The 115,343-nt window shown below is 60.1% G+C and carries 92 protein-coding genes, 2 tRNA genes, 1 other RNA gene and 5 pseudogenes (1 of these 100 running past the window's edge); 60 read left to right on the top strand and 40 right to left on the bottom strand.

The window, feature by feature from the left end; all coding sequences use genetic code 11:
• The 9 genes and pseudogenes from AC3WJP_RS16470 to AC3WJP_RS16430 form a co-directional block, all read left to right on the top strand.
• Positions 1-456, top strand: the 3' portion of a protein-coding gene (locus tag AC3WJP_RS16470; RefSeq protein ID WP_493723797.1) for a calcium-binding protein. 1,440 nt of this gene lie to the left of the window's left edge; the window shows 456 of its 1,896 coding nt (coding positions 1,441-1,896); the start codon falls outside the window, past its left edge; its stop codon occupies positions 454-456.
• Positions 457-513: 57 nt separating this feature from the next.
• Positions 514-1,116: a TetR/AcrR family transcriptional regulator gene (locus AC3WJP_RS16465; RefSeq protein ID WP_493723794.1), complete on the top strand. Its 603-nt coding sequence runs from the start codon at positions 514-516 to the stop codon at positions 1,114-1,116.
• Positions 1,117-1,370: 254 nt separating this feature from the next.
• Positions 1,371-2,054, top strand: coding sequence for a type 1 glutamine amidotransferase domain-containing protein (locus AC3WJP_RS16460; RefSeq protein WP_493735679.1), 684 nt, complete (start codon positions 1,371-1,373; stop codon positions 2,052-2,054).
• 221 nt (positions 2,055-2,275) lie between these two features.
• Positions 2,276-3,433: an alkene reductase gene (locus tag AC3WJP_RS16455; RefSeq protein WP_493722821.1), complete on the top strand. Its 1,158-nt coding sequence runs from the start codon at positions 2,276-2,278 to the stop codon at positions 3,431-3,433.
• Positions 3,430-4,170 (top strand): SDR family oxidoreductase, encoded by a 741-nt coding sequence (locus AC3WJP_RS16450; protein ID WP_493722820.1) that lies wholly within the window; start codon positions 3,430-3,432, stop codon positions 4,168-4,170. The genes AC3WJP_RS16455 and AC3WJP_RS16450 overlap by 4 nt, the downstream gene beginning before the upstream one ends.
• A gap of 133 nt (positions 4,171-4,303) precedes the next feature.
• A complete protein-coding gene (locus AC3WJP_RS16445) occupies positions 4,304-5,323 on the top strand; it encodes an alpha/beta hydrolase (RefSeq protein ID WP_493722819.1) in 1,020 nt (339 codons plus the stop codon).
• A gap of 294 nt (positions 5,324-5,617) precedes the next feature.
• A pseudogene (locus AC3WJP_RS16440) lies at positions 5,618-6,258 on the top strand (MarR family transcriptional regulator).
• 1 nt (position 6,259) lies between these two features.
• Positions 6,260-6,448 (top strand): annotated as a pseudogene (locus AC3WJP_RS16435) (hypothetical protein); the annotation flags it as partial.
• A gap of 20 nt (positions 6,449-6,468) precedes the next feature.
• The gene (locus tag AC3WJP_RS16430; RefSeq protein WP_493722817.1) at positions 6,469-6,888 is read left to right on the top strand and encodes a hypothetical protein; all 420 of its coding nucleotides are present in this window, start codon (positions 6,469-6,471) and stop codon (positions 6,886-6,888) included.
• 19 nt (positions 6,889-6,907) lie between these two features.
• Here the strand turns inward: AC3WJP_RS16430 and AC3WJP_RS16425 are convergent, their stop codons facing one another.
• The 4 genes from AC3WJP_RS16425 to AC3WJP_RS16410 all read right to left on the bottom strand — a co-directional run bounded on the left by AC3WJP_RS16425 (position 6,908) and on the right by AC3WJP_RS16410 (position 11,082).
• Positions 6,908-8,812, bottom strand: coding sequence for an AAA family ATPase (locus AC3WJP_RS16425; protein WP_493722816.1), 1,905 nt, complete (start codon positions 8,810-8,812; stop codon positions 6,908-6,910).
• 269 nt (positions 8,813-9,081) lie between these two features.
• Positions 9,082-9,483: a hypothetical protein gene (locus AC3WJP_RS16420; RefSeq protein ID WP_493722815.1), complete on the bottom strand. Its 402-nt coding sequence runs from the start codon at positions 9,481-9,483 to the stop codon at positions 9,082-9,084.
• Positions 9,480-9,737 carry a hypothetical protein gene (locus tag AC3WJP_RS16415; protein WP_493722814.1) on the bottom strand — a complete coding sequence of 86 codons (258 nt, stop codon included), beginning with the start codon at positions 9,735-9,737 and terminating at the stop codon, positions 9,480-9,482. Before AC3WJP_RS16415 ends, AC3WJP_RS16420 begins: the two co-directional genes overlap by 4 nt.
• Positions 9,738-10,074: 337 nt before the next feature.
• On the bottom strand, positions 10,075-11,082 hold the full coding sequence (locus tag AC3WJP_RS16410; protein ID WP_493722813.1) for a helix-turn-helix transcriptional regulator: 1,008 nt from the start codon (positions 11,080-11,082) through the stop codon (positions 10,075-10,077).
• Between the two features lie 275 nt (positions 11,083-11,357).
• Between AC3WJP_RS16410 and AC3WJP_RS16405 the strand changes: the two genes are divergently transcribed.
• Positions 11,358-12,737 carry a hypothetical protein gene (locus AC3WJP_RS16405; protein WP_493722812.1) on the top strand — a complete coding sequence of 460 codons (1,380 nt, stop codon included), beginning with the start codon at positions 11,358-11,360 and terminating at the stop codon, positions 12,735-12,737.
• A 155-nt stretch (positions 12,738-12,892) separates the two neighbouring features.
• Here AC3WJP_RS16405 and AC3WJP_RS16400 read toward each other — a convergent pair whose 3' ends face one another.
• Both AC3WJP_RS16400 and AC3WJP_RS16395 read right to left on the bottom strand, forming a co-directional pair.
• Entirely contained in the window at positions 12,893-13,795 is a 903-nt protein-coding gene (locus AC3WJP_RS16400; RefSeq protein WP_493722811.1) for a hypothetical protein, read from the bottom strand.
• On the bottom strand, positions 13,788-14,462 hold the full coding sequence (locus AC3WJP_RS16395) for a hypothetical protein (protein ID WP_493722810.1): 675 nt from the start codon (positions 14,460-14,462) through the stop codon (positions 13,788-13,790). The genes AC3WJP_RS16400 and AC3WJP_RS16395 overlap by 8 nt, the downstream gene beginning before the upstream one ends.
• A gap of 844 nt (positions 14,463-15,306) precedes the next feature.
• Between AC3WJP_RS16395 and AC3WJP_RS16390 the strand changes: the two genes are divergently transcribed.
• The 5 genes from AC3WJP_RS16390 to AC3WJP_RS16370 are packed head-to-tail and all read left to right on the top strand — an operon-like array spanning position 15,307 to position 22,739.
• On the top strand, positions 15,307-18,132 hold the full coding sequence (locus AC3WJP_RS16390) for a Z1 domain-containing protein (protein WP_493722809.1): 2,826 nt from the start codon (positions 15,307-15,309) through the stop codon (positions 18,130-18,132).
• Between the two features lie 3 nt (positions 18,133-18,135).
• A complete protein-coding gene (locus AC3WJP_RS16385) occupies positions 18,136-20,181 on the top strand; it encodes a hypothetical protein (RefSeq protein ID WP_493722808.1) in 2,046 nt (681 codons plus the stop codon).
• Positions 20,178-21,137: a hypothetical protein gene (locus tag AC3WJP_RS16380; protein ID WP_493722807.1), complete on the top strand. Its 960-nt coding sequence runs from the start codon at positions 20,178-20,180 to the stop codon at positions 21,135-21,137. Before AC3WJP_RS16385 ends, AC3WJP_RS16380 begins: the two co-directional genes overlap by 4 nt.
• Positions 21,134-21,832: a DUF6339 family protein gene (locus AC3WJP_RS16375; RefSeq protein ID WP_493722806.1), complete on the top strand. Its 699-nt coding sequence runs from the start codon at positions 21,134-21,136 to the stop codon at positions 21,830-21,832. The genes AC3WJP_RS16380 and AC3WJP_RS16375 overlap by 4 nt, the downstream gene beginning before the upstream one ends.
• Positions 21,825-22,739, top strand: coding sequence for a PD-(D/E)XK motif protein (locus AC3WJP_RS16370; protein WP_493722805.1), 915 nt, complete (start codon positions 21,825-21,827; stop codon positions 22,737-22,739). Before AC3WJP_RS16375 ends, AC3WJP_RS16370 begins: the two co-directional genes overlap by 8 nt.
• Positions 22,740-22,763: 24 nt before the next feature.
• On the opposite strand, the gene AC3WJP_RS16365 is transcribed toward AC3WJP_RS16370, so the two are convergent.
• Both AC3WJP_RS16365 and AC3WJP_RS16360 read right to left on the bottom strand, forming a co-directional pair.
• The gene (locus tag AC3WJP_RS16365) at positions 22,764-23,231 is read right to left on the bottom strand and encodes an alpha/beta hydrolase (RefSeq protein ID WP_493722804.1); all 468 of its coding nucleotides are present in this window, start codon (positions 23,229-23,231) and stop codon (positions 22,764-22,766) included.
• A complete protein-coding gene (locus AC3WJP_RS16360; RefSeq protein ID WP_493722803.1) occupies positions 23,198-23,656 on the bottom strand; it encodes a very short patch repair endonuclease in 459 nt (152 codons plus the stop codon). The genes AC3WJP_RS16365 and AC3WJP_RS16360 overlap by 34 nt, the downstream gene beginning before the upstream one ends.
• A 335-nt stretch (positions 23,657-23,991) precedes the next feature.
• Here AC3WJP_RS16360 and AC3WJP_RS16355 point away from each other — a divergent pair, with 335 nt between their 5' ends.
• From AC3WJP_RS16355 to AC3WJP_RS16345, 3 genes and pseudogenes are all read left to right on the top strand, one after another.
• On the top strand, positions 23,992-25,677 hold the full coding sequence (locus AC3WJP_RS16355) for a DNA cytosine methyltransferase (protein ID WP_493722802.1): 1,686 nt from the start codon (positions 23,992-23,994) through the stop codon (positions 25,675-25,677).
• Between the two features lie 1,029 nt (positions 25,678-26,706).
• Positions 26,707-26,922: pseudogene (locus tag AC3WJP_RS16350) on the top strand (LasR-specific antiactivator QslA); the annotation flags it as partial.
• A 1,103-nt stretch (positions 26,923-28,025) separates the two neighbouring features.
• A pseudogene (locus AC3WJP_RS16345) lies at positions 28,026-28,136 on the top strand (nucleotidyltransferase family protein); the annotation flags it as partial.
• Positions 28,137-28,201: 65 nt separating this feature from the next.
• Here the strand turns inward: AC3WJP_RS16345 and AC3WJP_RS16340 are convergent.
• Both AC3WJP_RS16340 and AC3WJP_RS16335 read right to left on the bottom strand, forming a co-directional pair.
• A complete protein-coding gene (locus AC3WJP_RS16340) occupies positions 28,202-29,527 on the bottom strand; it encodes a hypothetical protein (RefSeq protein WP_493722801.1) in 1,326 nt (441 codons plus the stop codon).
• A complete protein-coding gene (locus AC3WJP_RS16335; RefSeq protein ID WP_493722800.1) occupies positions 29,524-30,729 on the bottom strand; it encodes a hypothetical protein in 1,206 nt (401 codons plus the stop codon). The genes AC3WJP_RS16340 and AC3WJP_RS16335 overlap by 4 nt, the downstream gene beginning before the upstream one ends.
• Before the next feature lie 314 nt (positions 30,730-31,043).
• Here AC3WJP_RS16335 and AC3WJP_RS16330 point away from each other — a divergent pair.
• The 5 genes and pseudogenes from AC3WJP_RS16330 to AC3WJP_RS16310 all read left to right on the top strand — a co-directional run.
• Positions 31,044-31,574: pseudogene (locus AC3WJP_RS16330) on the top strand (tyrosine-type recombinase/integrase); the annotation flags it as partial.
• 907 nt (positions 31,575-32,481) lie between these two features.
• Positions 32,482-33,888, top strand: coding sequence for a YfjI family protein (locus tag AC3WJP_RS16325; protein ID WP_493722799.1), 1,407 nt, complete (start codon positions 32,482-32,484; stop codon positions 33,886-33,888).
• Entirely contained in the window at positions 33,875-34,228 is a 354-nt protein-coding gene (locus AC3WJP_RS16320; RefSeq protein ID WP_493722798.1) for a hypothetical protein, read from the top strand. The genes AC3WJP_RS16325 and AC3WJP_RS16320 overlap by 14 nt, the downstream gene beginning before the upstream one ends.
• Entirely contained in the window at positions 34,212-35,192 is a 981-nt protein-coding gene (locus AC3WJP_RS16315) for an integrase domain-containing protein (RefSeq protein ID WP_493722797.1), read from the top strand. Before AC3WJP_RS16320 ends, AC3WJP_RS16315 begins: the two co-directional genes overlap by 17 nt.
• On the top strand, positions 35,189-35,458 hold the full coding sequence (locus tag AC3WJP_RS16310; protein WP_100264282.1) for a hypothetical protein: 270 nt from the start codon (positions 35,189-35,191) through the stop codon (positions 35,456-35,458). The genes AC3WJP_RS16315 and AC3WJP_RS16310 overlap by 4 nt, the downstream gene beginning before the upstream one ends.
• A 120-nt stretch (positions 35,459-35,578) precedes the next feature.
• Here the strand turns inward: AC3WJP_RS16310 and AC3WJP_RS16305 are convergent, their stop codons facing one another.
• The 5 genes from AC3WJP_RS16305 to smpB all read right to left on the bottom strand — a co-directional run bounded on the left by AC3WJP_RS16305 (position 35,579) and on the right by smpB (position 41,621).
• Positions 35,579-36,835, bottom strand: coding sequence for an integrase domain-containing protein (locus AC3WJP_RS16305; RefSeq protein ID WP_493722796.1), 1,257 nt, complete (start codon positions 36,833-36,835; stop codon positions 35,579-35,581).
• 185 nt (positions 36,836-37,020) lie between these two features.
• Positions 37,021-37,420: a transfer-messenger RNA gene (ssrA, locus tag AC3WJP_RS16300) on the bottom strand.
• 110 nt (positions 37,421-37,530) lie between these two features.
• Positions 37,531-37,812, bottom strand: a complete 282-nt coding sequence (locus AC3WJP_RS16295) for a PA2433 domain-containing protein (protein ID WP_493722795.1) — start codon at positions 37,810-37,812, stop codon at positions 37,531-37,533.
• A gap of 172 nt (positions 37,813-37,984) precedes the next feature.
• Positions 37,985-40,849, bottom strand: coding sequence for an FAD-binding and (Fe-S)-binding domain-containing protein (locus AC3WJP_RS16290; protein WP_493722794.1), 2,865 nt, complete (start codon positions 40,847-40,849; stop codon positions 37,985-37,987).
• Between the two features lie 289 nt (positions 40,850-41,138).
• Entirely contained in the window at positions 41,139-41,621 is a 483-nt protein-coding gene (gene smpB, locus AC3WJP_RS16285) for an SsrA-binding protein SmpB (RefSeq protein ID WP_493722793.1), read from the bottom strand.
• A 170-nt stretch (positions 41,622-41,791) separates the two neighbouring features.
• Here smpB and AC3WJP_RS16280 point away from each other — a divergent pair, with 170 nt between their 5' ends.
• A complete protein-coding gene (locus AC3WJP_RS16280) occupies positions 41,792-42,226 on the top strand; it encodes a type II toxin-antitoxin system RatA family toxin (RefSeq protein ID WP_311968941.1) in 435 nt (144 codons plus the stop codon).
• Entirely contained in the window at positions 42,219-42,530 is a 312-nt protein-coding gene (locus AC3WJP_RS16275) for an RnfH family protein (protein ID WP_493722792.1), read from the top strand. Before AC3WJP_RS16280 ends, AC3WJP_RS16275 begins: the two co-directional genes overlap by 8 nt.
• 70 nt (positions 42,531-42,600) lie before the next feature.
• Here AC3WJP_RS16275 and AC3WJP_RS16270 read toward each other — a convergent pair whose 3' ends face one another.
• Positions 42,601-43,128 carry an outer membrane protein assembly factor BamE gene (locus tag AC3WJP_RS16270; protein ID WP_493722791.1) on the bottom strand — a complete coding sequence of 176 codons (528 nt, stop codon included), beginning with the start codon at positions 43,126-43,128 and terminating at the stop codon, positions 42,601-42,603.
• Positions 43,129-43,226: 98 nt separating this feature from the next.
• Between AC3WJP_RS16270 and fur the strand changes: the two genes are divergently transcribed.
• Complete coding sequence (gene fur / locus AC3WJP_RS16265) at positions 43,227-43,634, top strand: ferric iron uptake transcriptional regulator (protein WP_493722790.1); 408 nt, start codon at positions 43,227-43,229, stop codon at positions 43,632-43,634.
• A 171-nt stretch (positions 43,635-43,805) separates the two neighbouring features.
• On the opposite strand, the gene recN is transcribed toward fur, so the two are convergent.
• Positions 43,806-45,479, bottom strand: a complete 1,674-nt coding sequence (gene recN / locus AC3WJP_RS16260; protein ID WP_493722789.1) for a DNA repair protein RecN — start codon at positions 45,477-45,479, stop codon at positions 43,806-43,808.
• A gap of 237 nt (positions 45,480-45,716) precedes the next feature.
• On the opposite strand from recN, the gene grpE reads away from it, so the two are divergent.
• The 7 genes from grpE (at position 45,717) to greA (ending at position 55,853) form a co-directional block, all read left to right on the top strand.
• Positions 45,717-46,283, top strand: coding sequence for a nucleotide exchange factor GrpE (gene grpE / locus AC3WJP_RS16255; RefSeq protein ID WP_493722788.1), 567 nt, complete (start codon positions 45,717-45,719; stop codon positions 46,281-46,283).
• A gap of 129 nt (positions 46,284-46,412) precedes the next feature.
• On the top strand, positions 46,413-48,335 hold the full coding sequence (dnaK, locus tag AC3WJP_RS16250; RefSeq protein WP_493722787.1) for a molecular chaperone DnaK: 1,923 nt from the start codon (positions 46,413-46,415) through the stop codon (positions 48,333-48,335).
• 189 nt (positions 48,336-48,524) lie between these two features.
• Positions 48,525-49,655: a molecular chaperone DnaJ gene (dnaJ, locus tag AC3WJP_RS16245; protein ID WP_493722786.1), complete on the top strand. Its 1,131-nt coding sequence runs from the start codon at positions 48,525-48,527 to the stop codon at positions 49,653-49,655.
• 110 nt (positions 49,656-49,765) lie between these two features.
• The gene (gene dapB, locus AC3WJP_RS16240) at positions 49,766-50,572 is read left to right on the top strand and encodes a 4-hydroxy-tetrahydrodipicolinate reductase (RefSeq protein ID WP_493722785.1); all 807 of its coding nucleotides are present in this window, start codon (positions 49,766-49,768) and stop codon (positions 50,570-50,572) included.
• A 315-nt stretch (positions 50,573-50,887) separates the two neighbouring features.
• On the top strand, positions 50,888-52,024 hold the full coding sequence (carA, locus tag AC3WJP_RS16235; protein WP_493722784.1) for a glutamine-hydrolyzing carbamoyl-phosphate synthase small subunit: 1,137 nt from the start codon (positions 50,888-50,890) through the stop codon (positions 52,022-52,024).
• Between the two features lie 134 nt (positions 52,025-52,158).
• Complete coding sequence (gene carB, locus AC3WJP_RS16230) at positions 52,159-55,380, top strand: carbamoyl-phosphate synthase large subunit (RefSeq protein WP_493722783.1); 3,222 nt, start codon at positions 52,159-52,161, stop codon at positions 55,378-55,380.
• Positions 55,377-55,853 (top strand): transcription elongation factor GreA, encoded by a 477-nt coding sequence (greA, locus tag AC3WJP_RS16225; protein ID WP_493722782.1) that lies wholly within the window; start codon positions 55,377-55,379, stop codon positions 55,851-55,853. The genes carB and greA overlap by 4 nt, the downstream gene beginning before the upstream one ends.
• A gap of 75 nt (positions 55,854-55,928) precedes the next feature.
• On the opposite strand, the gene AC3WJP_RS16220 is transcribed toward greA, so the two are convergent.
• A complete protein-coding gene (locus AC3WJP_RS16220; RefSeq protein WP_493722781.1) occupies positions 55,929-56,237 on the bottom strand; it encodes a YhbY family RNA-binding protein in 309 nt (102 codons plus the stop codon).
• A 103-nt stretch (positions 56,238-56,340) separates the two neighbouring features.
• On the opposite strand from AC3WJP_RS16220, the gene rlmE reads away from it, so the two are divergent.
• From rlmE to pnp, 15 genes are all read left to right on the top strand, one after another.
• A complete protein-coding gene (rlmE, locus tag AC3WJP_RS16215; RefSeq protein WP_493722780.1) occupies positions 56,341-56,973 on the top strand; it encodes a 23S rRNA (uridine(2552)-2'-O)-methyltransferase RlmE in 633 nt (210 codons plus the stop codon).
• 201 nt (positions 56,974-57,174) lie between these two features.
• The gene (gene ftsH / locus AC3WJP_RS16210) at positions 57,175-59,085 is read left to right on the top strand and encodes an ATP-dependent zinc metalloprotease FtsH (protein ID WP_493722779.1); all 1,911 of its coding nucleotides are present in this window, start codon (positions 57,175-57,177) and stop codon (positions 59,083-59,085) included.
• Positions 59,086-59,108: 23 nt separating this feature from the next.
• Complete coding sequence (folP, locus tag AC3WJP_RS16205; RefSeq protein ID WP_493722778.1) at positions 59,109-59,960, top strand: dihydropteroate synthase; 852 nt, start codon at positions 59,109-59,111, stop codon at positions 59,958-59,960.
• 53 nt (positions 59,961-60,013) lie between these two features.
• Positions 60,014-61,354: a phosphoglucosamine mutase gene (gene glmM, locus AC3WJP_RS16200; protein WP_493722777.1), complete on the top strand. Its 1,341-nt coding sequence runs from the start codon at positions 60,014-60,016 to the stop codon at positions 61,352-61,354.
• A 66-nt stretch (positions 61,355-61,420) separates the two neighbouring features.
• Positions 61,421-62,176, top strand: a complete 756-nt coding sequence (tpiA, locus tag AC3WJP_RS16195) for a triose-phosphate isomerase (protein ID WP_226507090.1) — start codon at positions 61,421-61,423, stop codon at positions 62,174-62,176.
• A 4-nt stretch (positions 62,177-62,180) separates the two neighbouring features.
• On the top strand, positions 62,181-62,561 hold the full coding sequence (gene secG / locus AC3WJP_RS16190; protein ID WP_493722776.1) for a preprotein translocase subunit SecG: 381 nt from the start codon (positions 62,181-62,183) through the stop codon (positions 62,559-62,561).
• Positions 62,562-62,606: 45 nt separating this feature from the next.
• A tRNA-Leu gene (locus AC3WJP_RS16185) sits at positions 62,607-62,692 on the top strand.
• A gap of 98 nt (positions 62,693-62,790) precedes the next feature.
• A tRNA-Met gene (locus AC3WJP_RS16180) sits at positions 62,791-62,867 on the top strand.
• A gap of 139 nt (positions 62,868-63,006) precedes the next feature.
• On the top strand, positions 63,007-63,465 hold the full coding sequence (gene rimP, locus AC3WJP_RS16175) for a ribosome maturation factor RimP (protein ID WP_493722822.1): 459 nt from the start codon (positions 63,007-63,009) through the stop codon (positions 63,463-63,465).
• A gap of 48 nt (positions 63,466-63,513) precedes the next feature.
• Positions 63,514-64,995 (top strand): transcription termination factor NusA, encoded by a 1,482-nt coding sequence (nusA, locus tag AC3WJP_RS16170; protein ID WP_493722775.1) that lies wholly within the window; start codon positions 63,514-63,516, stop codon positions 64,993-64,995.
• Between the two features lie 27 nt (positions 64,996-65,022).
• Positions 65,023-67,551: a translation initiation factor IF-2 gene (gene infB / locus AC3WJP_RS16165; protein WP_493722774.1), complete on the top strand. Its 2,529-nt coding sequence runs from the start codon at positions 65,023-65,025 to the stop codon at positions 67,549-67,551.
• A gap of 110 nt (positions 67,552-67,661) precedes the next feature.
• On the top strand, positions 67,662-68,063 hold the full coding sequence (gene rbfA, locus AC3WJP_RS16160; RefSeq protein WP_226507086.1) for a 30S ribosome-binding factor RbfA: 402 nt from the start codon (positions 67,662-67,664) through the stop codon (positions 68,061-68,063).
• A gap of 3 nt (positions 68,064-68,066) precedes the next feature.
• Positions 68,067-68,984: a tRNA pseudouridine(55) synthase TruB gene (gene truB, locus AC3WJP_RS16155; RefSeq protein ID WP_493722773.1), complete on the top strand. Its 918-nt coding sequence runs from the start codon at positions 68,067-68,069 to the stop codon at positions 68,982-68,984.
• Between the two features lie 145 nt (positions 68,985-69,129).
• Complete coding sequence (rpsO, locus tag AC3WJP_RS16150) at positions 69,130-69,399, top strand: 30S ribosomal protein S15 (RefSeq protein ID WP_493722772.1); 270 nt, start codon at positions 69,130-69,132, stop codon at positions 69,397-69,399.
• Positions 69,400-69,649: 250 nt separating this feature from the next.
• Entirely contained in the window at positions 69,650-71,752 is a 2,103-nt protein-coding gene (gene pnp / locus AC3WJP_RS16145; protein ID WP_493722771.1) for a polyribonucleotide nucleotidyltransferase, read from the top strand.
• An 86-nt stretch (positions 71,753-71,838) separates the two neighbouring features.
• Here pnp and AC3WJP_RS16140 read toward each other — a convergent pair whose 3' ends face one another.
• Positions 71,839-76,908, bottom strand: a complete 5,070-nt coding sequence (locus tag AC3WJP_RS16140) for a dermonecrotic toxin domain-containing protein (protein ID WP_493722770.1) — start codon at positions 76,906-76,908, stop codon at positions 71,839-71,841.
• Between the two features lie 312 nt (positions 76,909-77,220).
• Between AC3WJP_RS16140 and AC3WJP_RS16135 the strand changes: the two genes are divergently transcribed.
• Positions 77,221-77,574, top strand: a complete 354-nt coding sequence (locus AC3WJP_RS16135) for a BON domain-containing protein (RefSeq protein ID WP_226507082.1) — start codon at positions 77,221-77,223, stop codon at positions 77,572-77,574.
• A gap of 199 nt (positions 77,575-77,773) precedes the next feature.
• Here AC3WJP_RS16135 and AC3WJP_RS16130 read toward each other — a convergent pair whose 3' ends face one another.
• The 15 genes from AC3WJP_RS16130 to dksA all read right to left on the bottom strand — a co-directional run bounded on the left by AC3WJP_RS16130 (position 77,774) and on the right by dksA (position 98,834).
• A complete protein-coding gene (locus AC3WJP_RS16130) occupies positions 77,774-78,076 on the bottom strand; it encodes a DUF2845 domain-containing protein (protein ID WP_493722769.1) in 303 nt (100 codons plus the stop codon).
• Positions 78,073-81,009 (bottom strand): DUF748 domain-containing protein, encoded by a 2,937-nt coding sequence (locus AC3WJP_RS16125; RefSeq protein WP_493722768.1) that lies wholly within the window; start codon positions 81,007-81,009, stop codon positions 78,073-78,075. The genes AC3WJP_RS16130 and AC3WJP_RS16125 overlap by 4 nt, the downstream gene beginning before the upstream one ends.
• Before the next feature lie 151 nt (positions 81,010-81,160).
• Positions 81,161-82,177 (bottom strand): class I SAM-dependent rRNA methyltransferase, encoded by a 1,017-nt coding sequence (locus AC3WJP_RS16120; protein ID WP_493722767.1) that lies wholly within the window; start codon positions 82,175-82,177, stop codon positions 81,161-81,163.
• A gap of 334 nt (positions 82,178-82,511) precedes the next feature.
• Entirely contained in the window at positions 82,512-83,690 is a 1,179-nt protein-coding gene (locus AC3WJP_RS16115; RefSeq protein ID WP_493722766.1) for an acetyl-CoA C-acetyltransferase, read from the bottom strand.
• A 104-nt stretch (positions 83,691-83,794) separates the two neighbouring features.
• Positions 83,795-85,732: an acetate--CoA ligase gene (acs, locus tag AC3WJP_RS16110; protein ID WP_493722765.1), complete on the bottom strand. Its 1,938-nt coding sequence runs from the start codon at positions 85,730-85,732 to the stop codon at positions 83,795-83,797.
• 148 nt (positions 85,733-85,880) lie between these two features.
• Positions 85,881-87,545, bottom strand: coding sequence for a glucose-6-phosphate isomerase (gene pgi, locus AC3WJP_RS16105; protein WP_493722764.1), 1,665 nt, complete (start codon positions 87,543-87,545; stop codon positions 85,881-85,883).
• A gap of 337 nt (positions 87,546-87,882) precedes the next feature.
• Entirely contained in the window at positions 87,883-88,740 is an 858-nt protein-coding gene (gene panC / locus AC3WJP_RS16100; RefSeq protein WP_493722763.1) for a pantoate--beta-alanine ligase, read from the bottom strand.
• Complete coding sequence (gene panB / locus AC3WJP_RS16095; protein ID WP_493722762.1) at positions 88,737-89,537, bottom strand: 3-methyl-2-oxobutanoate hydroxymethyltransferase; 801 nt, start codon at positions 89,535-89,537, stop codon at positions 88,737-88,739. The genes panC and panB overlap by 4 nt, the downstream gene beginning before the upstream one ends.
• Before the next feature lie 501 nt (positions 89,538-90,038).
• On the bottom strand, positions 90,039-90,515 hold the full coding sequence (folK, locus tag AC3WJP_RS16090) for a 2-amino-4-hydroxy-6-hydroxymethyldihydropteridine diphosphokinase (RefSeq protein ID WP_493722761.1): 477 nt from the start codon (positions 90,513-90,515) through the stop codon (positions 90,039-90,041).
• Between the two features lie 4 nt (positions 90,516-90,519).
• Positions 90,520-91,905: a polynucleotide adenylyltransferase PcnB gene (locus AC3WJP_RS16085; protein WP_493722760.1), complete on the bottom strand. Its 1,386-nt coding sequence runs from the start codon at positions 91,903-91,905 to the stop codon at positions 90,520-90,522.
• Between the two features lie 735 nt (positions 91,906-92,640).
• On the bottom strand, positions 92,641-94,095 hold the full coding sequence (locus tag AC3WJP_RS16080; protein ID WP_493722759.1) for a sigma-54-dependent transcriptional regulator: 1,455 nt from the start codon (positions 94,093-94,095) through the stop codon (positions 92,641-92,643).
• 22 nt (positions 94,096-94,117) lie between these two features.
• A complete protein-coding gene (locus tag AC3WJP_RS16075) occupies positions 94,118-97,072 on the bottom strand; it encodes a sensor histidine kinase (RefSeq protein ID WP_493722758.1) in 2,955 nt (984 codons plus the stop codon).
• Positions 97,056-97,232: a hypothetical protein gene (locus tag AC3WJP_RS16070; RefSeq protein ID WP_226507069.1), complete on the bottom strand. Its 177-nt coding sequence runs from the start codon at positions 97,230-97,232 to the stop codon at positions 97,056-97,058. The genes AC3WJP_RS16075 and AC3WJP_RS16070 overlap by 17 nt, the downstream gene beginning before the upstream one ends.
• 183 nt (positions 97,233-97,415) lie before the next feature.
• Complete coding sequence (gluQRS, locus tag AC3WJP_RS16065; protein ID WP_493722757.1) at positions 97,416-98,303, bottom strand: tRNA glutamyl-Q(34) synthetase GluQRS; 888 nt, start codon at positions 98,301-98,303, stop codon at positions 97,416-97,418.
• 87 nt (positions 98,304-98,390) lie between these two features.
• Positions 98,391-98,834: an RNA polymerase-binding protein DksA gene (dksA, locus tag AC3WJP_RS16060; protein ID WP_493722756.1), complete on the bottom strand. Its 444-nt coding sequence runs from the start codon at positions 98,832-98,834 to the stop codon at positions 98,391-98,393.
• 197 nt (positions 98,835-99,031) lie between these two features.
• Here dksA and AC3WJP_RS16055 point away from each other — a divergent pair, with 197 nt between their 5' ends.
• Positions 99,032-100,204: a pyridoxal phosphate-dependent aminotransferase gene (locus AC3WJP_RS16055; RefSeq protein ID WP_493722755.1), complete on the top strand. Its 1,173-nt coding sequence runs from the start codon at positions 99,032-99,034 to the stop codon at positions 100,202-100,204.
• On the top strand, positions 100,204-100,914 hold the full coding sequence (gene sfsA / locus AC3WJP_RS16050; protein ID WP_493722754.1) for a DNA/RNA nuclease SfsA: 711 nt from the start codon (positions 100,204-100,206) through the stop codon (positions 100,912-100,914). The genes AC3WJP_RS16055 and sfsA overlap by 1 nt, the downstream gene beginning before the upstream one ends.
• On the opposite strand, the gene AC3WJP_RS16045 is transcribed toward sfsA, so the two are convergent.
• The 5 genes from AC3WJP_RS16045 to AC3WJP_RS16025 form a co-directional block, all read right to left on the bottom strand.
• Positions 100,878-101,234 carry a Rieske (2Fe-2S) protein gene (locus tag AC3WJP_RS16045; RefSeq protein WP_493722753.1) on the bottom strand — a complete coding sequence of 119 codons (357 nt, stop codon included), beginning with the start codon at positions 101,232-101,234 and terminating at the stop codon, positions 100,878-100,880. The genes sfsA and AC3WJP_RS16045 overlap by 37 nt on opposite strands.
• 322 nt (positions 101,235-101,556) lie before the next feature.
• Positions 101,557-102,360 (bottom strand): Crp/Fnr family transcriptional regulator, encoded by an 804-nt coding sequence (locus AC3WJP_RS16040; RefSeq protein ID WP_493722752.1) that lies wholly within the window; start codon positions 102,358-102,360, stop codon positions 101,557-101,559.
• A gap of 58 nt (positions 102,361-102,418) precedes the next feature.
• Positions 102,419-102,691: a TfoX/Sxy family protein gene (locus AC3WJP_RS16035; protein WP_493722751.1), complete on the bottom strand. Its 273-nt coding sequence runs from the start codon at positions 102,689-102,691 to the stop codon at positions 102,419-102,421.
• Positions 102,692-102,851: 160 nt separating this feature from the next.
• The gene (locus AC3WJP_RS16030; RefSeq protein WP_493722750.1) at positions 102,852-103,196 is read right to left on the bottom strand and encodes a pentapeptide repeat-containing protein; all 345 of its coding nucleotides are present in this window, start codon (positions 103,194-103,196) and stop codon (positions 102,852-102,854) included.
• 100 nt (positions 103,197-103,296) lie between these two features.
• Positions 103,297-104,859, bottom strand: a complete 1,563-nt coding sequence (locus tag AC3WJP_RS16025; RefSeq protein WP_493722749.1) for a bifunctional aminoglycoside phosphotransferase/ATP-binding protein — start codon at positions 104,857-104,859, stop codon at positions 103,297-103,299.
• 118 nt (positions 104,860-104,977) lie between these two features.
• On the opposite strand from AC3WJP_RS16025, the gene mrcB reads away from it, so the two are divergent.
• From mrcB to AC3WJP_RS16010, 3 genes are read left to right on the top strand one after another with little or no spacing between them, the layout of a single operon-like run.
• Complete coding sequence (gene mrcB / locus AC3WJP_RS16020) at positions 104,978-107,302, top strand: penicillin-binding protein 1B (RefSeq protein ID WP_493722748.1); 2,325 nt, start codon at positions 104,978-104,980, stop codon at positions 107,300-107,302.
• Between the two features lie 16 nt (positions 107,303-107,318).
• Positions 107,319-108,104, top strand: coding sequence for a tetratricopeptide repeat protein (locus AC3WJP_RS16015; protein WP_493722747.1), 786 nt, complete (start codon positions 107,319-107,321; stop codon positions 108,102-108,104).
• The gene (locus AC3WJP_RS16010; RefSeq protein ID WP_493722746.1) at positions 108,104-108,433 is read left to right on the top strand and encodes a YqcC family protein; all 330 of its coding nucleotides are present in this window, start codon (positions 108,104-108,106) and stop codon (positions 108,431-108,433) included. The genes AC3WJP_RS16015 and AC3WJP_RS16010 overlap by 1 nt, the downstream gene beginning before the upstream one ends.
• Before the next feature lie 15 nt (positions 108,434-108,448).
• Here AC3WJP_RS16010 and AC3WJP_RS16005 read toward each other — a convergent pair whose 3' ends face one another.
• On the bottom strand, positions 108,449-108,877 hold the full coding sequence (locus AC3WJP_RS16005) for a DUF4124 domain-containing protein (RefSeq protein WP_493722745.1): 429 nt from the start codon (positions 108,875-108,877) through the stop codon (positions 108,449-108,451).
• Between the two features lie 395 nt (positions 108,878-109,272).
• Here AC3WJP_RS16005 and AC3WJP_RS16000 point away from each other — a divergent pair, with 395 nt between their 5' ends.
• The 6 genes from AC3WJP_RS16000 (at position 109,273) to msrQ (ending at position 115,264) form a co-directional block, all read left to right on the top strand.
• Positions 109,273-110,997 (top strand): acetolactate synthase 3 large subunit, encoded by a 1,725-nt coding sequence (locus tag AC3WJP_RS16000; protein ID WP_493722744.1) that lies wholly within the window; start codon positions 109,273-109,275, stop codon positions 110,995-110,997.
• A 2-nt stretch (positions 110,998-110,999) separates the two neighbouring features.
• The gene (gene ilvN, locus AC3WJP_RS15995; protein WP_493722743.1) at positions 111,000-111,491 is read left to right on the top strand and encodes an acetolactate synthase small subunit; all 492 of its coding nucleotides are present in this window, start codon (positions 111,000-111,002) and stop codon (positions 111,489-111,491) included.
• Between the two features lie 45 nt (positions 111,492-111,536).
• Positions 111,537-112,553: a ketol-acid reductoisomerase gene (ilvC, locus tag AC3WJP_RS15990; protein WP_493722742.1), complete on the top strand. Its 1,017-nt coding sequence runs from the start codon at positions 111,537-111,539 to the stop codon at positions 112,551-112,553.
• A gap of 147 nt (positions 112,554-112,700) precedes the next feature.
• A complete protein-coding gene (pssA, locus tag AC3WJP_RS15985) occupies positions 112,701-113,555 on the top strand; it encodes a CDP-diacylglycerol--serine O-phosphatidyltransferase (protein ID WP_493722741.1) in 855 nt (284 codons plus the stop codon).
• A 63-nt stretch (positions 113,556-113,618) separates the two neighbouring features.
• Positions 113,619-114,632: a protein-methionine-sulfoxide reductase catalytic subunit MsrP gene (gene msrP, locus AC3WJP_RS15980; RefSeq protein WP_493722740.1), complete on the top strand. Its 1,014-nt coding sequence runs from the start codon at positions 113,619-113,621 to the stop codon at positions 114,630-114,632.
• A complete protein-coding gene (gene msrQ, locus AC3WJP_RS15975; RefSeq protein WP_493722739.1) occupies positions 114,632-115,264 on the top strand; it encodes a protein-methionine-sulfoxide reductase heme-binding subunit MsrQ in 633 nt (210 codons plus the stop codon). Before msrP ends, msrQ begins: the two co-directional genes overlap by 1 nt.
• The last annotated feature ends 79 nt before the right edge of the window (positions 115,265-115,343 follow it).

The following is a 115,343-nucleotide window of genomic DNA, read 5'->3' as shown; positions in this document are numbered from 1 at the left end:
GTCCGTGAGGGCTTCACGGTTGACGGCCTGGGCGGCGATGACACTCTGACCGCGGGCATTGGCGACACCGTGTTGATCGGCGGCCTGGGCCGTGATGTGCTGACCGGCGGCACTGGCGCAGATACTTTCCGCTACACCCAGTTCGACGACAGTTATCACGGCGCCAATGACCTGATCACCGACTTCAATCCGGCCAAGGACCTGATCGACGTGTCCGCCCTCGGCTATACCGGGTTGGGTAACGGCCACGACGGCACCTTGCTGGTGGCCTATAGCGCGGAGGCGGGGCGCACCTATGTGAAGGATCTGGATGTGAACGCCACCGGGCACCGCTTCGAGATCGGCATGGCCGGGGATGTGGCCGCGGCGACGGGGGCGGGGAGCTTTGTGTTCGCCCATGGGGACGCGGCCGAGGTGACGTTGCTGGGTGTCGCCCATGACACTCTCAGCGCGTGAAGAGAGTCCATGGCGAGGTAGTAGACCGATCGGCTAGTAAGGATTACCATGGCCGCCATGAACACTCCAAAGACACGCGAAACCACCGACGTCCGCCAGGGAATCCTTGATGTAGGCCAGCGAATCATGGCCGCCAAGGGCTATTCCGCCGTGGGCTTGAATGAAATCCTGGCCACCGCCGGTGTGCCCAAAGGGTCCTTCTACCATTACTTCGGGTCGAAGGACGCCTTTGGCGAGGCGTTGCTGGAAAGCTATTTCAGCACCTATCTGGACGAGCTCGATCAGATCCTCGCCTTGCCGGGTCTGACCATGGCGCAGCGGTTGCTCAAGTACTGGGAGACCTGGCAACACACCCAGTCGTTCGAGGACTGCCAGGGCAAATGCCTGGCGGTGAAGCTCGGCGTGGAAGTCGCCGACTTGTCGGAGGCGATGCGGGCGGTGCTCAAGCGCGGTACTTCGGGCATCATCGATCGCCTTGCCCAAGCGATCGAAACCGGTATCTCGGAAGGCTCGCTGCAGGCCAACGGTGATCCCCATGCCGTTGCGCAAAGCCTCTATCAGTTGTGGGTCGGCGCCAGTGTGATGGTCAAGATCACCAAGAGCGTTCAGCCGTTTGCCACAGCCGTGTCCATGACCCGCCAACTTCTGGCCCTGCCTTGATCTGAGGGGCGCAGCCCCCTTGTTGCAAACCGCCAAAACAACCCACTGCGAAAAAATATCGAAAAAGCACTAGACGACTGGTCTAATGGAAGTTAAGGTAGCTACATCTTCACCGCAACGCGCTGCTCCAGGATGATCGTTGGGCCAATCGATAGGGCTGAACAAAAGCGCGCCGCAGTGATCAAAATTTGCCTAAGCTCTAGACGACCAGTCTAATTTTTAATCCCGACATTCTACTGAAAAGGAAAATCGACATGAAAGTTCTTATGGTTCTGACCTCCCACGACACCCTCGGCAACACTGGCCGCAAAACCGGCTTCTGGCTCGAAGAACTGGCCGCGCCGTACTACGCCTTCCAGGATGTCAAGGCTGAAATCGTCCTGGCCTCGCCGGCCGGTGGCCAGCCGCCACTGGACCCGAAAAGCAACGAGCCGTCCTTCCAGACCGACCTGACCCGCCGTTTCGAAGCCGACGCCGCCGCCACCGCACAGTTGGCCAGCACCGTGCGCCTAGACAGCGTTTCGCCCGCCGATTTCGATGCCGTGTTCTACCCAGGCGGCCACGGCCCACTGTGGGATCTGGCTGAAAGCCCGGTGTCCATCAAGCTGATCGAATCCTTCCTGGCTGCCGACAAGCCTGTCGCCCTGGTCTGCCATGCGCCCGGCGTACTGCGCCACGTCAAAAAGCCTGACGGCACCCCGTTGGTACAGGGCAAGAAGGTCGCCGGCTTCACTAACAGTGAAGAGGAAGCAGTCGGCCTGACCAACGTCGTGCCCTTCCTGGTCGAAGACATGCTCAAAGCCAACGGCGGCCTGTACTCCAAAGGCGCTGACTGGTCCTCCTATGTAGTGCGCGACGGCCTGCTGATCACCGGCCAGAACCCGGGTTCGTCCAGCGAAGCCGCAACCGTCCTGATCGAGCAACTGACCCAAGGCTGATCAAGCCGCACTGGCCTCTTCGCGGGCAAGCCCGGCTCCCACATTGTCAGAGCCTGACGCTGTGGGAGCCGGGCTTGCCCGCGAAGAGGCCGGCACTGCTTGCCCAGTACAGAAGCTCACAACTGGATCGCCTTGACACCCATGAGGCGTTCAACGGCACCCACTATTTCAATCTCGGCCGTTCACAAGCCGAGTGATTCACGCCACACAGGAATCGACTCATGGAACACCGCGCACTTTTCGAACCCACCTCGCTGGGTCCGCTCACTCTGAAAAACCGCATCGTCATGCCGCCGCTCACCCGCCAGCGCAGCGCTCAGCCCGGCGATGTGCCCACGGCGCTGATGGCTACCTATTACCAGCAACGCGCCAGCGCCGCGTTCATCGTCAGCGAGGGCACGCAGATCGAGCCCCGTGGCAAGGGCTACGCCTGGACGCCAGGCATCTACAGCCAGGCGCAGATCGATGGCTGGCGCACCGTCACCGACGCCGTGCATGCTGAAGGCGGGGTGATCTTCGCGCAGTTGTGGCACGTCGGCCGCGTCTCCCACACCGCCCTGCAACCCGACCATGGCGCGCCGATCGCACCGTCCGCCCTGCAGGCGACGAACGTCAAATCCTTCATCGAAACCGGCCCAGGCACTGGCACCCTGGTCGAGCCCTCGATGCCGCGGGAACTGAGCGTCACCGAGATCCACGCGCTGGTCGAGCTCTACGCCCAGGCCGCGCGCAACGCCTTGAGCGCCGGCTTCGACGGCGTCGAGATCCACTGCGCCAACGGCTACCTGGTCAACCAGTTCATCTCGGTCCACGCCAACCAGCGCACCGATGAATACGGCGGCTCGCTGCACAACCGCCTGCGTTTTCTGCGCGAAGTGGTGCAGGCCGTCAGCGCCGTGGTCGGCCCGGATCGCGTCGGTGTGCGCTTTGCGCCGCTGTTCACCAGCACCGATGAAGACCGCGTGTACATCGGCTTTGTCGAAGCGGACCCGCACCAGACCTACATCGAAGCCATCAAGGTGCTCGAGGAAATCGGCATCGCCTACCTGTCGATCGCCGAAGCCGACTGGGCCAACGCGCCAGATCTGCCGGAAGACTTCCGCCGCGAAGTAAGAAGCACCTTTACTGGCCGCATCATCTACGCCGGGCTGTACACCGCCGAGCGCGGCGCACGCTTGATCGAAGCTGGCCTGGCCGACCTCATCGCCTTCGGCCGGCCCTTTATCGCCAACCCCGATCTGCCGCGGCGCATTGCCAACGGCTGGCCGCTCAACCCGCTGAACCCGGCTGGCCTGTATGGCGGCACCGAGCAAGGTTTCACCGATTACCCACGCTACTCGCCCGCCAAATTGGCCGCTGGAACAGAGGTGCTGTCATGAGTAAAGGTATTGAAGGCAAAGTCGTCCTGATCACCGGTGGCAGCACCGGCATCGGCGCTGAAGTCGCGCGCCTGCTGGCCAGCCGCGGCGCCAAGGTTGCCGTGGCCGCTCGCCGTGCGGACAAACTGCAGGCCGTAGTCGCCGAGATCACTGATCAGGGCGGGGCCGCCAAGGCCTACACCCTGGATGTCACCGACAAGCACCAAGTCGAAGCTGTGGTCGCCGCCGTGGTGGCCGACTTCGGCAAGCTCGACGTGCTGATCAACAATGCCGGGTTGATGCCGATCCGCCCGATGTCGGAGGTCAACACCGAAGAGTGGGACGCCATGATCGACGTCAACCTCAAGGGCACGCTGTACGGCATCGCCGCCGCGCTGCCGCGCTTTCTGGCCCAGGCGAGCGGGCACATCATCAACCTGAGTTCGGTGGCCGGGGTCAAGGTGTTCGCGCCGGGCGGGACGGTGTATTCCGGCACCAAGTTCGCGGTCAGCGCCATCTCCGAAGGCCTGCGCCAGGAAGTGGGCGACAAGGTCCGCGTGACCTCCATCGCGCCGGGTGCGGTGGACAGCGACCTCAAGCACAGCACCTCCGGCACGGCCAAGGACACGGTGCTGGACTTCTACAAGCAGGCGATCCCGGCGGCCTCGGTGGCGCGGGCCATTGCCTTCGCCATCGAACAGCCGGATGACGTCGATGTGAATGAAATCGTGATCCGTCCGACGCATCAGGCGTTCTGATGCCCTCGCGGTTGATTGTCCATCTCAGGTGGACAGTCAAACGCGTTCCGGCCGATTTATCTCCCGAAGGCGACCCATTAATCTAGGCACCAGTTGAACGCCAACCCCCCATCACTCTGTAAGGAAACACCCCATGAACCTCATGCAAAAAGCCTTCGCCGCCAGCCTGATCGCCCTGAGCGTCGGCACCGCCTTCGCCGCCGATGACCTCACCCCCGAGCACCAGACCCAAGGCTTCCTCAACGCCCTGGCCGCTGGCGGTGGCAAGCCCATCGAACAGCTGAGCCCCAAAGATGCCCGCGCCGTACTGACTGGTGCCCAGGCGTCCGTGAAGGTGGACATGTCCGGGATCGAAGTGAACGATCGCACCATCAGCGTCAACGGCCAGGACATCAAGCTGAAAATCGTCCGCCCGGCTCATGTGAAGGGCGAGTTGCCGGTGTTCATGTTCTTCCACGGTGGCGGCTGGGTGCTGGGCGACTACCCGACCCACGCGCGTCTGATTCGCGACCTGGTGGTCGGCTCCGGCGCCGTCGCGGTGTATGTCGACTACACGCCATCGCCCGAGGCGCATTACCCGGCCGCGATCAACCAGGCTTACGCCGCGACCCGTTGGGTGGCCGAGCATGGCAAAACCCTTCAGGTCGACAGCAGCCGTTTGGCGGTGGCCGGTAACAGCGTCGGCGGCAACATGGCCGCGGTGGTCGCGCTGATGGCGAAAGAGCAGGGCACGCCGAAACTGCGCTTCCAGCTGCTGCTGTGGCCGGTGACCGATGCCAACTTCGATACGGGTTCGTACCAGCAATTTGCGCAAGGGCACTTCCTGACCAAGAACATGATGACCTGGTTCTGGGACAGCTACACCACCGACGCCGCGCAGCGCGCCGAGATCCACGCTTCGCCGCTGCGGGCCACGGTCGAGCAGTTGAAGGGCTTGCCACCAGCGCTGGTGCAAACGGCGGGGTTGGATGTGTTGCGTGACGAAGGCGAAGCGTATGCGCGCAAGCTGGATGCGGCTGGGGTCGATGTGACGGCCGTGCGTTACAACGGGATGGTGCACGACTACGGGTTGCTCAATCCGCTGAGCGGGATCCCGGAAGTGAAGGCGGCCATGCGCCAGGCGGCTGGGGAGTTGAAGGCGCATTTGAACTGATAGCGGTTTTTCTGGATGGCAGAAGCCCGGCATAGTGCCGGGTTTTTTGCGTTACGGCCTTCTATCGCCCAAAGCGGTTGTTGGTGCTGCCCTTGTTGCTGTCGACAAACCAGACCCACTGATCGTCAGCTTTGACGATGCTGCATTCCTGGCCATAGGCAGGGTAAACCACACATATCACATCGCCGGAGAGCGTCCAGCTGCCCACCACTTCCGGACTGCCGGTGATGTGGATTCTCGCTTCGCCATCCGGCGTCAGGATTTCCGAGGCTCATTGACAGCGAAACGATGCTCATGGGAAAAGTGTCCACGTTTTATGGAATGTGGACACCTGAGGGGGCGAGGTAATGAAAGGTCAAGATATCCTGCTTTTGTTCAAAATCGCCAGCCTGTATGCCCAAGGAGAGGCGCGACCGGGAAGCATGGCGCTGGAGTCGCCCCCGAGTTCGGCACAGGTATTGCCGAGCGAGCGCTACTCGTTGCGTGGATTGTCCGCCTCTATCGGGCTAAGCAAGAGCGAGGTGTCGAACTCCATGGCTCGATGCCGCGAATCTGGACTACTTGCCAACGATTACGAGACTGGCCTCCCGAGGGTCAATCAGCGAGAGCTGGTGAACATCACCGAACACGGCCTGAAATACTTTTTCCCTGTCAAACCGGGCGCAATGATGCGAGGAATACCGACCGGGTTTGGTGCCCCGGCTTTGTCCGACCGCTTGAAGAGTGCGGGAGGGCTAATCCTGGTTTGGCCAGATGCTCTTGGCACCGAGCGGGGTCAAGCAGTCGAGCCGCTCTACAAGACCGTGCCAGAAGCGGTAAAGCAGGACCCTGTGCTTTATGACTACCTGGCGTTGGTCGACGCTGTCCGACTGGGTGGGCCGCGAGAATGCGGGGTGGCGATCAGTATTCTCAAGGCAGAAATGGGTCTCAAATAATATGGCATCGAACGCAGAACATAATTACGCGCTTATCGAAACTGTGGCGGATGGCTTGGGAGATGAGTTGCTGGCCGAGGTTGCATTCGTCGGTGGATGTACCACTGCAATGTTGGTGACGGATCCCGCCGTACTGGACGACATTCGGTTTACCGATGACGTCGACCTTGTGATTGAGCTTGCGGGCATCCTTCAAACGGAGGGAACCCCATGCGAAATCTTCTCGTAGCGCTGGCACTCGCGGCCCTGGCGGGCTGTTCGTCCGATGCCATTACCATCCAGCAAAGCAAACCCGCATCCACGGATGAGGTCTATGCCTATCAGGCGAAGCCGAGCGGCCCGAGCGGGCGGGTGACAGTAATGCGTGAGGGCGGGGTCTACGGCGCAGCCTGCGATGTGGTGGTCTACGTCAACGACCAACGCGCGGCCAAGCTGGGCACCAGTGAGCGAGCCACGTTCTACCTGCCTGCGGGCAAAGCCACGCTCGGCGTCGGCTTGACCGACTCCGGGCTGTGCGGCGGCGCCCAGGTCAGGACGATTCCGGCGGATGTGCCACTCAACGGCGAGAAGCTTTTCCGCATCAGCTCGGACATCAACGGCTGGCTGATCACCCCGTATGTCGCACATTGACAGGGCGATCGCCACCTGATCAGTTGAGAGTCCGTTCCTCGCTATAAGCCGCTTGTTCCAGCGGCTGATGCTCGTGCTCGGCGTTGCGCACGGCACTGAGCCCCAGCGCTTCGTAGACCTCCGCGCCATCAATAGTCTCCGCCTCCAGCAACCGCGCGATCACCGTATCCATCGCCACCCGATGCTCGACCAGCAGCGCGTCACAGATCGCTTCCTGTTCGCGCAACAGCGCATTGACCTGCAGCAGGGTAGGCGTAGGGTCCACTTCGATGCCGGCATCACGCATCACGCTCAAGGTCGCCAGATCACTGTGCGGGCCCATGCCCAAGGCACTGACCATCGACAAGGCGATACGCGTGGCCTCCTGCAAGTCGGAAGACGCTCCCGACGACACTTCATGGAAATAAGCCTTCTCCGCCGCCCGCCCCGCCAACAACATGACGATACGATTCTGCAGTTCGGACTTGCGATGCAGCCGCTTGTCCTCCGTCGGAATCACCAGCGTCACCCCCAGCGCCTGACCGCGGGGCAGGATGGTCACCTTATCGACCTTGCCGATCTTCAACTGCGCCGCCGCCAGCGCATGACCAGCCTCGTGCACGGCGATGCAGCGGCGCTCCTGCTCGGTGAACGGCGTGACGCCCATGGGCTTCTCGCCGATGCGCTGGGTCTCGATGGCGTTCACCAGATGATGCTCTTCGATGCTGCTGGCCGCTTCCCGGGCCGCAAAGATCGCCGCCTGGTTGACCAGCGCCGCGATCGCCGCCGGCGTCAGGCCCATGCAGGTGCCGGCCAGGCGGTCGATGTCCATCTCGCCGACTTGCTTGAGCTTGCCCAGATACAGGCGCAGCAAGGCCTTGCGGTCCTCCAGCGTCGGCAACGGCACGGCGATGGTACGGTCGAAACGGCCCTCGCGGCGCAGCGCCGGGTCCAGCGATTCCGCCAGGTTGGTGGCGCCGATCACCAGCACGCCATGGGCCGCGCTGAAGCCGTCCATCTCGGTGAGGAACTGGTTGACGATGCGGTTCTGCTCGCTCTCGCCCATGCGCGGCTCGGTGGCACGGCGACCGATGCCGTCGATCTCGTCGATAAGGATGATGCACGGCGCCTTGCGCCGCGCCTGACGGAACAGGCTGCGCACTTTCATGATGCCGACGCCGTAGAACATGCTCGAGAAATCGCTACCGGTGGCAGCGATGAAGTTCACTCCGCACTCGGTGGCCAGCGCCTTGGCCAGATGGGTCTTGCCGGTGCCCGGCGAACCAGTCAGCAACACCCCACGCGGCGGCCGCGCGCCCAGAGAGGTGAAGCGCTCGGGATAGCGCTGGGCCATGGCGATGTCCAGCAACGCCTGCTTGGCCTCACCGCAGCCGACCACATCGTCGAAGGTGGTCGGCGTGTGCTTGTTGCGGCGCAGGTAGCCCATCACCCGGCTGGAAACCGTTGGCCAGGCAACACTGAGCAACAGACCGATGACCAGCAAACGCATGGTCATGTCGATGGCGGCGCCGGCACTGATGGCGTCGCTTTCCTTGAGCTCGGAATACTGGAAGGTCGGCGTGGTATCGCTGGCGACGAACAGGTACGCCTGACGCGCCACGAAGCCTGAGCCGTCGTACACGGCGTAATGGCTGCCGTCCTTGAGGCTGACGTACAACTGGTTGTTGCCGCTGATGGCCTCGGCCACCTTGTCGGCGCGCACGTCGTCGACGAAGCTCGAGAACCGCGCTGGTTGAGCGCGCCATGAGCTGTCGTCGTGCTGGAGCTGTTCGGCCATGCCGGGGTGATCGGATATCGGCGATTCGCCGCGGGCCAGCCACATGCCGCCGGCCAGTATCAGGGTGATGGCGACGCCCGCAGCGGACTGCCAATAACGATTACGCAGCCGGGTGCGGATGCGCTGGATAAATGAAGGTTGGGCCATCGGAACCTCTGCCTTGGGCGAATACCGGTAGAACGAGGGGGTTGATGCCCTCAGGGGAGGTATCGGCCGGCGTGGTGGAGAGTGGAGCGCCGGAAAATTGTTCCCCGCTGGGTGGTAGCGAGAATTGGGCCAAGGTGGGGGTGGGAAGGTGAAGGGCGACGAGTGGTGGATCTACGGTGTCATACAGGCTCGGGCCCTTCGCGTCGCTCGATGACCGCGCAAGTGGGGGGGGAAGTGCCATGTTCAACCGGCACTCGGCGGCGCCTTCATCATGAACGCCCGTTGGCCGCTTTGGATGCCATGGCCAATAGATCCGCGAGGTGAGCATCGATGTCGATTTCGGTGAACTCGCCACAGGAGGCAGCGATGATCTTTTCCGCGAACTCGGCGCTGTATTCCGGCGGCTGATAATCGGGGCTGTCGTTATCGAGCGTTTGGTAATGCCAATCGCCGTTCAGCTCTTGGCCGACTAGGCGATCCTGTTGCTGAAGGTCCAGCACGGCGGCGAAGTACTGCGCGTCACCGAGACAGGGATAGACCGAAACTGCGGCTTGTTTGAGAGCTGTTGCGCTCACTCGGTTGGTCGCGAGATCGAGTATCAACTGTTGTAACACGGTCATAGGTTCACCTCCATGATCGACAAAACGAAAGGGGCCGTCGGTATCGATCATGGATTGAGCACCGTGTGCAGCAACTCCACTTTGCGTACCAGTTGCTGCACATGCTCGCGCTCGGCCCGCAACGCTGAACGCAACTCGCGATTCTCGCGTTCATAGCGCCGTTGCTCGGCCAGATGCGCGTCGGCATGCTCCGCCTTGTTCTTGAGCAACCGGCCAATGCTCAGCAAATGCAGATACTGTGCGAGCAGCACCAGGACAATCAACGCGCTCAACGCCAGCGCGCAGATGCAGATCAGGTCCGCCATCAGAGTTGCCCTCGCAGCACGCGCTTGAACTGCGCTATCAGCATTTCGCTGGCCGTGGCCGGGCGCATCTCCAGACTATGTGCATCGCAACGCGGGCAGCTGCGCAGCAGCTCACTGGGCACGAGTGCATCGCTTGCCGGGATGATCGTGGAGGACCAACCGCAGGCCGTACAAGCCTGGGTAAACGGGGGGAACGGTCTAGGCATGGGACTCACTCATGACAAGTCGCGGGGCAAGGTCGCCATGGGCGCACGACCACCCTGCTGGCCGCGGGTTCTGGCGATGAGTCGATTATTGCCGGCCGCGCGTCAGCTTGCGTCGCAGTGGCTCAGCAGCCTCAAAGGTGCAGCGCCAGCGCTTGCTGCAGACGTTCGGCGATCTCCGCGCGCAGGCTCTGCGGTGCATCGACACGGATGGCCCCTGAGTGCGACAGCAACCACCACTTGAGCTCCCAGCTGTCATTGACGGTGGCCTGCAGCCGCGTCCAACCCTCCTCGCCAGGCGTCAGTTGCATGTCTTCGGAGAGTGGCGTCTCGCTCAGAATGGTCGCCACCGTGGCGTTGACCTGGGCGTGCAAGGTGATTTTGCCGGTGACTGCGAACTGCATGGCGCCGCTGGCGATGTATGCCTTGAGGTTGAAGTCGCTGGGGCCTTTGTTAGGCGTGCTCAGGCGCTTCGATTGCGAGAAACGGTGCAGCGCAAATTGGCGGACATCGGCGTAATCACCGACGGTGGCGATGAGGTAGGTCACTTGGCCGCGTTGCACCAGCCCCAGCGGGTTGAGCACGAACTCACGGTCTTTGCCAAGGTGCGCAGAGTGATAGTTGCAGCCGATCTGCACACCGTCGAGCAGGGCCTGTTGGACGATCTCCTGCTCCCGGGCATCAACCCGCGGCGGCATCAAGCTCATTTGCGGGCGTACGCTGGCGACCTTGTCGATCCAGCGCGCACTGGGGTTGTCATCGGCCAGAACGTCGAGTTTCTGCCGAGCCTGACTGAAGCGGATTTCCAGAGATTTCAGCATGGCTGCGGGAATCAGCGGGCGGATGCTTTCTTCCAGCAGATGCAAGCTCAGGGCGTCACTCAGATGCAGGCCCGGAAGCTCGACATTGGCGCCTGGCATCCAGCGCCAGCCATGGGGGATGCTCTTGGTGTTCGCGTCCAGCGGGAAGATCGCGCTCAGATCGTTGAGATCGCGTTCGACGGTGCGTTTGCTGCAGCTGTAGCCGGCGTCCAGGAGATCCTGGTGGAGTTGTGCCGAAGATTTTCCGGCACCACGCTCGGGGATCATGCCAAGAAGCTCCCACTGGCGGGAGATGGCGCTTTTGCTGGAGGCGGTGGGCACGGAGAGAGTCGTCCTTGAGCGGGGTTGAGCGGGTATGAGAGCCGGTTTGGGTGCGGATGTCCATGGAAAGTGGCTATTTGCTATATCCGCTAAAGTTTTGCTTGGGCTGACGGATAACGTGACTGCAAGCGTGGCGTCCGGCCATGCACTCAGGAGTCTCAAGGATCGGCATGAGACGCCCCGAGTGGTATCAGACCTCTTCTATCGCGACGCAAACTGTCGCACGGGGCCGGTAGCTTCATCTCTACGAATTTGGTTCAGGCTAAGGAATCAGCATGACGCAATCGGCAGCACAAACCGTTTCCTCGTTGTGGCCACGCATCGGATCGCTGGGCAGCCTTCCAACGCCGTCGGGTGCTTCGACTTTTACTGTAGAGAAGGTCACTACTGATCACGTTGAATTGAGCGTGGGCGCCAGTAACATGATGCTGATGAAAGCCGCACTCGAATCGGCGCTGAAGTACTTGCACCAGCACGCTCACAATGCGGTAAACCCCTGTGTTATCGCGTCGAATAACAAACCGCAAAAGGCCGGGCCCCTGTGCCTCGCTACCCGAGTAAATCTGTTGGGCACCTACGGGCCTCGCAATGTGACCTATGTGCTGCCCATTTTGCAGGCGCTGGGCTTGGTCGAAATAAATGCGAAGCGCCCGGCCTCGGTGTGGCTGACAGGTGCCCCGGTAGCAGTAACGGCTGTGCTGCCCGATACCCAGGCTGCCGATGACCTCGCTGGAACATTGCTGACACCCGATCAACTGGCCTTCGCCAATCACCTGAGCGTGCTCTGGACGGGTGAGTTTTCACATCGCTATGAAGTCAGCAAACATCACGCCTGGAAGTCGTGGAAAGCGCGCAGCCCGGGAAGCGAGTGGTGGTGCGAGACCTTGTCTCAAGCAGCGGAACATTACTCTTGGCCCGAAAAAGCCGCTCCCCTCGACTTCGCCAGCATCGGCGCAACACTGCGTGCGGCACTTGCGATAAATGACGACATTGGCGCACGAAACGCGTGCCTGGCCATCTTCGAGTGGGGCGGTGTCGCCCGCAAGGCAGACGATGCCTCATTGCTTTGGGTCAATGCCCGGTGCGAGGAGGGGACGCTGTGCCGTTCCATTGTGCACGCGGTAAAACTGCTTCAGCCCCAGAGCACTCAATCCCTGAGCGAGTTTGATGGCAAGAAGCTGTTGATGAACTCGGCGATGACCAAGATCTATGCCGCCGCAGATCCCGATAACGTCGTTATCTACGACGGCCGAGTGGGTGCGGCGTTGGGGCTGTTGGTGCGTCGCTGGCTGGTGGCGAATGGTCAGCGTGTCGTGCCTGCGGATTTGGCGTTCCGGTGGGGGCCGAATCACAAGACCAAAACCAATAAGGCGGAAACGCGAAATCCTTCGCAGGGCGGGTTCGTTTACGTTGATTTGTACTCGGTGTCCGAAAAGCCGGCGGTGCGTAATCAGGCTTGGGCGGAGCTGGTGCGGTTGAGTAATCGCATACTGCAACGAGCTCGCGCGGTTCTTGCTTGTAGTGGGCAGGATGTGCAGCTGGCGGCGTTGGAACGGGCGTTGTTTATGGTTGGGTATGATGTTTGTTGGGGGGTAGTTCGCGTGGGGACAGGACCTACGTCATCCATCACTGATCGTGTCCCCGAAGTGGTGTAACCGACCCAACCGAAGGCGGCCTGCGCGCGAAAGAGGATGATCATCGTGGTTCTTGGCTACTTTAAGTTTGCGACGCGTCGCCCCGCTGGCAATTAACTGATCCGCCAGACCGGGCCAAGATCTTGGGGTCGGAGGTGACGGGCGACGGGCTGGGCCTATGCGGCTTCGGCAACGAACAGCCTGTCTGCTGCCTGTGCCGCTGACTCGACTGTCTCGACGCGCAGATCGTGTTTGTCGCCGGCCTCTTCAAGCGCCTCGATGGAGCGTCTTAGCAAGTCAATCTGGCGTTCGCTGTAGGTCGGGTCATCAAGGGCGGGGCGAAAAACGACAAGCTCGAAGTGTGATCTAGGGAACAACTTGTCGTCTCGATCACGAACCACCAACAAGTCGAGCAAGCGCGCCTTGTTGCGCTCGAACATGGCCGACAAGGTGCTGCCAGGAATGAGCTTGCCGGTGTTGATGGCTGTGCGCTCGCTAAGATAAAACAGCTTGGATGGACGAGCCTTGTCGGATACATGAAACGAGGTATGAAAATAACCTGCAAGGCGCGGGTTTCTGTGTAAAACAGCGCTCTCGAACAGCTTGGGCCATGAGTCGCGCGTGGAACCCGTCGCATACTCGCAGTCGTCAATTGGATCCTCGTCTTCCACAACGTCAAAATCTAGTGCGGCAAGACTCGCCGTCATGGACACGGCCTGGCGGAGTAGCCCGAGCAGGTCACAGGAAGCCGTTACCCTTACTTTACCCAATTGCATTCCCGCGGCTGGAGGTGTCCAACCCTCGAAGCGCCCCGCCAACTGTAGATGCCTGCTCAGGCTCAAGCACGCGATCTGAATCAGTTTGGTCATGCCGACCGATTGAGGACCGAACATTGCCTCCAGCACATGAGGGCGAATGGCAGGCGAGACGCGACACTCGCCGTTCTCTCCCACCGCCGCTACTGCAATGGTAAGGCGTTCTTCTGAGGCCATCATGGGCTCGAGATAGATGGCGGCCCAACTGCCGGCGAACGAGGGCACCGCAGGTACGGATTGCATCAGGGAGTCTAGATTAAGCATTTAATTTCAAACTCCCCTGTTGTTCGGGCTTGATTCGTTCGTAGAGGTGATCGCCAAGGATTGCGATGCGATCCTTGAGGAAGGATAACAGCAGACGATGCGTTTCGAGAGGCAGCGCATCAGAGCCGCTGGATTCTATTAGCGCGATTGACTGCCTGCCTCTGACCTCTGCCCATTCCCGCGATCCAATGGCCGTACGCTGAGCCAGTACATCGTCGGTACAGATTTCGATCTGTAAATCCAAGAGCCTGTTCAAATGGTAGTCGTCGGACCGTTCGTGTGGGTTCATACCCAACGGGATGCAGAGGCCGTGATCGATCAGGAAGAAGCCGGAGCCATCATAAAGCAGGTTTCCGTCATGCCTGTCAGGATTTGCTATGAGCTCGTCGAAGCAGGCGGCTGGCAACAGCGATGGCCAACGCTCAAGTTCGCCCAGGATCGATGCGTCATCAGTGCAAACGAACTGTGAAAGGTTCGGGTGACTTGAATCTACGCTGCCGTAATGCCATACGTCTTCATGGTCCATTAGCAAGACGGGCTCGGGAATAGGCAGGCCGGCGGCGCGCCCTATTGCTGCGCAGATAATTTCAACTGCGATTTCGCGGGTTGAAACCCGTTCAGCCACCACTGCGATTTCGCCGCTGGCTGTCGCAGCGATTCCGCGCACGGGGCGGTTGGCGCCCTGGCCGACCGCCCCGTGCGCCGGGCAACAGGCGACCTACCAGTAACTTGGTTTTGCCAGCCGCCATCGTGTGCTCCCTTAGCTGATGTTCTTGTTATTGAGATGATGCTCGTTATTGACGGAGAAGCTGAGTCGTCCAAGTGGTCTTGAGGAAATCCGGCCCTAGGTCGCGGCGGTATGAATGCTGCAAGAAATTGGACGGGAAAGGCATATAAAAATCGCAACAAAACCTGTCAGCCAAGGCATGGCCAGTGGTGAGCGCCCTAACGCGACCGGTACTGCTGGCATGCCGCGCCCGGCGGTCGCACTCGGTGGCGAGCTAACGTCAAATCCTCGCGCAACGCGCTTTTGAAGCAACGAAAAACTGCACCCCGAGCGCCTCGCCTTGGTGAATTTGTTGCTGGGCGAGACTTTCCACACCTACACGAAGGGCACGTCGGCCAGATGGGAGCAGCGCCGGGGTAATCTGAACAAGTCAAATAACCTATTGATTTTTATGAGCTTGTATCTTTTAGTTTTTTGTTTGGAATACTCTTTGGAATACTCAGTCCACTTGCCATCCTCTGAGATCTGACGCATCGGGCAGTTCAAATCTCACATTATCCAAAGGCATCCGATCAAGGCGTCTATCCCTTATAGACGTCGCGTCTAAATTCCGCTGTCTGATGGCGATGAAAAATATGCAAGCTAAGAGTGGGCTCGTGATTCACGACCGCCTGGTAAAAGGGTTTTGTAAGGCGGCCGGCTCTGTGCCACTATCCCTGCCCCTGACTTGGATGTAGGCGATGTTCCTGATTCGAGTTTTCTTCCGAATACAGTAGGGATGCTAATGGCTGATTACAGTATTGACCCAGCGTACGACAAATGCCGCGCGTTCATTGATGGTTGGCGCCTGAAAGGCAGGAGCTGGGAAGATATCGCCAGGCTCGGCCGGATGGGGGAGTCACTTGAGAAAGTCAATGACTGGTTCCTATCGCAGGAGGAAATGGACGACTGGCCTTCGCTAGGCAATAGCCCAGAAGAGCGGTTTGAACGCTGGAAGGAGGTCGTTCGGCGCAAGGAGCAGGCGGAACAGCAATCTGTCGCCGCGACGAGACCCTTGATCTTTGTAGGAGCGGAAGAGGCCGAGCCGGGCATGGCCGTGCCGCAAGACGCGCGAAGTGCATGGCAGCTCTACAAAAAACACCTGATCGCGCAAGGCTGGAAGGAAGACTCGGTCGATAATATTCAGAGATCTGCGGTGCGCGTCCTCCAGCGCCTTCGGCAGGCCACAAAAGATCGCATGGCTGTAAAAGGGCTTGTGGTCGGGCATGTACAGTCCGGCAAGACAGCCAACATGGCTGGCTTGATTTCCATGGCAGCCGACTATCGATGGAACCTTTTCGTCGTGCTGACCGGGACGCTCGAGAACCTGCGGGTACAAACCAGTAAGCGTCTGGTCGGCGACCTGTTCCAGCATGATGGTAACGTCAGTTGGAAGTCGATCGAGCATCCGTCGAGAAACAGCCCTTACGGTGCCCGTGCGCAGGACATGCAGTTCGACGCTGGCCGAAGAGACCGCCACCTTGTTGTTTGCCTGAAGAACCCGGCCCGACTGAGGCATCTCATTGACTGGATCAAGGCACACCCGTTGGGGATGTCGCAGATGCGGCTCGTGGTTATTGATGACGAAGCGGATCAGGCGGGTATCAATTCGAATGACGTTTCGAAGGCTGAGCGTACCGTCATCAATGGGCTCATCCTGCAGTTGATCAGTTTGCCGCTGCAATGCGTGAATTACGTAGCGTTCACTGCCACACCCGCCGCCAACTTTCTCAATGAAGGACCTGGCGATACCCTGTACCCATCGGATTTCATAGCAGCGCTGCCGCAGGCGGACGAACATTTCGGGCCCGTGCAGATTTTCGGTTACGCCGAGAATGAGAAGGAGCCGCTTGGAATCGTTCGTGAAGTTTCCAAAGAGGATCTGGAGCAGGTTGGTAGCCTTCACCGGGGGGAAGACCTGACACTGCCTCACGCGCTGGAAGAAAGCCTGATCTGGTACCTGTGCTGCGTGGCAGTAATGCGATTGTCAGGCGCTGCAAAACCCGTGAGCATGTTGATCCATACCAGCGCAAGGCAGCTTCATCATGATTTCATGAGCAAAGCGGTGCAGGCAGCGCTCGAAAAGTGGTCGGAGTATGGTGACGATCAGTTGACCGCCACTTTCAGGCCTGTGTGGGATAGGGTCTCGTCAGGCCTGGATGTTGCGCAGTTTGCTGAGCGTTTCCCTGACTACGGACGGCTCTCCGAGCTTTTTGAACTGCCGACGTTTGACAGTTTTTTTGCAGAAGTCCGGACACTTCTGGATACGGTGACGGCTATCCAGTTGGATGCGGACTCTGAACGGATGTACCACCGCGGTATTCACGTGTGCGTCGATAACTGCGCCAATAACGGGGTGACCGATGAGAACGAGGTTCGGCGGCTCTTCTACCCAGACGCGGCGCAAGGCCTGAATTTCTGTACGGCGTTCATCGTTATCGGCGGCGGCACGCTTTCTCGGGGACTGACAATCGAAAATCTGGTCAGCACCTTTTTCCTGCGGGGGTCGGCGCAAGCAGATTCCCTCATGCAGATGGGGCGCTGGTTTGGGTACCGCAAAGGCTATGAACTGTTGCCTCGCATCTGGATGTCCGATGATACGAGAGGAAAGTACGAGTTCTTGACAGTCGCGGAGGAGGAGCTTCGTGACGATCTGCAGCGCTTCATGCACGGTGGCGCCAAGCCTGAGGAGTTCGGTCCTCGCGTCCGTGTGCATGCGAGGCTCTCTTGGATTCGCCCGACAGGTGCGAACAGGATGCAGCGTGCGATCAAGGCGACATTCGACTTTTCGGGAATCAATCGGCAAACAACCGTTTTCCATGACGGCGATGATGCTGCCGCGGTGCTCAATGCCAATTTGTCGTTAACGGAGAAATTTCTGAGTTCGGCAGGTACCCACCCCGAAAAATCCGAGTTGAAGGGCGCCAACAGCCTTGTCTGGCGTAACGTTGAAGTAAATCGGGTAGCCGATTATCTGGCGGGCCTGTCGTTCCATCCCGGAAATCAGTTCTTTTCGGACATGAAAGCCTTTCAGAAATGGCTCGATGAGCACGCTGAAAAGGCCGGCTACATGAATTGGAACGTCGTGGTGGCGGGCAGCACACCGAATCAAAAAAACAGCTGGGAGATTTCTGGCAAGACTGTTGGTCGGGTCAACCGTAGTCGCTTCGCCGATAAACGTTCGGATGGCGGCGTGTCCATTGGTGCGCTGAGAGATCCGAAGGATCTATTGGCGGATGCCCACGGCCTTGAAGAGCGTGATCTTTCGACGGCGAGTTTCCGTAATTCCGACGTGGCAAAGCTTCGTGGCAAAGGTGGTGTCGGAACAGTACCTCAACTGCTGATCTATCTCATTGATAAAGACAGCGGCGTACGTCCTACAAAGGTCGCCGCTGCGCCGCGCCGAGAGAGGCAACCCCTCAAAGCCAAGGCGCACATCATAGGTATCAGTCTTTATCTGCCTGGTTCGCAAGGCAAGCAGAAAAGCTACGTCACTCACGTGACGGTCAATATTCCCGAAATCTTCATGGCATCGGAAGATGATCTTGAAGAAACGGTAGGCGTGATCTGACCTATGAAGTATTACAGCCTCCAACTGCAGCCCATGCAGGAATCCGGCGCATTCCTGCTTCGCGCGCTGCAGAACGAAGAAACGCCTTTGCTGGACTTGCTGGTACGCGAATCCGTTCAGAACGCGCTCGACGCAGGGCGCAACGGTAATCAGGCGCTACCGGTTTCGGTAGACTTTCATATTCGCGAGCATTCGCTGGACGCCATCGCCTCCACGTTCAGTGAAGGGCTGAACCTGCAGATGCTCGGGAAACGCTATCCGCGTACTCCGAAACTGCTTGAAATTCGCGATTCAGGTACCGAGGGGTTAACGGGGCCGATGACCTTCGACAGCGTGGAGGCTAACGGTCAGCATGGCAATTTCCTGAAGCTGGTGTTCGAAATCGGCCGGACTCGCGCGGATGACAGTGCGGGCGGTTCGTGGGGGTTGGGCAAGACCTGTTACTTCCGCATGGGAGCTGGCTTGGTCATCTACTATAGCCGGATCAAGACGGCCGACGGGTATGAAGAGCGGTTGGTGGCTTCGCTGGTCGAAGATGAAAGTCGTGTCGACCGCCTGCAGCTCACGACGCAAACCGGCATTGCCTGGTGGGGGGCGAATGACAGCTTGCGAGCGATCACGACGCCGGAGCATATCCACGAAATCCTGAAGGCATTGGGTGTCCGGCCGTTCACCGGTAAAACAACTGGAACGGCAATCATCATTCCATTGCTCAAGGACAACCTGCTGCCCGTGTTCGACGAAGAAGGCGGGCCGGCGCCATGGTGGTACAGCAGTTACGAAGATTACGTGAATGTTGCGATCCAGCGCTGGTTCAGTGCGCGGCTGGATAACCCCTTCTTCGCCAGTGGTAGATATCTGAGTGCATCGGTGAACGGCAAGGAGATAGCCAGCGCGGACATGTTGCCGACATTCCGGGTGAGTCAGTGCCTGTATGACCGCGCGGTAGGAGAGGCTCCAGAGGAGGAAGATTATCTTACGGCCAGAGGTGTCAAGAGTAATGATGTGCTCTGCAGAGCTATTCAATTACGCGGTGAGTTCGTGGGTAGTGGTCAGGCGGGCTGGGTGCTTGCTGTGGCGATAACCCCACGCCAGTTGCAAATGGATGCGCCAGACAATGCGCCCAGCCCGGAAACCTGCATCTTCTCCAAGACAGACAGCAGCGCGCCCCATCGACCGATAGTGACGTTCATGCGCTCGCCTGGAATGAACATCTGTTGGGATGACAGTATCGATTCGCGAGGCTGGGCCGGTGGTTTCGCCGGTTTTGCGGACGGCCGATACGTTGTGGCGCTCTTTCTGCCAGATTCGGAACAGGAGCTCCTGCCATCCGAAGCCCGAGGGCTACGCTCGACCATACAGAATCTCGAAGTGTATCTGAGGAGTTGTGAGCGTGCGGATCATGCCGCTTGGATAGACGTAAACGGAGGGCGAGTCGTTGAGAAGATTCGTGCTCAGTGTGGCCGCGCGTTGAAGGATTTCGGCGTACCGCCCCAGCCCAGCGTGACCGTCAAACCTTTGATGCGGATGTCACGCAAACTTGCCGAACTCGTGCTGCCCAGTCGTGGGTTTGGCGGGGATGGGCGGTTTGGCAAGGCGGCGCCGCGTGCGGCCATCGGACAAGGGGCCAGAGGAGGTGCGGTGCTTTCGCCCGAACTGGAGATAATGGAAGTCAGGCATGCAGCATCCGCCATCATCATGAAATGGTGTTTGAGATGGGGGATGGTGCAGCCAAACATACCGAGGGAAATCACTGTTTCTGTAGATTCCGAAGCCGGGCCGATCACCTTTGATACATGGGTTGATAGCGGGCTCGGCGCGTTCCCCTTTCGACTGGAGTCACCCCGCATCAGTAGCGCGACCCCTTCTGTAAAAAGCATGGAAGTTGCCGATGGAACCGGTGTCAGGCTCACGGTTGGTACTGCGTCTGTTCAACCGGGGCTGATGCTGGAGGGGGAGCTTCACGTCAGAATGACTGAATCCGGTGGCAAGTTGTTGCGGCCGGTGATCGGTGTCCGGATTTCGGATGCAAATGGAGTAGCGGAATGAGTACTCGATTGCCGCTATACCGAATGCTGAATGCGCCACTCGGCGACGGAAGCGAGTCAGAAGTGACCTATATCTTCCGGTCAGATGACGGTATTGATCCGGGCGCGACGGCGGTGAGTGGCGATCAATATGCCTTGGGCAAGGACAGTGACTGGAACCCGGCCGAACATCCCTTGGTGGTTCAATGTTTGATCGAGCGGGCTCCCCTTCTGGAGGCCATCTTCGGTCCCCACGGTGTGGTGAGCACGGACGCTGAGGTTTTGCTGGCGCTGGAGTGGGCATCTGCAGACTCCTGCTGGCGAACGCTTGGACCTGTTCATGGCCTGCGGCACGAAGCAGAAGACGAGGACGTGGTGCTCGACATCGAACTGGAGCCCGGGACGGTCAGAGGTAGCGGTCTTCTATCGGTTCAAGCGTTTCTAGGCCTATACGCGGCAGAGTTCGTTCCCGGATTTGCGCATCAGCCAGGCGCACGACTGGGCCTCTTGGCACAGCCAATCGAAATCGTCATCGACGGTGACGGCTCCCTTTTCCCTGTGCTGGAGGAGTCTCTGGGCGAAGAGGGACCACTGTGGGAATTGAAAGCTTGCTGGAGCGATCCACAGGATGAACCATTCTCCAGCGACTACGTCGCGCTTGTACTTAACAACGCCCACCCGCATTTCGAACAATTGCGCGACCGCCGGGCTCTGAATATCGAGCAGTCGCCGTTGATGCGTCAGGTGTTCGCAGCCTGGCTTGCGCTGGTCATTGCTCAGGTCAAGGAAGACATGGGCGCACAGTTCGATACGTATTTGGGCGCGCCCGATGCCGATGAAGGTATCGCGAGTATTGCTGACGCAGTTCGTTCATTCATTCGATTGGGTGATCTGAAAACAGGCTCACTTCCGGAGTTGTTCATATCTACCCAATGCTGGCTTGATCACCGGGTCCGGGAATTGGAGAACGCAGCATGAGTTTCCCCACACTGAACCTCAAACTGTCGCAGCGCCACTTTGACGAGATGGTCAAAAGCGATGCGTTTCTCCCCGACATGTCCAGTCCGGAAATGGAAGAGGTACGCCGTCAATTACTCGCCATCGTGTCGCTGTATGACTCCACCGCGAGAAGCAATGCCTCAGGCCCTGGCGCCTATGACATGAAAGTTGGCCTTGCCCTGTACCGGGTATTGGCAGAGGCCGGCATGGACATTCGCACCGCCGCAGATGATGGCTGGTGGCGCTTTCTCTCCCTGCGGGTGCTGCCGGATCTGGTGAAAAGTCGTTGGGACAGCGCACCACCTGTGCGGTACTGGAAGGGCCGAAGCCGCATCTGGTTGCGGGCGACGTGGTGGACCGTCCACCTTACGTGGCAGGGCTCCGAGGAAAGTACCCGAAGAGTACTGGAGAGTGTGACCACGGATACGGTAGTGCAACTGGTCGAGCGGCCTGGTAAGGGCGGCTTCAGGATTGATCTGACACGGCTGATTTTCAGGATGCGTCGGTTGCGCAAACCTTCCCAGGATCAGTTCAGGGCAATCATGAAGCTCAATACGGCGCAGATCGTGCTGAAGGAACCCCTGTTTTGCGAGGGCGGTTTGTTCGGCTACGTGGACGCGCTGTTTGCCGATGTGGGATGCGCGCCCATCGATTTGGATAGTGACCATGACTGATCTTCTGAAAGAGATCCAGGAAGGCTTTGCCAACCTTGACGAGAGCGGCCGAATGTTGCCCATCAAGGCGATGCCAGCAGCGTGCCCGGCGTGGGTCTTTCGAGAAGGTGACAGGTTTGGTGTTGCTGTTGAATGCTCCGAACCCCTGGAGATTTCAGAAGGGTTCGCCGGCGCCAGCCTCCGGACAGTGGAGCGGGTTGTCGGGGGGCAGCATCGGCGCTTCCTGCGGCTGGAGTCGTCCATTGAATGGCTCCGCAACGAGTTCGGGCTGATCTGCGAGCATATGATCAGCGTCGGGTCCGGTACTGCTGTACGCCAAGCGCTGCTGGCTGACCCGCTGGTTTGGTGGCAACGGTGGCGGCACCTGCTGGGCAATGCACTGATCGACAGGCATGGCTATGACGTGCTTGCTGAACTGCTGGCCTTGGAAACTCTGGTCATCAAAGGGGTCGCCTTTGAGTGGAGTGGCCCTTTCGGCGGCGTGGTTGACATCAAGACTCCAGCGACCGATTACGAGGTCAAGTCGACGATTAGCCGCTACGGGGCCATGGTCAACATCTCCGGGCAGTTCCAGCTGGCCGCCTCATCCGGTAAGCCTTTACAACTGCTTCACTTAAGGTTCGAGCCGGTCGACGATGGTCTGTCGATCGATCTCGTTTGTGATCGTCTCATTGCGCTCGGCGTCGATCCAGCCATGCTGGAAGGCGCGTTGCAGCGGCTCGGGATGGAGGCGGGATGTTCCGTGCGGAAAGAGGCGTACAACCTCCTCGAGGCACGATCCTATACGGTTGATGACAGTTTTCCCCGGATAACGCCTGCGAGTTTTATGGGTGGAGTTCTGCCAGCAGGCGTTGTTCAGTTTGAGTATAGGATTGATCTTTCTGGCCTGAAGTCTCAGCAGTTATAGAGATTAACTTTAGTTGCGCGCCGGTTAGCGATTCAACCCACCAGTCCAACTGTATTCCATCACCGACTCGGGCGTGCACTTGCTCGCGCAGCGATCACCGAGCATTTGATAAACCAAGCACACAAAACAGGGACATACCGTTTGCCGATCGTGTGCGGTGACTGACAGGAGGGCGGCATGTCCACCCCCGGCACTTTTTCCGAGAGTCGCTACTCGTGATGGGTCAATAGGCAAACGGTCGCTTTGCTCGGCTGACCAAGGCCGGGAAGCGTAATTCTGCTCCAGTGATCCGTTCCAACAATGCTCGGGAGCTAGGCCATTTTCCATCGAGACGAAGGTGCAGGCTGGGCGGGCCGCTAGATGCTGCAGTGTCGGTAAACAATGCCGGAGGCTACCGGCGATGGAGCTGCCTCCATGGAGGTGCAGAATAGCCGGCTTAAATGGCCTGAGCGTCGCGGTCAGCTGGAGGGCACGGAAGGAAAAGTGGGCCAAGAGATATGTTGTAGATTACAATCCGGCACGGCCTCCAGAAGCCATGTCATTTCTGCTTCCGGCTTGCGGATTCCGCACTCCCAAAGCTCGAAGACACGCCAACCCTGTTGTAACAGTTCGTTCCTGTTTCTTATATCTCGCTTCACGTTCTGCTCGAATTTCGAGCGCCAGAATTCTTCGCGAGAACTGGGGTTGGTCGCGTACTTGCATCCGGGGTGCCTGTGCCAGAAGCAGCCTTGAATGAAGATGCAAAGGCGGTGGCGAGGTAACACTACGTCGGGGCGACCTGGAAGCTCCCGTGGATGCAATCGATACCTGAATCCATGCCTGTGCAGCAGCTTTCGGACTTTTATCTCCGGGATTGTATTGCTGCCCCGGATGCTGGCCATCATGCGAGACCTGACTTCTTTGCTGACTATGTCCATAAATCCCCCCCTAGATGTGCCTGCTCTTGTTGAAGGATACGACCTTTGAAACTGCGCTAGCGCTCCCGAGGCCAATACAAATCGTTGATCTTTTCGCTGGGCGCGAAGGGATGGGTAATGGTTTTGCTGCGTCAGTGACGGACCATCGATTGAAATTGTGTTTTCCGCCGAGAAGGAGCCTGTAGCTGGGATTGTTGACCACTCCAAAGCACGCGCCGAGGGGATGTGATCGTCGCGAGCGCGGCTGCAGTGCGCTGCTGTCCTAATCCTGGTAGAGTATCGCGACTCGGCTGCCTACGCGGTTGCCATTCCTGATTTTTTGACCAATGATGCCCATGACTCAATACCAGAACCTCCTTTTCCCGCCGAGGGCGATCGCCGAGCCAGCTGTTGCAGTTGAGGACGCGATCCAGATCGTCGACCTTTTCGCTGGCCCTGGCGGGTTGGGTGAGGGTTTTTCATCCTCCGGTGATGGCCGTCATTTCGATATCATCGTTTCTGCCGAAATGGATCCTGTCGCCAGGAGGACGCTTAGACTGCGTGCTTTCTACCGCTTGCTCAAGCGCGAGTACCCTCAAGGACTGAAGGATTACTACCAGTACTGCAATGGCGAGGCAGCAGAGCCTAGCACCCCTGAAACAGCAGAATTCTGGAGCCGGGCCGATCAGGAGGCACGGCAGATAACCTTGGGTTCGGATGCGGGCGACAAGGAGTTGAATGAGCTCATCAACGACAGATTGAATAAGAAAGGGCGTCCATGGGTCCTCATTGGCGGCCCCCCATGCCAAGCGTATTCGATTGCTGGTCGAGCCAGAAACCAAGCCAAGCAGGGCTACGTACCTGAGAATGATCATCGGCATTTTCTATACAAAGATTATCTGCGCATCATCAAGGATTATCGCCCTACTGTTTTCGTTATGGAAAATGTTAAAGGGATCTTGTCTTCCAAAGTTGGAGGTAAGGGAATATTTGCGCAGATTTTGGAAGATTTGGTGGATCCTACCAAAGCATTGGATAATGCAGAAGGCGGGCAAAAGTACAAGATCTGTTCTATGGTTTCCGAAGAGTCGTTCAGCTCTTCAGATTGTATAGACAAGGTAAACCCAAAGTCCTTTATCATCGAAGCAGAAAAATACGGCATCCCACAAGCTCGCCATCGTGTCATCCTTCTGGGAATAGCGATCGATGAGCACGGTAATATTCCGTTTCATGAACTTTTGAAAACAGCCGACCCGGTCTCGGTGAGGCAGGCCATTGGTGACCTGCCGAAGCTTAGAAGCAAACTATCAAGACCTTCGGACTCCCAAGAAGCCTGGTATCGAGTTGTTGCCGACGAAGTAGATGATTTGCTGCATCACGCGGAACTTGAAAATGGCAAATTGATTGAGCCTCTGCGAGCTACTCGGCAAGCACTTTTCAATTCTCCGCAGAGTTCAGGTGGTGAGCGAGTGCAAAAGGAGCTAGGTCTAGGTAATACAGGTATACCATCCTTGAATGCTTGGTATCAGGACGCCGATATCAAATATTGGATGAGTCACGATGCCCGTAGCCATATGCGGTCGGACCTGCGACGATACGTGTTTGCAAGTACCTTCGCTGAGCACAACAAATACTCGCCCAAGGGCCATCAGCAATTTTCACTTCCAGGCCTCGCTCCCGCCCACAAGAATTGGGAAAGCGGTAAGTTTAGTGATCGCTTCAGGGTGCAGCTTGCAGAGCTTCCTGCAACTACTATCACCAGCCATATCTCGAAGGATGGGCACTACTTTATTCACTACGACCCTGCGCAATGTCGTAGCTTGACCGTTCGCGAGGCCGCGCGGCTTCAGACCTTCCCAGACAACTATTATTTCGAAGGGAATCGAACCCAGCAGTACCACCAAGTGGGCAATGCGGTACCGCCTTTATTGGCAAACAAAATCGCGGAAATTGTTTATGACGTTGTGTGTCGGCGGGTTGCCGAACGTCAAGATATTATGGGTAAACGATCTGCACAAAATGAATCGACTCCGATTTCCTAGACAAATCCGACAGGCTGCTTTTGGCCGACATCCGCCTTGGTGATCGGCAGGTGTCGGCCAGTAGCGGACGCTTTCGGACTGAACGAGCCCCCCGCCGACCATAGACACGAGGCCAACGAGTTCGTAATCTCTGAGCAGGTCTTGTCGCTTTCTCTCCTTTGCCCATGTCGCGTTTCTGACGTTACACTCAAGCGGTACAAGAGATGACATCTGAACGAGGACCTTTATACGACGCAAGTAGTGGGGAGAACTACCCCGCAAGTTCCTCGACTTATACTTAGGCCAGATTATACAAGGATACTTCACCTATGCCTCCTCCCGTTCAACTTGTGCTGTCTGGAGTCGTTCATCCTAGAAGGGAACAAATTCCTGGAGTTGGTGATGTAGCCATTCATCCAGGTTCCGGCAAAACGCCATATATAGACGCAACCATATTTGACGGTGGCTCTTGGCGAGCCTTAGACCTTAAGGGGTTCGGCGTTAGTCTAGGCAGCAGGGCCTTTGGGTATTCGAGTGATATCGGACCTCTCATGCGTCAAATAGCATCTAAGATCATTAGCTACAAAGGCGCATTCGTTTATTACGACTATCCCGCCGACAGTAAAAGGCGAAAATACATCTTTCGTGGCATTCCATTCTCTTCGTTTGTGCAAATTAACCCTTGGAGCTTAAATTAAGTACAGGGGGGCTTAACACCCTACGCCAGTGGCGCGATTTAATCTAGGCGTTAGTATCGGCCGGGTGCGAGCGACCGCTTTTGGCCGACTTCAGCTGGTCGTAACTGGCCGGAGTCGGCCAATAGCTGCTGCTCATGAGTGAGTGGTTGCCCGTCAGCAAGGACAATCTTGCCCGTATATACGGTTTTTTTCCGGTTGGTTAACACTGCCTACCTAGTGCACACATAGCTCTTGCGTTGATCACTCGAAATTGTCATCTATACTTTGCTCTGATCATCAACAGATTGGGGAGTATGTCTCTGTCCCTTCCGCAGAAGGCTGTCCTAGCATTTGAACGCCATGGGGCAATGAATTCCGCCCGATAATTGAGGGCGGCGTTCGATGCGCTGAGACTTGGCTCGATGGCTCATCATTACCTCTGTGGTGGGCACTGGCGCAAAACCGAAAGCTTCATCGTCCAAGTGATCCTCAAGAAGCATTTGAAGCAGGTTTTCTGCTGCGGTTGCAGCAGGCGCCGATCATGCGGCATGAAGCCGTCACCTCCCAATCAACCAGCTTTAATGCTTGAGTCTGTTATTGACGTTTGAGACGTTGCTTTCCCGCCAAACCCTCCGATCAGGCGATCTTTGATCGCGCCGATCGGAGGGTTCACTCGCTTTTTCTCGAAGCCACCTCGTCCTACTCTTCCATTTTAAAATTTGATTAGCTCCACGTCTTCTTTCACCCGTCAGTAATTGCCCGCGATCTCTATCGAGTGCAACGGAACCAAGCTCGTCGTAGGGATTTGGCTAGATATGTGGCGACAATGGCGACACCGGCGACAACCCATGCAGGACGGGGCTTGGAGTGTGGCGACAGAAGTGGCGACAGTCGCCACTTCTTGTGCATTTTCGCCGTGATGCTTGGCCACCTTTTCGAGTGGGCATAAAAATTGGCGCACGGATCGCTGTTGTTGACAGCACCAGCCCAGGTAGCCAGAACCTTCAAGGCTACGCCGCTTGCGTGGTGGTTCTCCCGAAGTGCGATGAGCGTCCGGCGGCTCGCACGGTCACTCCTCAAGAGTGGTGGATGCCTACTCGGTTTATCTGTCCATCGCGGCAGACGAAGGACCTTCCTCTCTTCGCTGCAGCAACCTCACCTCTCGGCACACTCGCTGCGCCAACCGCGCCCGTCTCTTTCTCCCGGAAAGAGACGGGCTCTCCTACCGCTGCTGCAGCCCAACTCCTACAAGGCTTTGCGACATTCCCCTTCGTGACAATCGGTGTGACAAACACCGAAGTCACCAGCAAGAGCGATGCAGATGATGGTGCCGCAGCCTAGGGAATGGACTGCACCTGACTGACAGTCAGGCACGCCCTGGTCATCTCGTCACTACCTTCACCCGAGACTCAGGATCTTGCGGCGCCGGTCTCGTCAGCCAGCGTAGCCTCCACCCGTCCACTTCTCTTGAAGTGTTCAGGAGGTCAGATCATGAGATGCCCAAGCCCCGGTCGTAAAGAGCCGCCAGTCCCGCGTTAGTGGACAGCCCTCACAGGTCGCAGGGGCCTTGATCCCTGATAACACTCAGCATCCTTGGCGGGATGACGTGGGGGGCTCAAAGATTAGATTGCGGGTCGAGCTTGATCATTAGTCGGGCGTCAAGGCGGGCACAATTTTGAATGTGGGCGCCAGTTGAGCTATGCCGGCCCGCGAGCATTGCGAGATATGTTGGGCGCTGATCACTACAGCACCGTGAAAGCACATACTGATCGCTGGAAAGCATTTACCCAATTGGGCAGATCAGGGATCTTTGATAAAAATCACATCAATAAAATTAAAAAACGAGGGAGCAGCCCCCTCGCTCTGTGTCACGCGATATGGTTCCAAAGTTTAATCGAGTCGGATTTATACCAAACTACGTCGTTCTCCTTTGAGAGAAGCAAGAACACAATTTCTTCAAGAGCCGGCAGATAAAACTCTTCTAAAACCAACCGACACCCCGTCGAGTAGTTTTCGCTAGAAATATGATACTCCGTCTCTTTATTGTGAACGACTGAGCATCTTATCCGATAAAGCACCGTTGAAAAGAATTTACAAAATGAAGCCTGACTATTAACGGAGTTTCTTGTAGTACTTAACTTAGCAAGAAAATCATCAATTTCACCAATGTTGGTGGCTTGAGCAGTAATGAAGGCGATCCATAACCGATATATTTCTTGCCCTATAGTGTTCGCACCGAATGGAAGGTCAAAAGTCACTTTCATCAGGGAGTAGACAGCATCCAGCTCATTAGTTTCAACTGCCTTATAAAGGCTCTTGAAGTCCCGAATGGAAAACATGACTCCATTCCTCGAGCGCTCAAGCTTGACTATAGGGTACTTAAACATAAAATTTTCTATCACATGATATATTGATAGATACTTGGATAACACATCTCTCCTCTCAACATACTCACCCATAATCTGCACCACCTCACCAAACTGTGCATAATTTAATACTGGGTCGTAGCTGTTGATCGAGGAGTTTTTAGGCGACTTCAGATACTCAATACTTTTGGTTACTTTTTCCCCCCGCGCTAGCATGTATATCTTTAGCAGAGAGATTACATTTTCCTTGTTGGCTATACACGCTGACTTACCAAGCAAGAATTCTGTACTTTGCGAAAAATCAATAACACCAGATAAAGAGGCTAGGCTGTACCATAGCTCAGTATCGGCTTGCGAGTCAGCTAAAATCTCCAATGAGCTTTGCTTGCTCGGATTGAACCAAGCTAAGTTGCTGTCTATTGGGTTTACATTAGAAATAAATGCTCCAGAGGAGAATCCCAACGCACAAGGAATTACCCCAAAATCAGGATTAACTTCTTCATCTGGAATAACACCAACAAGTTCACAAATCTTGGCAGACACAGTTAGCTGATATGAGAGTTTAGTGAAGCTGAAGCCTGGATAATTACCAAAATCGTCATTAAATCTCTGCAAGGCCGACTTTATTTTTACAAAGTCTATATTTGAAGAATGTGACCTGTGTTTTTCTTCAAGCTCTAACTTCAATGCAGATAACTCATCACAAATCGCGTCAAAATTTTCTTGCGAGCCCGGATCCAAGGCTTCCCAATATGCTTCATCGGCATCTTCTGAGATTCTTTTAATTTCTGTTGTCAAAAGTGAGTAAACAGCGTCAATCTTCTTCATAACGCTTCTCCCTCAAAGGCAGAGCGCCAGTTTACTTGGCTAGAAAAACCGCTTTGAATAAACCTCCCAATTGACCTGAATATTATCCTTTTGCTAACCGCACCTATATTAATTTTTGCCAAATCCAAACTTTTTCGTGCCAGTTCATAACCAGGAACATCAACAGCAGCAAAATTTTGAGCAAGCAGCCTGCAATTACCCAAGAAATCCTCGGGACTTTTAGAGCACTCCCCAAGGGCAGCAAACACCGCAGTCAATGAGGTATCACGGCCCATCCATTGAACACCTTCGGCACCAAAGCTTTTTTCCGCCCCTATGTCAATTTCATATAACGCCCTGACAAATCGCTCTAAAAAGTCATAATTGAAAACATCTACCAACTCGTAATACTTATCTTCGTCGCCTTGGATTTTTTCAATTAAATTTGAGTTAGTTGATACTGGCTTTTTTTCGACGTAAGAGATCAAGGATGAAATCAGATGGGAGAAATGGAATTCGCCAACGCTTCGCTCTTTGCTGTGCAATGACGATGAGACATCCTTCTCTCTGGAGATCTTTATATGGCCGGCCTTAACTTCAGAAAGCATAGAGAAAATGTTGTTAAATAAAAGCTCAAGCTGATGTCGAATATTTACCGGTTTATGACCGGCATTCAGCAATAGCATTTTCTGAACTTGTTCTCTAGGGCCAAGATTGCTCCAAACCTCAAACCACTGATAGTTCTCCGAGAAGCAACTTTCAAGAGCAGCTCTACCATGAGAATCATACATCCGTTTCAGCTCAATCAAGATGTAGCTTGAGGAGCCAATAGCAACTAGCTCATCCCTATATTTTCTTTTTAATTGAAAATCAGACTCCCCATGCATGCTAGGAGCGATTTTCTCAAGAAACAAATTTTTTGTATCGTTTATTAATTTGAGCCTATGCGTGCGCTGTAGGCCATCAAGAATCTTGAAGCCAGCGACCTCACCATTAACAAGATTATCACCACCATCCAATACCAAAGTAATAGATGGAATGTGCCTCTTATTTAAAACAGTCAAGACAAGCTTGTCTAGGTAGGAGTTGCTCACGATCGCTCGCTGAACATCATACGATGCATAATCTTCCGGCAATGATGAAAGATATTCACTGAGGGATGCTTTTATCAAACTGCAATTCGCTACGCCCTCAGCTTTAACGTCCAACAAGTCAAATCTCATAACACCTTCCTTGATACTTACCTAATTCCGACCATGATGATACCTCATGGCCTCGCTGTCAAAAAATAGCACGTCTTAAAATTTTCGTCACGCTTATCTACTTTTGTTAAACTGAGGGCGTCAATCAATCAACTAACGACATAGCGCCAGTACAAACGGCAAACACCATGCAAGTTACCATCAAATCAAAATATAGATATTTCACTCTGAGCATGCTTGTTCATCTAAAGGATAAACAAAGAGGTAGAGTTGTTTTGCACTCTAAAAAATCAAGAAAAACAATAGTGTATCAATATTTCGACTCTTGGTGCCGCACCCAGGAGATACCGGACACTCGACCCGCGTTGGACGAGGTGCCTTTTTAAACAAGAGGTACGAAGATGGCGGCGGACATCCTTTTTGCACCCTTATCGCTGTAAGCCGTGACCCTGCTTGAATAGAACCGCACCCTCATCGACGAATTCGATCTGGTATTTGCAGACGATGTCAATCCGTCGAAACCGATGTCTGAAAACACGGTGAACAGCGCGCTTAGAAATATGGGTTACGACACCAAAACCGAAATCTGTGGCCATGGCTTCCGCTCGATGGCCTGTAGCGCACTGATTGAGTCAGGGCTGTGGTCCGAGACCTCCATTGAAAGGCAAATGAGCTACAAAGAATGCAACAACGTCCGCGCCGCTTACATCCACAAGGCCGAATTCATTGAGGAGCGCAGATTGATCATGAACTGGTGGAGCCGGTACCTTGATACGAACCGACAGGAGCATGTCACCCTCCACGAATTTGCGAATCACACCGGACCGAATGTCACTCGCTTAAAAAGCAAAACGTGGCGCAACTGAGTAAGCGCTCGGTCTTTATATCTCAGTGATCCGCTTGTCCATGCGGGTCCATCCAAATAGGGCTGCGAAGCCGCCCTGTTTGGATGGACCTCACTTTAAAAATCTAAAGCCCACGCAACTGTCTGTGGAAAACCACGGATTTCCACCAGTGGATAGTTTCATCCACAGCCGCAGAACTCCCGAAAATTCGAGCCTTGACCCGAATTATCCACAGGCGTAGAAAAGATCGGGCAAAGCGCTGTCGTTGACAGCAACCCAGGTAGCCAGAACCTTTGAGGCTACGCCACACCGTGGTGGTTCACCCAAAGTGCGATTAGCGTCCGGCGGCTCGCACGATTACAGCGATGTGATGGATGCCTACTTTTCCCCGCGTACCCACTGCGGCAACTCATTCCCTTTCATAGCTGGCCTGCAGCAACTTATCCGCTTGGCCATTTCCTTGCGCCAACCTGCGCCCGTCTCTTTCTCCGGAAAGAGGCGGGCGCTCTAACCACTGCTGCAAGTCACGTCGTACAGGGCATTGCCGCAACTCTCCTCGTGACAATCGACCTGACAACTCCGATTCGTCGCCATCCGCAACGACACAGGCACCGGTGCCGCAGCCCATGGAAGGGCTTCACCTGACTGACAGTCAGGCATGCCCTAGGTGTCCAGGTCTTTGCCTTCTCCCATCCAGGATCTCCAGGTGCCGAACTCGTCAGTCGGCGCAGCCTCCGCCCGCCCGCATCTTCGGATGCGCCAAGGATGTCAGGTTCATGGGTTCATGCCCTCGCTCCCGGTTGTAAGGAGCCGTTCGTTCCGCGTCAGTGAACACCTCACAGGCCGCAGGGGCCTTGATCCCTGATAACACTCAACAGCCGTGGCGGGACTACGTGAGGACAACCAGCAATTACCGAGGAGAGGGCCCATGCAGCAGTTAGATCCGAAGCTTGAACTATCACGACCGCCTCGACCGCTGATTGAGTCAAACCCCGTGGCCCAGCCTTATCCGGTGCAGGCACTGGGTGGGATTCTTGGGCCTGCGGTTGAGCGAATGGCCGAGGTCATCGGCGTGCCCCAGGCACTGGCCGCACAATCGGTCTTGGCTGCCTCGGCGCTGGCCACTCAAGGTCATGCGGGCTTGCAACTCGATGGACGAAATTACCCCCTGTCGCTGTTCCTGATTACAGTGGCCGCGTCAGGTGATCGCAAGACCGCGGCAGATCGTTTTGCATTGCTGCCAGCACGGCAATGGGAGCGTGAGCAGTGGCAGCTCTACCGTGAACAACTCACCCGGTACCGTGTCGCGCAGCGACAGGCGCAGCGTATCAACCCTCGCGATCCCGACCCCACAAACGGCGTACCGCTTGAAGCGGAGCCCTCTGCACCTAGGCTGATCACCACGGATCCGACTATCGAGGCCCTGATCAAGGGACTCTTCCATGACTTGCCGAGCATGGGCCTGTTCTGTGACGAGGGGGGACAATTCCTCGGTAGCAGCACCATGAGTCGAGATAACCGTTTGAAAGCGGTTACGACCTTGTCGTCACTCTGGGACGGCAGTCCGATAGATCGCGCGCGGTCCATGGTGGGTGAAAGCTTGCGAGCTTACGATCGACGCTTAAGCCTGCACCTGATGCTGCAACCGTATCTAGCCATGCAGTTACTCAGTGACCCGTTGCTGCAGGGGCAAGGCATTCTCGGTCGCTGCCTCATGACCTGGCCCACCAGCCTGGCCGGACAACGCAGTTACCAGGCTGTCGACTTGTCCAAAGACCCCACCTTAAAGCGATATCATCACCGTCTTTCGGCCCTGTTTCATCAGCCTTGGTCACTTTCCGCTGACGGTGCCTTGCGGCTGTCACCGCTGCGCCTCAGTCCACTGGCTCGTCGTCGCTGGATTGATCTGCATGATGCCATCGAGGCCCAGTTGGGTGAGTTTGGCGAGCTGGCCAGCGTACGGCCCAGCGGATCGAAGGCCGCCGACAACCTGCTGCGCGTCGCCGGCAATCTGGCAGTCGTGGAGGAGAGCAGCGTCGTGGAGGTCGATCATATCCAACGGGCCTCGGCCTTAGTCGGCTATTACCTCACCGAGATCCAGCGCCTGACCGAACAGGAACCGGTGTGCCGGGTAAAAGAGGAGGCTGACCGGCTGCTGCGCTGGCTGCAGGTCAAAGATTGGAAGCGCTTCAGTATTCGGGAGCTGAATCGCAATGGTCCCCGATTTGCCCGCAAGAGCAGTCGTCATGCCGCCAAGCTGCTGGTGGAGTTGATTGATCATCAGTGGTTGATCACCGATGGCCAAACCTTCGAGGTGCGCCATGTTCAATCTTGATGAAGCGCTGCGCAACCACCTGGCTCAGCGCCAAAAGGAGCCGAAAGCGCGGTTTGTCGCCGTGACTGTCGCCACTTTGTCGCCACGCTCAAAGCCAGGCAGGAAAAGGGTTGTCGCCGGTATCGCCGGTGTCGCCACCCCCCATAAAGCTATCACCTCGCCGACAGCCATCATCCAATGGTTGAAAGGGGAGGGCGCGCATCTCTACGTCTCCGATAACAGGCTGTGTTTTCGTCCGACGGATTGGGCCCAGCTCGCCATCGTGAGTGCGCACTGGCAAGCCCTTTTGCATGATCTCGCTGCAGTCGACCAGGAACAGAAAAATGGCTCGGGTCGATAAGCGAGCGGGTCGTAATTTTGGCTTTGGTCGCCAGCTCAGCTATGCCGGACCGCAAGCACTGAAAGATCTATTTGGCGATGGCCATTTTGCTACCGTCAAAGCCCATAGCGATCGGTGGCAGGCCTTCGTGAATTGGTGTCGATCTGATGAAGGTCCGGGACTCAATGACGCGCGACAGATCGACCGTGAGATCCTCATGAGGTACGCCACGTATGTGCGTGAGCAGGTTGATCGGGGCAGCATCGGCATTGCCACCGCGCAGAACCGACTGTCCAGCGTGAACCGAACGATGGCTGCGCTGCGCGGCGATCAGTACGTCAAAATCTCCAGTCCGAGCAAGGCGCTGGGTTTGCAGCGCTCAAGCGTACGCGGGGAGGCACCGCAAGGCCAAGATCGTGCTCAGATCGAATTGATCGCACGCGCGCTGTCAGAGCGAAGTCAGCAACGAGTGGTCGCAATTGTGCATCTGGCCCGGGAGACTGGTATGCGTCTGCGTGAAGCGATCTTGGCGGACTTGCCCCGGCTGCATCGTGAGGCTCGGCAACTGGGAAGGATCAATATCCAGGACGGCGCCAAAGGCGGTCGATCAGGCGCATCGGCACCGCGTTGGATTGCGGTCACGGATCAAGTTCGTGGCGCCCTCGACAGGGCCAGCGAGGCTTCACCCAAGGGCAGTCGGAATCTGTTAACACCAGATGAAAGCTACAAAGATTTCTTACAGACAATCGTGCGACCGGCGCGGGACCTCCTGCATGAACATGGATTGAAAGGCTTTCATGAACTGCGGGCGGCTTACGCCTGTGAGCGCTATGAGCAACTGACCGGCTTCTCCGCGCCCATCAATGGCGGTCGTGGTCATCGAGAGGATCGAGCACTCGATCAGCGTGCACGTCAGCAGATCAGCCACGAGTTGGGGCATAACCGCATCGACGTGGTGAGTGCCTACATCGGAGGTCGTCGATGAAGTCCGAGTTCGATATGGCGTTGTTTCTGAGCCCTGTGCTCAAAGGTGCGCATGCCACGCGGCAGCGGCACATCAGGCAAGCAGAAAGGATGCACGAGATGATTCGTGAACGCTGGGGTTGCGCGACTCCCTGGTCCTGGAGAGAAAAGCACGTGAGATGGTTTCTGGAGCACTACCTGCGATGCTCAGCTCCAGCTACCGTCTACTACTACGAGTTAACAGCAGGGTTGATCCGCCTTAGAAAGGCAAAAGCCGTGGTTGCCTGATAGACCTTTAAGCGTGAGCCCCTGAGTATGGGAATGCGGAGCCTTCCCATACTCAGGGGCTTGGCCGAAGAAGCGCTGGCAAGCTCCACTACACGGATGGCATGAACTGTCGCCGTGATGTCAGCGTATCGGCACCACCTTGCGGTCCCTGGTTTGATTGATGGCTGACGCTGACAGGCTGCCGGTAGCCGCTTTCTGGATATGTTCACTCCACCAGGCCATCATCGGGCGCCGACGTTCGATGTAATCCGCCCGGTTGTAGGCGCTCCGAACTTCGTCCTTGTCGACATGCGCCAGCGCGACTTCGATCAGTTCCGGATCCCATCCATGCTCGTTCAGGATTGTGCTGGCCATGGAGCGCATGCCGTGGCTGACCAAGCGGTCCTGGAAGCCCATCCGTTTCAACGCCATGTTGGCTGTTTGGCTATTCGCGTGGGTGCGCGGGTTTCTATCTGACGGGAATACATATTCCCTGTGGCCGCTATGGTGCTTGAGCGTCTCCAATAACGAGAGTGCATGTTCGGTCAGCGGGATTGTGTGGGGACGACGCTTTTTCATTCGCTCCGGAGGGATGGTCCAGATGCGTTTGTCGAAGTCGATGTCTGCCCATCGGGTAGTCGCCGCTTCGGCAGGGCGGGTCATAGTGTGTAGCTGCCATTCGATCAGGCAGCGGGTCGTCCGCTTGATGCTGGCGTTCGCGATTTCCATCATGAGCTCCGGAAGCTCATCTGGCGGTAGCGCTGCCATGTTCTCTTTCTTAGGTTTCTTGAACACCGCTCGAATACCGCTGAGAGGGTTGGCAAAGATCATTCCGGAATTGACCCCGTAGGTCATGATCTCGTTAAGGCGCTGGCTCACTCGCTTAACTGTCTCGAGGCTGCCTTTGGCCTCAATCGGACGAAGGAGCTTGATGACCATTGGGGCGCTGACTTCCGAGAGAGGCGTTGATTTCATGCTCGGAAAAACATGCAGTGTGAGGGAGCGCCAAATGTCTTCGGCATACGCCGGCGTGACGGAATCCTTCTTCAGCTCGAACCAGGCGGTGGCCACGTTCTCGAAGGTGTGTTCCGTTTCCGCTCGTTTGGCTTCCTGCAGCTCATTGCGCTGAGCTTTTGGGTCGATGCCCTGTGCAAGTAGCTCTCTGGCCTCAACGGTTTTCTTCCTCGCTTGCGCAAGAGAAACCTCGGGATAAGAGCCGAGTGCCATGTTGATTCGATTCTTGGTGACGGGATGCCGGTAGTTGAAATTCCACTGCATCGAGCGATTGACCCTGACTCGCAGCTGGAGCCCGTCGCCATCGGTGAGGACGTAATCCTTGTCTTTCGGTTTGACCGCCTTGAGCTGGCGGTCGGAGAGGCGGGTGGGTTGAGCGCACATGAGAAGTACTCCATGACACCTTTTGGTATTCCCAAGATTAGCGCCGGGTAGCCGGGAATACCATTGGGAATACCAAATCGACTGGAACTCAAAAAACCAAGAAAGCCTCCAATAGCCCTGAAAGCCCCATTTACTGGATTCCAGGTACAAAAAAAGACGTCCGTGGACGTCTTTGTTTGATCATTTGGTGGAGCCGGGGGGATTTGAACCCCCGTCCGCCAGTGCTCCGCTGTCGGTACTACATGCTTAGCCCGTTCTACTAAGTTAACCCGCGGCCGCCCGAGGGGCAGGGTGCTTTGGGCGAGTTGTGTAGGTTTTAGCCGCTTCGTCCACAACGTACTGCACGGCGATCCTGTTCTGCATGACAATCACTTCGAGTTTACAGGCATCCTCTAGTGATTGCTGGCACCGAAGTGACCAGAAGCTCAGGCTCTAGTCGTCGCAATTAAGCGGCGAGTGCGAATTCCTGGCCGTAGGTTTCGTCATTGGCAACTATAAAAGTTGCAACAGTGGATTTACGAGTTCTGTTACCAACTCGGCATGCACCTAAAGTTTCACTACCGGCGTCGAATCCTGATCGACCCCATAACCTGCTGATTTCGCAGCAGGAAGCCAGTGTACGCGAAAGCGGGCGGCGAGTCGACATTCGTCTTCTCGCGCCCTGGCGACAGCGGCTCAGAGCGCGGGCCGAGGCGTTATTTGCCGGCGGCGCCGCCTTTCTTGGACTTCTCGATGTCGCTCAACGTCTTGGTGGTCAGCTCGATGCAATCCTTGGTATTACCTGCGGATTGGGCAGCTTTGGCCTTATCGATATCAGCCTGATAGTCGCCGCCTTTGCTAGGGTCTACCGGGGTGGCAACGGTCTGCTCGTCCTTGATCTTCTGCAGATTGATGGCGCAGAGGTCATCGGCAGCGAAGACGGGCGAAGCAACGAAAGCTGCAGCGATGAACAGACCGGTCAGGGTAGTGCGCTTCATAGGGTATCTCCTCAAGCGAAAATGATCCGGCACTGACAGCTGAGTCGCGCCCGGAGTCCGAAGTAGCCCCATCCAGTGGGGCTTACAGGTGTTGACTGCGGGGTTTTGCAGGGGTTCTATCTTTTTGCGCAGATAATGTGAGATCGCCATCTTGTGGCGTCCGTGCCCTGTTTCAGGGCGCGTTTACCGGTGTGGTGACGCGGTCTACCAGATAGACCAGGCCGTGGTAGTCCAGCCCGCTGTGCTGGCTTAGGCCGATCTCGCATGTGCGGCTGGTGGAGATACCTTCGTAGCAATATTGCACGGCGTCCTTGAGGCCGCGCAGCGCGTGGGCGTTGAGTTGCGGGGTGGTGAAGCCTTTGTCGCCGGCGAAGCCGCAGCAGTGGATGCCTTCGGGGACGATTACTTGGGTGCTGCAGCGGCGCACCAGGTCGATGAGGGCCTGGCCTTCGCCCAGGTGCTGGGTGCTGCAGGTCACGTGCACGGCGATGGGCGTGTCTTGTGGGTGGAAGTCGAGCTTGTCGACAAGGTGGCTGCGGATGAAGCGCACCGGGTCGTAGAGGTCGAGGCGCGGTTCGTTGAGGTCTTGAACCAGGCGCAAGGTGCAGGGGCTGGTGTCGCAGTAGACCGGGTCGAGGCCGCCGCGGCTGGCGTGCAGCAGGGCGTCGATGAGTTGTTGGCGTTTGCGCTCGGCGGTGGCCTCGTAGCCTTTGGAGGCGAAGGGCTGGCCGCAGCAGAGGCTGTCTTGATTCTCGGGGAAGATGACCTCGAAGCCGGCTTTGCTGAGCAGCGCGACGGTTTTTTCCTGGAGCGACATTTGCTCGCGGTCGCTGGCGGCCGGGCCCATGGCGCGGGACACGCAGGCGGCGAGGTAGACGACGCGGGGGCGGTCCATGGGTGGCTGCGGGGTGAAGCGCAGGGTGTCCTGGGCTTGCGGCATGGCGGCCGTCCATGTCGGGATCTGGCCTTTGGAGAGTTGGCTCAGGCGTGCCGACCATTGCTGCAGGCGTGGTGCGCCGAGCAGCATGCGTGCGCCGTTGGCGGCGTGCAGGGTCATGCGCGCGCCTTTGAGGGCGGTGCTGAAGTGGTCGGCCAGCCAGTCGGCGGTGCGCAGGTTGTGGGCGTTTTGCGCGCGGAGTTTTTTCACCAGCTCGCCGGTGTTGATGCCGACCGGGCAGCGTTGTGCGCACAGGCCGGTGGCGGCGCAAGTGTCGATGCCTTGGTATTGGTAGTCGCGCTGCAAGGCGGTGGTGTCGAGGCCTGCGCGGTGTTTCGCCTGGATGTCGCGCCACATGACGATGCGCTGGCGTGGGCTGAGGGTCAGGCCCTTGGAGGGGCACACTGGTTCGCAGAAGCCGCACTCGATGCATTTGTCGACGATGGCGTCGGCGGCGGGCATGGGCTTGAGGTGCTTGAGGTGGATGTGCGGGTCGTCGCTGAGCACCACGTCGGGGTTGAGGATGCCTTTGGGATCGAGCAGGCGCTTGAGTTGCCACATCAACTGGTAGGCGTCGCTGCCCCATTCGAGCTCGACGAAGGGCGCCATGTTGCGGCCGGTGCCGTGTTCGGCCTTGAGGGAGCCGCCGAATTCCACGGCCACCAGTTGCGTGACGTCTTCCATGAAGGCCTGGTAGCGGGCGATTTCTGCGGGGTTGTTGAAGCCCTGGGTGAAGACGAAGTGCAGGTTGCCCTCCAGGGCGTGGCCGAAGAGGATGGCTTCGTCGTAGCGGTGGCGCTCGAACAGTTCGATGAGGCGGCGCACGCCGAGGGCCAGTTGCTCGACGGGGAAGGTGACGTCTTCGATGATCACCGTAGTGCCGGTCTGGCGCACGGCGCCGACGGCGGGGAAGGTGTCTTTGCGGATCGCCCAGAGCTGCGCATTGGCGGCGGGGTCGGTGGTGAAGTCGACTTGTTTTTCCACCGGGAAGGCGGCGATCGATCCCATGATAAAAGTGATCTGTTCCTGCAGCAGCGCGGCGCTGGCGGCGCGGGACTCGATCAGCAGGGCGCAGGCGCCGGCGGACAGTTCGCGCACGAAGGCGGGCATGCCGGGCTTCTCCTGCACCGACCGCATGCTGCGGCGGTCGAGCAGCTCCACGGCGGACACCGGTTGCTGTTTGAGCACGGTGACGGCCAGGCAGCATGTTTCTACATCCGGGAAGACGATAAAGGCCGAGGCCTTGTGCGGATGCTCGGGCACTGTGTCGTAGGTGACGGCGCTGATGAACCCAAGCGTGCCTTCGGAGCCGACCAGCAGGTGGGTGAGGATGTCGATGGGCTCGTCGAAGTCCACCAGGGCGTTGAGGGACAGGCCGGTGGTGTTTTTCAGGCGGTACTTGTGGCGAATGCGGTTGGCCAGGGCAGTGTTGGCGCGAGTTTCGCGGGCCAGGCGTGCGAGTTCGTCGAGCAGGGCGCCGTGGCTGTGGCGCAGGGCCGCTAGGGAGGCCGGGTCTTCGCTGTCGATGCGGGTGCCGTCGGCCAGCACCAGGCGCAGGCCGGCGAGGGTGAAGTAGGTGTTTTGCGCGGTGCCGCAGCACATGCCGCTGGAGTTGTTGGCGACGATGCCGCCGATCTTGCAGGCGTTGATCGAGGCAGGGTCGGGACCGATCTTGCGGCCGTACGGGGCCAGCCAGGCGTTGGCCTGGGCGCCAATGACGCCGGGTTGCAGGCGGATTTGCGCGCCTTGGTTGCGGATCTGGCGGCCGTTCCAGTTATCGCCGAGCACGATCAATACCGAGTCGCTGATGGCCTGACCGGAGAGGCTGGTGCCAGCGGCGCGGAAGGTCACGGGGACTTGTTCGCGGTGGGCGAGTTTGAGCAGGGCGACCACTTCGTCCTCGGATTCGACGCGGATGACCAGCTTGGGGATGAGTCGATAGAAGCTGGCATCGGTGCCGAAGGCGAGGGTCGAGGTGGGGTCGTCGAAGCGGCGTTTGGCGGGGATCAGCTGCTCGACGGCGTGCAGGAATCCGGCGGGCAGCGCGGCGCAATTGGGTTGAGCAGCGGCCTGGTCGGTAAGCGAGTGCTGGGTGCGCATTGAGCCCCCTTGTTGTTATTAAATAGGGTTGGATCATGGCTGGGTAATTGGTAAGACCAATTATTCTGGGCGTGGAGCTAGATTAGAGGGGGTTGGCGGGGGATGTCAATTTACGGATGAGGCGGGCGGGGGAAGAGCTGCAAGCGAAGCGGGGCTTTGGGCGGCGCGTGCCCGGAAGCAAAGGTTGTAGGTAGGTGGCCTGCTTCCGATGCGGTGGTCAGGCATAGGTGCAGGGGTGATCTGCAGGTCGGGGGCAAGCCCCCTCGCTACAGGGGCTGCAGGTGCGGACTCAGTCGTCCTTGCCCTTGGTCCGCACGGCGCGTTGCAGCTCGCGGTCGGAATCGCGTTCACGCTCGGTGTGGCGCTTGTCGTATTCCTTCTTGCCCTTGCCCAGTGCGATTTCGCACTTGATCAGGTGCTTGCTCCAGTACAGCGACAGGGCCACGCAGGCATAGCCTTTTTGCTGCACCGCCGTGTTGAGGCGATCAAGCTCTTTTTTATTGAGCAGCAGCTTGCGCGTGCGCACCGGGTCGGCGATCACGTGGGTGCTGGCGGTGGTCAGGGGCGAGAAGTGGCTGCCGAGCAACCAGGCTTCGCCGTCCTTGAGCAGCACGTAGCTGTCCACCAATTGGGCTTTGCCTGCACGCAGGCTTTTTACTTCCCAGCCGGCGAGGACCATACCGGCCTCGAACCTGTGCTCGATGAAGTAATCGTGTCGCGCCTTTTTGTTTTGCGCGATTGTCCCTTCCGGGTGTTTCTTTTGTTTGGCCATAGGGCGGGCATTATAGGGAGTCCGCGCGTTGTCGGCTACCGGGATGCTGCATGCTTGAGCGAGTGAGATTAATACCGGACAATACCGCCATGAACATTTTCTCGCAGCGCTCGATGGCGCCCCCGGCATTCTCCCTGGTTTGCCGCTCAGCTTTTGGAAGTGACGCCTGAATGACTACCCATATCCAACGTTCCGCCTTGCTGCCTTATCCTGCCCAGGCGCTGTATGACCTGGTCAACGACGTGGCGCGCTATCCCGAGTTCTTGCCGTGGTGCTCGACGACCAAGGTCCGCGAAAGCACCGACGTGTTGATGGTCGCCAGCCTTGAGGTGGCCAAGGGCGGCCTCAGCCAGCACCTGGTGACGCGCAATACCCTGACGCCCGGGCAGCAGATCGAAATGAACCTGGAAGAAGGCCCGTTTACCCAGCTGCATGGCTTGTGGGTGTTCAAGCCATTGGGCGAGAAGGCCTGCAAGATCAGCCTCGACCTGTCGTTCGACTACGCTGGGCCGATCGTGCGCGCCACCTTGGGGCCGCTGTTCAATCAGGCGGCCAATACCTTGGTGGATGCGTTCTGCCAGCGGGCCAAGCAGTTGCATGGCTGACTCGATCAGCGTCGAAGTGGCGTATGCCGAAGTCGATCGGCAGGCGCTGCTGGTGGTGCAGGTCGCGCCGGGCACCACGATGCATCAGGCCGTGACCCTCTCGGGGATAGCCGGGCAGTTCGCTTCGGTGACCTTGCTGGAATGTCCCATGGGGATTTTCGGACGTCGTATCGACAACCCTGCCGACCATGTGCTGGAAGACGGCGACCGCATCGAAATCTACCGGCCATTGATCGCCGACCCCATGGAGGTGCGGCGGATGCGCGCAGCGAAGACGGCCAAGCCGAGCAAAAAGCGCGGTTGATCAGCTTCGCGAATAAATATTTCATGCATAAAAAAACCGGCTCGCGAGCCGGTTTTTTTGTGAGGCGATTTTACTGTGGCGCGGGTTCGATCGGCTGCGGCGTCGGTACGGGTTGTACTTTCACACCGTCGACGTCGCGCTGGATCTTGTCCAGGGTCGAACCCGGCGTTGGAGGTGCCTCTGACTTGCCAGGCTGTGCCGCTGGGGCGCCTGGGCTGACAGTGGTGCCACTGTCCTGGCCGAGGATCGCCTGATCCTTGCTCACGCCCGGCATGAAATCGCCCGACAGGCCGGCCAATTGGTCGGTGCCGTTGAAGAAAATACTGATGCGCTCTTGCTGGCGTTCACCGCCCCCGGGTTGCAGGCTGTACAGATAATCCCAGCGATTGGGATGAAATGTGTCGACCAGCAGGGGGTTGCCCATGATAAACCTTACTTGACGTCGGGTCATTCCTGGCCGCAACTGGTCTATCATGTCCTGCGTGACGACATTGCCCTGCTGGATGTCGATTTTGTAAACCCCGGGGAACGAACAACCGGCGAGTGCGAGCAGTCCCACGAAGGTGAGGCTGGTTAGCAAGTGCTTGGTGTTTTGCATCGGTGGGCGACTTCCACTATCTTGGCTGGGACAACGTAAACCCCGATCATACCCGCATTAAGAGAAGCTGCGAAGCAGCATCGGCGAGAAAGCTGACCATGGTAGAAAATAACGAACTACGTAAAGCCGGCCTGAAGGTTACCCTGCCTCGGGTCAAGATCCTGCAAATGCTGGAGAATTCTCCGCAGCGCCACATGAGTGCCGAGGATGTCTACAAGGCATTGATGGAAGTCGGCGAGGATGTCGGGCTGGCAACGGTTTACCGTGTGCTGACTCAGTTCGAGTCTGCTGGGTTGGTGATGCGCCACAACTTCGACGGCGGCCATGCCGTGTTCGAGGCTGTCAGCGATCGAGAGCATCACGACCATATGGTGTGTGTGGACTCGGGCGAGGTTCTTGAATTCAAGAGCACCGAAATCGAGGATCTGCAGGAGCGTATCGCCAAGGAACATGGTTACGAGCTGGTTGACCACAACCTGGTGCTGTACGTCCGCAAGAAGAAGTGAGCGGGCCCGCTGTTGCGGGGCTGCACATGAAACAAAGGCGACCTCAGGGTCGCCTTTGTGCTTTATGAGCCCCCTGTAGCGAGGGGGCTTGCCCCCGAAAAATCGTACCATCGCATCGTCGTAGCAGGTACGCCGCAATCGGGGGCAAGCCCCCTCGCTACAGGTGGGTGCTCAGGACTTGGCCGTCACCACCATCTTCTTCGCATGCGCCAGCGACTCCTTGGTCAAATCGATACCACCGAGCATGCGCGCGACCTCTTCGACCCGCTCATTTTTGTTGAGGCTCGACACCGCCGTGCGCGTCTCGTCGCTGCCGCGCACCTTGTGCACGAACAGATGGTGATGCCCTTGCGCTGCGACCTGCGGCAAGTGCGTCACGGTCAGTACCTGCCCGCGTTCACCCAGTCGGCGCAGCAGCTGCCCGACGATCTCCGCGGTCGGGCCGCCGATACCTACATCCACTTCGTCGAATACCAGCGTCGGCACGCGGGACGTCTGGGCGGTGATCACCTGGATCGCCAGGCTGATCCGTGACAGCTCGCCCCCGGACGCGACCTTGGCCAGCGCCTTGAGCGGCAATCCGGGGTTGGCGCTGACCATCAGCTCAACCTGCTCCAGCCCGTGGGGCTGCATGCTGTCGCTGCCATGGGGGCGCAGTTCGATGCTGAATCGCCCGCCCGGCATGCCCAGTCGCTGGATCTCTGCCTCCACCGCCGTGGCCAGGCTGTGTGCGGCCTGTTGGCGCAACTCGCTCAGCTCTCGGGCTTTTTCCTGGTAGTGGCGAGCATAGGACGCCAGCTCGTCGCCCAGACGCTCGATGGATTCATCATTGGCATTCAGCGTTTCGATTTCGTCGAGCAGCGTCTGGTGCATGTGCGCCAGTTCGCTCGGCTGAATGCGGTGCTTGCGCGCCAGGGTATAGATAGTGTCGAGGCGCTCATCGATGTACTGCAGGCGCGCTGGATCGGCATCGAAATGATCGAGAAAACGATTGAGCTCGCCTACCGCTTCCTCGACCTGAATCTGCGCGCTGGAAATCATGCCCGCAGCTTCGCCCAAGGCGTGGGGCGGGTTATGGGTGGCGCCGAGGCGGTTGAGGCTGGCGGTCAAGGCGCTGAGCACGTTGCCCGAATCGTTCTCACTGCACAGGTCGATGACCTGTCGGCAGATGCCGAAAAGCGCCTCGGCATTGGTCAGGTTTTTCTGCTCGGTTTCCAGTTCATCCAGCTCGTGCTCGCCCAGCGCCAGGTTTTCCAGCTCCTCGAGCTGATAGCTGAGCAATTGGTGCCGCGCCCGTTGCTCGTCACCGGAGTTGCGCAGGTGTTCCAGCTCCTGATGGGTTTGCCGCCAGCGCTGCGCGGCCATTTGCACCTGCCGTGACAGATCTCCAGCGCCGGCGTATTCATCCAGCAGGCGGCGATGGGTGTCGGTCTTGAGCAGCGACTGGTGTTCGTGCTGGCTGTGGATATCGATCAGCAGCTCGCCCAAGGCCTTGAGGTCGCCCAGCGGGCAGGGCGTGCCGTTGATATAGCCACGCGAACGGCCCTCGGCGGTGATCACCCGACGCAGGATGCATGGCCCGGCCGAATCGAGGTCGCGCTCGGCGAGCCAGGCGCTGGCCTCGGGGATGTCCGCCAGGTCGAAGGAGGCGAGGATGTCGGCCTTGTCGGCACCGGGGCGCACCACGCCAGGCTCGGCGCGATCACCCAGGGTCAGGCCCAGGGCGTCGAGCATGATGGATTTGCCAGCACCGGTTTCCCCGGTAATGACGCTCATGCCGCGCGCGAGTTCGAGGTCGAGGTGTTCGACGATGGCGTAGTTGTGTACGGACAGGTGCACCAACATAAAGGCAGCTCCCAGGCTCAATGTCTGGTTATTTATACAGTGGTTTCGGTTGGGCTGGCAATGCCCTCGCTTAGGTCTATTTGCGCGTGAAATGGAAATTTTTATCGCGATTGTGTAACAGCGCCGTACAGCGCCTTATCTGCATCAACCCCTTGAAGCGCAATTTTGCGACCCCATATACCCGGTCAGAAGCGCGACAACGGCTCGCCCACGACATTGATTGACAGGAGAATTTGCATGGCTGACGAACAGACTCTGGATGACCTGAACCCGGAAGCGAACCAGGCCGGCGACGCAGGTGGCGATGATCACGCTGCGCGCATCAAGACGCTGGAAGAACAACTGGCCGCAGCCCAGGATCAGTCTCTGCGGGTTGCTGCCGACCTGCAGAACATTCGTCGCCGCGCCGAGCAGGATGTCGAGAAGGCTCACAAGTTCGCCCTGGAGAAGTTCGCCAGCGACCTGCTGCCGATCATCGACAGCCTCGAGCGCGGCCTGGACCTGTCCAACCCCGACGACGAAAACATCCGTCCGATGCGCGAAGGCATCGAGCTGACCTTGAAGATGTTCCAGGACACCCTCAAGCGCTACAACCTCGAAGCCCTCGACCCGCACGGCGAACCGTTCAGCGCCGAGCTGCATCAGGCGATGGCCATGCAGGAAAGCGCCGACGTCGAGCCCAACAGCGTGCTCAAGGTGTTCCAGAAGGGCTATAGCCTCAACGGCCGCCTGCTGCGCCCGGCCATGGTCGTGGTCAGCAAGGCGCCGACGCCACAGCAGCCGTCGATCGACGAAAAGGCCTGATGGAATTTCTGTCGGCAGCCTTGAAAAGCGCCAACAGGCCCCCATTTTAGAGTCAAGCGTTTAAGTGCTACCGCAGATGGCCACAACCTCTGCGGCAACCAAATCAAGCAAGTTTCGGAGAGTAACGACATGGGCAAGATTATCGGTATCGACCTGGGGACCACCAACTCCTGCGTCTCGATTCTGGAAAACGGCAAGGTTAAAGTGATCGAGAACGCCGAAGGCGCTCGCACCACCCCTTCCATCATCGCTTACGCTAACGATGGCGAGATCCTGGTCGGCCAGTCCGCCAAGCGTCAAGCGGTCACCAACCCGCACAACACCCTGTACGCGGTAAAGCGTCTGATCGGTCGTCGCTTCGACGAAGAAGTCGTTCAGAAAGACATCCAGATGGTTCCCTACAAGATCGTCAAGGCTGACGGCACTGGCGACGCCTGGGTTGAAGTGAACGGCCAGAAAATGGCGCCGCCACAGATCTCGGCTGAAATTCTCAAGAAGATGAAGAAGACCGCCGAAGACTACCTCGGTGAAGCCGTCACCGAAGCGGTCATCACCGTACCGGCCTACTTCAACGACAGCCAGCGTCAGGCCACCAAGGACGCCGGCCGTATCGCCGGTCTGGACGTCAAGCGCATCATCAACGAGCCTACCGCTGCCGCACTGGCCTACGGTATGGACAAGGCCAAGGGCGACCACACTGTCATCGTTTATGACCTGGGTGGCGGTACGTTCGACGTTTCGGTCATCGAAATCGCCGAAGTCGATGGCGAGCACCAGTTCGAAGTGTTGGCCACCAACGGCGACACCTTCCTGGGTGGTGAAGACTTCGACATCCGCCTGATCGACTACCTCGTCGACGAGTTCAAGAAAGAAAGCGGCATGAACCTCAAAGGTGACCCGCTGGCCATGCAGCGCCTGAAAGAAGCCGCTGAAAAAGCCAAGATCGAGCTGTCCTCGAGCCAGTCGACCGACGTCAACCTGCCGTACATCACCGCAGACGCTACCGGTCCTAAGCACCTGAACGTCAAGATCTCCCGCGCCAAGCTGGAATCCCTGGTCGAAGACCTGGTTCAACGCACCATCGAGCCTTGCCGCATCGCGCTGAAAGACGCCGGTATCGACGTCGGTTCGATCAACGACGTGATCCTGGTCGGCGGCCAGACTCGTATGCCACTGGTGCAGAAGCTGGTGACTGACTTCTTCGGTAAAGAAGCCCGCAAGGACGTCAACCCGGACGAAGCCGTTGCCATGGGCGCTGCCATCCAGGGCGCGGTTCTGGCTGGCGACGTCAAGGACGTGCTGCTGCTGGACGTCAGCCCGCTGACCCTGGGTATCGAAACCATGGGCGGCGTGATGACCGCGCTGATCGAGAAAAACACCACGATTCCTACCAAGAAGTCGCAAGTGTTCTCGACCGCCGACGACAACCAGAGCGCCGTGACCATTCACGTGCTGCAAGGTGAGCGCAAGCAAGCCGGTCAGAACAAGTCCCTGGGCAAGTTCGACCTCGCCGAGATTCCACCAGCTCCACGTGGCGTGCCGCAAATCGAAGTGACCTTCGACATCGACGCCAACGGCATCCTGCACGTAGGTGCCAAGGACAAGGCCACTGGCAAGACCCAGTCGATCGTGATCAAGGCCAACTCCGGTCTGTCCGATGAAGAAATTCAACAGATGATCCGTGACGCCGAAGCCAACTCGGAAGAAGACCGCAAGTTCGAAGAACTGGCCGCAGCCCGTAACCAGGGTGATGCACTGGTGCACTCGACTCGCAAAATGATCTCCGACGCTGGCGACAAGGTCACCGCTGAAGAGAAGACCGCTATCGAAGCTGCGCTGGTCGCCCTGGAAGCCGCCGTCAAAGGCGACGACAAGGCCGCTATCGAAGCCAAGGTCGAAGAGCTGTCCAAGGTCTCCGCTCCAGTGGCGCAGAAAATGTACGCCGAACAGGCTGAACAGCCTCAAGGTGCTGCACAGCCTGCCGGTGAAGAAGCCAAGAAGCACGATGACGTCGTCGACGCCGAGTTCGAAGAAGTCAAAGACAACAAGTAAGACTGCTTGTTGGTCGGCCAGTTGACTGCCCTTGTGCAGTGGCTGGTAGGATGTCGCCGCGCGGGGGCTTGCTCCCGCGTTGGCGTGTCTGGAATCCACGAATTTTTACAGCATGCGACACGATCGGATGTTGGCCGCACGGCCTGCTGCGCTCTTGCGTGCTGGCTCTCAAAAAGAGTGCAAAGACTTATGGCTAAGCGTGACTATTACGAAGTGCTGGGGGTGGAGCGAGGCTCCAGCGAGGCGGACCTGAAGAAGGCCTATCGCCGCCTTGCGATGAAGCATCACCCGGACCGTAATCCGGATGACAAGGAGTCGGAAGAGAAATTCAAGGAGGCCAACGAGGCCTATGAAGTGCTCTCCGACGCCAGTAAACGTGCTGCCTACGACCAATACGGTCATGCCGGCGTCGACCCGCAGATGGGTGGCGGTGGCGGTCCTGGTTTTGGCGGGCAGAATTTTTCCGACATCTTTGGTGATGTCTTCAGCGATTTCTTCGGTGGTGGCCAGGGCCGCGGCGGTCGTGGCGGCGCTCAGCGCGGCAGCGATCTGCGTTACACCCTGGAGCTCGATCTCGAAGAGGCCGTTCGCGGTACCACGGTCAACATCCGCGTGCCGACGCTGGTCAACTGCAAGCCTTGTGATGGCAGCGGCGCCAAGAAAGGCTCGGCGCCGATCAACTGCCCGACCTGTGGTGGTATCGGCCAGGTCCGCATGCAGCAGGGCTTCTTCTCGGTGCAGCAGACCTGCCCGCGTTGCCATGGCCAGGGCAAGATCATCTCCGACCCGTGCGATTCGTGCCACGGCGCCGGCCGCGTCGAAGAGTCCAAGACCCTTTCCGTCAAGGTGCCGCCAGGCGTCGATACCGGCGACCGTATTCGCCTGTCCGGCGAAGGCGAGGCGGGTGCGCAGGGTGGTCCGACCGGCGACCTGTATGTGGTGATCAGCGTGCGCGAGCATGCGATTTTCCAGCGCGACGGCAAGCATCTGTTCTGTGAAGTGCCGATCAGCATCACCGATGCGGCGCTGGGTGCGGAGCTCGAAGTGCCGACGCTGGATGGTCGCGTCAAGTTGAGGATCCCCGAGGGTACGCAGACCGGCAAGCAGTTCCGTCTGCGCGGCAAGGGCGTTGCCCCGGTGCGCGGTGGCGGTGCTGGCGACCTGATGTGCCGGGTGGCGGTCGAGACGCCGGTCAACCTGGGGCGTCGCCAGCGCGAGCTGCTCGAAGAGTTCCGGGCTTCGCTCGAAGGCGACACCAGTCACTCGCCCAAGGCCAATGGCTGGTTCGAAGGCGTGAAGCGCTTCTTCGGCGATCTTTGATTTGACCAAAGGCTGAGAGCCTCTTCGCGGGCAGAGCCCGCTCCCGCAGGAGATTGCATTCCAGTCTGTGGGAGCGGGCGCTGCCCGCGAAGCTTTTAAGGGATACGCATATGCGTCGTATAGCTGTAATGGGCGCCGCCGGGCGCATGGGCAAGAACCTGATCGAAGCGGTGCAGCAGCGCGCGCCGCTGACCGGCCTGACCGCCGCCATCGTTCGTCCGGGCAGCACGCTGCTCGGCGCCGATGCGGGCGAGCTGGCGTCCCTGGGGCGTATCGGAGTACAGCTGGTGGGCAGCCTGGCGCCAGTTGTCGATGAGTTCGATGTGCTGATCGACTTCACCTTGCCGGACGTGATGCTGCAGAACCTGGCGTTCTGCCGCAAGGCGGGCAAGGCCATGGTCATCGGCACCACGGGCTTGTCGGCCGAGCAGAAGCAGCAGTTGGTCGAGGCCGGCAAGGACATCCCGATCGTCTTCGCTTCCAACTTCAGCGTCGGCGTTAACCTGTCGTTCAAGCTGCTGGAGATGGCGGCGCGGGTGATGGGGGAAGAGGCCGATATCGAGATCATCGAGGCCCATCACCGGCACAAGGTCGATGCCCCTTCGGGTACGGCAGTGAGCATGGGTGAGGTGATCGCCAAGACGCTGGATCGTGACCTGAGCAAGGTTGCGGTGTATGGCCGTCAAGGTCATACCGGTGCCCGCCAGCGCGACACCATAGGTTTCGCCACGGTGCGCGGCGGCGATGTGGTGGGCGATCACACGGTATTGTTCGCCGCCGAAGGCGAGCGCGTCGAGATCACCCACAAGGCCTCGAGCCGCATGACCTTCGCCAAGGGTGCCGTGCGTGCGGCGCTGTGGCTGGATGGCAAGACGCTAGGTCTGTATGATATGCAGGATGTGCTGGATCTGCATTGATCCTCCCCGCCACATCTGTAGCGAGGGGGCTTGCCCCCGATAACGATGTCTGGCGTTCTGAGGGGTGCCAGGTAAACCCTTTCGGGGGCAAGCCCCCTCGCTACAGATTCGGTGTTTCTCCTGTCGCCTGCTCTGATCTTTTCGACGGAATACGGGTGGACCAAAAAGGCCTTTTTCTGTAAGCTACAGCTTTAGTGTGTCCACTAAAAGCGCGCAGATAATTTCGACGAGAAAGCGGGGTGACGTGTCTATACGTCATTCCGCTTTTTTGCAACCTGCGATCGCCCTTTCAGGCTTTATTTACGGGAGGTCTTCTTGACTACGCCAGCCATACTCGCCCTTGCTGATGGCAGCATTTTTCGCGGTGACGCCATTGGAGCCGACGGTCAGACCGTTGGCGAGGTGGTGTTCAACACCGCAATGACCGGCTATCAGGAAATCCTCACAGATCCTTCCTACGCCCAGCAAATCGTTACCCTGACTTACCCGCACATCGGCAACACCGGTACCAACCCGGGTGATGCCGAGTCCAACCAGGTCTGGTCTGCCGGCCTGGTCATCCGTGATCTGCCGCTGGTCGCCAGCAACTGGCGCAACACGATGTCGCTGTCGGATTACCTGAAGGCCAACAACGTTGTCGCCATTGCCGGTATCGACACCCGTCGCCTGACCCGCATCCTGCGTGAGAAAGGCGCCCAGAACGGCTGCATCATGGCCGGCGACAACATCAGCGAAGAGGCCGCCATCGCTGCTGCGCGCGGCTTCCCGGGCCTCAAGGGCATGGACCTGGCCAAGGTCGTCAGCGTCAAGGAAAGCTACGAGTGGCGCTCCTCGGTCTGGGACCTGGCCACCAACGAGCACGCCCAAATCCCGGCCAGCGAGCTGCCTTACCACGTGGTCGCCTTCGACTACGGCGTCAAGGTCAACATCCTGCGCATGCTGGTCGAGCGCGGCTGCCGCGTCACCGTGGTGCCGGCGCAAACCCCGGCCAGCGACGTGCTGGCGCTCAACCCGGATGGCGTGTTCCTGTCCAACGGTCCGGGCGATCCCGAGCCTTGCGACTACGCTATCCAGGCGATCAAGGAAGTGCTCGAGACCGAGATTCCGGTGTTCGGCATCTGCCTGGGTCACCAGTTGCTGGCCCTGGCCTCCGGTGCCAAGACCGTCAAGATGGGTCACGGTCACCACGGTGCCAACCACCCGGTCCAGGACATGGACACCGGCGTGGTCATGATCACCAGCCAGAACCACGGTTTTGCGGTCGACGAGGCCACCCTGCCGAGCAACGTGCGCGCCATCCACAAGTCGCTGTTCGACGGTACCCTGCAAGGTATCGAGCGCACCGACAAGAGCGCCTTCAGCTTCCAGGGTCACCCTGAAGCGAGCCCGGGCCCGAACGATGTGGCGCCGCTGTTCGACCGCTTTATCGATGCCATGGCCAAGCGCCGCTGAGCCTGACCAGCATCGAAAGCCCACGCGTGCCAGCAGCGGCCCCATCAGGGTGGCCGCCACTGGCGCCAACGAATGATGTCAAGCCGGCCATCCCCCGGGATCGCCGACTGAATTGCGGACTTGAGTGACAACCCATGCCAAAACGTACAGACATAAAGAGCATCCTGATCCTCGGTGCCGGCCCGATCGTCATCGGTCAGGCCTGCGAATTCGACTACTCCGGCGCCCAGGCCTGCAAAGCCCTGCGCGAAGAGGGTTACCGCGTCATCCTGGTGAACTCCAACCCGGCCACCATCATGACCGACCCGGCCATGGCCGACGCCACCTACATCGAGCCGATCAAGTGGCAGACCGTGGCCAAGATCATCGAAGCCGAGCGTCCTGACGCGCTGCTGCCGACCATGGGTGGCCAGACCGCCCTGAACTGCGCCCTGGACCTAGAGCGCGAAGGCGTACTGGAAAAGTTCGGCGTCGAAATGATCGGTGCCAATGCCGACACCATCGACAAGGCCGAAGACCGCTCGCGCTTCGACAAGGCCATGAAGTCCATCGGCCTGGCGTGCCCGCGCTCCGGTATCGCCCACAGCATGGAAGAAGCCAATGCGGTCCTCGAGACCCTGGGCTTCCCGTGCATCATTCGTCCGTCCTTCACCATGGGCGGCACCGGTGGCGGTATCGCCTACAACCGTGAAGAGTTCGAAGAAATCTGCGCCCGTGGTCTGGACCTGTCGCCGACCAAGGAACTGCTGATCGACGAATCGCTGATCGGCTGGAAAGAATACGAGATGGAAGTGGTCCGCGACAAAAAGGACAACTGCATCATCGTCTGCTCGATCGAGAACTTCGACCCAATGGGCGTGCACACCGGTGACTCGATCACCGTTGCGCCAGCACAGACCCTGACGGACAAGGAATACCAGATCATGCGCAACGCCTCCCTGGCGGTACTGCGCGAGATCGGTGTCGAGACTGGCGGTTCCAACGTGCAGTTCGGCATCTGCCCGAACACCGGCCGCATGGTCGTGATCGAGATGAACCCACGGGTATCGCGTTCCTCGGCACTGGCTTCCAAGGCTACCGGCTTCCCGATCGCCAAGGTCGCGGCCAAGCTGGCCGTCGGTTACACCCTCGATGAGCTGCAGAACGACATCACCGGCGGCAAGACCCCGGCGTCCTTCGAGCCGTCCATCGACTACGTGGTCACCAAGCTGCCGCGCTTCGCCTTCGAGAAATTCCCGAAAGCCGACGCCCGCCTGACCACCCAGATGAAATCCGTGGGTGAAGTCATGGCCATCGGCCGGACCTTCCAGGAATCCCTGCAGAAAGCCCTGCGCGGCCTGGAAGTCGGTGTGTGCGGCCTCGACCCGAAAGTCGAGCCGAGCAACCCTGAATTCCAGAGCATCCTCAAGCGCGAGCTGACCGTGCCGGGCGCCGAGCGTATCTGGTACGTGGCCGACGCCTTCCGTGCCGGCATGACCTGCGACGAGATCTTCGCCCTGACCATGATCGACCACTGGTTCCTGGTGCAGATCGAAGACCTCATCAAGGACGAAGAGAAGGTCAAGACCCTCGGTCTGGCCGACATCGACAAGGCCCTGATGCTCAAGCTCAAGCGCAAAGGCTTCAGCGACCAGCGTCTGGCCAAGCTGCTGGGCATTACCGACAAGAATCTGCGCCGTCATCGCCACAAGCTCGAAGTGCTGCCGGTGTACAAGCGCGTCGACACCTGCGCCGCCGAGTTCGCCACCGACACCGCCTACCTGTACTCCACGTACGAGGAAGAGTGCGAGGCCAACCCTTCGACCCGCGACAAGATCATGATCCTCGGTGGCGGCCCGAACCGTATCGGCCAAGGCATCGAGTTCGACTACTGCTGCGTGCACGCAGCCCTGGCGCTGCGTGAAGACGGGTACGAGACCATCATGGTCAACTGCAACCCGGAAACCGTTTCCACCGACTACGACACCTCCGACCGCCTGTACTTCGAGCCGCTGACGCTCGAAGACGTGCTGGAAGTGGTCCGCGTCGAGAAGCCTAAAGGCGTGATCGTCCAGTACGGCGGCCAGACCCCGTTGAAACTGGCTCGCGCCCTGGAAGAAGCCGGCGTGCCGATCATCGGTACCAGCCCGGACGCCATCGACCGTGCCGAAGACCGTGAGCGCTTCCAGCAGATGGTTCAGCGCCTGAACCTGCTGCAGCCGCCGAACGCCACCGTGCGCAGCGAAGAAGAAGCCATCCGTGCCGCTGGCGTGATCGGCTACCCGTTGGTGGTACGCCCGTCCTACGTACTGGGCGGCCGTGCCATGGAGATCGTCTACGAGCTGGACGAACTCAAGCGCTACCTGCGCGATGCCGTACAGGTGTCCAACGACAGCCCGGTACTGCTCGATCACTTCCTCAACTGCGCCATCGAGATGGACGTGGATGCGGTGTGCGACGGTACCGACGTAGTCATCGGCGCCATCATGCAGCACATCGAGCAGGCGGGTGTTCACTCCGGTGACTCCGCGTGCTCGCTGCCGCCGTACTCGTTGCCTGCCCAGGTGCAGGACGAAGTCCGCGATCAGGTCAAGAAGATGGCCCTGGAACTGGGTGTGGTCGGCCTGATGAACGTTCAGCTGGCCCTGCAGGGCGACAAGATCTACGTGATCGAAGTCAACCCGCGTGCTTCCCGTACCGTGCCGTTCGTGTCCAAGTGCATCGGCACCTCGCTGGCGATGATCGCCGCGCGCGTCATGGCTGGCAAAACCCTGAAAGAGCTGGGCTTCACCAAGGAAATCATTCCCAACTTCTACAGCGTCAAGGAAGCGGTGTTCCCGTTCGCCAAGTTCCCGGGCGTCGACCCGATCCTCGGCCCAGAGATGAAGTCCACCGGTGAAGTCATGGGTGTCGGTGACACCTTCGGCGAAGCCTTCGCCAAGGCTCAGATGGGCGCCAGCGAAGTGCTGCCGACTGGCGGCACCGCATTCATCAGCGTGCGTGACGACGACAAACCACTGGTGGCGGGTGTCGCTCGCGACCTGATCGCCCTGGGCTTCGAAGTAGTCGCCACCGCCGGTACCGCCCGCGAAATCGAAGCGGCCGGCCTGAAAGTACGTCGTGTGAACAAAGTGACCGAAGGTCGCCCGCACGTGGTCGACATGATCAAGAACGACGAAGTCACCTTGATCATCAACACCACCGAAGGCCGTCAGTCGATCGCTGATTCCTACTCCATCCGTCGCAACGCCCTGCAGCACAAGATCTACTGCACCACCACGATCGCTGCGGGCGAGGCTATCTGCGAAGCGCTGAAGTTCGGTCCCGAAAAGACCGTTCGCCGCTTGCAGGATCTGCATGCAGGGCTCAAGGCATGATCAAATACCCCATGACCGTCCAGGGCGCTCGCTCCCTGGAAGAAGAACACGCGCACCTGACCAAGGTGGTGCGTCCCAAGCTCAGCCAGGACATCGGTACTGCGCGTGAGCTGGGAGATCTGAAAGAAAACGCCGAGTACCATGCTGCCCGCGAGCAGCAGGGTATGGTGGAAGCGCGCATCCGTGACATCGAAGGCCGCCTGCAGAATGCGGTGATCATCGACGTCACCACGATCCCGCACACCGGCAAGGTGATTTTCGGCACTACAGTGGAGATCGCCAACGTCGAGACCGACGAATCCGTGACCTATCACATCGTCGGGGAAGACGAGGCGGACTTCAAGCTAGGCAAGATTTCGGTGGGTTCGCCCATTGCTCGCGCCTTGATTGCCAAGGAAGAGGGCGATGTGGTGGTGGTGAAGACGCCGAGCGGCGTAGTCGAGTACGAGATCGTCAGCGTCAAGCACATCTGACGAGGTAAGCCCTTCGCGGGCAAGCCCTGCTCCTACGCTGTGGGAGCAAGGCTTGCCCGCGAAACTCTCGGTCCATCAATGAAAACGATGGATGTTCGAAAGCTGCTTGTTCACCTGCGGGTTCTTGCGGTAGATCAACGCCATCTTGCCGATGACCTGCACCAGATCGGCGCGGCCGGTCTTGCACAGCTGTGCAATGGTTGCCAGGCGTTGTTCGCGATCGAGGATGTTGAGCTTGATCTTGATCAGCTCGTGATCACTCACGGCGCGTTCGAATTCTGCTAAAACACCTTCAGTCAATCCATTATCTGCCACAATCAGAACCGGTTTCAGATGGTGGCCGATGGATTTGTACTGTTTCTTCTGCTCCTGAGTGAGCGGCATAATCTGACCCTTTGTCTGATCTTGTAAAAAGCGGCGGCCAGTTTACCCGAGCGGCAATCTCCGCGCCCAGTTAATCGCGACGCCAGAAATATCGAGGTGCCCAGTGGCCCGTTCCAAAACCAGTCTTGGTTGGCTGAAAGAACATTTCAACGATCCTTACGTCAAGATGGCGCAGAAGGATGGTTACCGCTCCCGTGCGAGCTACAAGCTCCTGGAAATCCAGGAAAAGGACAAGATCATCCGTCCTGGCATGAGCGTGATCGACCTCGGCGCCGCGCCGGGTGGCTGGTCGCAGGTCACCAGCCGGCTGATCGGCGGCCAGGGCAAGCTGATCGCTTCCGACATCCTGGAAATGGACAGCATCCCCGATGTGACCTTCATCCAGGGCGACTTCACCGAGGACGCCGTGCTGGCGCAGATCCTCGAGGCAGTAGGTAATTCCAAGGTAGACCTTGTTATTTCCGACATGGCCCCCAATATGAGTGGGATGCCGGCTGTCGATATGCCGCGGGCCATGTTCCTCTGTGAACTGGCGTTGGATCTGGCGAGCCGGGTACTGAAGCCGGGTGGCGACTTCCTGATCAAGATCTTTCAGGGCGAAGGCATCGACGTCTATCACAAGACCGTTCGGCAGATGTTTGACAAGGTACAGGTGCGTAAACCGGATTCCTCACGGGATCGTTCACGCGAACAATACCTGCTGGGCCGCGGGTTCCGCGGTGGCGACGAGCAATAATAGGGGCTTTGGGCCGCATTGATTGATTTTTTCAATGGGGCGATTGGTCAGCACATAGGCCAATATTGTAGTCAATGCTTTACAAAGGGTTACAGACTGTGTCTGCAGACTACGAAAGTGTCGTGTAAGTTAGGCCGATGATTATCATGCGAGGCACGTCTGCCCCGGTGGCTTGCTTCAGAGGGTAGTGAATTGAACGATATGGCAAAGAACCTCATCCTGTGGTTGATCATTGCAGCCGTCCTGGTGACGGTCATGAACAACTTCTCCAGCCCTAACGAGCCGCAGACCCTCAACTATTCCGACTTCATTCAGCAAGTCAAGGATGGCAAGGTCGAGCGTATCACCGTGGACGGCGCGGTTATCACTGGCAAGCGCAACGACGGTGACAACTTCAAGACCATCCGTCCGAACATCGCCGACAACGGCCTGATCGGCGACCTGGTCGACAATCACGTCACGGTCGAAGGCAAGCAGCCTGAGCAGCAGAGCATCTGGACTCAACTGCTGGTGGCGAGCTTCCCGATCCTGGTGATCATTGCCGTGTTCATGTTCTTCATGCGCCAGATGCAGGGCGGTGCTGGAGGCAAGGGCGGGCCGATGAGCTTTGGCAAGAGCAAGGCTAGGCTGCTGTCCGAGGATCAGGTCAAAACCACCCTGGCTGACGTCGCGGGTTGCGACGAGGCCAAGGAAGAGGTGGGTGAACTGGTCGAGTTTCTGCGCGATCCGGGCAAGTTTCAGCGCCTGGGCGGGCGTATCCCACGCGGTGTGCTGATGGTTGGTCCTCCGGGTACGGGTAAAACCCTGCTGGCCAAGGCCATCGCCGGTGAAGCCAAGGTGCCGTTCTTCACCATCTCCGGTTCCGACTTCGTTGAAATGTTCGTGGGCGTCGGTGCAAGCCGCGTGCGTGACATGTTCGAGCAAGCGAAAAAACACGCGCCGTGCATCATCTTCATCGACGAGATCGACGCTGTGGGTCGCCATCGTGGCGGCGGCATGGGCGGTGGTCACGACGAGCGTGAGCAGACCCTCAACCAGTTGCTGGTAGAGATGGACGGCTTCGAAATGAATGACGGCATCATCGTCATCGCCGCGACCAACCGTCCTGACGTGCTCGACCCGGCGCTGCTGCGTCCAGGTCGCTTCGACCGCCAGGTAGTGGTCGGCTTGCCGGACATCCGTGGCCGCGAGCAGATCCTCAAGGTGCACATGAAAAAGGCGCCGCTGGGCGACGACGTCAACCCAGCTGTGATCGCCCGTGGTACGCCCGGCTTCTCCGGTGCCGACCTGGCCAACCTGGTCAACGAGGCCTCGTTGTTCGCTGCCCGCAACGGCAAGCGCATCGTCGAGATGAAAGAGTTCGAGCTGGCCAAAGACAAGATCATGATGGGCGCCGAGCGCAAGACCATGGTCATGTCCGAGAAAGAAAAACGTAACACCGCTTACCATGAGGCGGGTCACGCCATCGTCGGTCGCGTCGTGCCTGAGCATGATCCGGTCTACAAAGTGTCGATCATCCCCCGTGGCCGAGCGCTGGGTGTGACCATGTTCCTTCCTGAGGAAGATCGTTACAGCTTGTCCAAGCGTGCGCTGATCAGCCAGATCTGCTCGCTGTACGGCGGTCGTATCGCCGAAGAGATGACCTTGGGCTTCGACGGCGTCACCACCGGCGCTTCCAACGACATCATGCGTGCCAGCCAGATTGCGCGGAACATGGTCACCAAGTGGGGCCTATCTGAAAAGCTCGGCCCGCTGCTGTATGCCGAGGATGACGATCAGCCGTTCCTGCGTGGCGGTGGCAGTTCGGGCAACGCCAGCGTGTCGGGTGAAACCGCCAAGCTGATCGACTCCGAAGTGCGTTCGATCATCGACAATTGCTACAGCACCGCTCAGCAGATCTTGACGGACAAGCGCGCTCAGCTGGACGCCATGGCCGATGCGTTGATGAAGTACGAGACTATCGATGCTGACCAGATCGACGATATCATGGCCGGACGTACCCCACGCGAGCCGCGCGATTGGTCGGGCGGTGGTTCGGGTTCTGCTGGCACACCTGTCAAAGAAGGTGAATTGCCTTCGAACCCGATCGGTGGGCCAGCGGCTCAACACTAAGGTCTCCGGCCTCAAGGTTTGACATGATATCCACGCTACACCCGACCCGGTTGCCTTGTGGCAACCGGGTTCTCGATTTGTCCCGTACCCATGTCATGGGTATCCTCAATATCACCCCCGATTCGTTTTCCGATGGTGGCCGGTTCGCCCAGCGCGACCTGGCCATTCGGCACGCCGCGGCGATGGTCGAAGCGGGTGCGACTCTGATCGACGTCGGTGGCGAGTCCACACGCCCCGGTGCCAAAGCCGTGGGCGTTGCCGAGGAGCTCGATCGTGTGGCTCCGGTCGTCGACGCGATCGCGCGCGAGCTGGACGTCATCATTTCGGTCGACACCTCCACGCCGCAAGTCATCAGCGAAACAGCACGCCTCGGCGCCGGGTTGATCAACGATGTGCGTTCGCTGCGTCGTCCTGGCGCGCTGCAGGCGGCTGCCGACACTGGTTTGCCGGTGTGTCTGATGCATATGCTCGGCGAGCCAGGTGACATGCAGGACGCGCCTCATTACGATGACCTGGTAGGTGAGGTCAGTGCCTTCCTGGATGAACGTATGCAGGCGTGTGCGGCGGCGGGTATCCCGGCCGAGCGCATCGTCCTCGACCCGGGTTTCGGCTTTGCCAAGACCCACGAGCACAACTTGAGCCTGTTCCGCCACATGGAAGCCCTGCACGCCCTCGGGCGGCCGCTGCTGGTCGGGGTGTCGCGCAAGAGTATGGTCGGCCGTGCCTTGAACCGCACGGTCGATCAGCGCCTCAGCGGCAGCCTGGCTCTCGCGGCGCTGGCCATGTTCAAGGGCGCGCGCATCCTGCGTGTGCATGACGTGGCTGAAACGGTCGATGTAGTGCGTATGATTGCAGCGGTCGAAGCCGCCGAATAGGCGCCCGAGTTCAGCGCCTGAGGGTGCTGCCGAACAAGACAGGATTGAAATTCATGAGCAGAAAGTATTTTGGCACCGACGGTATTCGTGGGCGTGTTGGCGAGTATCCGATCACCCCCGACTTCATGCTCAAGCTGGGTTGGGCAGCCGGCATGGCATTTCGCAAGATGGGTGCCTGTCGAGTGCTGGTGGGTAAGGACACGCGTATCTCCGGGTACATGTTCGAGTCCGCCCTGGAGGCTGGTCTGTCCGCTGCAGGCGCCGATGTGATGCTGCTGGGGCCGATGCCGACACCCGCCATCGCGTATCTGACGCGCACCTTCCACGCTGAGGCGGGCATCGTCATCAGTGCCTCGCACAACCCCCACGATGACAACGGCATCAAGTTCTTCTCGGGTCAGGGCACCAAGCTGCCCGACGAGATTGAGTCGATGATCGAGGAGTTGATGGACGCGCCAATGACCGTGGCCGAATCCAGCAAACTGGGCAAGGTGTCACGGATCAACGACGCGGCCGGTCGCTACATCGAATTCTGCAAGAGCAGCGTACCGAGCAGCACCGATTTTGCCGGCCTCAAGCTAGTGGTCGATTGCGCCCATGGTGCGACCTACAAAGTTGCCCCAAACGTGTTTCGCGAGCTCGGTGCCAACGTCACTGTGCTGTCTGCGGCGCCCGATGGCCTGAACATCAACGACAACTGCGGTTCGACGCACATGGAGGCCCTGCAGGCAGCCGTGCTGATCGGTCACGCCGATATGGGCATTGCCTTCGATGGTGATGGCGATCGCGTGCTGATGGTCGATCACGCGGGCGCTATCGTCGACGGTGACGAATTGCTGTTCATCATCGCTCGCGACCTGCAAGAGCGTGGTCGTCTCAATGGCGGCGTGGTCGGCACTCTGATGAGCAACCTCGGCCTGGAGCTGGCGTTGCAGGATCTGGCGATTCCGTTCGTGCGGGCCAAGGTCGGCGACCGCTACGTGATGGCCGAGCTCAAGGAGCGTGACTGGCAACTGGGCGGCGAGAACTCCGGGCATGTGGTGTGCTGCCAGCACACCACCACCGGGGACGCGATCATCGCTGCGCTGCAAGTGTTGCTGGCGCTCAAGCGTCGCGACGAAAGCCTCGCCCACGCCCGCCAGGCGCTGCGCAAGTGCCCGCAGGTGCTGGTCAACGTGCGTTTTGCCGGGGGGGATGTCGACCCCTGCGAGCATCCGGCGGTCAAGGAGGCCTGTGAGCGCGTGACGGCCGCCATGGGCGGTCGTGGCCGGGTCTTGCTGCGCAAGTCCGGGACCGAGCCGCTGGTGCGCGTGATGGTCGAAGGCGACGACGAAAAGCAGGTTCGTGGCTATGCCGACGAGCTGGCAAAACTGGTAAGTGAAGTTTGCGCCTGAATACGGCTTGCCAGTGATGATCTGGTTGGGTAACATCTGCGCCCACTTTGACCGACGAGGTACAGCATGCGTCGCACGATGGTAGCAGGTAACTGGAAAATGCACGGTACCGGCAACAGCGTCGCTGAGCTGATCAAGGGACTGAGCAATCTGTCTCTCCCGGGTTCGGTCGACGTGGCGGTGTTCCCTCCGGCGTTGTATATCGATCGCGTCGTCGCTGGCCTGCAAGGACAGTCGATTGTGGTCGGTGGGCAGAATAGTGCCCAGCAAGCAGAACAGGGTGCACTGACCGGTGAGATCTCGCCGGCGCAGTTGGCGGAAGCCGGTTGCAAGCTGGTCTTGGTAGGGCACTCGGAACGCCGGCAGATTTTTGCCGAGTCCGATGAGCTGCTGGTTCGCAAGTTTGCGGCAGCCCAGGCCAGTGGCTTGACCCCGGTGCTCTGTGTAGGGGAAACCCTGGAAGAGCGCGAGGCGGACAAGACCCTCGCAGTAGTCGGTCGGCAGATCGATAGCGTCATCGATGCCCTGGGCATCGACGCTTTCGTCAACGCGATCATCGCCTATGAGCCTGTATGGGCCATCGGCACGGGCCTCACGGCCTCGCCGCAGCAAGCGCAGGATGTGCACGCCGCCATTCGCGCGCAGCTGGCGGCAAAGAATTCTGAAGTGGCGGGTAATACGCGGCTTCTATACGGCGGCAGCGTGAAGGCGGCCAATGCGGCTGAGCTGTTCGGCATGCCGGATATCGATGGGGGGCTCATTGGTGGAGCTTCCCTGAATGCAGATGAGTTCGGTGCGATCATTCGCGCCGCGGGAAACTGAGAAAATGCTGGAAACAGTCGTAGTCGTTTTTCATCTGCTGGGTGCCCTGGGCGTCGTTGCTCTGGTTTTGCTGCAGCAGGGTAAAGGTGCGGACGCTGGCGCGTCGTTCGGAGCAGGTGCATCAAATACTGTCTTCGGAGGCCAAGGTTCCTCTACCTTTCTTAGTAAGTTTACTGCTATACTAGCTGCATGTTTTTTCATAACCAGCCTGGGGTTAGGTTACTTTGCTAAAGAGAAAGCTCACGAGCTGACTCAAGTAGGTCTCCCTCAAGCACCAGCGGTTGTGGCACCAAAGCAAAAGCCGGTTTCAGATGATGTTCCGGTGCTTCAAGAGCAAAAGAGTGATGTGAAATCTGACGTCCCTCCGGCTCAAGAGCAAAAGTGATACTCGCAAGAGCATCATGGTTGTACGGGTAGTAAATGTTGTATTGCCGAGGTGGTGGAATTGGTAGACACGCAACCTTGAGGTGGTTGTGCCCATAGGGTGTAGGGGTTCGAGTCCCCTTCTCGGTACCAATTAATCAGGGGAGCCCGCAGATGCGGGCTTTCTTGTCGGTGAAAGGTTGGATTGACCCCGATAGGGGTTAAGTCTTATACTTTTGCCCCAGCTTTGTCGCGGGATGGAGCAGTCTGGTAGCTCGTCGGGCTCATAACCCGAAGGTCGTTGGTTCAAATCCAGCTCCCGCAACCAGTTTTAGCAGAGCCCCTTTTTAGGGGCTTTTTGTTGGCTGGACAGTCTTTGCGCCGGTATTCAACGGCGTATCCGGGATGGGCGCTTCGCCCATTTTTTATTTGCATTAGCATGCATGAACATGCACGAGGGGGTTCAGGTGTCGAGCAAGCTAGAACAGTTGCAGGCCTTGTTGGCCCCGGTGGTCGTGGCCCTTGGCTATGAATGCTGGGGGATCGAATTTTCCGCTCAAGGTCGTCATTCTTTGTTGCGCGTCTATATCGACAAGGAAGGCGGCGTGCTGGTGGATGACTGTGCAATCGTCAGTCGCCAGATCAGCGGCGTACTGGACGTTGAAGATCCTATCTCCGTCGAGTACACCCTTGAAGTTTCTTCTCCCGGCATGGAGCGCCCGCTGTTCACCCTTGAACAGTTTGCCCAATTTGTCGGCGAACAAGTGAAGATCAAGCTGCGTTCGCCCTTCGAAGGGCGTCGCAACTTTCAGGGTTTTCTCCGCGGGGTGGAGGAACAGGATGTTGTGGTCCAGGTAGACGATCACGAGTTCCTGCTGCCGATCGATATGATCGACAAGGCCAACATTATTCCCAGTTTTGACTGAGACGCGGATCCCGCGGATCCAAATGGCTTGCGAAAGGCGAGGCGTACGATGAGCAAAGAAGTACTGCTGGTTGTTGAGTCGGTATCCAATGAAAAGGGCGTACCGGCGGGCGTTATTTTTGAGGCGCTGGAAATAGCGCTGGCTACGGCCACCAAAAAACGTTTTGAAGACGAAGTTGACCTGCGTGTGGAAATCAACCGCCACACCGGTGCCTATGAGACGTTCCGTCGCTGGACCGTGGTCGAGGAGGCTGATCTTGACGATCCGGCCATCGAGACCTGGCCTAGCAAGGTGGAAATCTCGCACCCCGGCGCCAAGGTCGGTGAAGTGGTCGAAGAAAAGATCGAGTCGATCGAGTTCGGCCGTATCGCTGCCCAGACCGCCAAACAGGTCATCGTGCAGAAAGTTCGCGAAGCCGAACGTGCTCAAGTGGTCGATGCCTATCGCGAGCGTCTCGGCGAGATCATCTCCGGGACCGTCAAGAAGGTCACCCGTGACAACGTCATCGTCGACCTGGGCAACAACGCCGAAGCGTTGCTGGCCCGCGAAGACATTATTTCCCGGGAAACTTTCCGGGTGGGCGTGCGCCTGCGTGCACTGCTCAAGGAAATCCGCACCGAGAACCGCGGTCCGCAGCTGATTCTGTCGCGTACTGCGCCAGAGATGCTGATCGAACTGTTCCGCATCGAAGTGCCGGAAATCGCCGAAGGGCTGATCGAAGTCATGGCCGCGTCCCGTGATCCTGGCTCCCGAGCCAAGATCGCCGTACGTTCCAAGGACAAGCGCATCGATCCTCAGGGCGCCTGCATCGGTATGCGCGGTTCCCGCGTACAGGCCGTTTCGGGTGAGCTGGGCGGCGAGCGTGTCGACATCGTCCTCTGGGACGATAACCCTGCGCAATTCGTGATCAACGCGATGTCGCCTGCCGAAGTGGCCGCCATCATCGTTGATGAGGATGCCCATGCCATGGACATCGCGGTCGGCGCAGACAACCTGGCTCAAGCGATTGGCCGCGGTGGACAGAACGTCCGCCTGGCCAGCCAACTGACCGGTTGGACCCTGAACGTGATGACCGAATCGGACATCCAGGCCAAGCAGCAAGCAGAAACCGGCGACATCCTGCGCAACTTCATCGACGAGCTGGAAGTCGATGAAGAGCTGGCGCAGGTGCTGGTTGATGAAGGTTTCACCAGCCTGGAAGAGATTGCCTACGTACCGTTGGAAGAAATGCTCAACATCGACGGCTTTGACGAAGATATCGTCAACGAGCTTCGCGCTCGTGCCAAGGATCGTTTGTTGACCAAAGCCATCGCTACTGAGGAAAAGCTGGCAGACGCCCATCCGGCCGAAGACCTGCTCTCGCTTGAGGGTATGGACAAGGATTTGGCGATGGAACTGGCGGTGCGCGGCGTAATTACCCGCGAAGACCTGGCCGAGCAGTCTATTGACGATCTGCTCGACATCGACGGCATTGACGATGATCGTGCCGGCAAGTTGATCATGGCCGCCCGAGCCCACTGGTTCGAGTAAGTAGGCGCGGCCTGAGGAGAGAAGTGCATGACGCAAGTCACGGTGAATGAACTGGCCAAAGAGGTCGCTGCACCGGTAGAGCGCCTGTTACAGCAGATGCGTGAGGCAGGTCTGCCGCACACCGACGCCGGACAAGTTGTGACCGATAATGAGAAGCAGGCTCTGCTGGCTCATTTGAAAAGCAGCCACAAGGTAAAAGTGGAAGAACCGCGCAAGATCACTTTGCAGCGCAAAACCACGAGCACCCTGCGCGTAGCGGGTAGCAAGAGCATCAGCGTAGAAGTACGCAAGAAGAAAGTTTTCGTTCAGCGCAGCCCGGAAGAAATCCAGGCCGAGCAGAAGCGCGAGCTCGAAGAGCGTGGTGCGGCTGAAGCGGCTGTGCGCCAGAAGGCCGAGGAAGAAGCTCGCCAGAAGGCCGCCAAGGAAGCCCCGAGCGCGCCGCAAGGCACCGCCGCCGTCGCCGAGGCCGCTCCGGCTGCCCCTGCAGCAGCGCCGGCCGCTGCACCGGTTCAGGCGCCTGTCGCCGCCGAAGCCTTCGTGGCCTCGGCTCCAGCGCCTGCTGGTGAGCGCAAGCGTGAAGAACCACCACGCCGCCCGGACAAGGCCAAAGGTGAAGACGACCGCCGTGCTGGCGAGCGCAAGAACCAGCCACACCGCGCTACCGTCAAGGAGAAGGCGCCGACTCCGCGTGCCGCACCGCGTACCACCGAAGAAGAAAGCGACAGCTTCCGTCGCGGTGGCCGTGGCAAGGGCAAGCTGAAAAAGCGCAACGCTCACGGTTTCCAGAGCCCGACCGGCCCTGTCGTGCGTGACGTACAGATCGGCGAAACCATCTCGGTCGGCGATCTGGCCGCACAGATGTCGGTCAAGGCTGCCGAAGTCATCAAGTTCATGTTCAAGCTGGGTACTCCAGCCACCATCAACCAGGTACTGGATCAGGAAACTGCCCAACTGGTTGCTGAAGAACTGGGCCACAAAGTGACTCTGGTCAGCGACACCGCCCTGGAAGACTCCCTGGCCGAATCGTTGAAGTTCGAAGGCGAAGCCTTTGCACGTGCACCGGTGGTGACCGTCATGGGCCACGTCGACCACGGCAAGACCTCGCTGCTCGACTACATTCGTCGTGCCAAGGTCGCCGCTGGCGAAGCCGGTGGTATCACCCAGCACATCGGTGCCTACCACGTCGAAACCGACCGTGGCATGGTCACCTTCCTCGACACCCCGGGTCACGCCGCGTTTACCGCAATGCGTGCCCGTGGTGCCAAGGCGACCGACATCGTCATCCTCGTGGTGGCAGCGGACGACGGCGTGATGCCGCAAACCATCGAAGCCGTTCAGCATGCCAAGGCAGCTGGCGTCCCGCTGGTGGTCGCGGTCAACAAGATCGACAAGCCGGGTGCAGACCTGGATCGCATCCGCAGCGAGCTGTCGGTGCACGGCGTGACTTCCGAAGACTGGGGTGGCGACACTCCATTCGTACCGGTCTCGGCCAAAGCGGGTACAGGTGTCGACGAGCTGCTCGAAGCCGTATTGCTGCAAGCCGAAGTACTGGAACTGACTGCAACCCCTTCGGCCCCTGGCCGTGGTGTGGTGGTCGAGTCTCGTCTGGACAAGGGTCGTGGCCCGGTGGCTACCGTGCTGGTACAGGACGGTACCCTGCGTCAGGGCGACATGGTCCTGGTCGGTTCGAACTATGGCCGCGTGCGTGCCATGCTCGACGAGAACGGCAAGTCGATCAAGGAAGCCGGTCCATCCATCCCTGTCGAGATCCTCGGCCTGGACGGTACTCCGGACGCTGGCGACGAAATGAGCGTAGTGGCTGACGAGAAGAAAGCCCGTGAAGTCGCGCTGTTCCGTCAAGGCAAGTTCCGCGAAGTCAAGCTGGCCCGTGCTCACGCCGGCAAGCTGGAAAACATCTTCGAGAACATGGGTCAGGAAGAGAAGAAGACGCTCAACATCGTCCTCAAATCCGACGTCCGTGGTTCCCTCGAAGCGCTGCAGGGTGCGCTCAACGGTCTGGGCAACGACGAAGTGCAAGTGCGTGTGGTCGGTGGCGGCGTCGGTGGTATCACCGAATCCGATGCCAACCTGGCACTGGCCTCCAATGCAGTACTGTTCGGCTTCAACGTACGTGCCGATGCCGGCGCGCGCAAGATCGTCGAGCAGGAAGGTCTGGATATGCGTTACTACAACGTGATCTACGACATCATTGAAGACGTCAAGAAAGCCCTGACCGGCATGCTCGGCAGCGATGTTCGCGAGAACATCCTGGGTGTCGCCGAAGTGCGTGACGTGTTCCGTTCGCCGAAGTTCGGTGCGATCGCCGGTTGCATGGTCATCGAGGGTGTGGTCTACCGCAACCGTCCGATCCGTGTACTGCGCGAAGACATCGTGATCTTCGAAGGCGAGCTGGAATCGCTGCGTCGCTTCAAGGACGATGCGTCCGAAGTGCGTGCCGGCATGGAGTGCGGTATCGGCGTCAAGAGCTACAACGACGTCAAGGCCGGCGACAAGATCGAAGTCTACGAGAAGGTCCAAGTGGCTCGTACGCTCTAATCCGCGAGCTCATGGAACCGCGCGAACGTTTCGCCCGGTTCTGAACGCAACGCCCGGTCCGGCTTCATGCCTGACCGGGCGTTTGCCGCTCTAGTTACAGGTAGTGAAACATGGCAAAAGAATATAGCCGTACCCAACGGATCGGCGATCAGATGCAGCGCGAGCTGGCACAATTGATCCGTCGTGAAGTCAAGGATCCCCGCGTGGGCCTGGTCACCATCACCGCCGTCGACGTCAGCCGTGACGTGGGTCATGCCAAGGTGTACATCACCGTGATGGGCGAGGACAGCGCCGAAGACATCAAGCAGAGCATCAAGGTGCTCAACAGCGCAGCGGGCTTCTTGCGTATGCAACTGGCCAAGGAAATGAAGCTGCGCAGCGTGCCGCAACTGCACTTCCATTACGACGAAAGCGTGTCGCGCGGTGCCCACCTGTCGGCGCTGATCGAGCGTGCCGTGGCCGAGGACAATCTTCACCCTGAAGACGGTCCGGAAACAGACGCCAAGGAGTAATCGGTGGCTCAGGTCAAACGTATTCGCCGCAACGTCAGCGGCATCATTCTGCTCGACAAGCCGTTGGGATTCACCTCCAACGCCGCCTTGCAGAAAGTCCGCTGGTTGCTCAATGCCGAGAAGGCCGGGCACACTGGCAGCCTCGACCCGCTGGCCACTGGTGTGCTGCCGTTGTGCTTCGGTGAGGCCACCAAGTTTTCCCAGTACCTGCTCGATTCCGACAAGGGCTACGAAACGGTCATGCAGTTGGGGCAGACCACCACCACGGCGGATGCCGAGGGTGAGGTTCTGCAGACCCGCGAAGTGACCGTCGGTCGCGCCGATATCGAGGCTGCACTGCCCGCATTCCGCGGCCCTATCATGCAGATCCCGCCGATGTACTCGGCGCTCAAGCGTGATGGCCAGCCGTTGTACAAGCTCGCCCGTGCAGGGGAAGTAGTGGAGCGCGAAGCGCGTTCTGTTACTATTGCGCGGCTGGAATTGCTCGAGCACGAGCAGACCCGCGCCAGATTGTCGGTAGGCTGCACCAAAGGCACCTACATCCGCACGCTGGTCGAGGACATTGGCGAGCAGCTGGGCTGTGGCGCTTATGTCGCGGAACTGCGCCGTACCCACGCCGGGCCGTTCAGCCTGGCGCAGACGGTGACCCTCGAAGAGCTCGAGGCGGTGCACGCTGAAGGCGGCAACGAGGCGGTGGATCGCTTCCTGATGCCATCGGACAGCGGTCTGCAGGATTGGCCGCTGCTGCAGTTCTCCGAGGCCAGCGCGCATTACTGGTTGCACGGTCAGGCGGTCAGAGCCCCCGATGCACCGCGGTTCGGCATGGTGCGGGTACAGGATCACAATGGTCGCTTCATCGGAATCGGTGAAGTGAGCGAAGACGGGCGCATTGCGCCACGTCGACTGATTCGGTCGGAATGACCGATCCCGGTCGCTGCGGGTTTTCCGTAGCGGCTGGTCGAGGACGGCTGTCAACAGGCACGGTCGCACCTCTTTTTATTAATACAGGGTATTGCCCTGGCCTGTTGGAATCCGTTCGCGGGTTCCCTAGTACTGGAGATGCCTCATGGCTCTTAGCGTTGAAGACAAAGCTCAAATCGTTGCCGACTACCAGCAAGCCGTTGGTGATACTGGTTCGCCAGAAGTGCAAGTTGCACTGCTGACCCACAACATCAACAAGCTGCAAGGTCACTTCAAGGCCAACGGTAAAGACCACCACTCCCGTCGTGGTCTGATCCGCATGGTCAACCAGCGCCGCAAGCTGCTGGACTACCTGAAGGGCAAGGACATCACCCGTTACAGCACCCTGATCGGTCGTCTGGGTCTGCGTCGCTAATAGCGGCCTGACACGCGGTGACAAGCGTGGCGTGTTGTGTCCGCCGGCCGGGGCTCAAGCTCCGGCCTGCGGGGGCGCTGCGCGCATTCCTGAGGTTGGTTGTCTGTCGTACCCCAGCGGGTTTGCCGCCAGGGCGGGCAGGCCTCCAGCCTCAAGTTGTATCTGGACGGTCATCGGGGCCGAATCCCCTGTCTGCCCAAGCATTCGCAAGAAACCAGTTCCCCCAGAGCAATCAAGAAGGTAGGAAACCGTGAACCCGGTCATCAAGAAGTTCCAATTCGGTCAGTCGACCGTTACCCTCGAAACGGGCCGTATTGCCCGTCAAGCCTCCGGCGCCGTACTGGTCACCGTCGATAACGACGTCACCGTACTGGTCACCGTGGTCGGTGCCAAGCAAGCGGATCCAGGCAAGGGCTTTTTCCCTCTGTCCGTGCACTACCAGGAAAAGACCTACGCTGCCGGTAAGATTCCCGGCGGTTTCTTCAAGCGTGAAGGCCGTCCTTCCGAGAAAGAAACCCTCACCTCGCGTCTGATCGATCGCCCGATCCGCCCCCTGTTCCCTGAAGGCTTCATGAACGAAGTGCAGGTTGTCTGCACCGTCGTGTCCACCAGCAAGAAAACCGATCCGGACATCGCTGCGATGATCGGTACCTCGGCAGCCCTGGCCATCTCCGGCATTCCGTTCGACGGCCCGATCGGCGCCGCTCGAGTGGCGTACCACGAAAGCACCGGCTATCTGCTGAACCCGACCTACGAGCAGCAGGCCGCTTCGAGCCTGGACATGGTCGTCGCCGGTACCCAGGAAGCCGTGCTGATGGTTGAGTCGGAAGCCAAAGAGCTGACCGAGGACCAGATGCTGGGCGCCGTGCTGTTCGCCCACGACGAATTCCAGTCGGTCATCAAGGCCGTCAGCGAGCTGGCCGCCGAAGCCGCCAAGCCCACCTGGAGCTGGACTCCTAAAGCCTGGAACACCGAGCTGTTGGGCGCTATCCGTAGCGAATTCGGCGATGCCGTCTCCCAGGCCTACACCATCACCGTCAAGGCTGATCGCTACGCCAAGCTGGGCGAACTGCGTGATCAGGTGGTTGCCAAATTCGCCACTGAAAACGGCCCGAGCGCGGGTGAAGTGAAGGAAATCTTCGGCGAGATCGAATACCGCACCGTTCGCGAGAACATCGTCAACGGCAAGCCACGTATCGACGGTCGCGACACCAAGACCGTGCGTCCACTGAACATCGAAGTCGGTGTACTGCCCAAGACTCACGGTTCGTCGCTGTTCACCCGTGGTGAAACCCAGGCGCTGGTCGTTGCCACACTGGGCACTGCCCGTGACGCGCAACTGCTGGACACCCTCGAAGGCGAGAAGAAAGACCCCTTCATGCTGCACTACAACTTCCCGCCGTTCTCGGTGGGTGAGTGCGGTCGCATGGGCGGTGCAGGCCGTCGCGAAATCGGTCACGGCCGTCTGGCTCGCCGTTCGGTTCAGGCCATGCTGCCGGATGCCAGCGAATTCCCTTACACCATCCGCGTGGTATCGGAAATTACCGAATCCAACGGTTCGAGCTCCATGGCTTCGGTCTGCGGTGCCTCGCTGGCACTGATGGACGCTGGTGTGCCGATGAAGGCACCAGTTGCCGGTATCGCCATGGGTCTGGTGAAAGAAGGCGGGGAGGTCGCCATCCTCACTGACATCCTGGGTGACGAAGACCACCTTGGTGACATGGACTTCAAGGTAGCGGGTACCGATAAAGGCATCACCGCGCTGCAGATGGACATCAAGATCAACGGCATCACCGAAGAGATCATGGAAAAAGCCTTGGCCCAGGCCTTGGAAGCGCGCAAGAACATCCTGCGCCAGATGAACCAGGTCCTCGGCACCTCCCGTACCGAGCTGTCGGCCAACGCGCCGACTATGATCGCCATGAAGATCGACACCGACAAGATCCGTGACGTCATCGGCAAAGGTGGCGCGACCATTCGTGCCATCTGCGAAGAAACCAAAGCGTCGATCGACATCGAAGACGATGGCTCGATCAAGATCTTCGGCGAGAGCAAAGAAGCTGCAGAAGCTGCGCGTCAGCGCGTTCTGAGCATCACCGCCGAAGCCGAGATCGGCAAGATCTACGTCGGCAAGGTCGAGCGTATCGTTGACTTCGGGGCATTCGTCAACATCCTGCCGGGCAAGGACGGTCTGGTGCACATCTCGATGCTGAGCGACGCTCGCGTAGAGAAAGTCACCGACATTCTGAAAGAAGGCCAGGAAGTCGAAGTCCTGGTACTGGACGTCGACAACCGCGGTCGCATCAAGCTGTCCATCAAGGACGTCGCTGCTGCCAAGGCTTCCGGCGCGTAAGTGCCGTCAGCGGTGTAGCGTAGCGTGATCCGCTGCGCAGTCACACAGGAATGCCCCGTATCTTCGGATACGGGGCATTTTTCATTTCAGCCGATAGGGGCGAAACGCGTGCGTCCCAGCTTGGCGATCAGCCATGACAAGGAGTCAGCGTTGGCCATGATGATATCGGTGCGTATCTGCGGGTTGGTATAGAAGGCCGCGCGGGCATTGACCAATTTGTCGGTCTTAGTGAGCTTGAGTATCGCGTCGAAGGCACGACCATCGTCGGCGACAATGTCGCGCCACACCATGTTTACCCGGACTTTGAACAGAATATGGGGTGAAGTGTTCACCGACAGGCCGTTGCGTCGAAAGGCCAGGATTTCGTCACGGACATTGCGCCCGCCGCCGGTATTGCGGCTGAGCTGATCGATAAACGGGGATGAGGCCTCCACATAGGCTATGTCCACCGTTCTGATGATCTGATGGGATATTTCATGGATCAACGACACGGCCTGCTGATGCGCGAGCAACTCGGTCTCGGAGGCGATGGCATGCACTGAGACCTCCCATGGCAGCGTAAAGAACCGTTCGGTAAGGAAAATCCGTTTGCCTGGATCTTGGTCATAGACGAAGGCTACGGTGTCTTCATAGCCCGGCATGTTGACGCCAACGATGATGCGCTTCGAGCTAGCGGGCTTCATGGGATCCGAAAGCAAATGCGTCAGTATCCGCTTGGTGTAGTCCCGTAGCTGCTCGACCGCCTGCGGGGACGGAACGTGCCCGAACGCATTGTTCAGGACCTTCAAGGTTCTGGCCGACAGCGCCACCTGCGGACTGGGTGCCTCCAGGTTCTCGAGCGCGGTCTCCAGGTAGTGGCGCGCCTTGTCATAGGCCCGCACCAGCATGGCGTGCTTGAGCGGGTGCAGTGCACTGATGTTCTTCATGCCGGACGCCAAGGTGGTGAAGCGCAGTGCGATCTCGTAGTCCACGGCGGCCGTGTCGAAACAGCTGGGCATGATCCCGCCGCCGAGCAGGCCTTCCTTGAGGTCGATCTGCCACTGGCCAGCGACTTTTTTCAGGTCCGGGCCGGCCTTGCCATCCTTGATGATTCTCCAGTGTTCCCCACGCTTGCCGACTTCATAGACATTCCCCGCCACCGCCGCGAAATAGCGATTCGCGGTGGTGTCGATATAAAGGTTCAGCGCGGCGTTCTTGCTCAGGTCCTTGAGCTGGATGTCTTCACAACGCAAGTTGGTCAGGCTTCCAGAGAGTTGGGGCCGCAGGGATTGAGTCGTCCAGGCGGGATCGATGTCGACCGCTGCCGGTTCTGGCGCGGGGATCGACGGCGCACCTTTCTTGCTCAGTGCGTGATGTGGCATGCGACTGCTGGCCAGGCCGCCCAGGGCGGTGATGAACTCCGCCAGGGACTCGCCCCAGTTGTGCTTGAGCGCCGCATCGGCCGAGCCCTTGAGCCACTGCGCGCTTTGCAGGGTGCCGATCACCGCCGCCAGCTTGCCCGGCAGGAACAGCGACCCCTGTTCGATGGCCAGGCCGAGCACATAGCGGAAAACCTGCCAATAGGCCTCGGCGGTGGTGACCGTGCGTGCCTTGGCCAACTCGATGAGAAGGAGCGCATTCTCGTCATACAGCACATGGATGGCATTGCCTTCGATGACCCGACGGACCAGTTGTACTGGCCCTGGCGTGGTATCGAACGCGTAGAGATCGGAAGGATCCCAGAACAGATGAGGGTGCAGGAAGCCCTCGTGATCGTAGCGGCTGCGCACGCCTTCGGGCACACGCGCGAGGATGTCCTGCTGCAAGGCGGTGTCGAGCAGCAAGGCGGCGCGCAGGGCTTCCTGATCCTTGAACTCCATCAGCCGATGTTCCGGCCGATAGGCGCAGTAGAGCAGCACGGGGCCTTGCTTCACATCGTCCGGGCCGATGAGGTACATGCCACGCACGGTGTCGGGAGCAAAGCCCTCGGCGGCGCGCAGCTGCAGATTGGATATGACGATCTTGTGGCCCATCGCATCATCGCGGGCCAGGCCATCCGGTTTGGCCAGCACGTGGGACAGGTAGTACATCGCCGAGGCGCTGAGCTTTTTCTCCAGAAACTGCTGATAACCCTCTTCCATCAGGTACGCGGTCGCCGTGCGGCTGTAGCGCTCGCGGCGTTTCCCGTAGTCGGCACTGTGGATGGAGAGCTTGTCGGCCAGCAAGGTGCGATAGGCGCGGCCAACATCCAGCGCGTCGACCATGTCGCGGACCTTGCGTGCATCCAGTGACAATGGCGCCTGATTCGGCCCTGAGACGCTCACCTTGAAGTTGCTGGCGGTATCGACGATGCCACTGTGGGTCAGGGCGAATTCGGTGAGACTCTTGCTGGTGGTGACGGTGTCGCCCGCGAGGGGGGACGGCGTCTGCCCGGGCAGCACCGGGTTGGGCGTGACGTGGGAATAGGTCACGGTGATCAGCGCCGGATCCGCCGCCAGTGTCGGAAAATCCTTGGCCAGCTGGGCACTGAGCTGCTGATGGGCGAAGTCGTCCAGTTTGGGAACATCGAACAGATAGTTGAATTTGCTGTTGGAAACGCTGGCGGCGTTCTGCACCAGCAGTGAGTAGGTGCGCAGCTGGTGAGGCGTCGCGTCCTTGAGCCAGGTTGGCAGCAAGCTGCGGAAGTATTGGGTCTGCAGCGTATCGTGCAGGCGCTTGATAGGCTTCTGAATGGGCTGGGCGGCCGCTTCAAGGTCGACGAAACGCTGGAGCAATGGAGCGTCGAGTTCGTTGCGGATCGCGTAGCTCAAATAGTGCGTGCGGGTGTTGGCGCGATAGCTCATGGCGCTCTTGGCCAGGTGACCGAGCAGGTCGGCACCTACACTCGTCAGCACCAGCTCCGGCACGGTGACGCCGGGCAGCACCGAGGGCGTATGCCACTTGATCAGGTCCTCGGCATGGATAAGGTCCATCCATTGCACCAGCTTGGGTTCCTCCTCGAACGCGCCATTCATTTGATCGAGCAGACTTTGCTCATCGCTGAACTGCGTCAGCGGTTCCAGCGGTGACCACAGCAGCAGCGTGCCGGCCTCTGGGGCCGCGCGCCTCAACACGAAGGCGCTGGTCATGGGCAGTATGTTGGGCTTGCCGGGCATCTTCAGGCTCAGCCTGAGAATACGGAAGCGGGCATTGGCCAGTGTCTGCTGGGGGCCGTCGAGCGCCTGTTGCAGCAAGTCCAGCAGGTCCGCATCGATCAGCTTGTCCTCGCGGGCCATGGCCAGTTCGATACGCAATAGCGCTTCGGTCAGAACGTGCATGACCCGCGCAGGGAAGGTCACGCCTTTGCCCAAGCGCACCTGCCCCTCGTCGTAGGCCTTGTGCTGCTCCAGATAACCGAGCGAGAAGTCGAGCTTCAAGTGGCCGATCTGCTGCCAGAGGGCTTCGGCGCTCGGCCAGGCCAGCGGCTGCTGATGACTATCCAGCACCTGGAAGTCGGCCTTGCTGCCATGGGCGATGCTGCCACTGAGGGTGCCGAGGAAAAAGTCGATCAGAGCGACGGCTTTATCGTTGTGCTTGATCCACAGGTCCTGGGGCTGCAGCGCGCCTTGGCACAGGGCGTTGATCGCGGGCGCGAATTGCCGGATGACTGATGCGCGAATATCGGGCTGGGCACCCTTGAGGCCCTTGAGCAGCCATACCAGAGAACCGGCGTGGATCATGCGTTGAAACAGCGTCACGCTGCGGTTGAGGGGCTCGGGCAGGCTCTTGACCGTGGCACCGGCGCGGTCGGTTATCCAGCGGCTGGCATCGCCGATGTGGGCTAGCCGGCTATCGATGAGCGCGCGGATATCCAAGGCATCCTCGACGGCGGCAGCGGTCGTGCCGGTCTGCGCGCCGGGGAAGCGCAAGGCATGAGCCAGGCGCCGGGCGAGCAGGGCGCTCAAACTGTCCGCTAGTGCCAGGAAGGCGCCTTGGTCTATGTCGCTCAGGGTAATATCGGTGGGGGCTTCATCTTGCAACAGGCTCCAGTGATCCTGGGCGATCGCGATCGAGCGCGGTGCTTGGGAGACCCGCTCGATGCAATGACGCTTGAGGGCCTCTCGATCAGCGAAATGCAGCAGGCCGCCGCTGGAACTGAACACAAAGAGGCCTTGGCTGGCTTCGGTGCGATGCTGGAGGACCAGGCTGTCGGCAATCGGCACTACGGCGTTGTCGCCTTCCTGCAATGCGGCGAACGCTAGGGTATGCGCGCTCAGGGTGTCAACGTCCGGGATCAGCAGCTCGCGCAGCCATACCAGTTGCTCGGCGCTGATCTGCCCGCTGGCTGCTGCCTGGATGAGCATCCGTGCGTAGTTGTCGGCCAAGCCGAGGGCGAGGGCATCGCGGCGGTCGCTGCCCACGTCGTTATCGGCGCCTGCCCAGTACTCGCGCAAGGTACGGGCGAAGGCACCCGGCACGGCGATGGTAGCTGCAAGCAGCGCCGCTTCGCAGCTGTCGTGGTAGGCCGGGTCGGGTTCGACGGCGTCACCGCGCAGGTAGCGACGGCGCAGCTCCGTGCCCAGAGGCTGGCCGCTGAACAGGTTGAGGGCACTGTCGCACAGCGTTTCGGTGCGCAGCACGACATCGTCGGCGGCGACGATCTGCAAGCGATGCCCGGCGATGTCCGTGGTGCCATCGAGCACGCTCGAGAAAGCCTGGGTCACACACTCTTCCATGACGCTGCGCAAGGTTGGCAGCTTGCTCAGACCCTCGGCGAAATTGCCGAGCAGGTCGATCTGTTCCTGCAGGAGCTGCTGCGACCACTGTTCGAATACCGGGTAGGCCAGCTCCACGAATTGCAGCGGCTGGGTGGCGACGCCCAGGTGTGCCAGTTCGCTTTGCAACGAGCTCTCCAGCTGGCGCAGGTTGTCGAAGCCCTGCACGCCGCGCAGAGGGCTATAGAGGTAAACCGCCTTGAGCGCCGGGTTGCGTTGATGGAATACCAGGCAACCGGTGGAGGCCGGTTGGGCATTTTTCAACGCCTCCACGCGCATGTTTTCGGGGATGGCAGTTTCGTCGGCCAGGCGGCTTAGCCATGCTGTTTCCTCGATGCTGAGAATATCGCTGGAGGCGGCCTGCAGCGCCGTCCTGAAATGGGCGACAAGCGTACTTGCTTCGAAATAGGGGGTGGCGTTCATGATCTTCCCTGCGAGACGGTCCCGGACAATCCGGTTCGGAACCACGACGCTACGCGTGCAGACCACGGGGCTAGCGGTAGATAAATCAGGGGCCGGCGCACACCGGTATTTGGCGAAGATGCAACTTGCACGCGGGTTTAAGGCGCGATCATGCAGTCTGCACGACCCGAAGATTTTGATTGTTTTTTAAATTATTGATTTTAAAGGGATATTTTTAAATCTGAACTTGGCACAACCCCTGCAATCCTATCTAGTAACTCTGCAGCCTTGACATAAAGGGCGCAGGTTTTTCGAAAAACAGGAGTGACTCGTATGAAGAAGTTCGCAATTGCCGCCGCCACTGCCGCTACCCTGACCTTGACTCTGGCCAACGCTGCCATGGTCCAGGCTGCCCAGACTTCTCAGCCGATGGTCGTGGCCGCCGGTGAAATGGAAAAAGCCAAAGAATCGACCTCCGACACCTGGATCACCACCAAGGTCAAATCTGACCTGGTGACCGAGAAAGGCATCCCAGGCACCGACATCAAGGTCGAAACCAACAAAGGCGTGGTTTCCCTCTCGTCGACCGTGGCGATCACCGAAGCGCAGAAAACCACTGCCGTCGCGATCACCAAGAAAATCAAAGGCGTCAAGGCTGTTTCGGCTGACGGCCTGAAAGCCGAATAAGCTTGCGAAAATCGCTAACCCTGCAAAGGGTTCATGCGAAGAGCAGAAGGATCTGATCGACAAGCCCCGCAGCAGATATGCTGCGGGGCTTTTTTGTATGTGGGCGTCTCACGAACTCTTGCCAATACCTTCAGTGCAAGCTGGCGCCTATGGGAGCAAAGCCTGCTCGCGAAAGCGCTCGCGAATACGCGCCGAAATTTCAGCCACGCTCACCAGTGATATCGGCCAGGCGATCGCCCTCGAAACGCAGGTAGTGATACATCCCGTACGTAGGCCCGTAGGTCCATTGCTGAACGGGAATCTCCTCGCGCTGCTTGCCGTCGGTGTTCTTCAGATAGCTGATCGGGCCGCGGCCGCTGGGCTCGCCGCACTTGCGCAGCACCGTGTTCATGCTGTCGTTCACCGAGACCAGGGCGCTGTCACAACGCATCGAATCGTCGCCATGGGCGGCGGCAGCGGCCAGCATGGTCAAGCTGGCGGCGAGGGTGTGCAGAGCGTTCATTCAGCATCCAGATGCAGGTGGGTGACGACGCTGCCGTCCTTTTCGGCCTGGCCGAGGCTGGCGTCGATGAAGAAGACGCGATCATCGCTCAGCTTCGCCTTCTGCACCATGAAATCCTTGATGCTGGCGGCGCGAGCCTGACCCAGCTCGCGCAGCAGCGGCGTGCTGTCATCCCAGGAATCGATCACCGCGTCATGCATCTTCACGGCCCGCGCCTTGCTGTCCAGTTGCTGCCATTCGGCCGGCGGTTGCTGTTTGGAGCGGGTGCGATAGATGGCCTCGAGCATGGGCGGCTTCTCGTCTTCCGGCACGGTAATCTGGCTGGCATCGGCCGGGACCTTGTCACCCCGGCGCTGCAGCATCTTGTAGTAGGTGCTCTGGTATTCCTTCTGCAGCCGGCGTTCGGCCAGGATCGGGCCATCGCTGGTCTGGGCGGCGCTGCCTTCGACTTCGAGGCGCAGCGCCGGGCGTTCCTTGAGCGCCGCAGAGAGCTTCATCAACGCGGCCTGGGCCTTGCCATCCAGGTCGCTGGAACCTGGCGCGAACGCCACGGTGCCGAGGTCGTCGCTGCCGCCGCCGGCAATCAGCCCGCCGATGAACTTGAACGGCGCCTGGGCGGCCCGCAGCACCAGGTTGCGCAAGGTCTGCCAGACGATCGGCATGACGCTGAACTGCGGATTGTTAAGGTCGCCGGTGACCGGCAGCGAGATGGAAATCTTGCCGTCGGTATCCTTGAGCAGGGCGATGGCGAGCTTGACTGGCAGGCTCACGGCGTCGGGGCTGTCGACCTTCTCGCCCAATTGCAGTTGCTCGACCACCACGTTGTTTTCGGCCTTTAGCTGGCCCTTGGTGATCTGGTAATGCAGGTCGAGGTTGAGTCGGCCTTTGCGGATGCGGTAGCCGGCGAACTTGCCCGAGTAAGGGGTGAGGTTGGTGAGTTCGACGCGCTTGAAGCTGGTGGCGATGTCCAGTGCCGACATCGGGTCGAAGGGGTTGAGGCTGCCGGCGATGGTCACTGGCGCATAGCGGTCGACCTGGCCTTTGATATCGACCTTGGCGGGCACCGGCTTGCGATTGTCGAGGGTGCCGATCTGGCCGTTGAGCTCCTGAATGGCCGTGCCGAAATTGGGGCGCAGGCTGAAGTCGGCGAAGTTGGCCGAGCCATCGTTGATGGCGACACCACCGATATGAATACCCATCGGCTTGCTGGCGCTCGCCGTGCTGGCGACTTTGTCGGTAGGCTTGGCGCCGTTGTCGGCCGGTTGCGGCACCAACAGGTCGTCGACGTTGGTGGTGCGGTCGGGGTTGATCATGAAGCGCGCGTAGGGCTTGTCGAAGTTGACCTTGTCGATGCTCAGGCTGTCGCCGTGCTCGTAGTCGATGCCCTCGACCATCAGGTGTTCCCATTTGACGAAGTCGCGCTGCTTGAGCGTGTCCAGCGTATGCAGTTGATCGACCTGGGCTCGCCCGGTAATGCTCATGGCCAGCGGCGCGGTGTTCTTGAGATTGACCGCCAGATCGCTGTCGAGCATGCCGCTGCGCAGTTCCAGGCGGATGAACGGAGTGATGTAGGCCTGGGCCACGCGCAGGTCGATATCGCGCGTCGCGACCTTGAGGCGGGCGCTTACCGGTTGCAGATTGACCTCGCCTTCGGCGCTGATCTTGCCTTGCTTGCCCAGCCCGGTATCGAGCTTGAGGGTAAAGGGCGAGCCGTTGAGGCTGTCGAAGTTGTGTACATCGATATTGAGCGGGGCGATGTCCAGCGCCACCGGGTCCTTTTGCGCCTTGTCGGCGACATGGACTTTATAGTCCCGCAGCTGCACGTCCTTGAGCACCACCTGCCAGGGCTTGCTCGGCGCCGGGGCTGCTGTGGGTTTGCTGTCCGCAGTGGCCGGCGACCTGGCCTCCACGGGCGCGGCCTTGGCCGGTTGGCTGGCCAGCAGCTTCTGCCAGTCCAGTTGGCCATCGGCCTCGCGCGCGACCCAGGTTTCCAGGCCGTTGCTGCGAATCTTGCCCACCTGCACCTGCTGCTTGGCCAGGTCGACGCTGGTCTCGCTGATGTCCAGGCGCGCCAGATTGACCAAGGGCCGGCCGTCGGGCGCCTTGATGGCGAACGGTGCGACGCTGAGCGACGCGTTGCTCAGCAGCAACTCGGTCTGCTTGGCCAGATCGAGCTGGTAATCGGTGCTGAGGTTGAGCACGCCTTCCTGCAGATCGATCGGCACGGCGTCGCGCACGTAAGGCCAGAACACCTTCATCCGCGCGTCGCTGACCTTGAGCTTGCCGGTGGAGGCGATCGGCGACAGGCTCAGGTTGCCGGTCCAGTCGATGCGTCCGCCATCCGGGCTGACGGCGGCCAGGGTCATGTCGGCGTTGTCCTCAGGCAGGGTGCTGAGGTTCTTGAGCTCCAGATTCATCGAGTTGTAGACGAATTCGATCGGCTCGCTGGGACGCGGATCGTTGAAGTGCAGGTAGCCTTCAGCAAGCTTGATGCTGTCGATGCGCAGCGGGAACGGCTTGGACGGTGGCGCATCGGCGGGGCCGGGTGCCGAGGGCGGCAACTTGAACAGCTGCGCGAGGTTGAGCTGACCTTGTTTGTCGAACAGCAACTCGGTGTGCGGCTTGTCGAGTTCCACCGCAGACAGGTGCAGGGCGCCGCTCCACAGGCTGTCGATTTGCAGGTTGGTATAGAGGCGATCGAAGCTCACTTGTTCGGCACCCGGCGCGCCGAGGCGCAGGCCCCACAGCGTCAGCTCCAGGCTGAAGGGATTGAATTCCAGGCGTTCGAGGTGCGCCGGCACGTTGGCGTACTTGGCCAATTGCTGATTGGCGATGCGCAGGCCGACCCCGGGAAGGACCAGAAAGCCCAGCAGACTGTACAGGGCCAGGGCAATCAGGGTGGCGCCTAGGGCGCGTTGCAATCCTTTGGGCATGTGCGGCTTCGTCTGTTCGATCGAGGTGCCTTGGAGTATGGCACGGGGATACAGTTCCGATGAACCCCGTGCTTTGGCTGTTGCGAAGAGGCTTGGCTGGGGAAATCGGTAGCCGCGGATCCAGTCGGGGGCAAGCCCTCTCGCTACAGGTTCAGAAGTGCAGCACCATGATTTTCAGTGGTGGCTGGCCGTCGGTGGAGGGGAAGTCGGCACCCGGGCCGAGGCGCGACCATTGACGCACCGGGCGGCCGGCTTTTTCGGCGCAGCGCAGGACCTGATCGCGCCAGTCGTCGAAGGCGACCTTCGCCAGATTGTTGCAGCAGATCAGCACGCCATCGTCGGCGGTGGTGAGGATGGCCGGTTTGAGCAGGCTTTGGTAATCACGTAGCAGGTCAACGGTGCCGAAGGCGCTCTTGGCCCAGGCGGGTGGGTCGAGCAACACCAGATCGAACTGGCGCTGGGCCAGGCGCGGGTAGCTGGGCAGTTTCTGTCCGCGGCGCTGGCTGATGTGCAAACCGGCCAGCTGGCGGATGGCCGGGAAGTAATCCGACTGCACGAAGGACATCGGCGGCAACTGGGGGTTGAGCAAGCCGTTCTCGCGACCGACCGCCAGATTGCCCTCGGCGAAATCCAGGTTGCAGACCTGACTGGCGCCACCGGCCGCGGCGCTCAGGCCGACGCCGCAGGTGTAGGCGAACAGGTTGAGCACGGACTTGCCGCGGGCGTGGTCCTTGACCCAGCCGCGGGCTTCGCGCAGGTCGAGAAACAGCAGTGGATCCTGTCCGGCATGACGTCCGCGCACGCGGTAATCGAGGCCCCATTCGTGGCCGATCATATCTTCCAGGGCGGCTGGCTCGGCGCTGTAGACCGTGTCATGGCGGTCGATACGGGAATTGCCGCGGGAGCGATCGTTGTACACCAGATGCAGGGGCAGGCCCAGGTGCTGCTGGACCTCGGCATGCAGGCCGAGCAGGGCGTCGCGCTCCAGTGGCTGGTGGAAGCTCTGTACCAGCAGTTGCGGACCGTAGCGGTCCAGGGTGAGGCCGCCAGCGCCTTCCTGGCTGCCGTGGAACAGGCGATAGCAATCGGTGCCTTGGCTGTGCAAGGTGGCCAGCAATTCGGTGCGGGAGTCGAGGGCGGCGCGCAGCGCCTGGGTCAAAACGGACATGCGAAGCGCCTTGGTGAACAGGGGCGCAGTTTACCAGTGTTGGTCCGCATTGCAGCAATCCGGTGAGGTAATGGGCCAGCTGCACCGGCCCCTTCGCGAGCAAGCTCTGCTCCCACAGTGTTGACGGGTTCTGAGCCTTACACCTGTGGGAGCAAGGCTTGCCTGCGAAGAGGCGCATTGCGGCAATCCGGTGAGGTAATGGGCCGGCTGTACCGGCCTCTTCGCGAGCAAGCTCTGCTCCCACAGTGTTGACGGGTTCTGAGCCTTGCACCTGTGGGAGCAAGGCTTGCCCGCGATGAGGCCGGCCCTGCTGGTCCATCGATTGCCAACGAGCCTACCGCTCGATCGCCAACGCCACCCCTTGCCCGCCACCGATGCACAAGGTTGCCAGGCCCTTGTGCACATCGCGCTTGATCATCTCGTGCAGCAGGGTCACCAGTACCCGGCAGCCCGAGGCGCCGATGGGGTGGCCAAGGGCGATGGCGCCGCCGTTGACGTTGACCTTGCTGGCATCCCAGTCCAGCTCTTTGCCCACCGCCAGGGCCTGCGCGGCGAAGGCCTCGTTGGCCTCGATCAGGTCCAGCTCGGCCAGCGTCCAGCCGGCCTTGTCCAGGCAGCGGCGCGTGGCGCTGACCGGGCCGATGCCCATGATTGCCGGATCGACCCCGGCGTTGGCGTAGGCCTTGATCCGCGCCAGCACCGGCAAGCCCAACTGTTCGGCCTTGGCTGCGCTCATCAGGATCACCGCCGCCGCGCCGTCGTTGAGCGATGACGCGTTGCCAGCGGTCACGCTGCCGTCCTTCTTGAATGCCGGCTTGAGCTTGGCCAGTGCCTCGGCCGTGGTACCGGCCCGCGGCTGTTCGTCAACCGCGAACGACACAGGCTCGCCCTTGCGCTGGGGGATCTGGATCGGGGTGATTTCATCGACGAAGCGCCCGCTCTCGATGGCGGCGCTGGCCTTCTGCTGCGAGGCGGCGGCAAAGGCGTCCTGCTGTTCGCGGCTGATGGTGTACTTGTCGACCAGGTTCTCGGCGGTGATGCCCATGTGGTAATCGTTGAAGGCGTCCCACAGGCCGTCGCTGATCATGGTGTCGACCAGGCTGCTGTGGCCCATGCGCAGGCCGGTGCGCGCGCCGGGGATCACGTAGTTGGCCAGGGACATGTTTTCCTGACCGCCGGCGATGATCACCTCGGCGTCGCCACAGCGAATGGCCTGGGTCGCCAGGTGCAGGGCCTTGAGCCCCGAGCCGCAGACCTTGTTCAGGGTCATGGCCGGCACCGCGTGGGGCAGCCCGGCCTTGATGGCTGCCTGGCGAGCGGGATTCTGTCCGGCGCCGGCGGTGAGCACCTGGCCGAGGATCACTTCATCGACCTGAGCCGGGTCGAGGCCGGTCTGGGCCAGCAGTTGGCGGATCACGGCGGCGCCCAGGTCAACGGCCGGGATATGCGCCAGGGCACCCTGGAAGCTGCCGACGGCAGTGCGAGTGGCGGCAACGATGACAACGTCCTGCATGGTTCAGACCTCGATATTATTGGCTTTGTCAGGGTGCCGAGGGGGGCGACACCGGCATGGGATCGATCCGCATGGTGACATGGATAGGCCAACCGCTGCCATCCTCAACGATTGAGCCGGTTGGCGATCAGGTCGTCGAGCACGCTGGCGTCGGTCAGCGTCGAAGTATCACCCAGGTCGTCGAGTTCATTGCTGGCGATGCGCCGCAAGAGCCGCCGCATGATTTTCCCGGAGCGCGTCTTCGGCAAGGCGTCCGCGGCTTGCAGCAGCTCGGGGCGGGCGAAGCGACCGATCTCGCGGCTCACTAGCGCCAGCAGTTCCTCGCGCAACGCTGCATCGAAGTGCACGCCGCTCATCGGCGTGACGAAGGCGTAGATACTCTGGCCCTTGAGCGGGTGCGGATAGCCGACCACCGCGGCTTCGGCGATGCCTTCATGCAACACCAGCGCGCTCTCGATCTCGGCGGTGCCGATACGGTGCCCGGAGACGTTGATCACATCATCGACACGGCCGGTGATCCACAAGTCGCCATCGGCGTCCCGGCGGGCGCCGTCGCCGGTCAGGTAGTAACCGGGGAAGGGTGCGAAATAGCTGTCGATCATGCGCTGATGATCGCCCCACACACTACGAATCTGCGCCGGCCAGCTGCCCTTGAGCGCCAGCAGGCCGCTGCCCGCGCCTTCAATGGGCTCGCCTTGCTCGCTGAGCAGTACCGGCTGCACCCCGAACAAGGGTTGCATGGCGCTGCCGGGCTTGCGGCCGGGCGTGCCGACCAGAGGCGACAGCATGATGGCGCCGGTTTCGGTCTGCCACCAGGTGTCGACGATCGGGCAGCGCTGGCGCCCCACCTCGTGGAAAAACCAGTTCCAGGCTTCCGGATTGATCGGCTCGCCGACACTGCCGAGTACTCGCAGGCTTGCTCTGGAACTGTCGAGCAGATGAGCGTTGCCTTCTTTCATCAGCGCCCGCAGCGAGGTGGGCGCGGTATAGAAAGTGCTCACCTGGTGCTTGTCGATGATCCGCCAACTGCGCGAGGCGTCGGGATGATGGGCGACGCCCTCGAACATCAAGGTAGTCGCTCCGGCGGCCAAGGGGCCATAGACAATATAGCTCTGCCCGGTGATCCAGCCGATGTCGGCGGTGCACCAGTGGATATCGCCCTCGCGGTAATCGAAGACATCGCGGTAGGTGAGCAGGGTCTGCAACAGGTAGCCGGCGGTGCTGTGCAGCACCCCTTTGGGTTTGCCAGTGCTGCCGGAGGTGTAGAGGATGAACAGCGGGTCTTCAGCGGCCATGGGCTCGGCCGGGCAGTCGACGCTCGCGCCGTGCACGGCCTCGTGGTACCAGAGGTCGCGCCCTTCGACCCATCGCACCTCGCCCTCGGTGCGCTGCACAACGATCACCGTGCCGACCTGTGGACAACTCAGCAGCGCCTGGTCGACGTTGTCCTTGAGACCCACGTAAATGCCCGCGCGCACACTTTCATCGGCGGTGATCACGGTGTTGGCGCCAGCATCCTGCAGGCGATCGGCCAGGGCCTCGGCGGAAAACCCCGAGAACACCACCGAGTGCACCGCGCCGATGCGCGCGCAGGCGAGCATGGCATAGGCCGCTTCCGGGATCATCGGCATGTAGATGCACACGCGATCGCCTTTGCGCACACCTCGGCTCTTGAGCACATTGGCCAGGCGGCAGACGTGACGGTGCAGTTTGCGGTAGGTGACTTCGGCGGATTCGCTGGGATGGTCGCCCTCCCAGATGATCGCCACCTGTTCGCCTTTGTCGTCCAGATGGCGATCGATGCAGTTGTAGCTGACGTTGAGCTCGCCGCCTTCGAACCAGGCCGCCTGGCCGCTGGCGAAGTCGCAGCGCTGCACCTGTTGCCAGGGGGTGAACCAGTGCAAGGACGCGCGCGCCTGGTCGCCCCAGAAGGTCTGCGGATCGTCGATCGACTGGCGATAGAGTCGTTGGTAGTCGGCGTGACTCAATCGAGCCGCCTTGCTGACAGCCTCCGCGACGGGGAATGCGCTGAGCTCGAACATGGCCAAACCTCATCCTTGTGATCGGATGAGTATAGAGGCGCTGCCGGATGTAGCGAGGGGGCTTGCCCCTGACTGCGTCTATCAGTGCCATTACTGCCACTGCTACACCGCAATCGGGGGCAAGCCCCCTCGCTACAGGATGGATCCGTTACCCGCGGTGACGACCGCGGAAGTAATTGATCAGGCCCTGGGTCGAAGCGTCTTCGGCAGGCTCTTCGATGCCGCCGGTCAGGCGCTGGTACACGCCCTTGCCCAGCTCCTTGCCCAGTTCCACGCCCCACTGATCGAAGGCGTTGGTGCCCCAGATCACGCTTTGGACGAACACCTTGTGCTCATACATGGCCACCAGTGCACCCAGGCGCCGCGGACTGACGCGCTCGAGCACCAGAGTGTTGCTCGGACGGTTGCCCGGGATCACTTTGTGCGGCGCCAGTCTCTGGATGTCGGCCTCGGCCATGCCTTTTTCACGCAGCTCGGCTTCGGCCTCGCTGCGGGTCTTGCCGAGCATCAGCGCCTGGCTCTGGGACAGGCAGTTGGCGAACAGCCACTGATGGTGATCGGCGACCGGGTTGAAGCTGACCACCGGGACGATGAAGTCAGCCGGAATCATCTGTGTGCCTTGGTGCAGCAACTGGTGATACGCATGCTGGCCGTTGCAGCCTACGCCGCCCCAGATCACCGGACCGGTTTCGACGTTGACCGGAGTACCGTCCTGACGCACGCTCTTGCCGTTGGATTCCATGTCCAGCTGCTGCAAGTGCTTGGTGATGTTGCGCAGGTAGTGGTCGTACGGCAGGATCGCGTGGCTCTGGGCCTCCCAGAAATTGTTGTACCACACGCCCAGCAGAGCCAGCAGGACGGGGATGTTCTGCTCGAACGGCGCGGTCTGGAAGTGCTGGTCCATGGTGTAGGCACCGGACAGCAGCTCCTTGAAGTTGGCCATGCCGATGGACAGCGCGATCGGCAAGCCGATGGCCGACCACAGTGAGTAACGCCCGCCGACCCAGTCCCACATCGGGAAGATGTTTTCTTCGCGGATGCCGAACGCCACGGCGGCGGCATTGTTGCTCGAGACCGCGATGAAGTGCCGATGCAGCTCGGCTTCGGAGCCGCCCTGCGCCAGGTACCAGGCGCGCGAAGCCTGAGCGTTCTTCAGGGTTTCGAGCGTGTTGAAGGATTTCGACGAGACGATGAACAAGGTGGTCTCGGCCCGCAGCTTGGCCGATAGTTCGTGGAACTCACTGCCGTCGATGTTCGCCAGGTAGTGGCAACGCACGCCTTTCTGGCTGTACGGCAGCAATGCCTCGGACACCAGTTCGGGGCCGAGGAACGAGCCACCGATACCGATGTTGACCACGTCGGTGATCGGCTTCTCGGTGTAACCACGCCACAGACCGTCATGGATGCGGGTGACCAGCTCGGTGATCTGGTTCAGCACCTTGTGCACGTCCGGCATGATGTTGGTGCCGTTGACGCTGAGCTTGTCGCCGACCGGGCGACGCAGCGCGGTATGCAGCGCCGGGCGGCCTTCAGAGGCGTTGAGGGTCTCGCCGGCGAACATCGCCTTGATCGCCGCGTTGAGGTCGACCTCGGCCGCTAGCTTGACCAGCAGGTCGCGGGTCTCGGTGGTGATCAGGTTTTTCGAGTAGTCGAGGAACAGGCCACAACCGCTCAGGGAAAATTGATTGAAGCGCTGTGGGTCGGCCTGGAATGCTTCGCGCATGCTGAAATCCTGCATGGCGGTGCGGTGCTGGCTGAGGGCCTTCCATGCGGGCAACTGGGTAACGTCGTGAGGAGTGCGGTAGTACGCCATCGCTGCGGGTTTCCTTTTACTGGTACTGCCTCGTGGACACTGACTGATCCGGTCAGGTTGCGTAGCGGTTCGAGCCGCACTGCAGGTCTTGACGCACTGCAGGCGACGACGCCGGACGCAGATCAAGCGGAACTGTGATTACAGTAAACATCCTTTGCGCATCTGTCTGCGCCTGGATTGCCTTTTGACTGATACTTTTCGCAATCGTTGGCAGATGAAGCGGATTTTCATGATCCGCAGCGAGGGGGCTTGCTCCCGAAAGGTGATATCCGTTGTTTGGGAACGACGGGTGGACCGAATCGGGGGCAAGCCCCCTCGCTACAGGGGAGCGGCGGCGTTATTGCGCGTGCAATTGCAGATGCAGGTTATCGATCAGCCGCGTGGTGCCCAGGTAGGCCGCGACCAGAATCACCAGGTCATGATCGAGCACGGTGGCCGGGCGCAGGTGCACGGCGTGGCGGATCTCCAGGTAGTCGAGGGTGAACCCCGACGCGCTGATGATCTTGCGCTGGCGTTCCAGCAGTCCGGCGTAGTCGCGTTCACCTTGAGCGATAGCCTCGGCCATCTCACTGAGTGCGCGATACAGCACCGGCGCCTTGGCCCGTTGCGCGGCGTCTAGATAGCCATTGCGCGAAGACAGCGCCAGGCCGTCTTCGGCGCGCACGGTAGGCTGACCGATGATCTCGATGGGCATGTTCAGGTCGCGGACCATGGCGCGGATCACCGCCAGTTGCTGGTAATCCTTCTGGCCGAAGATGGCGATATCCGGCTGCACCATGTTCAACAACTTGCTGACTACCGTGGCCACGCCCTCGAAGTGCCCCGGGCGGCTGGCACCGCACAGCCCCTGAGACAGCTCCGGCACGCTGACGCGGGTCTGCACCGCGGTGCCCTCGGGATACATCTGCGCCACGCTGGGCGCGAACAGCAGATCGCAGCCTGCTTCGACCAGGCGCTGCTGATCGGCGGCCAGGGTGCGCGGGTAGGTGTCGAGGTCTTCGGTGGGGCCGAATTGCAGCGGATTGACGAAAATGCTCGCCACCACGAAATCGCTCAGCTCGCGGGCGCGAGTTACCAGCGCGGCGTGACCGCTGTGCAGGTTGCCCATGGTCGGAGCGAAGCCGATGCGCTTGCCGGCGCGGCGTGCCAGGGCGATCGCGGTGCGCAATTCAGCGACGGTGGTTACTGTGTTCATGCTTTGAATCCGTGTTCGGGGGCAGGAAAGCTGTGGTCTTTGACGGCGCTGACATAGGCACGCAGGGCGCTGGGGATATCAGGCTGGCCAGCCATGAAATTTTTCACGAAGCGCGGCACGCGGCCACTGAGGGACAGCCCGAGCATATCGTGCAGCACCAGCACCTGGCCGTCGGTGGCATTGCCGGCGCCGATGCCGATCACTGGCACCTTGGCGCGCTTGCTGATCTGCTCCGCCAGTTCACTGGGCACGCATTCGAGCAGAATCATCGCCGCGCCGGCCTGTTCGAGGCTGATCGCATCGGCGCGCAACTGCTGGGCCTGGGCTTCCAGGCGGCCCTGCACCTTATAGCCGCCAAGGACGTTAACGGTTTGCGGGGTCAGACCCAGGTGCACGCACACCGGCACACCACGTTCGGCCAACAGGCGCACGGTATCGGCGAGCCAGGCAGCGCCTTCGATCTTGACCATGTGGGCTCCGGCCTGCATGAGCTGCGCACTATTGGCGAACGACTGCTCGAGGGTTGCGCAGGCCATGAACGGCAGATCGGCGAGGATCATCGCGTCCCGATTGCCGCGTTTGACGCTGGCCACGTGGTACGCCATATCGGCGTTGGTGACCGGCAACGTACTGTCGTAACCCTGCAGGACCATGCCCAGGGAATCGCCCACCAAGAGGATCTCGACACCGGCCTCGCTGGCGGTGCGGGCGAACGTAGCGTCATAGCAGGTCAGCATTGTTATTTTCTCACCCTTGAGCTTCAGGCTCTGCAGGGTGGACAGGGTGATCTCTGGCATGCAAGGGCTTCCTCGGTCGGGCGCGGATGCTCGACGCTGTGATTCATCGATCGGAGCAGCACATCATCTGGCGTGGTGTTTTCAAAGAGCTGCCCCGGGGTGTTTCACCGCTCGGCCAGGGTGATGGTCGCGGGACGCCTATAGTCGTGAGGAGGGGGGGCGAAGTCAAATATTCGCGGCTGATCGGTGGTGTCGGCTTTCTCTTGCGTTTCGACATCAGCCCGGCTTGCATGCCGGCGGCGCAGCTGTAGCCGAGTCACTGCAATCGGGGGCAAGCCCCCTCGCTACAAAGTCCGACCCTGTAGCGAGGGGGCTCGCCCCCGAAAGATCGTGCCAGCGGCGCAGTTGCAGCAGACCCAGCGCAATCGGGGGCAAGCCCCCTCGCTACAAAGTCCGACCCTGTAGCGAGGGGGCTCGCCCCCGAAAGATCGTGCCGGCGGCGCAGTTGCAGCAGATCCAGCGCAATCGGGGGCAAGCCCCCTCGCTACAGTGGGCAAGTCTTCAGAGCCGCTGCAAGCCTTCGAACGGGCACTCATCCAGCAACGATTGCAGCGCCCGGCCATCGGCGAGCATGAAGTCCGCCGACACCAGTTCGGCGAGGGGGTAGAGGACGAACGCCCGTGCCTGCATATGATAGTGCGGCACCTTGAGGCGGGGCTCGTCGATGATCCGATCGCCGAACAGCAGGATGTCCAGGTCCAGCGTGCGCGGGCCCCAGCGCTCCAGACGCTCGCGGCCCTGGTCGTTTTCGATGGCCTGCAGCGCATCGAGCAATGCCAGGGGCGCGAGGTCGGTGGCCAGCGCCGCCACGGCATTGGTGTAGCGCGGCTGGCCGGGCAGCAATGACTCGCTGCTGTACAGCGCCGAAGCGCCGATCCAGCGGCTGTGGGGCAGGGCGGCCAACGCCGCCAGTGCCTGGCGCAATTGCAGCTCGGGCGCGTCGAGGTTACTGCCCAGGCCGATATACACGGTTTCCATGGGCTTACTCGCCGTCGGCGCCTTTGCGTTTGCTGCTACTGCGCCGACGCTTGCGTGGCGCGCTGCCAGCGGTTTCGTCCTTGCCGCCCAGGTCGCGGATCATGTCGCGACGGCCACTGTCGTTGGCGTCCTGGTAATCGGTCCACCACTCGCCCAGGCCGTCAGTCTGCTCGCCGGCGGACTCGCGCAGCAGCAGGAAGTCGTAACCGGCACGGAAGCGCGGATTGTCCAAAAGCAGATCGGCACGTTTGCCGCTGCGCCGTGGCAGGCGCTCCTGCATGTCCCAGATCTCGCGGATCGGCAGGGTGAAACGTTTCGGAATGGCAATGCGCTGGCATTGCTCGGCGATCAGCTCGTGCGCGCCTTCCTGCATCGCCGGGATCGGCGGCATGCCCTTGGCCTGCAGACGCAGCACGCGGTGGGGCAATGCTGGCCACAGCAAGGCCGCGAACAGGAACGCCGGGGTCACCGGCTTGCCCTGCTTGACCCGCAGATCAGTGTTGATCAAGGCATTGCTGATCAGCGTGTGGGTATAGGTGGGCTCGTGCTCCAGCGCCTCGGCGCTGGCCGGAAACAGTTGATCGAACAGTTGCAGGTCGACCAGCATCTCGAACGTGTCCGAGGCGTTGCCCGACAGAAACAGCTTGAGCACTTCTTCGAACAGGCGCGCCGAGGGAATCTCGCGCAGCATCGGCGCCATCGGCTTGATCGGCGCGGCGGTGTGCTTCTCGATACCGAAGTCCAGCTTGGCGGCGAAGCGCACCGCACGCAGCATGCGTACCGGGTCTTCCTGGTAGCGCTGCTGCGGATCGCCGATCAGGCGGATCAGGCGATTGCGGATGTCGTGCACACCATTGGCATAGTCGAGGATCCGCTCGCTGACGGGATCGTAATACAGCGCATTGATGGTCAGGTCGCGGCGCTGGGCGTCTTCTTCCAGGGTGCCATAGACGTTGTCACGCAGGATGCGCCCGCTTTCGTTGCGCGAAGAAGTGTTGGTGTTCTCTTCTTCTTCACCCTCTTCAGGATGATTGGCGCGGAAGGTCGCGACTTCGATGATCTCGCGGCCGAAATGCACGTGGACCAACTTGAAGCGGCGGCCGATCACCCGCGCGTTGCGAAATTCGGCGCGGACCTGTTCCGGCGTGGCACTGGTGGCGACGTCGAAGTCCTTGGGCGTGATATTGAGCAGCAGGTCGCGCACGCAACCGCCCACCAGATAGGCCTGGTAACCGGCGTTCTGCAAACGTTCGACGATGCCCACGGCATGCCGGCTGAACTGGCCACGCTGCAGCGAATGCTGGCCGCTATTGAGCACTTCAGGCGTGGTACGCAAATGTTGCACAACCCTCGCAGGAGGGCGGAAAGACTGGAACAGCTTCTTCAGCATGGGATGCACTGTTTGAAGGAATGGTCAGCCAGAAACGGGAATGGCTGCATGATGGCGGGGGATTCTAGCATTTAGTCGGCGAATCGTGTAAGACGCTGAAACATGTGGGCAGAAAGGCAGGGGGGAAAGCGGGGAGTGAACGCTTGAACGCCAGGCAGCACAAGGGGAGCCGAAGCTCCCCAAGTAATAGTTGCATGCTCGTTTTTGTTGTTATGACGGGCTTCTTGTTTTTGTTGAATGCCCTACCCTCAAGGCATCATCGCCTGAGGGCCATCTCCCTAACCGGGAGTCAAGAGCAAACGGATTGCTTTGGTCGCTGCGTTGCAATGATGAGATGATCCAACCAGTTCGGGCCCCTGCTTGAGTGCAGTTTTTTATTGTTCTCGGCCTGGCTGTGGGGCAAGCCCCAAAGACAACTCCTCTCCAAAAGAATCAGTTAGCTGCGCCTCCGCCGTCTTGTTTTTATTATGCGTGAGTCGATTCGTCTTATTTTTATTATGGGTTGTGCGTTGCTTGTTGTTGTTCTTGTACCAGAGATATAGCAGGTCCTGTGCCAACTTTTGCAAACCCTTGTAAATCAAGTACTTGAGGGGATCGCATGAATCCGAAGCGTCCCGCGTCAGACAAATTTCGTTACCGTAGGGATCGCATTTTGTTACGTCTGGCAAAGTGCGGTAACACCTTGTATTCATGTAGTTTTATTACGAACATTTTGCCGGTAACAGCTGAATCGAATCAGCTTTCGCTCGTCACGCTCGACTTGCGCCGCGGAATACCCAGGCGTTGTCTGCGCTCCCACAGACACTTGCGGCTGACGCCCAATTTGCGCGCCAATTCGGTCTCGGTCATATGGTCCTGATGCTCCAGAACGAAGTGCTGGAAGTAGTCCTCGAGAGACAAGTCTTCCGACGGATCGTGACTGACATTGTTGTTGCCACCCTGCTGGGGCGGCAGGCCGATGAACTCCTCGTCTTCGAGGTCGCTCAGTTCAATGTCGATACCGAGCAAGTCGGCAGAAATCTCCGCACTGTCGCTGAGGATCACCGAACGCTCGACAGCATTTTCCAGCTCGCGCACGTTGCCTGGCCATGAATACTGGCGGATGGCTTGCTCCGCATCTGCGCCGAAACGCAGGTCGGTACGGCCGATGCGCGCACTCTGGCGCTTGAGAAACACGTGAGCGATTTCACTGACGTCCTGGCCACGTTCGCGCAGCGCCGGAAGCTTGAGCGCGATCACGTGCAGGCGATAGAACAGGTCTTCGCGGAACTGGCCGGTCTTGGCCAGGCTCTTGAGGTCGCGGTGGGTCGCGGCGATCAGGCGCACGTCGACCTTCTGCGACTGCACCGAGCCGACTCGGCGAATCTCGCCCTCCTGCAGCACGCGCAGCAAGCGCGCCTGGGCCTCGAGGGGCAGCTCGCCGATCTCGTCGAGGAACAAGGTGCCGCCATCCGCCGCCTCGACCAGCCCGGCACGCCCGGCGCTGGCACCGGTGAACGCGCCTTTCTCGTGGCCGAACAGCTCGGATTCGATCAGAGTTTCCGGGATGGCCGCGCAGTTGACCGAAATCATCGGTGCCTTGGCGCGGCGCGACAGGTTGTGCAGGGCGCGCGCGACCAGCTCCTTGCCGGTGCCTGATTCACCTTGAATCAGCACGTTGGAGTCGGTGGGCGCGACCTTGCGGATCTTGTTGTACAAATCCTGCATGGGCGGGCAGGAGCCGATGATGCCGATCTCGCCATTGGCGTTCTCGCCGGCGCCAGCACCGCCACGTTCGGCCGCTGGTGCAGCCTTGCCAGTGGTGCGTTCGGCCGGTGCCGCGGCCAGCGCCGGTTGCGCCTGGCGATCGCGCAGGATGCGCGCCGCGGCCTGGAGCATTTCGTCGTGGTCGAAGGGTTTGGCGATGTAATCCACCGCGCCCATCTTCATCGAGTCCACGGCCGAGCGCAGGCTGGCATAGCTGGTCATGATCAGCACGGGGGTGCCCTGGCCCAGCTTGATCAGCTCGGTGCCCGGGGCGCCAGGCAGGCGCAGATCGCTGACGATGAGGTCAAACGAGGGAATGGAGAAGCGTTCCTGTGCCTCTTGCACGGAACCGGCTTCGCTGACCTGATACTGATTCCGTTCAAGCAGGCGGCGTAGGGCAGAACGAATGATCGTTTCGTCTTCGACAATCAGAATATGCGGCATTGAGTCGGTTCTCTCGACGGTCTCAGTTCAAAGCGGACGTCGCAACGACATGACGGGGCAGGGTGACGCGGATTCGGGTGCCGCGCTGGTTTTTTTCATCTGCCGGGCTGTCGATGGTGATCTGTCCATAATGCTCTTCAACGATGGAATAGACCAGAGCGAGCCCCAGTCCTGTCCCTTCACCCGGGTCCTTGGTGGTGAAGAACGGTTCGAACAGTCGGTCCATGATGTTCTTGGGAATGCCGGTACCTTCATCTTCCACGATCAGGTCGACGGTGTGTTCATTGACCTCGCTCTTGACCCGCACCGCGCTGCCCGGGGGCGAAGCGTCGCGGGCGTTGGACAGCAGGTTGATGAGTACCTGAGCGAGGCGTTGCGGATCGCCGTCGACCCAGTGATCCGGGTCGCACAGGTTGTAGAACTGTACTTCGAAGTTTCTGCGGTTCAGCGCCAGCAGGCCGATGGCGTCCTGCGCCACGTCGGCGAGGCTTACCGGCTCGTCGCTGCGCTGGTGGCTGCCGGCATGGGCGAAGCTCATCAGCGATTGCACGATGCGTGACACACGCTTGGTCTGCTCGATGATCTGACTGCTCAGCTCGGTGATCTCGCCGTCTTCCTCGCGCTCTTCGCGCAGGTTCTGCGCCAGGCAGGCGATGCCGGTGATCGGGTTGCCGATCTCATGGGCGACGCCCGCAGCCAGGCGACCGATGCTGGCGAGACGTTCGGAGTGCACCAGTTTGTCTTCGAGCATTTGCGTGTCGGTCAGGTCCTCGACCAGCAACACCAGGCCGCTGTTGCCGGGGGCCAAGGGCTCGTCGATGGCCGCCTTGTGCAGATTGAGCCAGCGGGTCTGGCCATCCAGGGCCAGGCGCTGTTTGTGCAAGTGTTCGTCGGGCAGATTGATGAAGCCCGTCAACAGCGCGCGCCATGGCTCGCCGATGGTCATCAGGCGCGAGCCTACCACCCGCTGCGCCGGTATGCCGGTCAGTTCTTCCATGGCCTTGTTCCACATCAGGATCTCCTGATCCTTGGCCAGCGAGCAGACGCCCATGGGCAGTTCCTGCAGGGTTTGCCGGTGATAGCGGCGCAGGGCGTCGAGTTCGGCGGCCAGGCCGGTAAGGCGCGAGTGGTAGTCCTCGAGGCGGCTTTCGATGAAGTGAATGTCCTCGGTCACGTAGTTTTCGCTGCCGGACTTATACGGCAGGAAGGTTTCGACCATGTCCTGAGCGACGCTGGGGCCCATCAGCCCGGACAGGTTGGCCTCGATGCGGTCACGCAGGCGGCGCAGGGCATAGGGGCGGCGCTCGTCGAACGGCAGATAAAGATCGCGCAGGGCCTGCTCGACCTCTTTCTGCGCCGCCTTGGCGCCCAGCGGCTTGGCCAGTTGCGTGGCGAACTCCTGTGGCGAGGCGGCGTGCAGTTCGCGCCGTTGCGGGCGGCGCACGTTGTCCACCGCACAGGCTTCGGCGGCGCTGGCCTCCTCGGTGCTGATGCTGGTGAACAGCGACACCAAGGTGAACATCAGCACATTGGCGGCCAGGGACGCGATGGCTGCCATGTGCCAGCTGGTGTCGTCGAGCACGTAGATCATGTTCAGCAGCGGAATGTAGAAGCCCTGCAGGTCGCCGATCAGCGGCAGCAGCATGGTCGCCGCCCATACCAGCATGCCTGCCAGCAGGCCGGCGATGAAGCCGCGGCGGTTGGCGGTCGGCCAGTACAGCACCGACAGCACGCCGGGGAGGAATTGCAAGGTAGCGACGAAGGCGACGATGCCCAGGTGCGCCAGATCCTGCCGGGCGCCGAGCAATAGATAGAAGCCATAGCCGGCCATGATGATGGCGACGATCAGTGCGCGGCGGGTCCATTTCAGCCAACGGTAGATATTGCCCTCGGCGGGGGGCTGATACAGCGGCAGCACCAGGTGATTGAGCGCCATGCCCGACAGCGCCAGGGTGGTGACGATGATCAATCCACTGGAGGCCGACAGCCCGCCGATATAGGCCAGCAGCGTCAAGGCCGTGCTGTTGGCGGCGATACCGATGCCGAGGGTGAAGTATTCCGGGCTGGTGGTGGCGCCCAGGCGCAGCCCGGCCCAGAGGATCAGCGGCACGGCCAGGCTCATCAGCAGCAACAGCAGGGGCAGGCCCCAGCTAGCACTGACCAGTGCCCGCGGGTTGAGGTTTTCGGTAAAGGCCATGTGGTACATGTGCGGCATGACGATCGCCGAGGCGAAGAACACCAGCAACAAGGTGCGCCACGGGCCTTCCTGCAACGGCGCATGCAAAGAGGCGAGGGCGCTCTGGTTCTGCATCAGCCATTGTTCGAGGTCGTGAGGGCCGTCGAACACGCCATATAGCGCGTAGATGCCGACGCCGCCCAGGGCGATCAGCTTGATCACCGACTCGAAGGCGATGGCGAACACCAGACCTTCATGTTTCTCCCGGGTGGCGATGTGCCGCGAGCCGAAGAAGATCGTGAACAGGGTGATCAGCGCGCAAAAGCTCAAGGCCACTCGCGCCTTGATCGGCTCCTGGGTGAGGATGCCGATGGTGTCCGCCACGGCCTGTATCTGCAACGCCAGCAACGGCAGCACGCCGATCAGCATGAACATCGTGGTCATCGCGCCGGCCCAGGTGCTGCGAAAGCGGAAGGCGAACAGGTCGGCCAGCGAGGACAGCTGGTAGGTGCGGGTGATCTTGAGGATCGGGTACAGCAACACCGGCGCCAGCAGGAAGGCCCCCGACACCCCCATGTAACAGGCCAGAAAGCCATAACCGTACTGGTACGCCAGGCCGACCGTGCCATAGAACGCCCAGGCGCTGGCGTAGACGCCAAGCGAGAGGGTGTAGGTGAGCGGGTGACGGGTGATCGAGCGCGGGATCATGCCGCGCTCGCTGATCCAGGCCACGCAGAACAGCACCAGCAGGTAGGCGGCACTGATCAGGATCATCTGGGTCAGGCTAAAGCTCATCGGCATCTCGTTGGCTCTGCAGGATAAAGGTCACCACGATCAGGATCAGCCACAGCAGGTAGGGCCTGTACCAGGCGCCCGAGGGCTCGATCCACCAATCCATGATGGCGGGGGAGAACAGGTAGATGCCGACTACCAGAAGCAGGACCAAACGGTAGATATACATGCTGGCCTCTTTGAATGGATCTGTGGGGTCGGTTTCAGTGTATCGGCTGCGACAAAAAGAAGCGGGATGGTACGCGAAAGCCAGCACTGTTGCCGCTCCTGTAGCTAGGGGGCTTGTCCCCGAAATGATTTCCGTCAGCACTTGGTCTGCAGGCTTGCAGATTTTCGGGGGCGAGCCCCCTCGCTACAGGAGTTCGGCTTCGGGAAGGGTGGCTGTCTTCGGGATTTTCGTGGCATCCCAGTGTGCGATGGCCCAGGCAAGCATCTCGGCGGGGGCAGCGCCGTTGAGTTCGTGGGGCGGCGGCTGACCCAGAGCGCGCAAGGCGCGGAGCAGCAACGGTCCGGCTTCATCGGCCTGCAGTGGTGGCGAACGGTAGCTCTTGCCCAGCTTGTGCCCGTCCGGTTGGATGATCAGCGGCACATGCAGGTAGCGCGGTTGCGCCAGCCCCAGCAACTCCTGCAGATACAGATGGCGCGGCGTCGAGTCGAGCAGGTCGGCGCCGCGCACGATATCGGTGACACCCTGCCAGGCATCATCCAGCACCACCGCCAGTTGATAGGCGTACAGGCCATCACGGCGCTGGATCACGAAATCGCCGGATTCGCGCCCCAGATGCTGCTCGAAGCGGCCCTGCACGCGGTCATCGAAGCTGTAGCTCAGTTCCGGCACGCGCAGGCGAATGGCGGCGTCTTGCGGGGCGTGCCCGGCATCGCGACACAGTCCCGGATAGACGCCGCCATAGCCTTCCAGCTGTTTGCGCGAGCAGGTACAGGCGTAGGCCAGGCCCTGGTTGAACAGGCGTTGCACGACTTCGCGGTAGGCGTCGTGGCGCTGGCTTTGATAGACCACCTCGCCATCCCATTCCAGGCCGTACTGCTCCAGGGTCTGCAGTATCGCCGCTTGCGCGCCGGGGACTTCGCGCGGTGGATCGAGGTCTTCCATGCGTAGCAGCCAGCGGCCATTCACGGCGCGGGCGTCGAGGTAGGAGGCAAGGGCAGCGACCAGCGAACCGAAGTGCAGGTATCCACTGGGGGTCGGCGCAAAGCGGCCGGTATAGGGGGGCTTGGTCATGGCGGGAATATTACAGCAAGCCGATTGCGGCCGGGTGGACCCCGGCGGCAGGGCGGTGGAGCGTGAGCACGCTCCACGTCGCACAGGTCATTTGCCGACCTGTTTTTCCTTGATTTCAGCCAAGGTCTTGCAGTCGACGCACATGTCGGCAGTCGGGCGAGCTTCCAGACGGCGTACGCCGATCTCGATGCCGCAGGACTCACACCAGCCGTATTCTTCGTCTTCGATCAACTGCAGGGTCTTGTCGATCTTCTTGATCAACTTGCGTTCGCGGTCGCGCGCGCGCAGTTCGAGGCTGAACTCTTCTTCCTGGCTGGCGCGATCGGCCGGGTCAGGGAAGTTGGCCGCTTCGTCTTTCATGTGATCTACAGTACGGTCGACTTCCTGCATCAAGTCCTGTTTCCATTTCTGGAGGATCTTGGTGAAGTGCTTGCGCATCGGCTCGCCCATGTACTCCTCATCCTTCGTCTGGACGTAGGGTGCGAAGCCACTGATAACGTTGGTGCTCTGCTGCTTTTCATTGGTGGACATGAATAAACCGCCTCTCGCTCTTCAACCGTTGCGCAGGATAATGATCCATCTCCGACACCTGCCGGCCCTGCGACTGCAAGCCGGCGAACTTACCAGATCAAATCGGGGCGCGCTACTCCCGGTTGTCGAGCCTGACGCAGCCTTTGTCCGGGCGCTTAGGTAGAATCACCGGTTTACACCTCTTCGGGGAACGCCGCATGTCCCAAGCCTACAGTGCGCGCAGTCGCGCGATCGAACCCTTCCATGTCATGGCGCTACTGGCGCGGGCCAATGAATTGCAGTCTGCCGGCCATGATGTGATCCATCTCGAAATCGGCGAGCCGGACTTCACCACCGCCGAGCCGATCGTCAAGGCCGGGCAGGCCGCGTTGGCCGCTGGCGAAACCCGCTACACCGCGGCGCGCGGATTGCCGGCGCTGCGGGAGGCCATTGCCGGCTTCTATGGGCAGCGTTACGGCGTGCAGGTCGACCCCGGGCGCATTCTGGTCACGCCCGGTGGCTCGGGTGCGTTGCTGTTGGCCAGCAGCTTGCTGGTCGACCCCGGCAAGCACTGGTTGCTGGCCGATCCGGGTTATCCCTGCAACCGGCACTTCCTGCGTCTGGTCGAAGCCAGTGCGCACCTGGTGCCAGTCGGCCCGGCCGAGCGCTATCAACTGACTGCTGACCACGTTGCCGAGCACTGGACTGCCGACACCGTAGGCGCGCTGGTGGCATCGCCGGCCAACCCCACCGGCACGCTGTTGAGCCGGGACGAACTGGCCCGCCTGAGCGCCGCGATCAAGGCGCGCCAAGGGCATCTGGTGGTAGACGAGATCTATCACGGCCTCACCTACGGTTGCGACGCCAGCAGCGTACTGGAAATCGATAACGACGCCTTTGTGCTCAACAGCTTTTCCAAGTATTTCGGCATGACCGGCTGGCGCCTGGGCTGGCTGGTGGCGCCCGAAGCAGCGGTGCCCCATCTCGAGCGTCTTGCGCAGAACCTCTACATCAGCGCCCCGAGCATGGCCCAGCATGCTGCGCTGGCCTGCTTCGAGCCGGATACCCAGGCGATCTTCGAAGCGCGCCGCGCCGAGTTCGCCAAGCGCCGCGACTATCTGTTGCCGGCGCTGCGCGAGCTGGGCTTCTCGATTGCGGTAGAGCCTGAAGGGGCGTTCTATCTGTACGCCGATATCAGCGCCTTTGGCGGCGATGCCTTCAGCTTCTGCCGGCACTTCCTCGAAACCGAGCATGTCGCCATTACCCCGGGGCTGGACTTCGGTCGCCATCTGGCCGGCCATCACGTGCGCTTCGCCTATACCCAAAGCCTGCCGCGCCTGCAGCAGGCGGTCGAGCGGATCGCCCGTGGCTTGCGGAGCTGGCAAGGCTGATGGAATTCTCTCCTCTGTTGCAACAAGGACGGCTGATCCGTCGCTACAAGCGTTTTCTCGCCGACATCGAGCTGGCCAGCGGCGAGGTGATCACCATTCACTGCCCCAACACCGGCTCGATGCTCAATTGCATGCTCGAGGGCGGGGGCGTGTGGTTCAGTCGCTCCGACGACCCCAAGCGCAAGCTGCCAGGCACCTGGGAAATCGCCGAAACGCCCCAGGGTCGTCTGGCCTGCGTCAACACCGGGCGGGCCAACGCTCTGGTGGAGGAAGCTTTGCGCGCTGGGCGTATCGAAGAACTGGCGGGGTTCACCGAGCTGCGCCGCGAAGTGCCCTACGGGGAGGAGCGCAGCCGTATCGATTTTCGCCTGCAGTTCGGCGAGGGCCCGGCCTATGTCGAGGTAAAGAGCGTGACGCTGGGCTTCGACGGCACCGCGACTGCGGCATTTCCGGATGCGGTGACCCAGCGCGGCGCCAAGCATCTGCGGGAACTGGCCAGCCTGCGCCGCCAGGGGATACGTGCGGTGCAGCTGTATTGCGTCAATCTGAGCGGGGTCGAGGCGGTCAGGCCGGCGCAGGAGATCGATGCGCGTTATGCCGAGGCGCTGCGTGCGGCGGTCGCGGAAGGGGTGGAGGTGCTGGCCTATGGGGTGCACATCGACACCGGCCAGATCTATATCGATCGGCGCCTGCCGGTGCTGCTCGGCTGAGGCGTACGCAGCAGCCAGACGCCTTGCGCGTCTTCGCGGCAGGGCAGGGCTTGCAGAGATTCTCCGGCGCAGGGGCCGGATACGCATTCGCCATTTTCGATCAGGAACAGCGCGCCATGGCGAGCGCATTGGATCAGGCTGGCGCTGCTGTCGAGAAACTGATCCGGTTGCCATTCCAGGCGAATGCCACGGTGTGGGCATTGATTGCGGTAGGCGTAGACCTGGCCTTCGCGGCGCACGGCCAGCAGGGCCACGCCATTGACTTCGAAGCCGCGGCTGTGGGCTTCAGGGAGGTCGTTTGATGGGCAGAGCAGATGCATGGTCGGCTTCCAGATGAGGTAGATGCTGCTGGCCCCTTCGCGGGCAAGCCCGGCTCCTACAGGGTTACGACGTTGGCACTGCATTCACTGTGGGAGCAGAGCTTGCTCGCGAAGAGGCCGGCAGCAGCACCGCAGGACCTGGGCGTGGCGCGCATTATCGCAGGCAAAAAAAGACCCCGCAAAAATGCGGGGTCAAAAACCGTGATTAGCCTGATGAGGAGATATCTGAAAGTCCGAACCAAGGGCCTTCCAGTTATCGGCTGATCTCGCGACCAGTTGTGATAATCATAACGATTCTCATTTCTAAGTCAACGGTTCTTTTTCATTTCTTTTCGATGGTGTCGCAAGCGGTACCGGTGAGCTGCCTGTTCAGCGAGTCGATACGTCGCGCCATGCTCTCGATCAGGCTGTGGGCAATGCGCGGATTGCTCTGGGCCAGGCTGAGGAATTGGTCCTTGGGGATCATCATCAGGGTGCAAGGCTCGCTGGCGACAACCGTGGCGCTGCGCTTCTCACCAGTGAACACCGCCATGGCACCGAAGATTTCGTCCTTGAGCACATCGCCGACTTTCTGCCCATCGACGAAGGCCTCGGCCTTGCCGTCGATGATGATGAACACGTGATCGGCCTCGTCGCCCTGCTGAAGCAGTGTGTCGCCGGCGGCCACATGCTTGAAGCCGTTGGTGCTGCGAAACTCGGGTTGCTTGAGGCGGGTGATGGCATCGCACAGCAGCGCCGACTGACCGGTGAGGTACTCGATCAGCAACTCCTGGCCGTTGCGGCTTGCCTGCAAGTGCTCGAAGACTTCGCTGCGCCGGAAGGGCGTCAAGGTCAGTGGGCCATCGCTGGCATAGCCGCACTGCAGCGCCTGAGCATCCTGGCGCAGGCCGATGAGGTCGCCTTCCTGCAGGTAGAACAGCTTGCGCTCGTTGAACTGCACGTGCAGCAGGCCATCGTTGATCAGGTAGAGGTTGGCGTTATCGAGAAAAGGGCCCAGGTCGGCGACCTGCTCGAACGTCAGCGACGCGCCCGCAGGGGCCAGGCCCTTCAACAGCTCAGGTGGAATGGTCTGAAGCCGATTGACCCATGCGTCGGCATAGGCCGGTTGCTCCCCAAGTAGATACATGTTCACGAATCTCTATGACTGCGGGTGCCAGAGAACGAACGACGGATGCGCGCGAGTCTCAGTTCTTCTGGCGTGACGATATAGCTTCCAGCTGTTTATTCAAGGCCTCTTTGCGCTCGCTGGGGATATCGTTCCAGTGCAGGTCCATGAGCGCACCCTCGATGGCGTAGAGCAGCACCTTGGAGGCGCGGAAACCGCGTACCTTGACCGCGCGATAGGCGTCTACCGCACCCCGGCGGCGCAGATCCGACGCACTGTGAATGCCAACGGCGTGCAGCCATTGCGCCGAGGTCTTGCCAAGATTGCGTAAATGTTGGAGCTCGTCGTTCATCCAGCCTCCTTGCAGTGCTTGAACCCTTGTCAGGGTTCGCTGACTCGGTCAATTCTGAAGGGGAGTGTAGCGCCAGTTGCGACATTCGCAGGTTCCGGCAACTCGGCGACGGGCCGTGGGGCCCATCGTGCAACTGACCGCCAACGCAAGCGGGCGTTTTTCAGCGGGTGCGGTAACGCAGGCGCGTACCGAAGTTGACTGACATGAGGATCTCGTCCGCGCTCAGCTCCGCCGGGAAGTAGGCTCCGGAAATCTGCGCGTGAGACAGGCTCGCGCCTTCGAGGCCGGAGTTGCGCAGGTCGAGCCCGCGCAGGTCGGCAGCGCGGAAGTAGGCGTCGGTGAAATTGATGCCTTCGGCGTCCAGCTCGCGCAGATCGAGGCCGCGGAAGTCACCGCCAGTGAAGTCGATGTGATCGTGCTTGAGTTTTTCCTGGTTGAAACCCTGGATGTTTTCGTGGTGCACCAGGGCATACAGGGATGATTCTAGCTGCTTGGGCTTGGACATGACTGCGCTCCTTCACTACGGCGGTGTTGGTATTATGGCGCCAGTATACTGCCATCATCGAGCGCCGTGAAACATTCCGCATCACGGCGCCTACCGTTGGTCAGAGTCCAGGCAAGCGGTCACGGATCTGCCGCACCAACTTGTCGAGGCTGTCGCTCTCATTGGTTTCGACCCGTTTGCTCAGCAGAGTTTCCTCGGCCGTCAGGGGTTCGCGGTTGGCCAGTTGCGCCTGAATCACTTCGAGAGTGGCGTCGGACGGATCGTTGTTCTCGCTCTGGCGTTGTTGCAGCCAGCTGGCGATGACCGCCTCCGGTGCGTTGCAGTCCAGGATCAAGTAAGGCACACCGCGAGTTTCGGCAATATTGGCCGCGGCTTGACGCTGTTCGTGCTTGAGGTAGGTCGCATCGATGGTCACCGGGAAGCCGGCGGCGAGGATGCTGTCGGCCAGTTGATGCAGGCGCGCGTATGTGGCGACGCTGGCATCGGCGTTGTAGATGCCGCTTTGCAGGACCTTGTCGGCATCTGGTTGCTGCTCGCCGAACAGACGCTTGCGTTCGACGTCCGAGCGCAGGCGCACGGCGCCCAGGGCTTCGACGGTGCGCATGGCGACATGGCTCTTGCCGACGGCCGAGACGCCGCTGGTGATGGCCAGGAAGCGCGAAGGGATGGTGCTGTAGCTTTCTGCCAGGTCGGCATAGCGACGGTATTGGCGCAAGCCGTTGGCGCGGGCCAGGCCCTCGGCGCCCTGGGGCATGCTGAACAGCGCTACCTTGGCGCGCACCATGGCGCGATAGGCTTTGTAGAAATTCAGTACGTGCAGGCCTTGGTAGTCGCCGGCCAGCTCCAGATACTGGCTGACGAAACGCCGCGCCAGGCTCTTGAGGCCACGGTCCTCGAGGTCCATGGCGAGGAAGCCGGTGTCGCCCCAGACATCGGTAAAGCGAAACGGCTCGTTGAATTCGATGCAGTCGAAAATCACCACCTTGGCGTCAATGACGGTGGCGTTGCCCAAGTGGATGTCGCCGTGACACTCGCGGATGAACCCTTGGGCCTTGCGCTCGGCCAGCAGTGGCTTGAGCCGATCGAAACTGGTGCGCGCCCAATCCTGCAGGGCATCGAGTTGCTGCAGGTCGGCCTTGTCGGTCAGGAACGGACGGATCTGGTCGAAGTTCTGCTGCACCGGCTCCATCACCGCTTCCGGCGTGCCTTGGTGGTGGTCCTGTGGCACGTGCGGGGCATTCAGGTGAAAGTGTGCGATCTGCGTGGCCAGGGCATCGATGTGCTCCTGGTGCAGTTCGCCGTTGGCCTGCAGGGTGCTGAGCAGGCCGTCCTGAGGGAACTGGCGCATCTTCAGAGCGTATTCGATGACCGGGCCTTCGCCATTGAGCTGGGGCGCTTCGGCGCTGCCGGTAATGGGCAGCACTTCCAGGTACAGACCTTCGGTCAGGCGCTGGTTGAGGCGCAGTTCTTCAGCGCAAAAGTGCTCGCGCTTGGCCAGGTCGGTGAAATCCAGGAAGCCGAAGTTCATCGGCTTCTTGATCTTGTAGGCGTAGTCGCCGGTCAGCAGGACCCAGGAAATATGGGTCTCGATCAGCTGGATATCCTTGACCGGATGAGGGTAAAGGGCAGGATTTTGCAGTGCGGTGATGAGCGCTTGGGTCACGGACGATCCTTCTCGAGGCAAGTGATTCTTGGGGTGCATTATGGCGGCTTGCAGCAATGCTGCAAACCGCTGGCGGGCGCCTGTTGATGCGCCTGCAAAGTGCGTATAATCCGCCGCCATGACTCGTACCCGATCCCCTCGTTCCCGCTCCAAAAAAACCTCTGGTGGACTGCGTCCCTGGCTTGGCTGGGCTCTCAAGCTCGGGCTCGTCGGCCTCGTGGTGCTGGCAGGCTTTGCCGTCTACCTCGACGCGATCGTCCAGGAGAAGTTTTCCGGCAAGCGCTGGACCATCCCGGCCAAGGTCTACGCCCGGCCGCTGGAGCTGTTCGTGGGGCAGAAGCTCACCGAAAAAGACTTCCTCACCGAACTCGATGCCTTGGGTTATCGCCGCCAGTCGGCGGTCACCGGGCCCGGCGAAGCGGCGGTCAACGGTACTACCGTGGCGCTGAACACTCGCGGCTTTCAGTTTTATGAAGGCCTGGAGCAGGCGCGCCCGGTGCGCGTGCGCTTCAGTGGCGACTATGTCGCCGAGCTGAGCGGCAATGGCGGCGACAAGCTGCCGGTGGTGCGCCTCGAGCCCCTGCTGATCGGCGGCCTGTACCCGAAAAACCTCGAAGACCGCATCCTCATCAAGCTCGATCAGGCGCCCCCCTACCTGCTCGATACCCTGACCACGGTCGAGGACCGCGACTTCTATCACCACTTCGGTATCTCGCCGAAGGGCATAGTGCGGGCGATGTGGATCAACACCTCGTCCGGCTCGATGCGCCAGGGCGGCAGTACGCTGACGCAACAGTTGGTCAAGAACTTCTTCCTGACCAACGAGCGCAGCCTCACCCGCAAGCTCGAAGAAGCGATGATGTCGGTGCTGCTGGAGGTCCATTACAGTAAGCGCGAGATCCTCGAGGCCTATCTCAACGAGGTGTTCATCGGCCAGGACGGTCAGCGCGCGGTGCACGGTTTCGGCCTGGCGAGTCAGTTCTTCTTCAGCCAGCCGCTGTCGGAGCTCAAGCTGCATCAGGTGGCGTTGCTGGTAGGCATGGTCAAGGGGCCGTCCTATTACAACCCGCGGCGTTATCCCGATCGCGCCCTGGAACGCCGCAACCTGGTACTCGACCTGCTGCAACAGCAAGGCGTCGCCACCCCCGAAGCCGTTGCCGCCGCCAAGGCCATGCCGCTGGGGGTAACCACCCGCGGCAGCCTGGCGGACAGCTCGTTCCCGGCCTTCCTCGACCTGGTCAAGCGCCAACTGCGTGAAGACTACCGCGACGAAGACTTGACCGAAGAAGGCCTGCGCATCTTCACCAGTTTCGACCCGATCCTGCAGATGAAGGCCGAAGCCTCGGTTACCGATACCTTCAAGCGCTTCAGCGGCCGCAAAGGCTCCGATGCGCTGGAAACCAGCATGGTCGTCACCAACCCGGAAAGCGGCGAAGTGCAAGCGCTGGTAGGCAGTCGCGTGCCCGGTTTCGCCGGTTTCAACCGCGCGCTGGATGCGGTGCGGCCGATCGGCTCGCTGGTCAAGCCGTCGATCTACCTGACCGCGCTCGAGAAGCCGAGCCAGTACACCCTGACCACCTGGATCAAGGATGAACCCTTCCAGGTCAAAGGCGCCGATGGGCAAATCTGGAAGCCGCAGAACTACGAGAAAACCGCGAACGGCACGATCTTCCTGTATCAGGGCCTGGCGCACTCGCTCAACCTGTCGAGCGCGCGTCTGGGCCTCGATCTGGGCGTACCAAACGTGTTCAAGACCATCGGCAGGCTGGGCGTCGATGTCGACTGGCCGGCCTATCCGTCGATGCTGCTGGGCGCCGGTGGCATGTCGCCGATGCAGGTGGCGACCATGTACCAGACCATCGCCAACGGCGGTTTCAATACGCCGATGCGCGGCATCCGCAGCGTGCTCACCGCCGAGGGGCAACCGCTCAAGCGTTACCCGTTCAAGATCGAGCAGCGTTTCGATGCCGGCTCCATCTACCTGATCCAGGCGGCGATGCAGCGAGTCATGCGCGAAGGTACCGGGCGCTCGGTGTACAACGTACTGCCCAAGAACCTCACCCTGGCGGGCAAGACCGGTACCAGTAACGATTCCCGTGACGCCTGGTTCGCCGGCTTCAGCCAGGACTTGCTGGCGGTGGTGTGGATGGGGCGCGACGACAACGGCAAGACGCCATTTACCGGTGCCACCGGGCCGTTGCAGGTATGGACCAGTTTCATGAGCAAGGCCGATCCGCTGCCGCTGGACACACCAGTGCCCGACAACGTTGTGCAAACCTGGATCAACGCCCAGACCGGGCAAGGCTCGGCCGAAGGCTGCCCTGGGGCCGTACAGATGCCGTATATTCGCGGCAGTGAACCCGCCCCAGGCACCGCCTGTGGCGCCAGCCCTGACAATCCCGCCGGCTCGGTGATGGATTGGGTCAAGGGCTGGCTGAATTAAGTGACGAGGAGCTAACGTGAACAAGTGGTGGTTTCCTGCTGTAACGGCGCTGGCCCTGCTCAATGGCTGCGCCAGCGTGCAGCACGGTTCGATCCCGGTGGTGGATTCCGGGTCTGCCGTGTCCAACAACGAGCGGGTCTCGGCCAATCGCCAGACCACCTATCGCGCCCCGGTCGCGCAGCCGCAGACCCAGGCTGCGCCACAGGATTCCGGCGTGGTGGTGATGGTGCCGGGCGCCAACGGCTCCGGCAGCTTCGCCGCGCCCAGCAGTGCACCGATCACGCCGGGTGCCTATAACGCGCCGATTACCCCCGGGCCTTCGAGTGCGCCTATCACCCCCGGTGCCTACGTGGCGCCGAGCCCGACGCCGGCTGCATCAGGCAGCAACTACGCTAGTGCGCCGTCCACCAGCTATTCGATGCCCACGGCGCCTAGCGGCATTCCTAAGAGCAGCGGCGGGTTGTCGGCTGACGAGCAGCTCGATGGCCCGGTGCTGTCGTTGCTGACCACCGCCCAGCAGCAGCAAGGCAGTGGCGACCTCAACGGCGCCTCGTCGAGCCTGGAGCGTGCCCAGCGCATCGCCCCACGCGAGCCGCAAGTGCTGTATCGCCTGGCCCAGGTGCGCCTGGCTCAGGGCGAGCCGGCTCAGGCCGAAGAGTTCGCTCGCCGTGCGCTGACCTACGCCAACGGCCGCCCGGATCTGCAAAGCGGTCTGTGGAGCGTGATCGCCCAGGCCAAGGATCGTCAGGGTGACAGCGCCGGTGCCGCGCTGGCCCGTCAGAAAGCCAGCGGAGGGGCATGATGGATTCGCGCTTGCCGGCGTTGGCCGATCATCTGCTGCTCATCGAACGTGAGTTGCGTTTGCAGGGCTGGTGGGGCGAGGAGCCTCCCAGCGCGCAGGCGCTGGCGAGTCAGGAGCCGTTCTGTGTCGATACGCTGGAGTTCGAGCAGTGGCTGCAGTGGATTTTCCTGCCGCGCATGAAACACATCATCGAGCAAGACCTGCCTTTGCCCAATGCTTCAGGAATCCTGGCGATGTCGGAAATGGTCTATGCCAGCCGCGCGCAGCAAAGCCGTGGCCTGAATGTATTGTTGGCGGAATTTGACGAGCTGATTACCCAGGTGCGCTGAGCAGGGGAGAGGGCGTTACTGGCAGGAATCGGCGATGCTGGCCTTGATCTCGGTGATCTTGGCCTGACGCTCTTCCTCCGTGAGGCGGCGCAGTTCGCCATCTACCTCCTGGCGCACGCGCGGGTTGTTGGTGAGCTGCGCCAGGTTGGTCCGGGCCTGGTCGCAGAATTCATCGGTACGTTGTTGGGCTTCGCTCACTTCCTGCCGGACCTTGGCGTCAGCGGCCTTTTGTTTGTCGTCGGTGCCTGCGGGCGCGCCGTCTTTGGGCACGGCGGTGGGCGCTGGGGGCGTTTTGGTCTCGATCGGCGTGGAGTTTTGTCCTGCCGGCGGCTGTGCATCGAAGTGCGTTACGCCTTGGGCATCGACCCATTTGTAGATCTGCCCCGCCAGCGCCGACGTGCTCAGCAACAACAACAGGCTGACTTTGATGATCATCGCGCGCATGGTGACTCCTCGGAAAACGATATTGATGAAAATTACCACAGCTTCGGGCTTTTTTACTGAATTCTTGTGGCCGTTGAGGCGATTGCCAGCAAGAAATCTCACAGATCACTTGACTTGGGCTGGATGAATCCGAACAATCCCAAGTCCGCTGTGACGGGACTGCCAGAAGCAGACCCGCCCGGCAGATCATGAGGCGCACACCCGCGCCGACCTGTAACACCCGCAACGCGTTACCTCGCGCTGGGTGGGAAAGCCCCGCAACATCTGGGGCACCCAATACTTGCTCAGTCAGTGCTGACGTAGTCGGCGACCACCGTCGCTCATGCTCTGCTAGGCAGTAAACCTATAAAGACCCGCTCTGCCTGAGCGGTATTCTGGCGTTTAGAGGTGACAACGTGGAGCTTTTATCTGGCGGTGAGATGATCGTCCGCTTTTTGCGTGACGAAGGGGTCAAACACATCTACGGGTACCCCGGTGGTGCTCTCCTGCACGTATACGATGCCTTGTTCAAAGAGCCGGAAGTGTCCCACATCCTGGTTCGTCACGAACAAGCGGCCACGCACATGGCCGACGGCTACGCCCGTGCGACCGGCAAGGCTGGCGTCGTGCTGGTGACTTCCGGCCCTGGCGCGACTAACGCGATTACCGGTATTGCCACGGCCTACATGGACTCCATCCCGATGGTGATCCTGTCCGGCCAGGTGGCCAGCACCCTCGTCGGCACCGATGCCTTCCAGGAAACCGACATGATCGGTATATCCCGGCCGATCGTGAAACACAGCTTCATGATCAAGCACGCCTCGGAAATTCCCGAAGTACTGAAAAAAGCCTTCTATCTGGCGCAGTCCGGCCGTCCGGGCCCGGTGGTCGTCGATATTCCGAAAGACATGACCAACCCGGCCGAGAAGTTCGAATACGTCTTTCCGAAAAAAGCCAAGCTGCGCTCCTACACCCCTGCGGTCCGTGGCCACTCCGGCCAGATCCGCAAGGCGGCAGAAATGCTCGTCGCTGCCAAACGTCCGGTGATCTATGCCGGTGGTGGCGTGATTCTGGGCAACGGTTCCGAATCGCTGACCGAGCTGGCGCAGTGGCTCAACGCACCGGTGACCAACACCTTGATGGGTCTGGGCGCCTATCCGGGCATGGATCGCCAGTTCGTCGGCATGCTCGGCATGCACGGCAGCTACACCGCCAACCTGGCCATGCACCACGCTGACGTGATCCTGGCCGTGGGTGCGCGCTTCGATGACCGCGTCATCAACGGCGCCGCCAAGTTCTGCCCGAACGCCAAGATCATCCATATCGATATCGACCCGGCGTCCATCTCCAAGACCATCAAGGCCGACGTGCCGATCGTCGGGCCGGTGGACAGCGTCCTCAGCGAAATGGTCGCGACCTTGAAGGAAATCGGCGAGAAGCCGAACAAGGACGCAGTCGCCGCCTGGTGGAAGCAGGTCGAGGAATGGCGTCCGGACGGCACTCTGTTCCCGTACAACAAGGGTGACGGCAGCAAGATCAAGCCTCAGCAAGTGATCGAGACCCTGTGCGAAGTGACCAAGGGCGATGCCTATGTCAGCTCCGACGTGGGCCAGCACCAGATGTTCGCCGCGCAGTACTACAAGTTCAACAAGCCTAACCGCTGGATCAACTCCGGCGGCCTGGGCACCATGGGCTTCGGTTTCCCTGCGGCCATGGGCGTCAAGCTGAGCTTCCCGGATGCCGACGTCGCCTGCGTGACCGGCGAAGGCAGCATCCAGATGAACATCCAGGAGCTGTCGACCTGCCTGCAGTACGACCTGCCGGTCAAGATCATCCTGCTCAACAACGGCGTGCTGGGCATGGTCCGTCAGTGGCAGGACATGAGCTACGGCGCGCGTCACTCCCACTCCTACATGGAATCGCTGCCTGACTTCGTCAAGCTGGTCGAGGCCTACGGGCATGTCGGCATGCGCATCACCGACCTGAAAGACCTCAAGCCGATGATGGAAGAAGCCTTCGCCATGAAGGATCGCCTGGTGTTCCTCGACATTCAGGTAGACGTCGCCGAGCACGTCTATCCGATGCAGATCAAGGACGGCTCCATGCGCGACATGTGGCTCAGCAAGACGGAGCGGACTTAATCATGCGTCATATCATTTCGCTTTTGCTGGAGAACGAACCGGGCGCGCTGTCGCGTGTGATCGGGCTGTTTTCCCAACGCAACTACAACATCGAAAGCCTGACGGTAGCACCGACCGAAGACTCGACCTTGTCGCGCCTGACGTTGACTACCGTGGGGCATGATGAAGTGATCGAACAGATCACGAAAAACCTCAACAAGTTGATCGAGGTGGTCAAACTGGTCGACCTGTCGGAAAGCGCCCATATCGAGCGCGAGCTGATGCTGGTCAAGGTGAAGGCTACTGGCGCCCAACGCGCCGAGATCAAGCGCACCACCGACATCTATCGGGGGCAGATCGTTGACGTCAGCGCTAGCGTTTACACCGTTCAGCTGACAGGTACCAGCGACAAGCTGGACAGCTTCATCCAGGCTATCGGCACAGCAGCGATCCTCGAGACCGTTCGCAGTGGCGTCACCGGCATTGCCCGTGGCGACAAAGTACTCAGCATCTAAACCAATTCAGTGAATGGCCTGCGGGCCAGATAACAGGGGACCACCATGAAAGTTTTCTACGACAAAGACTGCGACCTTTCCATCATCCAGGGCAAGAAAGTCGCCATCATCGGTTACGGTTCGCAAGGCCATGCGCAGGCGTGCAACCTGAAAGACTCCGGTGTCGACGTTACCGTCGGTCTGCGTAAAGGTTCGGCTACCGTTGCCAAGGCAGAAGCCCACGGCCTGAAAGTCACCGACGTGGCTACTGCCGTCGCTGCTGCCGACCTGGTCATGATCCTGACGCCGGACGAGTTCCAGTCTCAGCTGTACAAGAACGAAATCGAGCCGAACATCAAGAAGGGCGCCACCCTGGCCTTCTCCCACGGTTTCGCTATCCACTACAACCAGGTCGTGCCGCGCGCCGACCTGGACGTGATCATGATCGCGCCAAAAGCGCCAGGTCACACCGTACGTACCGAGTTCGTCAAAGGCGGCGGTATCCCTGACCTGATCGCTATCTACCAGGATGCTTCGGGCAACGCCAAGAACGTTGCACTGTCCTACGCTTCGGGCGTGGGCGGCGGCCGTACCGGCATCATCGAGACCACCTTCAAGGACGAGACCGAAACCGACCTGTTCGGCGAACAGGCCGTGCTGTGCGGCGGTACTGTCGAGCTGGTCAAGGCCGGTTTCGAAGTGCTGGTAGAAGCTGGCTACGCGCCAGAAATGGCCTACTTCGAGTGCTTGCACGAGCTGAAGCTGATCGTCGACCTCATGTACGAAGGCGGTATTGCCAACATGAACTACTCGATCTCCAACAACGCCGAATACGGCGAGTACGTGACCGGCCCTGAAGTCATCAACGCCGAATCCCGTCAGGCCATGCGCAATGCTCTGAAGCGCATCCAGGACGGCGAGTACGCCAAGATGTTCATCGCTGAAGGTGCTGCCAACTACCCGTCGATGACGGCCAAGCGTCGTAACAACGCTGCCCATGGTATCGAAATCATCGGTGAGCAACTGCGCTCGATGATGCCTTGGATCGGTGCCAACAAGATCGTCGACAAAGCCAAGAACTGATTCACTTTGTCACGATGAAAACGCGGCCTCGGCCGCGTTTTTTCGTTATGGTGCTCAGCTTCTGGTATAAAGCGGCATCGTCTGCAAGCGAACCCTCGTGGCAGACGTCTGTCGAAACTTTTCACACCGTTGCAAGGTATTTTGTCCATGAGCGAACGTCCCGAAGAGCCGAACAAGGCCTCCGACGCCGAAAGTCTTCTACCGATCGACGAGCATGTCGAGGAAGGTCACGATGCCGAGGGACGCAAAGTCCGGCACCGCGGCATCTACCTGCTGCCCAATCTGTTCACCACGGCGAACCTGTTTGCCGGCTTCTACTCGATCATCAACTCCATCAGTGCGCAAAGTGCCCTGAGTGCGGGGGACGGATCCGAGGCGGCCAAGTATTTCTCCTTTGCCGCGATCGCCATCTTCGTCGCCATGCTGCTCGACGGCCTGGACGGCCGTGTGGCACGCATGACCAATACCCAAAGTGCCTTCGGCGCCGAATACGATTCGCTGGCCGACATGGTCGCCTTCGGCCTGGCACCGGCGATCCTGGCGTTCGGCTGGGCACTGGCCGACATGGGCAAGGTCGGCTGGATGGTCGCCTTCATCTATGTAGCCGGCGCTGCGTTGCGCCTGGCGCGCTTCAACACCCAGGTAGGCAAGGCCGACAAGCGCTTCTTCATTGGCCTGGCCAGCCCGGCGGCGGCGGGTGTGGTGGCCGGTACGGTCTGGGCATTCAGTGACTATGGCATCCAGGGTTCGAAGATGTCGTTCCTGGTGGCGTTGCTGGTAGCGGCCGCGGGCATGCTGATGGTCAGCAACATCAAGTACAACAGCTTCAAGGAGCTGGACCTCAAGGGTCGCGTGCCGTTCGTGGCGATCCTGGCGGTGGTGCTGGTGTTCGCCGTGGTGTTCAGCGATCCGCCGCGAGTGCTGTTGTTGATTTTCCTGGCGTACGCAGCCTCCGGCCCGATTCAATTCCTGTTACGCAAAAGCCGTCACAAAAAGGCCTGATGTGGTCCAATAGTCCGCATAATCCGTAGTCTGTTGGTGATCCCAAAAGACTACGGAGTTTCTATGCTTATCAAGCTCGCCAAGGCCAGCGACTGCCACGAGTCGCACGTCACTCCCGAATCCTTCTATCTTTCGCGCCGCGCCTTGTTGGGCAGCTCCGTCGCCGGTCTGGCGATGGCCAGCCTGCCGCGTTGGGCGAATGCCGCCGATCCCTCTGTTTATGCTGATGTAGACGCCAGCAAGGCACCCGCCTGGCTGACCGAACAGATCGCCCATACGCAGTGGCAGGCGATGACCGTGCAGGGTGAGGCCATCACCCCATTCAAGGACGCCACCCACTACAACAACTTCTATGAGTTCGGTACCGACAAGGGCGATCCGGCGGATAACGCCGGCACCTTGAAGACCGAGCCTTGGTCGGTGGTCATCGATGGCGAGGTGGGCAAGCCCGGGCGCTATGCGCTGGAGGATTTCATCAAGCCTTACCAGCTGCAGGAGCGCATCTATCGCCTGCGGTGCGTAGAGGCCTGGTCGATGGTCATCCCATGGATCGGTTTTCCGATCGCCGATCTGCTCAAGCAGGTCGAGCCTACCAGCAAGGCCAAGTACATTCGTTTCGAGACCCTGAAAGACCCGCAGAGCATGCCGGGGCAGCGGTCTAGCTTCGCCCTGATCGACTGGCCCTATGTAGAAGGCCTGCGCCTGGACGAAGCGATGAATCCGCTGGCGATTCTGGCAGTCGGCATGTACGGGCGCGAACTGGCCAATCAGAACGGCGCGCCCCTGCGGTTGGTAGTGCCGTGGAAGTACGGGTTCAAGAGCGTGAAGTCTATCGTGCGCATCAGTCTGGTGAGCGAGCAGCCCGCCACCACTTGGCAAGGACTGGCGCCCAGCGAATATGGCTTCTATGCCAACGTCAATCCCAAGGTCGATCATCCTCGCTGGACCCAGGCGCGGGAGCGTCGGCTGCCCAGTGGGTTGTTTAGCCCCAATGTGCGCGAGACGCAGATGTTCAATGGCTATGAAGAGCAGGTGGCGTCGTTGTATGCCGGGATGGATCTGAGGAAGAATTATTGATGCGATACCTGTGGTGGCGCGTGAGCGTCTTTATCGTGATTGCGGTGTGGCCTTTTTACTGGGTGTATCAGGCGCAGCTGTTGGCCTTGGGTCCGGATCCGGGCAAGGTGCTGCTCAATCGATTTGGTCTGGGCGTGCTGGTGCTGCTGTTGGTGACGCTGTCGTTGACGCCGCTGCAGCGGATGACGGCGTGGCCGGGATGGTTCCTGGTACGCAGGCAGTTGGGGTTGTGGAGCCTGACCTATGCGTTGCTTCACTTGGCGACTTATCTAGTGTTCGTGCTTGGGCTGGATTGGGGGCAGTTGGGCGTGGAGCTCGTCGACCGTCCTTACATTATTGTGGGCGCCATCGCATTGCTGGGATTGTTGACCTTGTCGGTGACGTCCAATCGCTTCAGTCAGCGACGACTTGGCGGGAAGTGGAAGAAGCTGCACCGTCTGGTGTATGTGATTCTCGGTTTGGGGTTGCTGCACTTTCTGTGGGTGGTGCGTTCGGACCTTAAGGAATGGGCGATTTACGCGTCCATAGGGGTGGTGCTGTTGCTGATACGGATACCGCCCGTAATGCGGCGAATCCCCAGGTTTATGGGCAATAGAATTAATTCTGCAACAAAGGTGCGGAACAGGGGTTGACTCGGGTTTGAATCTCTCTATAATTCGCCCCACTTCCGGCGCAGTCGGAACTTGAAACTCCTTGTTAATCAACGAGTTA

The organism is Pseudomonas sp. GW821-FHT01A09 (assembly GCF_058986725.1).
The sequence above is the reverse complement of the archived record's forward strand: the minus strand, read 5'-3'. Positions and strand labels throughout refer to the sequence as shown.

What these genes read in the sequence shown, in the direction of transcription:
- AC3WJP_RS16465 (WP_493723794.1), top strand. Translation starts at nt 514, where the DNA reads ATGAACACTCCAAAGACACGCGAAACCACCGACGTCCGCCAGGGAATC.
- AC3WJP_RS16460 (WP_493735679.1), top strand. Translation starts at nt 1,371, where the DNA reads ATGAAAGTTCTTATGGTTCTGACCTCCCACGACACCCTCGGCAACACT.
- AC3WJP_RS16455 (WP_493722821.1), top strand. Translation starts at nt 2,276, where the DNA reads ATGGAACACCGCGCACTTTTCGAACCCACCTCGCTGGGTCCGCTCACT.
- AC3WJP_RS16450 (WP_493722820.1), top strand. Translation starts at nt 3,430, where the DNA reads ATGAGTAAAGGTATTGAAGGCAAAGTCGTCCTGATCACCGGTGGCAGC.
- AC3WJP_RS16445 (WP_493722819.1), top strand. Translation starts at nt 4,304, where the DNA reads ATGAACCTCATGCAAAAAGCCTTCGCCGCCAGCCTGATCGCCCTGAGC.
- AC3WJP_RS16430 (WP_493722817.1), top strand. Translation starts at nt 6,469, where the DNA reads ATGCGAAATCTTCTCGTAGCGCTGGCACTCGCGGCCCTGGCGGGCTGT.
- AC3WJP_RS16425 (WP_493722816.1), bottom strand. Translation starts at nt 8,812, where the DNA reads ATGGCCCAACCTTCATTTATCCAGCGCATCCGCACCCGGCTGCGTAAT.
- AC3WJP_RS16420 (WP_493722815.1), bottom strand. Translation starts at nt 9,483, where the DNA reads ATGATCGATACCGACGGCCCCTTTCGTTTTGTCGATCATGGAGGTGAA.
- AC3WJP_RS16415 (WP_493722814.1), bottom strand. Translation starts at nt 9,737, where the DNA reads ATGGCGGACCTGATCTGCATCTGCGCGCTGGCGTTGAGCGCGTTGATT.
- AC3WJP_RS16405 (WP_493722812.1), top strand. Translation starts at nt 11,358, where the DNA reads ATGACGCAATCGGCAGCACAAACCGTTTCCTCGTTGTGGCCACGCATC.
- AC3WJP_RS16400 (WP_493722811.1), bottom strand. Translation starts at nt 13,795, where the DNA reads ATGCTTAATCTAGACTCCCTGATGCAATCCGTACCTGCGGTGCCCTCG.
- AC3WJP_RS16390 (WP_493722809.1), top strand. Translation starts at nt 15,307, where the DNA reads ATGGCTGATTACAGTATTGACCCAGCGTACGACAAATGCCGCGCGTTC.
- AC3WJP_RS16385 (WP_493722808.1), top strand. Translation starts at nt 18,136, where the DNA reads ATGAAGTATTACAGCCTCCAACTGCAGCCCATGCAGGAATCCGGCGCA.
- AC3WJP_RS16380 (WP_493722807.1), top strand. Translation starts at nt 20,178, where the DNA reads ATGAGTACTCGATTGCCGCTATACCGAATGCTGAATGCGCCACTCGGC.
- AC3WJP_RS16375 (WP_493722806.1), top strand. Translation starts at nt 21,134, where the DNA reads ATGAGTTTCCCCACACTGAACCTCAAACTGTCGCAGCGCCACTTTGAC.
- AC3WJP_RS16370 (WP_493722805.1), top strand. Translation starts at nt 21,825, where the DNA reads ATGACTGATCTTCTGAAAGAGATCCAGGAAGGCTTTGCCAACCTTGAC.
- AC3WJP_RS16360 (WP_493722803.1), bottom strand. Translation starts at nt 23,656, where the DNA reads ATGGACATAGTCAGCAAAGAAGTCAGGTCTCGCATGATGGCCAGCATC.
- AC3WJP_RS16355 (WP_493722802.1), top strand. Translation starts at nt 23,992, where the DNA reads ATGACTCAATACCAGAACCTCCTTTTCCCGCCGAGGGCGATCGCCGAG.
- AC3WJP_RS16340 (WP_493722801.1), bottom strand. Translation starts at nt 29,527, where the DNA reads ATGAAGAAGATTGACGCTGTTTACTCACTTTTGACAACAGAAATTAAA.
- AC3WJP_RS16335 (WP_493722800.1), bottom strand. Translation starts at nt 30,729, where the DNA reads ATGAGATTTGACTTGTTGGACGTTAAAGCTGAGGGCGTAGCGAATTGC.
- AC3WJP_RS16325 (WP_493722799.1), top strand. Translation starts at nt 32,482, where the DNA reads ATGCAGCAGTTAGATCCGAAGCTTGAACTATCACGACCGCCTCGACCG.
- AC3WJP_RS16320 (WP_493722798.1), top strand. Translation starts at nt 33,875, where the DNA reads ATGTTCAATCTTGATGAAGCGCTGCGCAACCACCTGGCTCAGCGCCAA.
- AC3WJP_RS16315 (WP_493722797.1), top strand. Translation starts at nt 34,212, where the DNA reads ATGGCTCGGGTCGATAAGCGAGCGGGTCGTAATTTTGGCTTTGGTCGC.
- AC3WJP_RS16310 (WP_100264282.1), top strand. Translation starts at nt 35,189, where the DNA reads ATGAAGTCCGAGTTCGATATGGCGTTGTTTCTGAGCCCTGTGCTCAAA.
- AC3WJP_RS16305 (WP_493722796.1), bottom strand. Translation starts at nt 36,835, where the DNA reads ATGTGCGCTCAACCCACCCGCCTCTCCGACCGCCAGCTCAAGGCGGTC.
- AC3WJP_RS16295 (WP_493722795.1), bottom strand. Translation starts at nt 37,812, where the DNA reads ATGAAGCGCACTACCCTGACCGGTCTGTTCATCGCTGCAGCTTTCGTT.
- AC3WJP_RS16290 (WP_493722794.1), bottom strand. Translation starts at nt 40,849, where the DNA reads ATGCGCACCCAGCACTCGCTTACCGACCAGGCCGCTGCTCAACCCAAT.
- smpB (WP_493722793.1), bottom strand. Translation starts at nt 41,621, where the DNA reads ATGGCCAAACAAAAGAAACACCCGGAAGGGACAATCGCGCAAAACAAA.
- AC3WJP_RS16280 (WP_311968941.1), top strand. Translation starts at nt 41,792, where the DNA reads ATGACTACCCATATCCAACGTTCCGCCTTGCTGCCTTATCCTGCCCAG.
- AC3WJP_RS16275 (WP_493722792.1), top strand. Translation starts at nt 42,219, where the DNA reads ATGGCTGACTCGATCAGCGTCGAAGTGGCGTATGCCGAAGTCGATCGG.
- AC3WJP_RS16270 (WP_493722791.1), bottom strand. Translation starts at nt 43,128, where the DNA reads ATGCAAAACACCAAGCACTTGCTAACCAGCCTCACCTTCGTGGGACTG.
- fur (WP_493722790.1), top strand. Translation starts at nt 43,227, where the DNA reads ATGGTAGAAAATAACGAACTACGTAAAGCCGGCCTGAAGGTTACCCTG.
- recN (WP_493722789.1), bottom strand. Translation starts at nt 45,479, where the DNA reads ATGTTGGTGCACCTGTCCGTACACAACTACGCCATCGTCGAACACCTC.
- grpE (WP_493722788.1), top strand. Translation starts at nt 45,717, where the DNA reads ATGGCTGACGAACAGACTCTGGATGACCTGAACCCGGAAGCGAACCAG.
- dnaK (WP_493722787.1), top strand. Translation starts at nt 46,413, where the DNA reads ATGGGCAAGATTATCGGTATCGACCTGGGGACCACCAACTCCTGCGTC.
- dnaJ (WP_493722786.1), top strand. Translation starts at nt 48,525, where the DNA reads ATGGCTAAGCGTGACTATTACGAAGTGCTGGGGGTGGAGCGAGGCTCC.
- dapB (WP_493722785.1), top strand. Translation starts at nt 49,766, where the DNA reads ATGCGTCGTATAGCTGTAATGGGCGCCGCCGGGCGCATGGGCAAGAAC.
- carB (WP_493722783.1), top strand. Translation starts at nt 52,159, where the DNA reads ATGCCAAAACGTACAGACATAAAGAGCATCCTGATCCTCGGTGCCGGC.
- greA (WP_493722782.1), top strand. Translation starts at nt 55,377, where the DNA reads ATGATCAAATACCCCATGACCGTCCAGGGCGCTCGCTCCCTGGAAGAA.
- AC3WJP_RS16220 (WP_493722781.1), bottom strand. Translation starts at nt 56,237, where the DNA reads ATGCCGCTCACTCAGGAGCAGAAGAAACAGTACAAATCCATCGGCCAC.
- ftsH (WP_493722779.1), top strand. Translation starts at nt 57,175, where the DNA reads ATGGCAAAGAACCTCATCCTGTGGTTGATCATTGCAGCCGTCCTGGTG.
- folP (WP_493722778.1), top strand. Translation starts at nt 59,109, where the DNA reads ATGATATCCACGCTACACCCGACCCGGTTGCCTTGTGGCAACCGGGTT.
- glmM (WP_493722777.1), top strand. Translation starts at nt 60,014, where the DNA reads ATGAGCAGAAAGTATTTTGGCACCGACGGTATTCGTGGGCGTGTTGGC.
- tpiA (WP_226507090.1), top strand. Translation starts at nt 61,421, where the DNA reads ATGCGTCGCACGATGGTAGCAGGTAACTGGAAAATGCACGGTACCGGC.
- secG (WP_493722776.1), top strand. Translation starts at nt 62,181, where the DNA reads ATGCTGGAAACAGTCGTAGTCGTTTTTCATCTGCTGGGTGCCCTGGGC.
- nusA (WP_493722775.1), top strand. Translation starts at nt 63,514, where the DNA reads ATGAGCAAAGAAGTACTGCTGGTTGTTGAGTCGGTATCCAATGAAAAG.
- infB (WP_493722774.1), top strand. Translation starts at nt 65,023, where the DNA reads ATGACGCAAGTCACGGTGAATGAACTGGCCAAAGAGGTCGCTGCACCG.
- rbfA (WP_226507086.1), top strand. Translation starts at nt 67,662, where the DNA reads ATGGCAAAAGAATATAGCCGTACCCAACGGATCGGCGATCAGATGCAG.
- rpsO (WP_493722772.1), top strand. Translation starts at nt 69,130, where the DNA reads ATGGCTCTTAGCGTTGAAGACAAAGCTCAAATCGTTGCCGACTACCAG.
- AC3WJP_RS16140 (WP_493722770.1), bottom strand. Translation starts at nt 76,908, where the DNA reads ATGAACGCCACCCCCTATTTCGAAGCAAGTACGCTTGTCGCCCATTTC.
- AC3WJP_RS16135 (WP_226507082.1), top strand. Translation starts at nt 77,221, where the DNA reads ATGAAGAAGTTCGCAATTGCCGCCGCCACTGCCGCTACCCTGACCTTG.
- AC3WJP_RS16130 (WP_493722769.1), bottom strand. Translation starts at nt 78,076, where the DNA reads ATGAACGCTCTGCACACCCTCGCCGCCAGCTTGACCATGCTGGCCGCT.
- AC3WJP_RS16125 (WP_493722768.1), bottom strand. Translation starts at nt 81,009, where the DNA reads ATGCCCAAAGGATTGCAACGCGCCCTAGGCGCCACCCTGATTGCCCTG.
- AC3WJP_RS16120 (WP_493722767.1), bottom strand. Translation starts at nt 82,177, where the DNA reads ATGTCCGTTTTGACCCAGGCGCTGCGCGCCGCCCTCGACTCCCGCACC.
- AC3WJP_RS16115 (WP_493722766.1), bottom strand. Translation starts at nt 83,690, where the DNA reads ATGCAGGACGTTGTCATCGTTGCCGCCACTCGCACTGCCGTCGGCAGC.
- acs (WP_493722765.1), bottom strand. Translation starts at nt 85,732, where the DNA reads ATGTTCGAGCTCAGCGCATTCCCCGTCGCGGAGGCTGTCAGCAAGGCG.
- pgi (WP_493722764.1), bottom strand. Translation starts at nt 87,545, where the DNA reads ATGGCGTACTACCGCACTCCTCACGACGTTACCCAGTTGCCCGCATGG.
- panC (WP_493722763.1), bottom strand. Translation starts at nt 88,740, where the DNA reads ATGAACACAGTAACCACCGTCGCTGAATTGCGCACCGCGATCGCCCTG.
- panB (WP_493722762.1), bottom strand. Translation starts at nt 89,537, where the DNA reads ATGCCAGAGATCACCCTGTCCACCCTGCAGAGCCTGAAGCTCAAGGGT.
- folK (WP_493722761.1), bottom strand. Translation starts at nt 90,515, where the DNA reads ATGGAAACCGTGTATATCGGCCTGGGCAGTAACCTCGACGCGCCCGAG.
- AC3WJP_RS16085 (WP_493722760.1), bottom strand. Translation starts at nt 91,905, where the DNA reads ATGCTGAAGAAGCTGTTCCAGTCTTTCCGCCCTCCTGCGAGGGTTGTG.
- AC3WJP_RS16080 (WP_493722759.1), bottom strand. Translation starts at nt 94,095, where the DNA reads ATGCCGCATATTCTGATTGTCGAAGACGAAACGATCATTCGTTCTGCC.
- AC3WJP_RS16075 (WP_493722758.1), bottom strand. Translation starts at nt 97,072, where the DNA reads ATGCCGATGAGCTTTAGCCTGACCCAGATGATCCTGATCAGTGCCGCC.
- AC3WJP_RS16070 (WP_226507069.1), bottom strand. Translation starts at nt 97,232, where the DNA reads ATGTATATCTACCGTTTGGTCCTGCTTCTGGTAGTCGGCATCTACCTG.
- gluQRS (WP_493722757.1), bottom strand. Translation starts at nt 98,303, where the DNA reads ATGACCAAGCCCCCCTATACCGGCCGCTTTGCGCCGACCCCCAGTGGA.
- dksA (WP_493722756.1), bottom strand. Translation starts at nt 98,834, where the DNA reads ATGTCCACCAATGAAAAGCAGCAGAGCACCAACGTTATCAGTGGCTTC.
- AC3WJP_RS16055 (WP_493722755.1), top strand. Translation starts at nt 99,032, where the DNA reads ATGTCCCAAGCCTACAGTGCGCGCAGTCGCGCGATCGAACCCTTCCAT.
- sfsA (WP_493722754.1), top strand. Translation starts at nt 100,204, where the DNA reads ATGGAATTCTCTCCTCTGTTGCAACAAGGACGGCTGATCCGTCGCTAC.
- AC3WJP_RS16045 (WP_493722753.1), bottom strand. Translation starts at nt 101,234, where the DNA reads ATGCATCTGCTCTGCCCATCAAACGACCTCCCTGAAGCCCACAGCCGC.
- AC3WJP_RS16040 (WP_493722752.1), bottom strand. Translation starts at nt 102,360, where the DNA reads ATGTATCTACTTGGGGAGCAACCGGCCTATGCCGACGCATGGGTCAAT.
- AC3WJP_RS16035 (WP_493722751.1), bottom strand. Translation starts at nt 102,691, where the DNA reads ATGAACGACGAGCTCCAACATTTACGCAATCTTGGCAAGACCTCGGCG.
- AC3WJP_RS16030 (WP_493722750.1), bottom strand. Translation starts at nt 103,196, where the DNA reads ATGTCCAAGCCCAAGCAGCTAGAATCATCCCTGTATGCCCTGGTGCAC.
- mrcB (WP_493722748.1), top strand. Translation starts at nt 104,978, where the DNA reads ATGACTCGTACCCGATCCCCTCGTTCCCGCTCCAAAAAAACCTCTGGT.
- AC3WJP_RS16010 (WP_493722746.1), top strand. Translation starts at nt 108,104, where the DNA reads ATGGATTCGCGCTTGCCGGCGTTGGCCGATCATCTGCTGCTCATCGAA.
- AC3WJP_RS16005 (WP_493722745.1), bottom strand. Translation starts at nt 108,877, where the DNA reads ATGCGCGCGATGATCATCAAAGTCAGCCTGTTGTTGTTGCTGAGCACG.
- ilvN (WP_493722743.1), top strand. Translation starts at nt 111,000, where the DNA reads ATGCGTCATATCATTTCGCTTTTGCTGGAGAACGAACCGGGCGCGCTG.
- ilvC (WP_493722742.1), top strand. Translation starts at nt 111,537, where the DNA reads ATGAAAGTTTTCTACGACAAAGACTGCGACCTTTCCATCATCCAGGGC.
- pssA (WP_493722741.1), top strand. Translation starts at nt 112,701, where the DNA reads ATGAGCGAACGTCCCGAAGAGCCGAACAAGGCCTCCGACGCCGAAAGT.
- msrP (WP_493722740.1), top strand. Translation starts at nt 113,619, where the DNA reads ATGCTTATCAAGCTCGCCAAGGCCAGCGACTGCCACGAGTCGCACGTC.
- msrQ (WP_493722739.1), top strand. Translation starts at nt 114,632, where the DNA reads ATGCGATACCTGTGGTGGCGCGTGAGCGTCTTTATCGTGATTGCGGTG.